The sequence below is a fragment of the Pseudomonas sp. 2822-15 genome, from assembly GCF_002742515.1.
Lineage (GTDB): Bacteria > Pseudomonadota > Gammaproteobacteria > Pseudomonadales > Pseudomonadaceae > Aquipseudomonas > Aquipseudomonas salomonii.
The window spans coordinates 1-113,438 of record NZ_LJRY01000170.1 but is presented as its reverse complement, the minus strand read 5'-3'; the positions used below and the strand labels follow the sequence as shown (position 1 = coordinate 113,438).

Here is a 113,438-nt window from a genome sequence, read left to right as displayed (position 1 = left end):
CGCAGATACAGGCCGCCACTTCACCGGCGCGCATGCGCTTGAGGCCCACGGTCTGGTCTTCTACCACCAGGTCCAGCAACAAATGCTGCTCGGCGCAAAAGTCGCTGACGGCCTCGGCCCACCAGGTGGCGAGGCTGTCGGCGTTCAAGGCGATGCGCAGGCGCTCGGGCATGCCCTCCTCGTCCAGCGCCGGCACCTGGCTTTGCAGGTCACGCTCAAGCAAACGCACCTGTTGCACATGGTTAAGCAAACGCCGCCCGATGTCGGTGGGTGTCGGTGGCGTGGCCCGCACCAGCACCGGTTGGCCAATACGCGCCTCCAGTAACTTGATGCGCTGGGAAATCGCCGACTGCGAAAGCCCCAGCACCTGGGCGCCACGCTCGAAGCCGGCCTGCTCCACCACCGCCGCCAGGGCGGAAAGCAATTTATAGTCGAACATCAGTTTCTCTAATGAGCGATCAGCAATATTGGTTTTTCTTATACAGCGCGGGCCGGGAGAATGACCAGCATTGCTTCTCTTTATTAAAGGAACCCACACATGGCTGGCGAAACCGCGCTGACAACCCTGCTGCGCAGCATGAGCCCTCATCTAAACGAAGGCGACTACGTGTTCTGCACCCTGCCCGACTCACGTATCCCGGCAGGTTGCGAGATCCTCGGCAGCTTTCGCGAGCAGGAAGGTTTGACCCTGATTGTGGAGCGTCAGCAAGCGGAACACGCCGGGCTGGCCTTCGACTATGTGGCCGCCTGGATCACCCTGAATGTGCATTCGGCCCTTGAAGCCGTGGGCCTGACGGCCGCGTTCGCCAGTGCGCTGGGCAGCGCCGGTATCAGTTGCAACGTGATTGCCGGGTTTTATCACGACCACTTGTTCGTCGGCCGCGCCGATGCCGAGCGGGCCATGGATGTATTGCGCCAACTGGCAGCAAACGCGGAGTAATGACCATGTGGCAAAGCTACGTAAACGGGCTGCTGGTGGCTCTCGGCCTGATCATGGCGATCGGCACCCAGAACGCGTTCGTATTGGCGCAAAGCCTGCGCCGTGAACATCACTTGCCGGTGGCGGCGCTGTGCATCGTGTGTGATGCAATTCTGGTGGCGCTCGGGGTATTTGGCCTGGCTACCGTGCTGGCGCAAAACCCGCTGCTGCTGGCCATAGCCCGCTGGGGCGGCGCGGCGTTCCTGTTGTGGTACGGCGCTTTGGCGTTGCGTCGGGCGTGCTCCCGGCAAAGCCTGGAACAAGGCGCCAACCTCAAGGTGCGCTCATTGCGCGCCGTGTTACTCAGTGCCTTGGCGGTAACGCTGCTCAACCCCCATGTGTACCTGGATACCGTGCTGCTGATCGGCTCACTGGGCGCGCAACAGACCGAGCCCGGCGCGTATGTCGCCGGTGCTGCCAGCGCTTCGTTCCTGTGGTTCGCCACCCTGGCACTCGGCGCGGCGTGGTTGGCGCCCTGGCTGGCGCGCCCGGCGACCTGGCGCCTGCTCGACCTTCTGGTGGCGGTGATGATGTTCAGCGTGGCCTACCAATTGATCAGTGCCGGATGAATATTCCAAAACGCTCTGGAACCTCTATCCCACACAGTTGTTGCGTGGTTTTGCCGCACCCCCGGTGCTATGATCCGGACCCTGCGCCGCAAAGAGTACAAACTCCCCGGCGCTTGTTTGGCCGCCCGTGATCGGCCTTGCGCTCACCGCAACTGACCTGATTAGGAGAATCATCATGGCTTTCGAATTGCCGCCGCTGCCCTACGCACACGATGCCCTGCAGCCGCACATTTCCAAGGAAACCTTGGAATACCACCACGACAAGCACCACAACACCTATGTCGTGAACCTGAACAACCTGGTGCCTGGCACCGAGTTCGAAGGCAAGACCCTGGAAGAAATCGTCAAGTCTTCTTCGGGCGGCATCTTCAACAACGCCGCTCAGGTCTGGAACCACACGTTCTACTGGAACTGCCTGGCGCCAAACGCCGGTGGCCAACCGACCGGCGCGCTGGCTGAAGCCATCAATGCAGCCTTCGGTTCGTTCGACAAGTTCAAGGAAGAGTTCACCAAGACGTCCGTCGGCACCTTCGGTTCCGGTTGGGGCTGGCTGGTGAAAAAAGCTGACGGTTCCCTGGCCCTGGCCAGCACCATCGGCGCCGGCAACCCACTGACCAGCGGCGACACCCCGCTGCTGACCTGCGACGTCTGGGAACACGCCTACTACATCGACTACCGCAACGTGCGTCCAAAGTATGTGGAAGCGTTCTGGAACCTGGTCAACTGGAAGTTCGTGGCTGAGCAGTTTGAAGGCAAGGCCTTTACTGCATAAGTACTGCTTGCTGCAAGAGAAAGCCTGGCTATGTGCCGGGCTTTTTTGTGGGTTGTAAATTGTGCTCAGGTCCTTGGAACTCGGTGCGCAAATCTTGCCACGTAGTCAGTGAGGAATTCGCCTCTCTTACTTGTCGGGGATTTTACATATGAGCATTGGAGCACTCGCCGGTCTCGCTGGTCCAGCCATGAGCCTTGTTGGCGAAGCATTAAAAATGGGTACTGAACTCGCTAAAATGGGTACTCAAATGGCCAAATCGCAATCGGGAAATAAAGAAGGTGGCGATAATAAAAAAGAAGACGGCTGCGAACAAAACAAAATCGCCCACCAGCATATGCACAACAAAAATCGTGTGGACTTCTCGGAGTCCAGTAGTAGCAGCAACAGCAGTAGCAGTTCGACAAACCACATCAATATCAGCGCCAACATCAGTTCCAAAGCGGCTTAAAGATTGATAGCGTCGGCCACAGGCGCCGCCTGTGCACCCGCAGCGCTGTATCAGGCAGGCGGATGCAAATCCGCCTTGCCACTCGCCCCGGATCCATCGTCCCGCCCCAAGTTCGTTCTCCCGCCAGCCGATACCCTAATGTTCCTTTGACTGCCCTCACCAGATTGCCAATACTCATGGCATATTGAGGCTACCCGCATGGAACAAGGAATAACCCTTTGAAGCTGGAACTCAAAAACAGCTTGTCGGTGAAGTTGCTCCGGGTTGTGCTGCTCTCGGCATTGATCGTGGGCGTGGCGCTGAGCGTTGCGCAGATCGTGTTTGATGCCTACAAGACGCGCCAGGCCGTGGCCGGTGACGCGCAGCGGATCCTCGACATGTTTCGCGACCCCTCGACCCAGGCCGTCTACAGCCTGGACCGCGAGATGGGCATGCAGGTGATTGAAGGCCTGTTTCAGGACGACGCCGTGCGCATGGCCTCCATCGGCCACCCCAACGAAACCATGCTGGCGGAAAAAAGCCGCGCCTTGCAGCAGTCCCCCACCCGCTGGTTGACCGACGCGATACTTGGCCAGGAACGCACCTTCACCACCGCACTGGTCGGCAAAGGCCCCTACAGCGAATATTACGGCGACCTGAGCATCACCCTCGACACTGCCACCTACGGCAAAGGGTTTATTGTCAGCTCGGTGATCATCTTTATTTCCGGCGTGCTGCGCGCCCTGGCCATGGGCCTGGTGCTGTACCTGGTGTATCACTGGCTGCTGACCAAGCCGTTGTCGCGGATTATCGAGCACTTGACCTCGATCAACCCCGACCGCCCCAGCGAACACAAGATCCCCCAGCTCAAGGGCCATGAGCGCAACGAACTGGGGCTGTGGATCAACACCGCCAACCAGTTGCTCGAGTCCATCGAACGCAATACGCACTTGCGGCATGAGGCGGAGTCGAGCCTGTTGCGCATGGCCCAGTACGACTTTCTTACCGGCCTGCCGAACCGTCAGAAGCTGCAGGAGCAATTGGACAAGATCCTCACCGACGCCGGCCGCCGGCAGCGCCGGGTGGCGGTGTTGTGCGTGGGGCTGGACGACTTCAAAAGCGTCAACGAACAGTTCACCTACCAGGCCGGCGACAAATTGTTGCTGGCCCTGGCCGACCGCCTGCGCGCCCACAGCGGCCGCCTCGGCGCCCTCGCCCGCTTGGGCGGCGACCAGTTTGCGCTGGTGCAGGCCGATATCGACCAGCCTTACGAAGCTGCCGAGCTGGCGCAAAGTATCCTTGATGACCTGGAAGCCGAATTCTCCCTCGACCAGGACCAGATTCGCCTGCGCGCCACCATCGGCATCACCCTGTTCCCGGAAGACGGCGACAGCACCGAAAAGCTGCTGCAAAAAGCCGAACAGACCATGACCCTGGCCAAGACCCGCTCGCGCAACCGCTATCAGTTCTATATCGCCAGTGTCGACAGCGAGATGCGCCGGCGCCGGGAACTGGAAAAAGACCTGCGCGATGCCCTGAGTCGCGAGCAGTTCCACTTGGTCTACCAACCGCAGATCAGCTACCTCGACCATCGCGTGGTGGGCGTAGAGGCATTGCTTCGCTGGCAGCACCCGGAACACGGCCTGGTGCCGCCGGACTTGTTCATCCCGCTGGCGGAGCAGAACGGCACCATTATTCCGATTGGCGAATGGGTGCTGGACCAGGCTTGCCGGCAGTTGCGTGAATGGCATGACCTGGGCTTCACCGAGCTGCGCATGGCGGTCAACCTGTCCACCGTGCAGTTGCACCACACCGAGTTGCCAAGGGTGGTCAACAACCTGATGCAGATCTACCGCCTGCCGCCACGCAGCCTGGAACTGGAAGTGACCGAGACCGGCCTGATGGAAGACATCAGCACCGCCGCCCAGCACCTGCTGAGCCTGCGCCGTTCCGGAGCCTTGATTGCGATTGATGACTTCGGCACCGGCTATTCATCCCTCAGCTACTTGAAAAGCCTGCCGCTGGACAAGATCAAGATCGACAAGAGCTTCGTCCAGGACCTGCTGGATGATGACGACGACGCAACCATCGTGCGCGCCATCATCCAACTGGGCAAAAGCCTCGGCATGCAGGTGATCGCCGAAGGCGTGGAAACCGCCGAGCAGGAGGCCTATATCATTTCCGAAGGTTGCCATGAAGGCCAGGGCTACCATTACAGCAAACCGCTGCAGGCCCGTGAGCTGGCGGCGTTTTTGAAACAGTCCGAGCGCAACAACGCGGCGATTCTCTGAACCGATAAATCGATACCAAATATTTCCCTCGCATAAACCTTTACACAAAATGCAAATCTTTCGCATTATGTCGCAGTTTTTGCGCTTCCCCGCGCGCCCTATCAACAACCGAAGCAGGATGTTCGCCATGATTCGTATGCCCCTGGCCACCGCCAGTCTGCTGGCCATTGCCATTTCTCTCGCCGGTTGCGGCGAAGGTAAAGACAAGGCCGCCGCGCCTCAAGCGCCGACCCCGGCCGCCAGCACTACCGCTCCAGCGGCTGCCACGCCTGCCGGCCAGGTCGATGAAGCCGCTGCCAAGGCCGTTGTCGCGCATTACGCCGACATGGTGTTCGCGGTGTACAGCGACGCCGAATCCACCGCGAAGACCCTGCAAACCGCGATCGACACCTTCCTCGCCAACCCGAACGACGACACCCTGAAAGCGGCCCGTACCGCCTGGGTCGCCGCCCGTGTGCCGTACCTGCAGAGCGAAGTGTTCCGTTTCGGCAACACCATCATTGACGACTGGGAAGGCCAGGTGAACGCCTGGCCCCTGGACGAAGGCCTGATCGACTACGTAGACAAATCCTACGAGCACGCGCTGGGTAACCCGGGCGCCAATGCCAACATCATCGCCAACACCGAGATCCAGGTGGGCGAAGACAAGGTCGACGTCAAGGAAATCACCCCGGAAAAACTCGCCAGCCTCAATGAGCTGGGCGGCTCCGAAGCCAACGTCGCCACCGGCTACCACGCCATCGAGTTCCTGCTCTGGGGCCAGGACCTCAACGGCACCGGCCCAGGCGCGGGCAACCGCCCGGCGTCCGACTACATGACCGGCGACGGTGCCACCGGTGGCAACAACGAGCGCCGTCGCACTTACCTGCGCGCCGTGACTCAGCTGCTGGTCAGCGACCTGGAAGAAATGGTCGGCAACTGGAAACCCAAGGTCGACGACAACTACCGCGCCACCCTGGAGGCAGAACCTGCCACCGACGGCCTGCGTAAAATGTTGTTCGGCATGGGCAGCCTGTCCCTGGGCGAGCTGGCCGGTGAGCGCATGAAGGTTTCCCTGGAAGCCAACTCGCCGGAAGATGAACAGGATTGCTTCAGCGACAACACCCACAACTCGCACTTCTACGACGCCAAGGGCATCCGTAACGTCTACCTGGGCGAGTACACCCGCACCGACGGCACCAAGATGACCGGCGCAAGCCTGTCGTCGCTGGTGGCCAAGGCCGATCCAGCCGCCGACTCGGCGCTCAAGGCCGACCTGGCGTCGACCGAAGCGAAGATCCAGGTCATGGTTGACCAGGCCAACGCCGGTGAGCACTACGACCAACTGATCGCTGCCGGTAACGACAAAGGCAACCAGATCGTGCGTGACGCGATTGCCGCACTGGTCAAGCAGACCGCCGCGATCGAAACCGCCGCGGGCAAGCTGGGCATCAGTGATTTGAACCCGGATAACGCTGATCACGAGTTCTGATTGATCCTGCGCTGAATAAGGCGGCCTTCGGGTCGCCTTTTTTGTGCGTTCTGCCGACCGCCCATGCTCCAAGGTGGGAGCTGGCTTGCCTGCGATAGCGGTGGGTCAGCAACAAAGTGGCTGGATGACAGATCGCCATCGCAGGCAAGCCAGCTCCCACAATGGAACTGCATCGCGTCGGACACCCCGGTTTACAAGACCTGCACCGCAGGTAGAATGGCGCCACTCTCTCAAACCCGAGCTTTCTTCATGGCGTTGCCGACCCTACGCATCATCGGTTTCATCATCGGCATCTTCCTGATCACCCTCGCGATCGCCATGGTCGTCCCGATGGCCACCCTGGTGATCTTCGAACGCACCAGCGACCTGCCCTCGTTCCTGTGGGCCAGCATGATCACCTTCCTGGCCGGCCTGGCGCTGGTCATCCCTGGCCGCCCTGAACACGTGCACCTGCGCCCCCGGGACATGTACCTGCTGACCGTCACCAGCTGGCTGGTGGTGTGCATCTTCGCCGCGCTGCCGTTTTTGCTGACCCAGCACATCAGCTACACCGACTCGTTCTTTGAAAGCATGTCGGGCATCACCGCCACCGGCTCCACGGTACTGAGCGGGCTGGACAGCATGTCCCCCGGCATCCTGATGTGGCGCTCGCTGTTGCACTGGCTGGGCGGCATCGGCTTTATCGGCATGGCGGTAGCGATCCTGCCGCTGCTGCGCATTGGTGGCATGCGCCTGTTCCAGACCGAATCCTCGGACCGCTCGGAAAAGGTCATGCCGCGCTCGCACATGGTGGCGCGTCTGATCGTGGCGGCGTATGTCGGCATCACCATCCTGGGCAGCCTGGCGTTCTGGTGGGCCGGGATGGGCTTGTTTGATGCGATCAACCACGCGATGTCAGCAATTTCCACCGGCGGGTTTTCCACCTCCGATGAATCCCTGGCCCACTGGAAACAACCCGCGGTGCACTGGGTGGCGGTGGTGGTGATGATCCTCGGCAGCTTGCCGTTCACCCTGTATGTAGCCACATTGCGCGGCAACCGCCGGGCGCTGATCAAGGATCAGCAAGTGCAAGGCTTGCTCGGTTTGCTGATCGTGACATGGCTGGTACTCGGCACCTGGTACTGGTGGACGACCAACCTGCACTGGCTGGATGCCCTGCGCCATGTCGCCCTGAACGTGACCTCGGTGGTGACCACGACCGGCTTTGCGCTGGGGGACTACAGCCTGTGGGGCAACTTCTCGCTGATGTTGTTCTTCTACTTGGGTTTCATCGGCGGCTGTTCGGGCTCGACGGCGGGCGGGATCAAGATCTTCCGCTTCCAGGTCGCCTATATCCTGCTCAAGGCCAACTTGAATCAGTTGATCCATCCACGCGCGGTGATCAAGCAAAAGTACAACGGCCACCGTCTCGACGAAGAGATCGTGCGCTCGATCCTGACCTTTTCGTTTTTCTTCGCTATCACCATCTGCGCCATCGCCCTGGCCCTGTCGCTGCTGGGGCTGGACTGGATGACCGCACTGACCGGTGCCGCCAGCACCGTGTCCGGCGTCGGCCCCGGCCTTGGCGAAACCATCGGCCCGGCCGGTAACTTCGCCAGCCTGCCGGATGCGGCCAAGTGGATCTTGTCATTGGGCATGCTGCTGGGCAGGTTGGAGATTATTACCGTGTTTGTTCTGTGCATTCCGGCGTTTTGGCGCCACTGACCGTCGATGCCTGCAGCAACCGCGCCCGGTATTCGCCGGGCGTGACGTCGAACCAGCGGCGGAACGCGCGGAAGAAATTGCTCGGGTCGGCAAAGCCCAACAGGTAGGCGATTTCCAGCAAGGTCATGCTCGGCTGCGCCAGGTACTGCTCGGCAAGCTCGCGGCGCGTATCGTCGAGCAACGTCTGGAAACTGGTGCCCTCCTCCTGCAAACGCCGCTGCAACGTGCGCTGGGACAGGTGCAGGGTTTGCGCCACCACTTCACGCTTGGGCTCGCCCTGGGGCAGCAGGCGGCACAGCACCTGGCGCGCCTTGTGGGTCACGCGGCTCTCGGAAAACCGTGCCAGGTATTCGCCGGCAAATCGATCATGCAGCAACGCCATGGCTTCATTGGCGGTGGGCAGCGGCGCATCCATGTCGGCCTGCTCGAAAATCAGCGCATCGTAAGGGGCATTGAACTCCATCGGCGCGTGGAAGGCCTGCTTATAGGGCGCAAGGTCAGCCGGTTGATCGCCTTGCAGCACCACCTTGCGCGGCTGCAGGGTGCGGCCGGTCAGCCAGCCGCACAAGGCCAGGGCACTGGCCAACGAGGCTTCGGCGCTTTGCCGGGTAGGCGGCAGGTGATCGCCATGCACCGTCAGAATCAGCGCATAACCTTCAGGCAGCAGTCGGAAACTCAGGTCGGCGCTTTCGGCGATGATGCGCTGGTAACGCACCAGGCGCATAAAACCTTCGGCCAGGGTGTTGCTGGACATCAAGGCGTAACCAGCCACATGAAACGACGCCGGGCGCACCACCTTGCCCATGTTCAAGCCGATCGCGGGGTTGCCTGACAACTCGACGGCGCGCTGCCACAGCCGGGTCATGGAGTCTTGCGCAAAACGTGCGTCAGGGTCACTGAGGGCGGCGTAGTCCAGGCCCAACTGCTTGAACAGGACACGGCAATCCAGGCCGTCCATTTCCAACGCTTTGACGATACCCATTGCCCAGCTTGCAGAAGTTGTTCGTTCGCTCATGGCGTCTTCTTGAAAAAGGCAGGCTTAAACGGCAGCCAGGAAGCCAAGGATACTAAAGTGGCATCTATTGTCACTGGCTGTTACCACTGATCACTCTAGACTCAAATAAGCTCCCCGCCGAACACCTGTTGGGCGGCATCACCAGCCCAGGGCCGATCACTGTGGAAAACGTCAAGAAATTCAGCAGCTTCGCTGAGTTTTACCCTTATTACCTGAGTGAGCACGCCGACAGCACCTGCCGGCGCCTGCACTTTATCGGCACCACCCTGGTGATTGGGATTCTGGCTTATGCCATTGGCCGTGGCTCATTGGGGTTGTTGCTGGCCCTGCCGGTCGCCGGGTACACCTTTGCCTGGATCGGGCACTTCTTCTTCGAAAAGAATCGGCCGGCGACGTTTCAACATCCGTTTTACAGTTTGCTGGGGGATTTTGTGATGTATCGCGACATGATTTTGGGGAAGGTGCCTTTTTGAGGTGTCTCTTTACCGCGGCCTGGTAGCCGACCTGAGTGGTTGGATCTAAAGCGAAAAGCGGATTTGTATCCACTGAAGATGTGCTTTTCTGTGGGAGCTGGCTTCGCTGTTGCTCCGGCCCTTACCCAGCCTGCGACCCCATGCCACTTGCGTACGATAATTAAAATTCGTGCATCCACCCACATAAAATTCTTTTTGTCATTTTCAGTGCTGTATCCTGCCAAGGCTTTTTGAGAGCGCGGAATCACCTGCGATTGATAAAACAGATCTTGCGAGGAGCGACGACGATGCACGAGATACCTAATCTCCCCTTCCCAAGCCTGCACCCAACTGAGCAGCCAACACCGCGGCAGGCCAGTGATAAACAGTCTGAGGCCAAAGAAGCAAAACCAGTCGACAGCAAACGCCAGGACTGACGCCGTACCAGACCGTGTGGAAAGCGCACTTCAAGCGCTTTCCACACTGCCTGAATCATCGAGCCCCCCGCCATGACCGACACCCTCCCCGACACCCCGGACGCCGCAGTACTGGACGCTGCCTTGCAGATGATCGAAGTCTGGAACCGCCTCAGCGCCGACAAACAAGCCCTGTTGCTCAAGCGTTTCGGTACCCAGGAAAACGCCCTGGCCGCCCTGGTGACCACGCAAATGCTGGCCCCGCCTCAAGCCTGAGGTTTTTTTGCGCTGACGTTTTGCTTTTTACCGCCCTGCACAAGCCAAAGCATCGGTATCATTAGCAGCCTATCTTTACCTGCTGCGACGGTGGACTTCCCCCATGCCAGATACCCAGCGCCCCATGGCGGTCACGCTGCAAGTCGTTTCTATCGTGCTGTTTACCTTTATCGGCTACCTCAACATCGGCATTCCCCTGGCCGTATTGCCGGGCTATGTGCACAGCCAACTGGGCTATGGCGCGGTCATCGCGGGCTTGGTGATCAGCGTGCAATACCTGGCCACCCTGCTTAGCCGTCCGTATGCCGGCAAAATCATCGATAACCTGGGCAGCAAGCGCGCGGTGCTGATCGGCTTGGTCGGTTGCGGCCTGAGCGGCGTGTTCATGTTGCTGGCTGCGTGGTTTTCCAGCCTTCCGGGCGTCAGCCTGATCAGCTTGCTGATTGGCCGGCTGGTGCTGGGCAGCGCGGAAAGCCTGGTGGGCTCTGGCGCCATCGGCTGGGGCATCGGCCGGGTCGGCGCCGCCAACACGGCCAAGGTTATCTCGTGGAATGGCATCGCCAGCTATGGCGCGCTGGCCATCGGTGCACCGCTGGGTGTGCTGCTGGTCAGCCACTTGGGGCTGTGGAGCATGGGCGTCAGCATCATCCTGCTGGCGGTGCTGGGCGTGCTGCTGGCCTGGAACAAGGAAGCCGCGCCAATTGTGGCCGGCGTGCGCCTGCCCTTTATGAATGTACTGGGCCGCGTGCTGCCACACGGCTGCGCCCTGGCATTGGGTTCAATCGGCTTTGGCACTATCGCGACGTTTATCACGCTGTATTACACCACCCAGAGTTGGGACAACGCGGTGTGGGCATTGAGCCTGTTCGGCGCCAGTTTTATTGGCGCGCGCCTGTTGTTCGGCAATTTGATCAACCGGATCGGCGGCTTTCGTGTGGCGATTGCCTGCCTGTCGGTAGAGGCCCTCGGCCTGCTGTTGCTGTGGCTGGCACCCGACGCGCAATGGGCGCTGGCCGGTGCGGCGTTGAGCGGGTTTGGCTTTTCGCTGGTGTTTCCAGCTCTCGGCGTAGAAGCCGTCAACCTGGTGCCGGCCTCCAGCCGTGGCGCGGCGGTTGGGGCTTATTCGCTGTTTATCGACTTGTCGTTGGGTATTACCGGGCCACTGGCCGGGGCGGTGGCGGCAGGCTTCGGCTTTGCGTCGATCTTCCTGTTTGCTGCCCTGGCTGCCGTCGGCGGCCTACTCTTGAGTGTGTATTTGTACCGGCAAGCACCCAAGGCCCGTGAGGCCAGAGGCGCCTAGAAGTCGACCTTGCCGCGCCCGGCCTTGATGCTGCCGCGCTTGGTCTTGGATTCCAGGCGACGCTTTTTCGAACCCAGGGTGGGTTTGGTCGGGCGGCGCTTTTTTTCGACCTTGGTGGCGCTGAGGATCAACTCCACCAGGCGCTCCAGCGCATCGGCACGGTTCTGTTCCTGAGTGCGGTACTGCTGAGCCTTGAGCACCAGCACGCCCTCACTGGTGATACGACTGTCACGCAGTGCCAGCAAACGCTCCTTGTAAAACTCCGGCAGCGATGAAGCCGGGATATCAAACCGCAGGTGCACCGCGCTCGACACCTTGTTGACGTTCTGCCCACCGGCGCCCTGGGCGCGAATGGCGGTCAACTCGATCTCGGCATCGGGCAAGTGCACGTTGTTGGAAATTACCAGCATCAATCAAAAACCTTAGGCAACGGGCGACAACCACAGAAACAACAAGGACGCAGGAACATGAAAAGGCTATTCATCACTGTGCTCGGCACTTTATCACTCATTCAAACGTCACTGTCCTTTGCGGACACTGCCAACGGCAAAAACCTGTATTCACAGCGATGCGCCATGTGCCACGGCCCAGACCTCAAGGCCAGCGGGCCATTCGCCAGGAAAAGCAGCCCGCCCACGCCGGACCTCACCACACCGGCTTTCAAAAAGCGGCTGGCGGATTATCCGGGCGTGATTGTGTCTTCGGTGATCCTTCGCCCCAATGGCAACCTGATCCCCAAAACCCTGCAAGACAATGGTGTGAAGGTTGCGCCGCATGCCTGGAGCGTCAAGGATTTTCGCGACTTGAACGACTACATGAGTGGCGTTATTGCAAACAGCCGATAAATCTCAGCGCAAAAAAATACCCCTCAATGGAGGGGTATTAATCACGGATGGAGCGCCGCTTACTTCAGCGCTGCACTCGCCGTGGTCAACGCAGCGTCGGCACTGCGCTTGTTCTTGATCCAGTAACACACCGCCATGAACGCTACCCACACCGGGATGGCGAACACCGACACCTGAATCCCCGGAATCATCAGCATGATCACCAGGATAAACACCACGAACGCCAGGCAGATGTAATTGCCATACGGATACCACAGCGCCTTGAACAACGGCACCTGGCCGGTGCGATTCATGTGCTGGCGAAACTTGAAGTGCGAAAAGCTGATCATCGCCCAGTTGATGACCAGGGTCGCAACCACCAGCGACATCAGCAACTCCAGCGCGTGTTGCGGGATGAAGTAGTTCATCAACACCGCCACCAGGGTGACCGCCGCCGATGCGAGGATCGAGCGCACCGGCACGCCGCGTTTGTCGATTTTGGCGAGTGCCTTGGGCGCGTCGCCCTGCTCGGCCATCCCCAGCAGCATGCGGCTGTTGCAGTAGGTGCCGCTGTTGTACACCGACAAGGCCGCCGTCAGCACCACGAAGTTGAGGATATGCGCGGCGGTGTTGCTGCCCAGCATCGAGAACACCTGCACGAACGGGCTGCCGCTGTAGGCATCGCCGGACGCGTTAAGGGTCGCCAGCAGGCTGTCCCACGGCGTCAGCGACAACAGCACCACCAGGGCGCCGATGTAGAAAATCAGGATGCGGTAGATCACCTGATTGATCGCCTTGGGGATCACCGTACGGGGCTGGTCGGCCTCGGCGGCGGTAAAGCCAAGCATTTCCAGGCCGCCGAACGAGAACATGATGATCGCCATGGCCATCACCAAACCGCCGACGCCATGGGGGAAGAACCCACCGTGGTCCCACAGGTTGCTCACCGACGCTTGCGGGCCGCCGCTGCCACTGACCAGCAAATAGCTGCCCAGGGCGATCATGCCGACGATGGCCACGACCTTGATGATCGCGAACCAGAATTCGGCTTCACCGAAGACTTTGACGTTGGCCAGGTTGATCAGGTTGATCAACACGAAGAACGCCGCCGCCGAAACCCAGGTCGGGATCTCCGGCCACCAGTAGTGCACGTACTTGCCGACTGCAGTCAGCTCCGACATGCCCACCAGAATGTACAGGATCCAGCAGTTCCAGCCCGACAGGAAACCGGCGAAACCGCCCCAGTACTTGTGGGCAAAGTGGCTGAAGGAACCGGCGACCGGCTCCTCGACGATCATTTCGCCGAGCTGGCGCATGATCATGAAGGCGATGAAGCCGCAGACGGCATAACCCAGGATCATCGAAGGGCCGGCGGATTTGAGCACACCGGCCGAGCCCAGGAACAGGCCGGTGCCGATGGCGCCACCGAGGGCGATCAACTGGATATGCCGATTTTTCAGGCCGCGTTTCAGCTCGCCTGAAGAAGATTGGGGTCCACTCATGAAAAGGGTCTCACGCAAGGTTTGAGAATGTCGAATGCAGGTTGCTGCCTTGAATTACCGACTCAAGCAGCGCCGCTCAAACCCCAGCGCAGGCACCAGGAGTACAGCGTCTTTCTAACGGTCATGCGTCACCTGTTTGTTTTTATCTGTGACGAAATCGAACCCGTCCGACTCGTGGCCGGACGGAGTGATCAGGGTTAGGAAACCCTGAGGTCTTGGCCTTATGCGTGGATACGCAAGGGGGGTCACAGTAAAACGCGGCGCATTGTACACCGCTCGACAGCTTCAGCACGCCCCAACAGGGTGCACGGGACAAACTGTCAGCTAATCCTTACAGCGGGACGGCACTGCGCACTGCCTGGGCAAAATCGTAAAACTATCGTTACACCCCGGAAAGCCAGCGTTACAGCCAGACTTTTTCGTCGGTTAACGGAAAACTGTCAGTGGGACGCATCTGAAGAATCGGTTCAGCCAATCGGCTGTTTTTTCTCGATAAAGAATTACATCGAAAAAACAGAAGAAAAAATCCAAATGAAACCGTGTCAATAAATATTTTGCATTTTCAAACACTCTCTCCTAGGTTCTTTCACTTGCCAGCGAAGCCCGTTGGCAAGCCGTTCTCAAACAACGTCCTCTAGGAGATACACCATGCAAGCACTGGAAAACGACCTGGAAACCGAACTGCAACTTGACGATTGGTTTGAAGCGCCGACCCATGAGGCCGCCGTTGAAATGATGCAAGCCGATGCCGTTGTGCCCTTTGGCACTGCGATGTGGCCTTTCTAACACCCGGCAGGCATCCGGCAGGTGCTGTGCACGGCACCTGCCCCCTTACCCAAGGCATAGAAGGACACCCGTCATGGACAAGGCCCGCGCCGTCGAACACTTCCTCTACTACCTCGCACACCACCCGGCACTCAGCGGCCTGAGCCGCCCTACGGTGTTGCTGGGCCATACCGAGCGCTACGACGCCATCGCCGAAGCAATCACCCACAGCAGCGCCGCACGCTTCAACTTCCAATGCCAGCGCCTGGACCTGACGCCCAGCGATACCCTGGCCCACGCCATCGAAACCTGTGACCTGTACCTGTTTCTGTATGACTCCTCGACCCTGCCCAACCCACGCGCCGAAGGCCCGGACTTTATTCGCGCCCTGCAAGGCGTGATGGCCGAACACTGGAAGAAATCCCTGCTGTTCAAGGATTATGGCGACTATTTCTACGACACCTTCAGCGTCGAGCCGCAGCGCATCGCCGACCTCAACGCTACGCTGATCCGGCGCATGTCCCAGGCCAACGTGCTGAGCTTTACCGACAAACATGGCTCGCGCCTTGAGGCGCCGCTGAGCAGCATCAAGAAGTGGACCAATATCAACGGGGTCGGCAACCACGACCTGGCACCGGGCGAAATCGCCACCCACAGCGAGGCCATCAATGGCCAGGTGCGGTTTGTCGGCACCTTCCTCAGCACCATTCCGTTTGCGCGCAAATACGGCGTGCTGCAATCACCGTTGGAACTGTGGATCGAGAACTCGACGGTTTGCAGCGTGGCCAGCGACGTGCCGGGGCTGGCGGATGATTTCAACAAGTACCTGAATGCCAACCCGTCCAACCGGCGCGTGGAGGAATTGGGGATTGGCACCAATGAAGGCGTGAAAGACTTGTATGCGCGCAATGCCGGCTTCGAGGAGCGCCATTGCGGCCTGCACCTGGGCTTGGGTGGCGGGCAAAAGGGTAGTCATCACCTGGATCTGATCTTCGCCAGTGGCGTGTTGGCGCTGGATGACAAGCCCGTGTTTGATGGCAGATTTGCGTTCTAAACACACCTCGTTGAAACAAAGCGGATCCCTGTGGGAGCTGGCTTGCCTGCGATAGCATCACTGCGGTTTGCCTGGTAAACCGAGGTGCCCGCATCGCAGGCAAGCCAGCTCCCACACTTGAAAGCATTTCAAATCACGGGCAAAAAAAAAACGCCAACCCTAGGGTTGGCGTTTTTTTATGCCGCGGTTAAATCACTGCGGCTTCTTGCGACCAAAACCCGGACGCTGACCCGAACCTGCCGGGGCGCCACGGCGCTTGCCCGACGGCTCGTCGGCGACCAGTTTCGGGCCAGGGCGCTTGTTCGCCGCTGGCTTGGCCGGGCGCTTGGTGCTGGCGTTGTCCGCCGGGCGGTCCGCTTCACCACGGTTGCTACGGCCACCGCTTGGCGCTTCACCACGGGCTGGACGCGGCGTGCGCGGTGCACGCTCGCCTTCCTGACGCGATGGCGCGGTTGGGCGGCGCTCGCCTTCAATGTGCGGCTCACGGGAGATACGCCCACCAGTTGCCGGAGCATTCAGCGCCGGGCGCAAGGTGCGGGCAACACGCTCGGTACGCGCCACAGGACGCGAGGATTTACGCTGCATACGCTCAAGCTTGTCTTTGCTCTTGGCGTTCATCTGCGGCATGGCCACCGGCGTCAGGCCGACTTCGGCGCTGAGGATGTCGACTTCGTACTGGCTCATTTCGCGCCAGCGGCCCATCGGCAGGTCGGAGTTGAGGAACACCGGGCCGAAACGCACGCGCTTCAGGCGGCTGACGACCAGGCCCTGGGATTCCCACAGGCGACGGACTTCACGGTTACGGCCTTCCATCACCACGCAGTGGTACCAGTGGTTGAAACCTTCGCCACCGGGCGCCTGCTTGATATCGGTGAACTTGGCCGGGCCGTCTTCCAGCACCACGCCAGCCTTGAGGCGTTCGATCATCTCGTCATCGACTTCGCCGCGTACACGCACAGCGTACTCACGGTCCATCTCGTAGGACGGGTGCATCAAGCGGTTGGCCAGTTCGCCGTCGGTGGTGAACATCAGCAAGCCGGTGGTGTTGATGTCCAGGCGGCCGATGTTGATCCAGCGGCCTTCTTTGGGCTTGGGCATCTTGTCGAACACGGTCGGACGGCCTTCCGGGTCGTCACGGGTGCAGATCTCGCCGTCGGGCTTGTTGTACATGATCACGCGGCGCACCGATTCGGCGGCCTCTTCACGCTTGATGACCTTGCCATCAATGGTGATTGCATCGTGCAGGTCGACGCGCTGGCCGAGGGTAGCCTCGACGCCATTGACCTTGATGCGCTTCTGGGTGATCCAGGCTTCGACGTCGCGGCGTGAGCCCACGCCGATACGCGCCAGCACCTTTTGCAGTTTTTCGCCTGCTGGGCCGATTTCCTGGCTGTCGTTCTGGTCTTGGTCGTTCATCTTAAGCACCTCCCGGTGGGTCGATTCAGGCGTGGCCTGAAGAGTATTGAAAGCGGGGCTTTGGCCGAATAGCTCGGCAAAGGGTCGCGAATCATACGCGCATGGCGCATGTTTCGCATCACAGACTAGTCGATAAGGCCCCAGTCATTTGCTTTTCCGCCGACCGGTGGCGCCCAGGGCCAGCAGGCGCAGCTCGGCTTCGGCCAGAACGGTACGTTTGTCGGCTTTGTCGAGCTTCTTCCAGGCGCGGATTTCGCGCTTGCTGCGGCCACAGCCGACACAGACGTCGTCGGTGAATTTGCAGATGCTGATGCAAGGGTCTTTGGTGGAACTCATCATTACGGCTCTCGTTCCCACGCTCCGCGTGGTAATGCATCCCGTGACGCTCCGCGTCACAAGCGGACGCGGAGCGTCCGAGGCGGCATTCCCACGCAGAGCGTGGGAACGATCTATGTGTCTGGCAGAGCAGGTCAGTCCTCGAACTGTCGGCGTTCGGCCTCGATGGCTTCAGCCAGCGCCCGGGCTTCGTCTTCTTCGTCGCTCAAAGGCGGCTGTTCAAGGGCGGCAACAGCGGCCAGGAGCTTTTCACGGGCTTCGGCCACGCCGAGGATGTCTTCTTCGGGTTCAGGCTCCGGTTCCGGTTCCGGTTCGACTTGCGGCTCACCCTCAACGTTCACCTGGCTTTCCGGCTCAACCGCGCCGTCACGCAACAAATCATCAAAGTCAGTTTTGATGCCCTGCTCCATATCATCCAGCTCAAGCAGCAAGGTATGAAAACTGGTTTCGTCCTTCGGCTCTTCCGGCTCGGCGGTGGCGTCGGCCAGTTCCTGCAGGCTGGCCGGCACCGGCGCGTCGTCGAAGTCGAGCACCGGCTCGGCTTCCATCTCGCGCAATTCGGCAAGCGGTGGCAGGTCGTCGAGGTTTTTCAGGTTGAAGTGATCGAGGAACACCTTGGTGGTGGCGAACATCGCCGGTTTGCCGGGCACGTCGCGGTAGCCGACGATGCGGATCCACTCGCGCTCCAGCAGCGTCTTGACGATATGGCTGTTGACCGCAACGCCCCGCACATCCTCAATTTCGCCCCGGGTGATCGGCTGGCGATAGGCAATCAGCGCCATGGTCTCCAGCATCGCCCGGGAATAACGCTGCGGGCGTTCTTCCCACAACCGGCCGACCCACGGGGAAAATTCCTCACGGATCTGCAAGCGATAACCTGACGCCACCTCGCGCAGTTCAAAGGCGCGACCGTCGCAGGACTTGCGCAGAATCTCCAGCGCCTTCTTGAACACCGGCGGTTCAGGGCGCTCGGCCTCTTCGAACAACTCGAACAGGCGTTCCAGCGATTGCGGTTTTCCCGAGGCCAGGAGAAAGGCTTCCAGCAAGGGTGCCAGTTCGCGGGGTTCAGTCAGATTCATCGATTCAGCTCTTTATTCGGCTCGCGCCCGCACGTGGATAGCCGCAAAAGGCTCATTCTGGACCAGCTCGACCAAGGATTCCTTGACCAGTTCGAGGATGGCCATAAAGGTCACCACCACCCCCAGGCGCCCTTCCTCTTTGGTAAACAGCTCGACAAACGGTACAAACCCGCCGCCCTTGAGGCGCTCCAGCACATCGCTCATGCGCTCGCGGGTCGACAGCGCTTCACGGCTGACCTGGTGGCTTTCGAACATGTCACCCCGGCGCAATACCTCGGCCATGGACATCAGCAATTCTTCCAGGCTTACATCCGGCAACAACTTGCGCGCCCGGGCTTGCGGAGCGTCGAGCTTGGGCACCAGCACATCACGGCCCACGCGGCTCAAACCGTCGATGCCTTCGGCGGCGGCCTTGAAGCGTTCGTATTCCTGCAGGCGACGGATCAGTTCGGCACGCGGGTCGTCTTCTTCGGCCTCGATGGTCTCGGCGCGCGGCAACAGCATGCGCGACTTGATCTCGGCGAGCATGGCAGCCATCACCAGGTACTCGGCGGCCAACTCCAGGCGCACAGACTGCATCAACTCGACATACCCCATGTACTGGCGAGTGATTTCCGCCACCGGGATGTCGAGGATATTGATGTTCTGTTTGCGGATCAGGTACAGCAGCAAGTCCAGCGGGCCTTCGAAGGCTTCAAGGAAGACTTCCAGCGCATCCGGCGGAATATACAGGTCCAGCGGCATTTCCATGACCGCCTGGCCATAGACCATGGCAAACGGCAGTTCCTGCTGGGCGCCGGCCTGGGGATCAGCGGTTTCCACGGCCGACATTCAGGCCTCAACCATAAACGGCGTCGGGTCGCCGCAGCCTACGCGCACCACTTGCGGCTCGCCGTCGGCCAGGTTGATCACGGTGGACGCCTTGTTGCCGCCGTAGCCGCCGTCGATGATCAGGTCGACGTGTTTTTCCAGCAGTCGGCGCATTTCGTAAGGGTCGTACAGCGGCTCTTCTTCACCGGGCAAAATCAGCGACACGCTCATCAACGGCTCACCCAGTTCGGCCAGCAACGCCAGGGCAATCGGGTGCTCGGGCACACGCAGGCCGATGGTGCGTTTTTTGGGGTGCAGCAACAGGCGCGGCACTTCACGGGTGGCATTGAGAATAAAGGTGTATGGCCCCGGCGTGTGGGCCTTGAGCAGGCGGAAGGTGCCGGTATCGACCTTGGCGAACAACCCCAGTTGCGACAAATCGCTGCAGATCAGCGCAAAGTTGTGGTTTTTGTCCAGGTCACGCAGGCGTCTGACCCGTTCGACCGCGCTTTTGTCGCCGATCTGGCAACCAATGGCGTAGGACGAATCAGTCGGGTAGATCACCACGCCACCGGCGCGAATGATCTCCACGGCCTGTTTTATCAGGCGCGCTTGAGGGTTTTCCGGATGAATCTGGAAGAATTGACTCACGTGTTCTACCTGTTCAGACGGTGGCAATAATGGGGTCATACTTGAATCGCCCCCACAGCAGCGGCAAGTCTTCCGGGACCTGGCGGTACTCGCCGATCTCGGACCAGCCGCCTGGGCCATGAAAATCACTGCCGGCGCTGACCAGCAGACCAAATTCGCGGGCAAGAATCGCCAGGCTGCCCACCTGATCAGCGGGTTGATGCCCGTTGACCACTTCGATTGCGTGGCCGCCCGCTCCAATATAGTCGGCAATCAGCTTGCGGCGTTTGCTGCGGGTGAAATCGTAATGCCAGGGATGCGCCAGGCTCACCCAGGCTCCGGAAGCGCGCAATGTGCCGACCGTATCTTCCAGGGTCGGCCAGTGTTGCTTCACATCACCCAACTTGCCGGCGCCCAGCCATTTGCGAAACGCTTCTGCGCGGTCCCTGACGAACCCTTCACGCACCATCCAGTCGGCAAAGTGCGGCCGGGCCGGTGCGTTGCCGCTGTCGCCCAGCTCCTGCTGGATGGCGCGGGCGCCGTCGAGCGCATTGGGCATGCCTTTAAGGCTGAGCTTGCGGCTTATTTCTTCGGACCGCAGCCAACGGCCATCGTGCAATTGGGCGATGGCCGCCACCAAAGGCGCAGCGTTTTGATCGAAACCGTAACCGAGCACATGAATGGTGGCGCCGCCCCAGGTGCAGGACAATTCCACGCCGTTGACCAGTTGCATGCCCAGCGCATGGGCCGCCGTGCGCGCCTCGTCGAGGCCTTCAAGGGTGTCGTGGTCGGTCAATGACAGGACTCGCACGCCTTTTTCAAACGCACGCGCAACCAGTACCGCGGGCGCCAGGGCGCCGTCGGAGGCTGTGCTGTGGCAGTGCAAATCAACATTCACGGGCGTGTGTAACCTCAAGTCAGCTGGCGCTTTCGCTACCAAGGATGTTTGTTATTATGCCGCCACATCCAGCTTCTGGCTCTTACTGTGAAACAATTCATCGACTTCATCCCGCTGTTGCTGTTTTTCATCGTTACCAAACTCGACCCCAGGGTCATCGATATCGCCGGTCATCAGCTCTCGTTCGGGGGCATCTACAGCGCCACTGCTGTGCTGATCGTCAGTTCTATCGTAGTCTACGGCGCCATTTTCATTTCCCAGCGCAAACTGGAAAAAAGCCAATGGCTTACCCTGGTTGCCTGCCTGGTGTTCGGCGGCCTGACCCTGGCCTTTCACAGCGAAACCTTCCTTAAATGGAAAGCCCCGGTGGTGAACTGGCTGTTCGCGCTGGTGTTTATCGGCAGCCACTTCATCGGTGACCGTCTGTTGATCAAGCGCATCATGGGCCACGCGTTGACCCTGCCGGAGCCGGTATGGGTGCGGTTGAACGTGGCCTGGATCGTGTTTTTCCTGTTTTGCGGCGCCGCCAACCTGTTCGTGGCCTTTACCTTCCAGGATTACTGGGTGGACTTCAAAGTCTTCGGCAGCCTGGGCATGACCGTATTGTTCCTGATCGGCCAAGGTATCTACCTGTCGCGCCATCTGCATGACACCGCCCCTACCACGCCGAAAACCGAGGACTGACATGCTCTACGCCATCATTGCCACCGACGTTGCCGATTCGCTGGAAAAACGCCTGAGCGTACGCCCGGCGCACGTTGAGCGCCTGAAAACCTTGCAAGCCGAAGGCCGTCTGGTGATCGCAGGCCCGCACCCGGCCGTCGACAGCAATGACCCAGGCGCCGCCGGCTTCACCGGCAGCCTGATCATTGCCGAGTTCGCCTCGCTGGCCGATGCCCAGGCCTGGGCCAAAGCCGATCCCTACATTGCTGCGGGCGTCTACGCTGATGTGGTGGTCAAGCCGTTCAAGCAAGTCCTGCCTTAAAGCCCGGCTGCGCTGAACCTGATAGGTTCGGCGCGCTCCTGATTGCTCATTATTCTCGGTAACCTGCCGACAACGTTCTGAATATTCGTGTGGAATCAGGAGTTCCGATGCGCTTACGTCCGTTGTGTCTGTTGGCAGTGTTAATGATCGGGGCGACCGCCCACGCGGAAGAAACCTCAAACACCGGCAGCTCCACGCCCTTGTCCCTGAGTGTCGGCAGCCAGATCACCGAGTTGCAGCAACGCTTGAAAGAAAGCGAACGGCTGCGTGAAGCATTGAGCAAACAACTGCAAAGCACCGAGAATGCCCGTGAAAGCGCTCAACTGAATCGCTTGCGCCAGGAGAACCAACGCCTGGTCCAGCAACTCAAAGAGACACAAGGCGGCGCCTTGAACCGCTGGCTGACCGAACAACAACAGTGGTTTGTTACCGGCGGGGCTGTCGCACTGATCGCCTTGCTGTGTGGGATCTTCGCCAGCGGTGGGCACCGTCGCCGTCGACAATGGCTAAATTGAGTGAGTCATGAGCGAGCTGTTACTGATAGATGATGACCAGGAGCTCTGTGAGCTGCTGACCAGTTGGCTGAGCCAGGAAGGTTTCCAGGTGCGCGCCTGCCACGACGGCTTGAGCGCCCGCAAAGCCCTGGCCGAAGCCTCACCCGCCGCCGTGGTGCTTGACGTGATGCTGCCGGATGGCAGCGGCCTGGAGTTGCTCAAGCAATTGCGCAATGACCACCCGGAGTTACCGGTGGTGATGCTCTCGGCCCGTGGCGAACCGCTGGACCGTATCCTCGGCCTGGAACTGGGTGCCGACGATTACCTGGCCAAGCCCTGCGACCCTCGCGAACTGACTGCGCGCCTGCGCGCCGTGCTGCGCCGCAGCCACCCGGCGGCGGTGTCGACGCAGATGGAGCTGGGCGATTTGTGCTTCAGCCCGGTGCGCGGCGTGGTCAGCATCGACGAGCAGGAATTCACGCTCACGGTGTCCGAAAGCCGCCTGCTCGAAGCCTTGCTGCGCCAGCCCGGCGAGCCGCTGGACAAGCAGGAACTGGCGCAGATCGCCCTGGGCCGCAAGCTCACTCTGTACGATCGCAGCCTGGACATGCACGTGAGCAACCTGCGCAAAAAGATCGGCCCACACCCGGATGGCCGGCCGCGGATCGTGGCGCTGCGCAGCCGTGGCTATTACTACAGCCTCTAACGATCGTTCCCACGCTCCGCGTGGTAATGCCGCCGGGGACGCTCTGCGTTCCGCTGTGTACGCCGGTGACGCAGAGCGTGGGAACGATCAATGTAAACCTCGCAACAAACCCTCTTTACCCAAGCTTTACCCTCCCCTGACCGCCGCTGACCTTGCGCTGGGTAACCTACTCACATCCGGACTCACCGGAATAGAGACAGGAGAAACACCATGCGCAAGACCCTTATCGCTCTGATGTTCGCCGCTGCCCTGCCAACCATCGCCATGGCCGCAGCGCCAGAAGGCCCAGGCCCGATGGGCGGCCCTGAAGGCCATATGATGGGCGGCCCAGGCCACGGCGGCGAACACGGTCCGCGTGGCAAAGGCGGCCCCTTCAGCCAGCTCGACCTGAGCCGCGAACAGCGCGAGCAAATCGGCAAGCTGATGGGCGAACAATGGCACGGCCGCAAAGAAATCGTGCGCAAGTACCTCGACAAGCTGCCGGCCGCTGACCAGCAAGCCATGAAAAACGACATGGCCGCCGCCAAGCAGAAAACCCAGGCTGACATCCGTGCCGTGCTCAAACCCGATCAACAGAAGAAGTTCGACGAGATCGTCAAGAAGCAAGCCGAGCGCCGCGCCGAGTGGAAGGAATTCCAGGCCTGGAAAGCGCAACAGCCGCAAAAAGCGCAATAATGCGCTAGCGTTACCTCCCAGCCCAGTGGCTAGCGCCGCTGGGCTTTTCCTGTTTGAGGGTTTCCTGTGCGTTCATTGTTCTGGCGCATCCTGGCCAGTTTCTGGCTGGCCATCGCCTTGGTTGCCGGGCTGTCGATCCTGCTTGGGCATATGCTCAACCAGGACACCTGGATTCTGAGCCGCCATCCCGGCCTCAACAACCTGGCGCAAGAGTGGACGCAACTCTACGAAGCCCAGGGTGAGGACGCCGCCCAGGAGTTGCTGCAACAACGCAAACGCCAGTACCACATCGACGTGCAGGTCCTCAACGAAAGCGGCGACCCAGTGGTACGCGGCACTTTCCCGCGCCGTGCCGCCGCCTTCGAAGCCCGCCAGAATGACAACCAGGACAGCCATCTGCCCTGGCGCCGCCTGACCGCCGAGTACACCAGTGAAAAAACCGGTGACACGTACCTGCTGATCTACCGCATCCCCAACCCGGAGCTGGACGCCTGGCACCGCAGCAGCCTGATGTGGCCGTTGAGCGCACTGGCCATTGCCCTGGTGGTGCTGACGCTGTTCAGCCTGCTGGTGACCCTGTCCATTACCCGCCCACTCAGCCGCCTGCGCGGCGCAGTGCATGACCTGGGCCAGACCACCTATCAGCAAAACAGCCTGGCGCAACTGGCCAACCGCCGCGATGAATTCGGCGTGCTGGCCACGGACTTCAACCGCATGGGCGCACGCCTGCAAAGCCTGATCGGCAGCCAGCGCCAGTTGCTGCGCGATGTGTCCCACGAACTGCGCTCGCCGCTGGCCCGCTTGCGCATCGCCCTGGCCCTGGCCGAACGCGCCGGCCCCGAAGAACGCGAACGCCTGTGGCCGCGCCTGACCCGTGAGTGCGACCGTCTGGAAGCACTCATCAGCGAGATTCTGGTGCTGGCCCGCGTGGACGCCGACAACGCCAGCGCCGAAGAGGTCGACCTCACCCCACTGCTCAGAACCTTACAAAAGGATGCCCAACTCAGTGCGCCGGAACAGGTGGTGCAACTGAGCGCCGAACCCGAGCTGCACCTCAAGGGCTGGCCGACCATGATCGAGCGCGCGGTGGACAACCTGCTGCGTAACGCCCAGCGGTTTAACCCCGTTGGCCAGCCGATCGAGCTAAGCGCCCAGCACCAGGGCGAGCGCATCCTGATCAGCGTGCGCGACCACGGCCCCGGCGTTGAAGCCGAACACCTGAGCCAACTGGGCGAGCCGTTTTATCGCGCGCCCGGTCAAGCGGCCCAAGGCCACGGGCTGGGCCTGGCGATTGCCCGTCGCGCCGCCGAACGCCATGGCGGCAGCCTGATTCTGGCCAATCACCCGGACGGCGGTTTTATCGCCAGCATCGACTTGCCGTTGGTGCCGGGAGTGGTCACAGCCGTGTGAGGATCTTCTATAGTGGCCCTTCTCTAACGGAGGGCCTTTGATGACTGACCTGCTGACACCCATCCAAGCCGCACTCGATTTACCGCAAACCCCACTGACGTTCACCGAGGCCGGCGCCCTGCCCTCGACCTTTGCCGTGACCGAACTGGCCAGCGCCAGCCTGGGCGCTGCCGGCCAGGCGGTTGCTCAACTTATCCAGCAACAAACCGGGCGCTTGCCCAGCGTGAGCGTGGACCGGCGCCTCGCTTCCTTCTGGTTCTCCTCCTCGATTCGCCCGGTGGGCTGGCAAGTACCGCCGCTGTGGGACCCGGTGGCCGGCGACTACGCCAGCGCCGACGGCTGGATCCGTTTGCACACCAATGCGCCCCACCACCGTGCTGCCGCCGAGCGCGTCCTGGGCAAGGTCAATGACCGCGCCGAGATGGCCAGTAAAGTCGCCACCTGGAACGCCGCCGAACTGGAACAGGCGATCGTCGATGCCGGCGGTTGCGCGGCGCAGATGCGTACCTGGCAGGCCTGGCAAACCCATCCGCAAGGGTTGGCGGTGAACGCCGAGGCATTGGTGCAGCGCCAGACCTTCGACACCACTGGCGATAAACCGTGGCTCGGCTCGGTGGCACGCCCGCTGGCCGGCATCAAGGTGCTGGACTTGACCCGTGTGTTGGCCGGTCCTGTGGCCAGTCGTTTTCTCGCAGGCCTGGGCGCCGATGCACTGCGCATCGACTCGCCGACCTGGAACGAACCGGGCGTAGTGCCGGAAATGACCCTGGGAAAACGCTGCGCACGCCTGAACCTTAAAAGTGCCGAAGACCGCCAGGTGTTCGAAAACCTGCTCAAGGACGCCGACATCCTGTTCCACGGCTACCGCGCCGACGCGCTCGAACAGTTGGGCTACACCGCCACAGAATTACAACGCCTCGCCCCCGGCCTGATCGACGTAAGCCTCAACGCCTACGGCTGGAGCGGCCCGTGGCGCAACCGTCGCGGCTTTGACAGCCTGGTGCAGATGAGCAGCGGCATTGCCGACGCCGGCATGGCCTGGAAACAGGCAGATAAACCGGTGCCGCTGCCGTTGCAGGCGCTGGATCATGCGACCGGGTATTTGATGGCGGCCAGTGCGATTCAAGCGTTGAGTGAGCGGCTGAAAACCGGCCGTGGCGGTTCGGCGCGCTTGTCATTGGCGCGCACCGCAAAGTTGCTGGTGGAGGCCGGGCAAGTGCCGGAGCAGCCGGCGTTGCGGGCCGAAGAACCGGGCGATCAGGGCTTGGTGGTGGAGCAGACGGCGTGGGGCCAGGCCCATCGTTTGCTGGCACCGGTGACCATCAGTGGCACGCCGTTGCAGTGGGATTTGCCCGCTGGGGAATTGGGCTCACATCGAGCTCAGTGGTGAATTGAGATCGCTATCGCAGGCAAGCCAGCTCCCACATTGGATGTGTGAACACAGCCAAATGTGGGAGCTGGCTTGCCTGCGATGAGGCCCTGACAACCGCCTTCAATCCACCCGGCTCAACGACGTCCACAAATGCTGCGCCGCATACGCCCGCAAGGGCCGCCACGCTTCGGCACGGGCCAACAACTGCCGCGCCGATACCGGCCCGCCTTCCAGCGCCGCCAGCGCATTGATCAAGCCAATATCCCCCGACGCAAACGCATCCGGCTCACGCAACTGACGCATGGCGATGTACTGCGCGGTCCAGTCGCCAATTCCCGGCAAGACTACCAGGCGCGCCACGCCGTCCTTGAGACTGGCCTTGGCTGCAAATAATTGCGGATCATCCAGCAACGCCCGAGCCACACCCGACAAGGTACGGCCCCGCGCCTTGGGCATGCCCAAGGTCGCCAGGTCCGCCGCCGCCAAGACTTCAGGAGCAGGAAATACATGGGTAATACCGGTATGGGGCGTTTGCAGCGGCTGGCCATACTGCGCCACCAATTTACCCGCCAGGCGAATGGCCGCGACCACCGTGATCTGCTGGCCCAGCACCGCACGAATCGCCAGCTCCAAACCATCCCACGTCCCCGGCACCCGCAGGCCAGGGCGGGCAGCCACCAACTGCGCCATCAACGGGTCGGCGGCCAGTTGCGCATTGATCAAACCAGGCCGCGCATCCAGATCGAACATCGCCCGCAGGCGCCGCTCGATCTCGGGCAACGCCGCCATGTCGGGAAACTCAACGCCCACTTCCAGCCAAGCGCCCGCGCCCGGCGCCACGCTGATGCAGCCATGTTGCCCGCCAATGCTGACGCTGCGCCGATACACGCCGGCCTCCACGGTCTCCAACCCGATGATGGCCCGCGCCGATAGAAAACCCAGCATTGCCGCCCAGTCATAGGGCGGCTCATACGCCAATCTCACAACGACAACACCCCGCTATACAGCCCATAAGCCGCCAGCCCCGCGCCCGCAATCACGCAACTGAAAATGCCTTTTTCCATGTGCGTAAACAAGGGCTGGCCCTGTTCGCGCTTGGCCAGGGCAAACAGGATCACGCCGGGCGCATACAGCAACGCCGAGAGCAGCAGGTACTTCAAGCCACCGGCATACAGCAGCCAGACGGCATAGCCGAGGGCGATCAGGCCGACCAGAAAATCCTTATAACGCTGGCGCTGGGCACCGGCATAGGTTTCGCCGCGCCCGCTCAGCAGCACCGCGTAGGCCGCCGACCACAGGTACGGCACCAGGATCATCGACGAGGCCAGGTAAATCAGGGTGGTGTAGGTGCTGTGGGAAAACAGCGTGATCACCAGGAACACCTGGATCATCACATTGGTCAGCCACAGCGCATTGACCGGCGCCCGGTTGGGGTTTTCCTTTTTCAGGAAGGCCGGCATGGTGTTGTCATGGGCAGTGGCGTAGAGGATTTCCGCACACAGCAGCGCCCATGACAGCAAGGCGCCGAGCAGCGACACGGCCAACCCGATGCTGATCGCCATCGCGCCCCACGGCCCGACGATATGTTCCAGCACCCCCGCCAATGACGGGTTCTGCAATTGCGCCAATTCCGGCTGGCTCATGATGCCCAGGGACAGCACGTTCACCAGCACCAGCAGTGCCAGCACACCGACAAAGCCGATCACCGTGGCGCGGCCCACGTCCGAGCGCTTCTCGGCGCGCGCCGAATACACACTGGCGCCCTCGATACCGATAAACACGAACACAGTGACCAGCATCATATTGCGTACCTGATCGACCACGCTGCCAAATTGCGGGTTGCCCAGGCCCCAGATATCGCGGGTAAAAATATCCGCCTTGAACGCCACGGCGGCGATCACGATAAACATCAGCAACGGCACGATCTTCGCCACCGTAGTGATCTGGTTGATGAAGGCCGCCTCCTTGATGCCACGCAGCACTAGAAAATGCACCGCCCACAGCAGCAGCGAGGCGCAGCCGATGGCGACCGGCGTATTGCCCTGGCCGAACACCGGGAAAAAGTAGCCGAGGGTGCTGAACAGCAACACGAAGTAACCGACGTTGCCCATCCACGCACTGATCCAGTAGCCCCAGGCCGACGAAAACCCCATGTAGTCACCGAACCCGGCCTTGGCGTAGGCATACACGCCGGAGTCCAGTTCAGGTTTGCGATTGGCCAGGGTCTGGAACACAAAGGCCAGGGTGAGCATGCCGACGGCGGTGATCGCCCAGCCGATCAGCACGGCGCCCACTTCGGCGCGTGCGGCCATGTTCTGCGGCAAAGAGAAAATCCCGCCGCCGATCATCGAACCCACCACCAGGGCAATCAACGCGCTGAGGCGTAGTTTCTCGGCCGGTTGGGACATGAAAACTCCTGAAATAAAATAGTTTGAGAGAACACGCGGGCACTCAACTAATTAACTCGACGAGTGTAGCGTTTATTAAAGACCGCGATAAAACCACCACGCTCATAACGCAATGGCATGACAGTTTATAAAGTTTAGGCTTATTTAGAATTTAAATAGAGCAGGCACTTTGCCAGTTCGTGCAGGCTTAGGCACTTAATTGAGAAAAGTTTGCACATTCGACAAAACGGGCTACGGTCAAACGTCCATACCTCGGACTAAATGATTAATAAAAACGCAGGAGCCGCTCTGGAAAGCGCCTTTGCGGGGGAAACTATTGCCTCGGGATTTTACCCTTAAGTCATTAATTCACAATGGAATGTGCCAATGAAGTGATCTGAGTCAGCTGTTTGACTAGCGCACGGAATTATTCTGTGGTCTCTCTTCTCCTGCATTGGAGTCATGCAATGTCTGAAACTCCCGGAAAACTTCGACTCGGCGCCCTGGTTGCGCTGGTCGTGGGCTCAATGATTGGCGGCGGGATCTTCTCACTCCCGCAAAACATGGCCGCCAGCGCCGATGTCGGCGCGGTGTTGATCGGCTGGGTCATTACCGCCATCGGCATGCTCACCCTCGCTTTCGTGTTCCAGACCCTGGCCAACCGCAAGCCCGACCTCGACGGCGGCGTGTACGCCTATGCCAAGGCCGGATTCGGCGACTACATGGGGTTCTCATCAGCCTGGGGTTACTGGATCAGCGCCTGGCTGGGCAACGTCGGTTACTTCGTGTTGCTGTTCAGCACCCTCGGTTACTTCTTCCCCATTTTTGGCGAGGGCAACACGCCAGCGGCGGTGATCGGCGCCTCGGTGCTGCTGTGGGCCGTGCACTTTCTGGTACTGCGCGGCATCAAGGAAGCGGCGTTCATCAACCTGGTGACCACCGTCGCCAAAGTGGTGCCGCTGGTGCTGTTCGTGTTGATCGCTGTGTTCGCGTTCAAGCTGGACATCTTTACCGCTGACATCTGGGGCTTGAAAAACCCCGATCTGGGCAGTGTGATGAACCAGGTGCGCAACATGATGCTGGTCACCGTGTGGGTGTTTATCGGCATCGAAGGCGCGAGCATCTTCTCGTCCCGTGCAGAAAAACGCAGCGACGTCGGCAAGGCCACCGTGATCGGCTTTATCACCGTGCTGCTGTTTCTGATGCTGGTGAACGTGCTGTCCCTGGGCATCATGACCCAACCGGAACTGGCCAAACTGCAGAACCCATCGATGGCTGCCGTGCTGGAGCATGTGGTGGGCCACTGGGGCGCGGTGTTGATCAGCGTCGGTTTGATCGTCTCGCTGCTGGGTGCGCTGCTGTCGTGGGTGCTGCTGTGTGCGGAGATCATGTTCGCCGCCGCCAAGGACCACACCATGCCGGAGTTTTTGCGCCGCGAAAACGCCAACCACGTGCCGGTCAACGCCCTGTGGCTGACCAATGCGATGGTCCAGGTTTTCCTGGTGATCACGTTGTTCTCGGCCAGCACTTACTTGTCACTGATCTACCTCGCCACCTCGATGATCCTGGTGCCTTACCTGTGGTCGGCGGCCTATGCGCTGCTGCTGGCGGTGCGTGGCGAGACCTACGAAAACGCCCTGCGCGAGCGCAGGAAAGACCTGTTCATCGGCGCCATCGCCCTGATCTACGCGGTCTGGCTGCTCTACGCCGGTGGCACCAAATACCTGCTGCTGTCCGCCCTGCTCTATGCCCCCGGCGCCATCCTGTTCGCCAAGGCCAAGCATGAACTGGGCAAGCCGATTTTCACCAACGTCGAGAAGCTGATTTTTGCCGCAGTCGTCATTGGCGCCCTGGTGGCTGCCTATGGCCTCTACGACGGCTTCCTGACTCTGTAATTCTGACTGGAGGATCTGTAATGACCACGGAAAAAGTGAAGTACGGCGTACATTCCGAAGCCGGCAAACTGCGCAAAGTCATGGTGTGCTCCCCAGGTTTGGCCCATCAGCGGCTGACCCCCAACAACTGCGACGAACTGCTGTTCGATGACGTGCTGTGGGTGGCCCAGGCCAAGCGCGACCACTTCGACTTCGTGACCAAGATGCGCGAGCGGGACATTGATGTGCTGGAAATGCACAACCTGCTGACCGATATCGTCGCCATCCCAGAAGCGCTGGACTGGATTCTGGAACGCAAGATCACCGCCAATACGGTTGGCATGGGCCTGGTCGATGAAGTCGGCTCGTGGCTGCGCAGCCTGGAGCCGCGCAAGATCAGCGAGTTCCTGATTGGCGGCGTGTCGGCCGATGACCTGCCGAGCAGCTTTGGTGGCCGAACCATCGAGATGTTCCGCGACTTCCTCGGCCACTCAAGCTTCATTCTGCCGCCGCTGCCCAACACTCAGTTCACCCGCGATACCACCTGCTGGATCTACGGCGGTGTGACGCTCAACCCGATGTACTGGCCGGCGCGACGTCAGGAAACCCTGTTGGCCAGCGCCATCTATAAATTCCACCCCGAGTTCACCAACGCCGACTTCCAGATCTGGTACGGCGACCCCGATCAGGAACACGGCGCAGCCACGCTGGAAGGCGGCGACGTGATGCCGATTGGCAATGGCGTGGTGTTGATCGGCATGGGCGAGCGTTCTTCGCACCAGGCGATTGGCCAACTGGCGCGCAACCTGTTCAAAAACAAAGCCGTGGAACGCGTGATCGTTGCCGGCCTGCCAAAGTCCCGCGCGGCGATGCACCTGGACACCGTGTTCAGCTTCTGCGACCGCGACCTGGTGACCATCTTCCCCGAAGTGGTCAACCAGATCGTGCCCTTCACCCTGCGCCCGGATGAGAGCAAGCCGCACGGCATCGACATCCAGCGGGAGAAAACCAATTTCCTCGAAACCGTGGCCGCAGCGCTCAACCTCAAGGCACTGCGTGTGGTCGAGACCGGCGGCAACAGCTTCGCCGCCGAGCGCGAGCAATGGGATGACGGCAACAACGTGGTGGCCGTGGAGCCTGGCGTGGTGATCGGTTACGACCGCAACACCTACACCAACACCCTGCTGCGCAAGGCCGGTGTGGAAGTCATCACCATCAGCGCCGGTGAACTGGGCCGAGGCCGTGGCGGTGGCCACTGCATGACCTGCCCGATCATCCGCGACCCAATCGACTATTAAGGAGACTCATCATGGCTTTTAACATGCGCAACCGCAGCCTGCTGTCGCTGATGCACCACACTACCCGCGAGTTGAACTACCTGCTGGACCTGTCCCGCGACCTCAAACGCGCCAAGTACACCGGCACCGAGCGTCCGCACCTGCAAGGCAAAAACATCGCGCTGATCTTCGAAAAAACCTCGACTCGCACCCGTTGCGCGTTCGAAGTGGCAGCCCATGACCAGGGCGCCCACGTCACCTATATCGACCCGGTGTCGTCGCAGATCGGCCACAAGGAAAGCATGAAAGACACCGCCCGCGTCCTGGGCCGGATGTTCGATGCCATCGAGTACCGTGGCTTTGAGCAGGAAATCGTTGAAGAGCTGGCCAAGTTCGCCGGTGTGCCGGTGTTCAACGGCCTGACCGCCGAATTCCACCCGACCCAAATGATCGCCGACACCCTGACCATGCGCGAGCACAGCGACAAGCCGCTGCATGACATCAGCTACGCGTACCTGGGCGACGCGCGCTACAACATGGGCAACTCGCTGCTGATGATCGGCGCCAAACTGGGCATGGACGTGCGCATCGGGGCGCCAAAAGCGCTGTGGCCACACGAAGATTTCATCAAGCAGTGCCAGGCCTTTGCCGAGGAAAGCGGCGCACGCATCACCATCACCGAAGACCCGAAAGAAGCCGTGAAAGGCGTGGACTTCATCCACACCGATATCTGGGTGTCGATGGGCGAGCCGGTGGAAGCGTGGGACGAGCGTATCGAGCAACTGTTGCCGTACCAGGTCAACGCCAAGATGATGAAAGCCTCGGGCAACCCGCGCGTGAAGTTCATGCACTGCCTGCCGGCGTTCCATAACAGTGAGACCAAGGTGGGCAAGGACATCGCCGCGCGTTATCCGAACCTGGCCAATGGCGTGGAAGTGACCGAGGAAGTGTTCGAGTCGCCGGCCAACATCGCGTTTGAGCAGGCAGAAAACCGCATGCATACCATCAAGGCGATTCTGGTGTCGGCGCTGGCGGATATCTAACCCATCAAGCTGGTAATGCGCTCCCATGTGGGAGTCGGGCTTGCCCGCGATGGCGGTCTACATGATCCATCGCTATCGCAGGCAAGCCAGCTCCCACATTAACCGCGTTCCTTCAGCCACGCTTTTAGAAGGACATTTTTATGCGCATCGTCGTAGCCCTGGGCGGCAACGCCCTGCTCCGCCGTGGTGAACCCATGACGGCGGACAACCAACGCGCCAATATCCGCATCGCCACCGAACAGATCGCCAAGATCCATCCCGGCAACGAGCTGGTGATTGCCCACGGCAATGGCCCGCAAGTCGGCCTGCTGTCATTGCAGGCGGCGGCCTACACCCAGGTTTCGCCGTACCCGCTGGACGTGCTCGGCGCCGAGACCGAAGGCATGATCGGCTACATCATCGAACAGGAACTGGGCAACCTGCTGGACTTCGAAGTACCGTTCGCCACCTTGCTCACCCAAGTGGAAGTCGACGCCAAGGACCCGGCCTTCCAGAACCCGACCAAACCCATTGGCCCGGTGTACTCCAAGGCCGAAGCCGAAAAACTCGCTGCTGAAAAAGGCTGGGCCATCGCCCCCGATGGCGACAAATACCGCCGCGTGGTGGCCAGCCCACGCCCCAAACGCATCTTTGAAATCCGCCCGATCAAGTGGCTGCTGGAAAAAAGCGCCATTGTGATTTGCGCCGGTGGCGGCGGCATCCCGACGATGTATGGCGAAGACGGCACACTGCGCGGTATTGAAGCGGTGATCGACAAAGACCTGTGCTCATCCTTGCTGGCCTCGCAACTGGACGCCGATTTGCTGGTGATCGCGACCGATGTGAATGCGGCTTTTATCGACTTCGGCAAGCCGACCCAGAAGGCTATCGGCCAGGCCCATCCCGACGACATGGAGAAGCTCGGCTTCGCCGCCGGCTCCATGGGACCGAAGGTACAAGCGGCCTGCGAGTTCGCCCGTCAGACTGGCAAAACCGCAGTGATCGGTTCACTCTCGGACATCGAAGCCATTGTCCAGGGCAGCGCCGGCACGCGTATCAGCACGGCAAAACCTGGCATCACCTACCTGTGAAGTAGAGGAGAAACGCCTATGGCCACCTTTGAACCCGGTCACCTGCACATCGAACGTCACGCGCTCAACAAGGAGGACTACAGCTACAACCTGTGCATCGACTACGAGGTCAGCCAGGATCCAAAGGAAGGCAAGGGAATGCTGTTCAAGCTGCACGGCTCGGTGCAGGGCAAGGACCTCAAGGAGGAATTCTTTTTGCCCAAGGACCAGGCCTTCGACTTTGCCCGGCATGCGATGAACATCGCGCAAAAATACGGGATGCCGAAGGTGGCGACGCTTAACGGCTCGATGCACAAGCAGTACGACTTGATGTTTGAGGATGTACGGCATCAGTTGGATGTGAAGTCCGGCGATCCGGTCAAGCCCGAACACCTGGAATAACAACACCGTAAGTCCCATGTGGGAGCTGGCTTGCCTGCGATGACGGTGGAACAGTCACCGAAAGTATCGGCTGACACACCGCGATCGCAGGCAAGCCAGCTCCCACATTTTGATCTCCCTGCGCTCCAAGGCATACTTGCCGCCTCCAGTTCCCCAGAATTGCTAGCCCCATGCGTATCCACGTCAGCTTCATCGACCGCGTCGGCATTACCCAGGAAGTCCTGGCCTTGCTCGGTGGGCGCAATCTCAACCTGGATGCGGTGGAGATGGTGCCGCCCAACGTGTACATCGACGCGCCGACCCTGAGCGCCGAGGTGCTCGAAGAACTGCGCGATGCGCTGTTCAGCGTGCACGGCGTACAGGCGGTCACCGTGGTGGATATCCTTCCCGGCCAACGCCGCCACCTGCAACTCGACGCGCTGCTCGCAGCCATGACCGACCCGGTGCTGGCCCTGGACAGCGCGGGCAAGATCCTGCTGGCCAACCCGGCGCTGATCGCGCTGTATGGCCGCGAACCGGCGGGTGAAAGCATCAGCGCGTTGTTCAACGACCCGGCGCTGCTGGAGACTTTGCTCGAACAGGGCTTTCGTTTGCCGTTGCGCGAGATCAGCGTCAACGGCCAGACCTTTTTGCTCGACGCCACACCGATCACCGACGCCGGCGCCCTGCTGACCCTGTACCAACCCAACCGCATCGGTGAGCAACTGTCGGCGCTGCATCACGACCATGCCGAAGGGTTTGATGCGCTGCTGGGCGAGTCGCCGGTGATTCGCACCCTCAAAGCCCGGGCGCAACGGGTGGCGGCGCTGGATGCGCCGCTGTTGATCCAGGGCGAAACCGGCACCGGCAAAGAGCTGGTCGCCCGCGCCTGCCATGCCATCAGCGCACGCCACAGTGCACCGTTTTTGGCCTTGAACTGTGCGGCATTGCCGGAGAACCTGGCCGAAAGTGAGTTGTTCGGTTATGCGCCTGGCGCCTTTACCGGCGCGCAGCGTGGCGGCAAGCCCGGGCTGATGGAGTTGGCCAACCAGGGCACGGTGTTCCTTGATGAGATCGGTGAGATGTCGCCGTATTTGCAGGCCAAGCTGCTGCGGTTTCTGAATGACGGCAGCTTTCGCCGGGTGGGCGGCGACCGCGAAGTGAAGGTCAATGTGCGCATTCTCAGCGCTACTCACCGCGACCTGGAAAAGATGGTCAGCGAGGGCACCTTCCGCGAAGACCTGTTCTACCGCCTTAATGTGCTCAACGTCGAAGTGCCGCCGCTGCGCGAGCGCGGCCAGGACATTCTGCTGCTGGCCCGCTACTTCATGCAGCAGGCCTGTGCGCAGATCCAGCGCCCGGTGTGCCGCCTGGCGCCCGGCACTTACCCGGCGCTGCTGGGCAACCGCTGGCCGGGTAATGTGCGCCAACTGCAAAACGTGATCTTCCGCGCCGCCGCCATCTGCGAAAGCAGCCTGGTGGACATCGGCGACCTCGACATCGCCGGCACCTCGGTGGCGCGCCAGAACGACGGCGAAGTCGACAGCCTGGAACAGGCGGTGGAAGACTTCGAGCGCAACCTGCTGGAAACCCTCTACGCCAGTTACCCCTCGACCCGCCAACTGGCGAGCCGCCTGCAAACGTCCCACACGGCGATCGCCCATCGCTTGCGCAAGTACGGCATTCCCAATAAGCCCTGACTGAATAAATGCGGTCCGAATGTGGGAGCTGGCTTGCCTGCGATGCGGGCACCTCGGTGGTTCAGGTAGACCAAGGTGATGCTATCGCAGGCAAGCCAGCTCCCACACAAGCCCGCTCCCACATGGAAGGCATCCAATTTTTGGTCTGAGAACGACATCCGCTGTACTGAAAGCGCTACAGCGTAACGATATCGCTACAACCCTGTTTTTTACGCGCCATGCAAGGCTTTGATCCACATAGGCTTTTTTTAGTGTGCTCGAGTGTAGCGAAATCGCTACAGCTGAAAATTATATCTCCATAACCAAAATTGTTAAGTGGCTGATTTATAACAACTTAATAACATTGGCCGCAATATTGCTAAGTAACTCCCCATTATTCCAATCCCGTCCACCAGACGAATCTGGCCCTGAGGAGTTTCCATGAGCGAGTTGCGTTTCACTGAAGATCACGAATGGCTGCGCGCCGAAGCCGATGGCAGCGTCACCGTGGGTATCACCGCTTTCGCGCAGAACGCGCTGGGTGATGTGGTTTTCGTGCAACTGCCGGAGTTGCAGGCTTACGACAAGGGCGCCGAAGCCTCCACCGTGGAATCGGTGAAAGCCGCCAGCGGCGTGTACATGCCGCTGACCGGTGAAGTGCTGGAAGTAAACGACGCACTCAGCGACAGCCCGGAACTGGTTAACGAAGACCCGATGGGCGAAGGCTGGTTCTTCCGCTTTAAACCGGCCGACGCCGAGGCGGTAGCTAAACTGCTGGATCAGGATGCGTACGACCGTCTGATCAAAGCCAACGCTGAAGCCTGAGGAGCGCACCATGACCATCAATCTCAGCACCGCCAACGAATTCATCGCCCGCCACATCGGCCCGCGCCAGGAAGATGAGCAGCACATGCTCGCAAGCCTGGGCTTTGATTCCCTCGAAGCCCTCAGCGCCAGCGTGATCCCGGAAAGCATCAAGGGCACCAGCGTGCTCGGCCTGGAAGACGGCCTGAGCGAAGCCCAGGCCCTGGCCAAGATCAAGGCCATCGCCGGCAAGAACCAGCTGTTCAAGACTTACATCGGCCAGGGCTACTACAACTGCCACACGCCGTCGCCGATCCTGCGCAACCTGCTGGAAAACCCGGCCTGGTACACCGCCTACACCCCGTACCAACCCGAGATTTCCCAAGGCCGCCTGGAAGCACTGCTGAACTTCCAGACCCTGATCAGCGACCTCACCGGCCTGCCGATCGCCAACGCCTCCTTGCTCGACGAAGCCACCGCCGCCGCCGAAGCCATGACCTTCTGCAAGCGCCTGAGCAAGAACAAGGGCAGCAACGCTTTCTTCGCCTCCGTGCATAGCCACCCACAGACCCTCGACGTGCTGCGCACCCGTGCCGAGCCGTTGGGCATCGACGTGGTAGTGGGCGATGAGCGTGAACTGACCGACGTCAGCGCGTTTTTCGGCGCCCTGCTGCAATACCCGGCGAGCAACGGTGATGTGTTTGATTACCGCGAACTGACCGAGCGTTTCCACGCTGCCAATGCCTTGGTCGCGGTCGCCGCCGACCTGCTGGCCCTGACCCTGCTGACCCCGCCGGGTGAGTTCGGCGCCGACGTGGCCATCGGCAGCGCGCAACGCTTCGGCGTACCGCTGGGCTTTGGGGGCCCGCACGCGGCGTACTTCTCCACCAAGGATGCGTTCAAGCGCGATATGCCGGGCCGTCTGGTCGGTGTGTCGGTCGACCGTTTCGGCAAGCCGGCCCTGCGCCTGGCCATGCAGACCCGCGAGCAACACATCCGTCGCGAGAAAGCCACCAGCAACATCTGCACCGCGCAGGTCCTGTTGGCCAACATCGCCAGCATGTACGCCGTGTACCACGGCCCTGAAGGCCTGACCCGGATCGCCCAGCGCATTCACCAGCTGACCGCGATCCTGGCCAAAGGCTTGACCGCCCTGGGCCTTAAGGTTGAGCAGGCAAACTTCTTCGACACGATCACCCTCAACACGGGCGCCAACACCGCCGACCTGCACGACAAGGCCCGCGCCCAGCGCATCAACCTGCGTGTGGTCGATGCCGAGCGCGTTGGCCTGTCGGTCGACGAAACCACCAGCCAGGCCGATATCGAAGCCTTGTGGGCGATCTTCGCCGACGGCAAGGCACTGCCGGCCTTTGCTGCGACCGAAAGCACCTTGCCCGCCGCGCTGCTGCGCCAGTCGCCGATCCTCAGCCACCCGGTGTTCAACCGTTACCACTCCGAAACCGAGCTGATGCGCTACCTGCGCAAGCTGGCCGACAAGGACCTGGCGCTGGACCGCACCATGATCCCGCTGGGTTCGTGCACCATGAAACTCAACGCCGCCAGCGAAATGATCCCGGTGACCTGGGCCGAATTCGGTGCCCTGCACCCATTCGCTCCGGCCGCACAAAGCGCCGGCTACCTGGAGCTGACTTCCGACCTGGAAGCCATGCTCTGCGCGGCCACCGGTTATGACGCAATCTCCCTGCAACCGAACGCCGGTTCCCAAGGTGAATACGCAGGCCTGCTGGCCATCCGTGCTTATCACCAGAGCCGTGGCGAAGAACGCCGCGACATCTGCCTGATCCCATCGTCGGCCCACGGCACCAACCCGGCGACCGCCAACATGGCCGGTATGCGCGTGGTGGTCACCGCCTGCGATGCCCGCGGCAACGTCGACATCGAAGACTTGCGCGCCAAGGCCATCGAGCACCGCGAACACCTCGCCGCGCTGATGATCACCTACCCGTCCACCCACGGCGTGTTCGAAGAAGGCATCCGCGAAATCTGCGGCATCATTCACGACAACGGCGGCCAGGTGTACATCGACGGCGCCAACATGAACGCGATGGTCGGCCTGTGCGCACCGGGCAAGTTCGGTGGCGACGTGTCCCACCTGAACCTGCACAAAACCTTCTGCATCCCGCACGGCGGTGGCGGCCCGGGCGTTGGCCCGATTGGGGTTAAATCCCACCTCACGCCATTCCTGCCGGGCCACGCGGCCATGGAGCGCAAGGAAGGCGCGGTGTGCGCGGCGCCATTTGGCAGCGCGAGCATCCTGCCGATCACCTGGATGTACATCAGCATGATGGGCGGCGCGGGCCTCAAGCGCGCTTCGCAGCTGGCGATCCTGAACGCCAACTACATTTCCCGTCGCCTCGAAGAGCATTACCCCGTGCTCTACACCGGCAGCAACGGCCTGGTGGCGCACGAATGCATCCTGGACCTGCGCCCACTGAAAGACAGCAGCGGCATCAGCGTGGATGACGTGGCCAAGCGCCTGATCGACTTTGGTTTCCATGCGCCGACCATGTCGTTCCCGGTGGCGGGCACCTTGATGATCGAGCCGACCGAAAGCGAATCCAGGGAAGAACTGGACCGCTTCTGTGACGCCATGATCGCCATCCGCGAGGAAATTCGCGCAGTGGAAAACGGCACCTTGGACAAGGACGACAACCCACTGAAAAACGCCCCGCACACGGCGGCTGAAATCGTCGGTGAGTGGAGCCACCCGTACAGCCGTGAACAGGCAGTGTACCCGGTGGCGTCGTTGATCGAAGGCAAATACTGGCCGCCGGTTGGCCGGGTCGACAACGTGTTTGGCGACCGTAACCTGGTGTGTGCGTGCCCGTCGATCGAGAGCTACGCGTGATCTGACTGAACTCGGTCAATGTGGGAGCTGGCCAGCTCCCACACAAGCCCGGTTTCTACATTGACCGAGCCAGCCTTCAAAAATAATAAGAAACCGGAGAACAACCATGTCCCTTAGCGTGTTCGACCTGTTCAAGATTGGCATCGGCCCCTCCAGTTCCCACACCGTCGGCCCGATGCGTGCGGCGGCTCGATTCGTCGAAGGCCTCAAACGTGACAACCGGCTGAACACCACCAGCGGCATCAAGGTGGAACTCTATGGCTCACTGGGCGCCACCGGCAAAGGCCACGGCAGCGACAAGGCCGTGTTGCTGGGCCTGGAAGGCGAACACCCGGACACCGTGAATACCGAAACCGTCGCCGCACGCCTTGCGCAAATGCGCAGTGACGGTCGCTTGAACCTGCTCGGCGAACACAGCATTGCGTTCAACGAGAAAGAACACCTGGCGATGATTCGCAAGCCTCTCGCCTACCATCCCAATGGCATGATTTTTCGCGCCTTTGACGCCGCCGGCATCCAGATCCGCAGCCGCGAGTATTACTCGGTCGGCGGTGGGTTTGTGGTGGATGAAGACGCCGCAGGCGCTGACCGGATCGTCGAAGACACCACGCCGCTGACCTTCCCTTTCAAGCACGCCAAGGATTTGCTCGGCCATTGCGCCACCTACGGGCTGTCCATCAGCCAGGTAATGCTGACCAATGAAAGCGCCTGGCGCCCGGAGGCGGAAACCCGCGCCGGTTTGCTGAACATCTGGCAGGTGATGCAGGACTGCGTGGATGCCGGGTGTCGCAACGAAGGCATCTTGCCCGGCGGCTTGAAGGTCAAGCGCCGTGCGGCGGCGCTGCATCGGCAGCTGTGCAAGAACCCCGAATCGGCGCTGCGCGACCCGTTGTCGGTGCTCGACTGGGTCAACCTGTATGCGCTGGCGGTCAACGAAGAAAACGCCAACGGCGGGCGCGTGGTCACCGCACCTACCAACGGTGCGGCCGGGATAGTGCCGGCGGTGTTGCATTACTACATGCGCTTTATCCCCGGTGCGAACGAGGACGGCGTGGTGCGCTTTCTGCTCACCGCCGCCGCCATCGGGATTTTGTACAAGGAAAACGCCTCGATTTCCGGCGCCGAAGTCGGCTGCCAGGGCGAAGTCGGCGTGGCCTGTTCCATGGCTGCCGGCGCTTTGTGCGAAGTGTTGGGCGGCAGCGTGTCCCAAGTGGAAAACGCCGCCGAAATCGGCATGGAACACAACCTCGGCCTGACCTGCGACCCGATTGGCGGGCTGGTGCAGGTGCCGTGCATCGAGCGCAATGCCATGGGCTCGGTCAAGGCCATCAATGCGGTGCGCATGGCTTTGCGTGGCGATGGGCAGCACTTCGTGTCACTCGACAAGGTCATCCGCACCATGCGCCAGACCGGCGCCGATATGAAAAGCAAATACAAGGAAACCGCCCGTGGCGGTTTGGCCGTCAACATTATCGAGTGCTGACGCCCACCCGCGCGTCCGCACGTTTTTCAGGAGCTGAACATGTCCACCGAAACCCTGTTGAAAACCCCATTGCACGCCCTGCACATCGAGTTGGGCGCGCGCATGGTGCCCTTCGCCGGCTACGACATGCCGGTGCAATATCCGCTGGGGGTGATGAAAGAACACCTGCACACCCGTGATCAAGCCGGGTTGTTCGACGTGTCCCACATGGGCCAGATCCGCCTGACCGGCGCCAACGCCGCCAAGGCCCTGGAAACTTTGGTGCCGGTCGACATCATCGACCTGCCCGTGGGCATGCAGCGCTACGCCATGTTCACCAATGACCAGGGCGGCATCCTTGACGACCTGATGGTGGCCAACCTGGGCAACGACGAACTGTTCCTGGTGGTCAACGCGGCCTGCAAGGATCAGGACCTGGCCCACCTGCGCAAACACATTGGCGATCAGTGCAGCATCGAGCCGCTGTTCGAAGAGCGCGCCCTGCTGGCCCTGCAAGGCCCGGCAGCGGTGAAAGTGCTGGCACGCCTGGCGCCTGAAGTGGCCAAGATGACCTTCATGCAGTTCGCCACCCTGCGCCTGCTGGGCGTGGACTGCTACGTGAGCCGCTCGGGCTACACCGGCGAAGACGGTTTTGAGATTTCCGTACCGGCGGCCAATGCCGAGAGCCTGGCGCGCAGCTTGCTGGCCGAAACCGAAGTTCAAGCCATCGGCCTGGGCGCCCGCGATTCCCTGCGCCTGGAAGCCGGCCTGTGCCTCTACGGGCATGACATGAATACCGAGACCACGCCGATTGAAGCCAGCCTGCTGTGGGCGATCTCCAAGGCCCGGCGTGCCGATGGCGCACGTGCCGGCGGCTTCCCGGGCGCCGACCGCATCTTCACCCAGCAGCAGGCCGGTGTAAGCCGCAAGCGCGTGGGCCTGTTGCCACAGGAACGCACCCCAGTGCGTGAAGGTGCAGAAATCGTCGATGAGCATGGCACGGTGATCGGCAGCGTGTGCAGCGGCGGCTTTGGCCCAACCTTGGGCGGCCCATTGGCCATGGGTTACCTGGACAGTGCATTTGTGGCACTGGACACCGAAGTGTCTGCGTTGGTACGTGGGAAAAAGGTGCCACTACGTGTAAGTAAAATGCCATTTGTACCGCAACGTTACTACCGTGGTTGATTGACTGTTCCTATAAGTAACGCGGTTGCGTTAACGCGCACTAATTTGTAACACAACCGCCATAAAACAGTGCATTGACGATAGACATTTTAATAGGCGCCAACCTATAACAAGTGAGCAACGCTATCGAATATGTGGGATCCGCTTTAAGTCAACGAAGTGTCATATGGCCGAGCAAAACCTGGGCTTTTTTCGGGGCTTGTTTTTTCTGTATTAGTTGACGTAGAGTTTAGCCACTGTGTTTGCATGGGTCGCTTGGAACCTGGACCTGGGCAGTAGCTATAAGTTTGCTACAACCCGTTCGACGTCTCTTACTTTCCTGCAACCCAGCCCAGTACTCTTTCATGTGAAAGGGGCTGTCATTAATTTTTAGCGTCAAAGGAAAGAAGAAAATGGCTGATCGTCAGAGCGGTACCGTCAAGTGGTTTAACGACGAGAAAGGGTTTGGTTTTATCACTCCAGAAAGCGGTCCGGATCTGTTCGTGCATTTCCGCGCTATTCAGGGCAACGGCTTCAAGAGCCTGAAAGAAGGCCAGAAAGTCACCTTCCTTGCCGTGCAAGGCCAGAAAGGCATGCAGGCTGACGAAGTACAAGCAGAAGGCTGATCCTCACTGCGACAAAAAGCCCCTGATGGTGACATCAGGGGCTTTTTTATGTGCGTTTGCTCGTAAAATGGCTTTTTTCTCAAGAGAGACGGCCATGCCCAAACCTTTGTTGAGCCCCCAAGGCGAGTTCCCCGCCGTTGGCCTGGGCCGTCGTCTGGCAGCGATGTTCTATGACTTCCTGTTGTGCACAGCGCTGCTGATCGTCACCGCGTTTATCTACAAGCTGGTGTGGATGGCGTTTATCGGCGAAGCCAGGATGCGCACACTCACCGAGTCCGGCGCGCTGGACGGCGACCCGCTGCTGTCAACGATTCTGTTTTTTGTGCTGTTTGGTTTCTTCGCCAAGTTCTGGACCCATTCCGGGCAGACATTGGGCATGCAGGTGTGGGGCGTACGCGTGCAGAACGCCGACGGCTCGCGCATCAGCCTGTGGCAGGCGCTGCTGCGGTTTGTGGTGGCGATTGCGTCGTGGTTGTGCGTGGGGCTGGGGTTTGTCTGGTCGGTGTTTGATAAGCGCAAGCGCAGCTGGCATGACATCTACTCGGATACGCAGTTGGTGCGAATCCCCAAGCAGAAGAAATAACCCAAGAACACTAGAGATTAAGTGTGGGAGCTGGCTTGCCTGCGATAGCGATCGTTCAGCCACAGCAGTATTGACTGATAGACCGCTATCGCAGGCAAGCCAGCTCCCACATTGTGTTATGTGTTCAACTTCAGGTCAGGCGTTACCCGCCAGTTTCAAGCGCGCAGCCTGGGTAAAGTCCAGCATGCGCTTGAGCGGGCGCACGGCGTGCGGGATCACCGACGGCTCGACGAAGATCTCATTACTGCCCTCGCGCAAACATTGCAGCGTGCGCTCCAGCGTATTCATCGCCATCCACGGGCAATGCGCACAACTGCGGCAGGCCGCGCCGTTGCCGGCGGTCGGTGCCTCAACGAAGACTTTATCCGGGCACAACTGCTGCATCTTGTAGAAGATGCCGCGGTCGGTGGCCACGATGAAAGTCTTGTTCGGCAAGCGCTGGGCTGCGGCAATCAGTTGGCTGGTGGAGCCCACCGCATCTGCCAACTCGATCACCGCCGTCGGCGACTCCGGGTGCACCAGGATCGCGGCATCCGGGTACAGCGCCTTCATGTCTTCGAGCTGCTTGGACTTGAACTCTTCATGGACGATGCACGCGCCGTCCCACAGCAACATGTCTGCGCCGGTCTGGCGCTGAATGTAAGTACCCAGGTGCTTGTCCGGGCCCCAGATAATCGTCTCGCCGTTGTCCATCAGGCTTTCGACGATTTCCAGCGCACAGCTGGAGGTAACCACCCAGTCGGCCCGGGCTTTGACCGCCGCCGAGGTGTTGGCGTACACCACCACCGTGCGCTCGGGGTGCTGGTCGCAGAACGCCGAGAACTCATCCACCGGGCAGCCCAGGTCCAGGGAGCAGGTGGCTTCCAGGGTGGGCATGAGGATGCGTTTTTCGGGGGTGAGGATTTTGGCGGTCTCGCCCATGAAACGTACACCGGCGACCAACACCGTCTTGGCCGGGTGGGCCGCGCCGAAGCGGGCCATTTCCAGGGAGTCGGACACGCAGCCACCGGTTTCTTCGGCCAGGGCCTGAATCACCGGGTCGCAATAGAAGTGCGCAACCAGCACCGCGTCCTGAGCCTTGAGCTCGGCGGCGATGGCGCTGCGCAGGCTCGCCTCTTCATCGGCGCTCAGCGCCTTGGGCTGCTTGGCATCGAGGTGGGCTTGTACCAGTAGGCGTTCGGAAATTTGCGTCATGTTCGCAAGACCTGCAAGCGCAGTAAGCGCGAAAGTCGAGTGTACCACCGGCTCTGGAGCCCTTCGGGCGCCGCCGGACGAAGTGATTGTGTTCATCAAGCACGGGGAAAGCTGCGCAAGGCTACAGAATATCGAATCGATTCAAAAGCCTAATCTGGGATTGCGCGGTACGCCGAGCGGGCAAAAAAACGGGAAGGCTCATCACTGAGCCTTCCCGTTTTGATCACGACGAGTGTCAGCGCATCAAGACATCCGGGTCGTCCTGCAACATGACCGCGTCTTGCATCTTCGTCAGGGCATTTTTCAACGTCGACTGCTCCAGCGCATCCTTGGACTTTCTGCTTTCCTTGGCCGCGTGTTCAAGCAGCGCCAGATAATCGCGCTTGGATGAACCTTCCTTGGGCACCACGCTGTCTTCCACCAGGTTGGCCATCACATATTTCTGCGTGTGGGTGTTCTGGGAGGCCGACTGCGTGACCGAGGCATGGGTCAACTGGCCGTCTTTATAAGCAAAACTGGCGGTGCTGCTGGCCTTGTCCAGGACTTGCACATACAGATAATTCTGCGATTCACGGCTGCCGTCGAAGATTGGCGGTTTGCCGCCGTCGAGGCCTTTGTGGAAGTTCGCCGACAGCAGCGACTGCTGATGCTGGGTGACGCTACGGTCCGCAGTGCTGCGGCCATTGACCTGGGTTTTCTGTGACACGTTGTAGGAAAAGCTGTCGACCTCTGAAGGGCGCATCGGGTTGGAGGCGTCGACGGCCTGCTTGATCGAGGCCTTGAAGTCCGCCAGGCCAGTTAACAAGCCTTTGTCAGTCGGGTTTTGGGTCAAGGCATTCGACGCGGTGGCGCTGGCTGGGTAGTTGCTGTTCATGGCGCTGAAGGCGTCCTTGAACATGGCCATGAAGTCCGCATTCGCACTGCCGCGTTTTTCCACCCGGTCGAACTGGGCCAGGTAGGTTTTCAGCGCCTTGGCCTGCTGCTTGGCATCGCCGAGGATCGCGGTGTTTTTCAGGTCTACCGCCAGGTCAATTTCGCCTGCCGGGCCACTCATGCGTGTGGTGCGGCTTTGGCTGTCGGCGTGGAAGGCCAGGCTCAGGTCTTCACCGTTGGCGGCCTTCACCTTGGCATTGAGGTCGACCGAGGCCAGCAGCTGCGTATCGAACTGGGTCAGTTTGCTCAGGTCAAGCTTGGGCGGCACGGCGGTCAGCCCGTCGACCGAGGCCTGGAACGCCGCGCCCAATTGGCCGACGGCCTTGAGTTCATCCGCGCTCAAGTCACCGCCGTCCACGGTGGCCTGCACGCCCAAGCCATCTTTCTGGCTGGACAGGCTGAAGGTCACGGTCTTGCCGCTGGCGGTCTTGATGCTCAGGCTGACCTGGTTGTCAGCCTTGCTGTGCAGCACCGCCTGATCGGCCTTCAGGGCGCCCGCATCACCGGCGCGATCAACCGTGGTGTTGAGCACTGACTGGGAGATCCCGGCACCGCCGCCTTGGGTGAACTGCGCCACCAGCGCGGCGCCCAAGCCACTATAGCGACTGGCCGTGGAGACCGAATTGAAGCTGCTATTGATGGCCTTGGTCACCGCATCCTGGTTGTTGTTCTCCCAGGCCCGCACGCTTTCCTGGCCTGGCAACAGTCCGTTTTTGGAGTAGATGTCGACGGCATCGGCCAGCGGGTTACCGAGGCTGACCACCGAGGATGGCCTGGCCGGTGAGACGTCGAGGGTGTTCGCAAGCGTCGCCTGCGGTGTGGTCGCGGCAGTACGCACAATGAGGGGATTGGTCGCGATGATCGGCGTGAGCGTAGTCATGACAGTCCATGTCTTAAAAGCTGATTAGCCTTCAATCTAACCAAGACACAGCGTGATTGACAGCCCGAAAGCCGAAATAACTGGCAAAGAGCCATGCCAAAAAACTGGCTCTTTGCGTGATGGCGCGGGTTAGAAGCGATAAGTGACCGAACCGCCGAACCCATTGGCGCTGTTTTCATACTTGGCGTCGTAGGTGAGCGCCAGCTGAGGGTTGTTGTCGCGCACCTTGATCGGCTCTTCCTTGAGGTAGGAATAGGCCACGTCGAAGGTCAGGTTGTCGACGGGCGTCCAACCGGCACCCAGGCTGAAGACCGTGCGGTCGCCGGTCGGAATGCGCACCGAACGGTCGGTGTTGTTGGTCGGCGTCTGGTCCACCGAAAAACCGGTGCGCAGCACCAACTGCTTGTTGAGCTGGTACGACAGGCCGATCGCGTGGGACCAGGTGTCATGCCAATGCTGCTCTTCGGTAATGGAACCCAGCCCGGCCAGCTCGGCGGTAATGTCAGATACGCCGGCGTTGTTGACGGTGATCTTCTTTAACTGGCTCCAGCGCGTGTAGGTGCTGCCCACGTACAGGGTCAGGGCGTCGGTCAGTTGGTGGGTGACCGAGAAATCCACGGACGACGGCGTGGTGACGTTCAGCTTGGCGTCATACTTCTGCGCCCCGCCATCCAGCACATCGGAGAGCACGCCCGAGGCGTTGGTATGGCCGCTCAGGTGATAGACCACTTGCGAGTGGTAGGTGACGCCGACGCGGGTACTGTCCAGGGCCTGCACCAGGATACCGGCGTTGAAGCCCATCGCGGTGTCGTCGCCCTTGATCTTGGCCGTCTCGGTGCCCAAGCCAAACGCCGGGACTTTGGAGTCCAGCTCGCCGCTGATTTTATTGAAGGTCGGGCCGAAACCTACCGAGACCTTGTCGTTGAACGCATAGCTGACCGTCGGCTGCGCGGTGATGACCTGAATCTTGCTCTTGTTACCAAAGCCATTGCCCTGGAAACCGTGTTCATAGTCGGTCACCAGGCCAAACGGCGCGTAGACCCCCAGGCCAAAGGCCCAGTGCTCATCAATCGGCGTCACCAGGTAACCCATCGGCACGGCAATGCCGGGGACCATGTCGCCTTTGTTGGTACCAGGGTTGTCGACACCGCCTTGAGAGGAGCTGGCGTCCTTGATGTTGGTTTTGGCATCCAGGTAGGTCGCGCCGATGCTGACTTCATTGTGCTTGATGCGCGACATGCCGGCCGGGTTACCGAACACCGTGCTGGCGTCATCCGCCGAGGAGGAACGCCCGGCGTAGCCTGTACCCATTGAGCTGACACTTTGCTCGTTGAGGGCGAAGCCACCGGCAAACAGCTGTGTGGAGGCGAGGGAAATGGAGAGCGCCAAGGCGCTTTTAAGAGTTTTGTTATTCATTATTAGGACTCGAATTATTGGGCAGCGCTGGGAAAACTACCAACCTTCGAGCGGGGCGTTTATGAAGAGTTTTTCATGCTTTGGATTGTCGGACAATCTCAATACTTTCAAAGACTTTGCCTGATTTAGCATGCCTTTTTTATGACTTTTCAACCTGATCGTGACCGGCCAGTTTCACTCACTGCAGCACCGCTTGGGTAACAGTGACGAAGCTCGCTGCCACCCAGGCAAACATTTCTAAATGTTTCTTCATAAAGCCAAACCGTCATTAAACAGCAACATAACAGGAATTAAATCGTCACGTCTTAGACAGGTGGGCCTCCCCACTTACCCCTTCCCTTGAGGTGTTGTCGTGATGTTGCCGAGTAAAAAAAGTCTGTCTGTTTTGTTGAGCGCCCTGTGCCTGAGCGGCATGGCCCACGCCACCGACGTTACCGGTGCCGGCTCCAGCTTCGTCTACCCGGTGCTGTCCAAGTGGTCGCAGGACTACAGCAAGAACTCCAGCAACCGCATCAACTATCAGTCGATCGGTTCCGGCGGCGGCATCGCTCAGATCAAGGCAGCCACCGTTGACTTCGGCGCCTCCGACGCGCCACTGTCGGCCGACGATCTCAAAGCCGGCGGCCTGGGCCAGTTTCCCAGCGTGATCGGCGGCATTGTGCCGGTGATGAACGTCGAAGGCGTGGCCGCAGGCCAGTTGAAACTCGACGGCGACACCCTGGCAAAAATCTTCCTCGGTGACATCAAGGCCTGGAACGACCCCGCCATCGCGGCGCTCAACCCTGGGGTGAAGCTGCCAAGCGCGAACATCACCGTGGTGCACCGTTCGGACGGCTCCGGCACCTCGTACAACTTCACCAACTACCTGGCCAAAGTCAGCGACAGCTGGAAAACCAGGATTGGTTTCGGCACCACCGTACCGTGGCCGGTCGGTGTGGGCGGCAAGGGCAACGAAGGCGTTTCCGCCTACGTGAAGCAGATCAAGAACTCGATCGGTTTTGTGGAATACGCCTACGCCCTGCAGAACAAAATGACCTTTGCCTCGCTGAAGAATGCCTCCGGCAAGTTCGTCGAGCCTAACGCCAAGGCGTTCCAGGCCGCCGCCGACACCGCCGACTGGGCCAGTGCCAAAGACTTCAACCTGATCATGACCAACGCCCCCGGTGAAGGCGCATGGCCGATCACGGCCACCACCTGGATCATCATGTACAAGCAACCCAAGAATGCCGAGCAAAGCCAGGCGGCGTTCAGCTTCTTCAAGTGGTCGCTGGAAAAAGGCCAGGAACAGGCTGCCGCCCTGGACTATGTCGCATTGCCGGGCTCCCTGGTGTCGCGAATCGAAGATTACTGGAAGTCTGACTTCGCCCATTGATTCGCCCTACGACCGCCTTCCTCGATAACTGAGGAAGGCGCTGAGCACCTCTGATATGAACGACACGGTCCACACCCTGGTTATGACTACTCACGCGAGCGACACCGGGGGCGACCGCCGCGCCGCCCGCGATCAACGCCACGACCTGTGGTTCAAACGCTCGATGTTCGGCGCCGCCATGCTGGTACTGGCGCTGCTGGGCGCCATTGCCGCCTCGACCCTGTGGGGCGGCGGGCTGGCGTTCAAGACCTTTGGTTTCGGTTTCATCACCAGCACCGAGTGGGATGCGGTCAATAACCACTTTGGTGCCGTGGTGCCGATCTACGGCACCTTGGTCACCTCCTTTCTGGCCTTGCTGATTGCCGTCCCGGTGAGTTTCGGTATTGCGATCTTTCTGACTGAAGTCGCGCCGCCCTGGCTGAAAATGCCGGTGGCCTCGGCGATTGAGCTGCTGGCCGGTATCCCGTCGATCATCTATGGCATGTGGGGTCTGTTCGTGTTCGGGCCTTTCATGGCCGAACACCTGTCGCCGTTGATCAATGATTACCTGGGCGCCCTGCCCTTTGTGGGCTCGCTGTTCCAGGGGCCGCCACTGGGGATCGGCATGCTCACCGCCGGGATTGTACTGGCGGTGATGATCATGCCGTTTATCACCTCGGTGATGCATGAGGTGTTTCGCAGCGTGCCCACACAGCTGAAAGAATCCGCCTACGCCTTGGGCAGCACGACGTGGGAAGTGGTGTGGGACATTGTTCTGCCTTACACCCGCTCGGCGGTGGTCGGCGGCATTTTTCTCGGCCTGGGCCGCGCCCTCGGCGAGACCATGGCAGTGACCTTTGTATTGGGTAACGCGCAACAGTTTTCCGCGTCGTTGCTGATGCCCAGCAGTTCCATCGCCTCGGTCATCGCCAACGAATTCAGCGAGGCCTACACCGACCTGCATCGCTCTGCGCTGATCGCCTTGGGCTTCCTGCTGTTTATCGTGACCTTCGTCGTGCTCGCGCTGGCGCGGCTGCTGCTGATGCGCCTGTCGCGCAAGGAAGGGCTATGAACGCCAACGAACGTCTGTACCGCAAACGCGCCGTTAAAAATGGCGTGGCCATGTTCCTCAGTTGCGGCGCCACCGCCTTTGGCTTGCTGTGGCTGACGTGGATTCTGCTGACCACCATCATCAATGGCTTCCAGGCCCTGAACCTGCGCCTGTTTACCCAGATGACCCCACCACCCGGCACCGAAGGCGGCCTGGCCAATGCGTTTTATGGCAGCGCGTTGATGTCGGGTATTGCCTTGGTGATCGGCACACCCATCGGGCTGATGGCCGGCATCTGGCTGGCAGAATTCGCACGCCACTCGCGCCTGGGGACTACGGTGCGTTTCATCAATGACATCCTGCTGTCCGCGCCCTCGATTGTGCTGGGTTTGTTTATCTACACCGGGGTCATCCTGCCGCTGAACCTGCTGACCAATCATCAGGTCGGCTTCTCTGCCATCGCCGGTGCGCTGGCGCTGGCGCTGCTGGTGATTCCGGTGGTGGTGCGCACCACCGATGAAATGCTCCAGTTGCAACCGTCCACCATGCGCGAGGCGGCTCTGGCGCTTGGCGTGCCGCAGTGGAAGCTGACGCTGCAAATCGTGCTGCGGGCGGCCAAGGCCGGCGTGGTCACCGGCATCCTGCTCGCCCTGGCGCGCATCACCGGCGAAACCGCGCCGCTGCTGTTCACCGCCTTCGGCAATCAGTTCTGGAGCAGCAACCTGCTCAAGCCGATTGCCAGCGTGCCCGTGGTCATTTTCCAGTACGCCATGAGCCCGTTCGACGACTGGCATGCACTCGCCTGGGCCGGTGCACTGGTCCTGACGTTGTTCGTGCTGGTACTCAGCCTGGCATCCCGCCTGATTCTTTTACGCAATAGGTCTCACTGATGGACGCCACCGGCATTGCTCCCGACAAAACCAAAATCCAGGTGCGTGGGTTGGAGTTCTTCTACAACAACCAACGCTCGCTCAAATCCATCAACATGGATATTTCGGAAAAGCGCATCACCGCCATCATCGGCCCCTCCGGCTGCGGCAAGTCCACCATGTTGCGGGTGTTCAACCGCATCTACTCGATGTACCCCAAGCAGGAAGCACGCGGCGAAGTGCTGCTCAACGGCGAAAACATCCTCGCCCCCGGCTACTCGATGAACCGCCTGCGCAGCCACGTAGGCATGGTGTTCCAGAAGCCGGTGCCGTTCCCGATGTCGATCTACGACAACATCGCCTACGCGGTGCGCCACCACGAAAAACTCTCGCGCCGCGAAATGAACGACCGCGTCGAACAAGCCCTGCGCGGCGGTGCGCTGTGGGATGAGGTCAAAGACAAACTCAACCAAAGCGCCCAGAGCCTCTCCGGCGGCCAGCAACAACGGCTGTGCATCGCCCGCACCATCGCGCTGCGCCCGCAGGTTCTGCTGCTGGACGAACCAACCTCCGCCCTCGACCCGATTTCCACCGGCCGTATCGAGCAGTTGATTACGGAATTGAAGGCGCAGTACACGGTGATCATCGTGACCCACAACATGCAGCAGGCCGCGCGAGTGTCGGACAGCACCGCGTTTATGTTCATGGGGGAATTGATTGAGCATGGCAAGACCGATCAGATCTTTACCACGCCGAAGATGAAGCAGACGGAGGACTATATTACCGGGCGGTTTGGCTAAGGCCGGGCAAGGAGCCGTCTCTTGGAGGCGGTTTTTTACCAGCGCCAAATTGCAGGCAAAAAAAAACCCGGAAATCCTCACTTGCGTGGGCCTTCCGGATTTTCTAAACCGCCAAAAATGGTGGGTCGTGTGGGATTCGAACCTACGACCAATTGGTTAAAAGCCAACTGCTCTACCAACTGAGCTAACGACCCGCTGTGTGGTGGCGCGTATAATACTGATTTCTAAGGATTATTCAACACCTTATTTTAAATAAATCAGAAATAACGCGTTGGGTCCGCAATTGCGGCGTTTTTGAAGCCTTCTGCTCGCAGTCTGCAAGCGTCACATTTCCCACAGGCACGACCGGAATTGTCTGCCTGGTAGCAGGAAACTGTCAGCGCATAATCGACGCCTAGCCCTACACCTGCCTTCACGATGTCTGCCTTGCTCATGTTCTGCAGCGGCGCCTGAATGCTAAAGCCCTGCCCTTCTACGCCAGCCTTGGTCGCCAGGTTGGCCATGCGTTCGAACGCCTCGACGTATTCCGGACGGCAGTCCGGGTAGCCGTTGTAGTCGAGGGCATTGACGCCAATGAAGATATCGCGGGCCTTCAATACCTCGGCCCAGCCAAGCGCCAACGACAGGAACACAGTGTTACGTGCCGGCACGTAGGTCAGCGGAATGCCTTCGCTGGGTGCCTCAGGCACATCAATGCTGCTGTCCGTCAGGGCCGAGCCGCCGATGCCGTTGAGGTTGAGGCCGATCACCTTGTGCTCGACCACGCCCAGGTCACGGGCAACACGCTCGGCGGCGTGCAGCTCGGCGCGGTGGCGTTGGCCGTAATCGAAACTCAGGGTGTAGCAGCTGTAGCCTTGGGCACGGACCATGGCCACCAGCGTGGCGGAATCCAGACCGCCAGAGAGCAGGATGACCGCGCGCTTTTGCTCGGTCATGTCAGCGCCCCGGCTCGTCGTTCCACAGGTATTTGTGCAACTGCAATTGCAGACGCACCGGCAGGTTGTCCGCCACGACCCAATCGGCCAGGTCGCGGGCGTTCAAGTCATGATGGCTCGGCGAGAACAACACCTCACCGGCACGGCGGTCGAGGTTGTACTGGATCAGCTTGGAGGCCGCCCAGTCATAGTCATCCCGCGAACAAATCACGAACTTGACCTGATCGTTGGCCGTCAGCAAATCCATGTTGTCGTAGAGGTTGCGGTGCGCCTCCTTGGAACCCGGGGTCTTGAGGTCGACCACCCGGCTCACCCGCGCGTCGACCGCAGAGATATCCAGGGCGCCGCTGGTTTCCAGTGAAACCTCGTAACCGGCGTCACACAGCCGCTTGAGCAACGGGATGGCATTCGGCTGGGCCAGGGGCTCACCACCGGTCACACAGACGTAGCGCGGCTTGAAACCGGCAACCTGTTCGATGATGTCGTCGAGGGTGCGCACGGTGCCGCCGCTGAAGGCGTAGGCGCTGTCACAGTATTGGCAACGCAACGGGCAGCCGGTCAACCGTACAAATACGGTAGGCAGGCCAGCGGTACGCGTTTCACCCTGTAACGAGTAAAAAACTTCGGTAATACGTAATGTGTCTTGCATAGTCGCCACGGGCGTAACAGCTAAACAGGCTGTCCGCCTCCGTCAGGCACTTCAAGGAACCCCGCCAACGCGCAGGCCCCAAAAAGCGTGTTTCATAAAAGGGCGTGGATTCTAACGAAAAAACCCGCGCCAGGCGCGGGTTTCTTCTAAACGGGTTGCATCGCTTACAAGCGCTGCAGATCCCGCTGGGCCAACTGGGCTGCGGAGGTACCCGGATATTGGGCAACCACCTGTTGCAGAATGCCTTTGACCTTGTCGGTGTGACCCAGGCGGCGTTCTACATCAGCCAGTTTATACAGCGAGTCAGGCACCTTGGCATGCTTTGGGTACAGCTGGCTGACCTTGGCAAATGCCTGGCCTGCCGCTTGCAAATCACCCTTTGCCAGGTTCACCTCACCCAGCCAGTACTGGGCATTGCCCGCGTATTGGCTGTTAGGGTATTTGCGCAGGAATGCGGTAAAGGCCTGGCTGGCCTTATCGAAGTCCTTGGCTTTGATCAGGTCAAAAGCTGCGTCGTAATACAGCTTTTCCTTGGCCGGATCACCCGGTTCGCTGCTGGCGGCAGGCGCTTGGCTAGCCGCTGCGCCTGCTGCTGCACCACCGGCGGCAGCGCTTGGCGCGCCACCGGCAGAAGAATTATCAGGAGTTGCGGCAGGTGTTACGCCGGCTCCAATGCGTCGATCAAGATCCTGGTAACGCTCCAGGCCTTCTTGCTTCAGCTGGTTCACCTGGTTCTGCAAGATCTCAATGGTGCCTTGTTGCTGCGACAATTGATCCTGCATACGTTGCAGCTGGTTGAACAGTTCGCCCTGTGCCGAGGGAGCGGCAGTTGCCGGCCCCCCAGCATAGGCGCCGTTCGTGCCATAACCCGCTGGCGGATAACTGCTCCCGCTATTGTTATAGCCAGAGTTGCTATCTTCCACAGGAACCGCAGCCCACACCGCAAGCGGTGCGAGGCTGAGAGCCAATACAGTTAGAGCACGACGGCACGTTCGCATGACGAATTACTTACGCAGTTCGACGCGACGGTTTTGAGCCCAGGACTGCTCGTCGTGGCCAGTAGCAACTGGACGCTCTTTACCGTAGGAAACCAGTTCCAGTTGGCCTGGAGCAACACCTTGCAGTACCAGGTAGCGTTGAACGGCTTTCGCACGACGCTCGCCCAGTGCCATGTTGTACTCGCGAGTACCACGTTCGTCAGTGTTACCTTCCAGAACAACGCGAGCGCCGTTAGCTTTCAGGTCCTTCGCGTGAACGTCCAGAGCGCGCATGGCTTCTGGCTTCAGGTCAGAACTGTCGTATTCGAAGTAGAAAGTGGTGATAGCGCGCAGAGCAGCTTCTTCGCTCAGGGAGCCGTCAACTGCACCAGTGTTAGCGCCGTAACCAGCGTTTGGATCAACAGCTGCGCCTTCACCGGCATTGTCGCCGCCTTTAGACGAGCAACCAACGGCTACGGACAGAGCCAGAGCCAGAGCAGCAAACTTACCAAACTTCAGCATTTCCATCGTGAAACTCCTAATGAACCCCAGTGTGTTAAGCAATTCTTTTTGTAGCGCCGCGTCAGTTCAGGTAAGGGGACCAGGACGGTTCTCTGACTTCGCCTTGTGCGGTAGGAAGCGGGAGCCTTACGCGTCCATTAATGGACACGAGCATCAAGACTCCCCGGCCCTGCTGGCGGGTGGCGTAGATTACCATGGTGCCGTTGGGCGCAACAGTGGCTGACTCATCAAGGTTGGTATCTGTGAGGATTTTTACCGTTCCACGCTGCAAATCCTGGGCCGCAACCCGGAAATTAGTGAAACCATCCTGACGGTGAATCATCACCAACGTCTTTTCATCGGCCGAAAGCTTAGGATTGGCATTGTAGTTACCAATAAAGGTCACGCGTTCTGCGCCACCGCCACCTACGCTTGTTTTGTAGATTTGAGGCTTGCCGCCGCGATCGGAGGTGAAGTAGATGGTCGAACCATCCTTACCCCAGAACGGTTCGGTATTGATGCCCGGGCCACTGGTTACACGGCTGATCTGGCGCGAAGCCATGTTCATCACGTAAATGTCCGGGTTGCCATCTTTGGACAGCACGAAGGCCAGGCGCGAACCATCCGGCGACCACGCAGGGGCACCATTGAGGCCTTCAAAGTTGGTGATTTGCTCACGACGACCGGTGTCGATGTGCTGCACGAAAATGCGCGGGCGGCGCTGTTCGAACGACACGTAGGCAATACGCTTGCCGTCCGGCGCAAAACGCGGCGACAGGATTGGCTCACGGGACTGCAGCAAGGTCACGGCGCGGGCGCCGTCGTAGTCCGAACGCTGCAGGGTGTAACGCGTGTTGTCTACGGAGAAACGCTCAGCCGTTACATAAAGCAGACGTGTCGAGAACGCCCCCTTGATACCGGTGAGTTTTTCAAACGACTGGTCCGAGATGTAATGCGCCATGTCCCGCAGTTGTTCGGCGGTGCCCGATACGCTGCCGGTCAGGACCTGCTGCTCGGTGGCCACGTTGAACAACGTGTACTGGATTTGCAGGCGACCGCCGGCCGGCGTAATGCTGCCGACCATCAGGTACTGGGCGCCTACGGCTTTCCAGTCACGGAAGATGACTTCGCTGGCCTGGGTCGGCTGGCTGATCATATTGCCTTTTGGAATCGGCGCGTAGTAGCCGGAGTTGCGCAGGTCGTCGCTGACGATCTGGGCCATGTCGTCCGGCAGCACGCTGCCGCCCTGCCAGCCAAACGGTACTACCGCGATCGGGGTGGCCCGATCGCTACCGCTGGTGACCAGGATGTTCTTTTCATCCGCCGCCGCTATCCCTGCCATACAGCAAATAACGACAAGCATTCCTCGAAGAAGGTTTCTCACAAGGCTAGATCCTCAGGTGTGAATGTCATCTTGAATGAACGATAGGGAGCGAAGTCGCTTGGTTTCATTCCCTGCATCTCGGTCAACCGGCCAATGTTCTTGACCGCTGCAACCGCCGAACTGTCGAACGAACCGTCACCACTGGACTTGGCCACGCTGACCGAAGTCACCGTACCGTCCGGCAACATGCCGATCTGCAGCACTACTGTCATGCCTTTACGTGCCGAAGGTGGACGTGTCCAACCTTCCGCTGCCCGTGCCCGAATCAGGTCGTCGAAACTGCCTGCGACTTCATCGCCACGTTCATCGGCCAAGGCTTGCTGACGCTGCGGCGTGTCGGAGAGCAAATCTGCCAAGGCCTGGGCCTTTTTCTCTTCGGCGGATTTACGCGCTGCTTCCTGGGCCTTTTTCTTGCTGGCGTCGGCGGCAGCTTTCTTCTTCGCGTCGTCGGCGACTTTCTTCTTCGCCTCGTCTGCTTCAGCTTTTTTCTTGGCGTCTTCGGCGGCTTTCTTCTTCGCGTCTTCGACTATCTTCTTCTTGGCCTCTTCAGCGGCCTTTTTCTTGGCCTCTTCTTCGGCAGCTTTTTTGGCTTCTTCTTCAGATTTCTTCTTGGCTATATCAGCCAATTGTTTCTCTTCAGCCTTTTTAGCTTCGGCAGCTTTATCGGCTTTCTTGGCTTCATCCGCCTTTTTGGCCTCGTCAGCTTTCTTGGCTTCGTCAGCCTTTTTCGATTCCTCGGCCTTTTGAGCCGCCTCTTCTTTCTTTTGTTCCGCAGCAGCCTTCACCGCTTCCTGCTCGACCTTCTTCTGTTCCATCTGCTCGACTTCGGTCTGGCGCGCAGCCGACTTCTGGGCTTCACCCGCAATCTTCTGATTGGTCTGGGTGGTGGCCTGACTTTTCGATTTCAGCTGATACAGGGTCGCCTGCACGATCGGCTTGGCTGGCGGCAGGTCCGGGGTCATGGCAAAGCTGACGAACAGCATGCCGAACACCAGGACGTGCAGGGCAATTGCCCAGACGCTAGGCCAGAAGTAGCTTTCCGAGGCGGACGGCTCTCGCTGTTGCTGCATCAGGGCGCCTCGGTAATCAAGCCAACGTTACCCACGCCGGCCTTCTGCAGCCCGCCCATGGCGCCCATGACGGAGCCATAGTCGACCACTTTGTCGCCGCGAATGAACACTTGCGTGTGCTTGCCGCCTTCGTTGCCGGACCGGATGATCTTGGTCACGGCGTCCGTCATCTGCGGCAAGGTCATGGCCTTGTCCTGCTGTTTCTGGGTGTCGACTTCGCTGCCAAGGTTCCAGTAATAGGTCTTGTCAGCCTTGATCGAAATGGTCAGGACCTGAGTGTTGTTGTCTTGCGGCAAGGCTTCGCTGGAAACCTTGGGCAGATCAACCTTCACGCCCTGATTGAGCATCGGCGCGGTCACCATGAAGATAACCAGCAGCACCAGCATCACGTCGATGTAAGGCACTACGTTCATCTCGGCGACCGGCTTGCGCTTTTTGCGAGCTCGAGCGATTAAAGCCATTGGAAATTACCTGCTTATTCTTCGCTGGTGTGCACTTTACGGTGCAGGATCGCCTGGAATTCATCGGCGAAGGTGTAGTAACGGCTGATCAAGGTTTCGCCACGGGCGGCAAAACGGTTGTAGGCAATTACTGCGGGAATAGCGGCGAACAGGCCGATCGCGGTGGCGATCAAAGCCTCGGCGATACCCGGGGCCACGGTGGCCAGGGTGGCTTGTTGCGCCTGGGCCAGGCCACGGAAGGAGTTCATGATGCCCCACACGGTACCGAACAGGCCGATGTACGGGCTCACGGAACCGACGGTAGCGAGGAACGGCAAGCTTTGCTCAAGCTTCTCTTCTTCACGGGAGATCGCGACGCGCATGGCGCGGGCCACGCCTTCCATGACCGCTTCGGGGTCAACACCCGGTTGCTGGCGCAGGCGCGAGAATTCCTTGAAACCGGCGCGGAAGATTTGTTCTACGCCCGAATCCGGGTCCGGGTTGCTACCGGCCTGGCGGTACAGCTTGGACAGGTCGATACCCGACCAGAAGCGCTCCTCGAAGCTCTCCAGGGCACGTCGACCGGCACGCAGCAGGTTGCTGCGCTGAAAAATCATGACCCAAGAGGTAACCGATGCGGCTACCAGGACCAGCATCACCAGTTGAACCACAACACTGGCATTGCTGACCAGGCTCCACATGGAGGAATGGTCGACGACGGTAGGTTCCACGCTAAATCTCCTGCTTTGATTGTTTACCCGCGCCGCTTACGTCGGCAAAGGCCGCACGTAGAGCTTCGGGAATGGCCCGGGGTTTCAAACTATTGGTGCGCACACAGGCCACCAGGAACTGCCCCTCACAGAGCAGCGTTGCATCCGTTGCCCGCCTGACCTGCTGTTTAAAGCGCAGGCTGACACGGTTCAATTCGATAACTTCAGCGCTGACCAGCAATTCGTCGTCCAGTCGCGCCGGTGCGTGGTAGCGCGCCTCGCTGGAATGCACGACGAATAACAGGTCCTCCCCTGCCAGCTGGGATTGGGCAAAGCCCAGCTCCCGTAGCCGCTCGGTTCGAGCCCGCTCCATGAACTTGAGGTAGTTGACGTAATAAACGATGCCGCCGGCATCGGTGTCCTCGTAATAAACGCGACAGCGATGTGCGAACGACTGATCCCCGTTTTGCGCGCGCATACTCTAGTGCTTACTCCTCAGGTTGCCAATCCGGCTGGGCAACTGTTTTTGCATTCTATTCAGCATTTCTAACGACTGAATGACGACACCAGCCACTAGGACAGCACAAACTTCAGATAAATCGTCTGGCGTGGCGTTATTAATCGTCCACTGCATCAAGGAATTCGTCTACTACAGGCATCTCGCCCAATCGTGACGGAATGTTTAACCCAAAATGCAAATAGGCGTGGCGCGTGACCACGCGGCCCCTTGGCGTACGCATGATGTAACCCTGCTGGATCAGGTACGGCTCCAGCACATCCTCAATGGTATGGCGCTCCTCACTGATGGCCGCTGCCAGGCTGTCCACTCCGACCGGGCCGCCATCGAACTTCTCGATCATGGTCAAGAGTAGACGTCGATCCTGGTGATCGAAGCCGTGCTCGTCCACATCCAGCAGGTTCAAGGCCAAATCCGCCACGGCCTTGGTGATATGCCCCTTGGCCCGTACTTCGGCAAAATCGCGCACACGACGCAGCAAGCGGTTGGCGATACGCGGCGTGCCACGGGCCCGGCGGGCGATTTCAAACGCACCTTCCGGGTCCAGCGGCAACCCCAGGATGCCCGCCGAACGGCTGACAATGGTCGCAAGATCGGCAGTGCTATAGAACTCTAGACGTTGAACAATGCCGAAACGGTCTCGCAACGGGTTGGTCAGCATCCCGGCGCGCGTGGTGGCGCCGACCAGCGTGAACGGCGGCAGGTCGAGCTTGATCGAGCGGGCTGCCGGGCCTTCGCCGATCATGATGTCGAGCTGAAAGTCTTCCATGGCCGGGTACAGCACTTCCTCGACGATCGGCGACAGCCGGTGAATCTCGTCGATAAACAGCACGTCGTGGGGCTCAAGGTTGGTCAGCAGTGCGGCCAGGTCGCCCGGACGCTCCAGCACCGGGCCGGAGGTGGACTTGATCGACACGCCCATCTCCTGGGCGATGATCATGGCCAGGGTGGTCTTGCCCAGGCCCGGCGGGCCGAAGATCAACGTGTGATCAAGGGACTCGTTGCGCCCACGCGCAGCCTGGATAAACAGCTCCATCTGCTCGCGCACGGTCGGCTGGCCGATATAGTCGGCAAGGCTGATGGGGCGGATGGCGCGGTCCTGGACTTCTTCACGGTCGCGCGGGCCGGTGGCCGCGATCAGACGATCAGCTTCAATCACTTAAATCATTCCCTTCAGGGCTCGGCGGATCATGTCTTCGCTGCTCAGGTTCTTGTCCTTGATGGCCGATACGGCTTTGCTCGCCTCCTGGGGCTTGTAGCCCAGGGAGATCAGCGCGCTCACCGCATCGCTTTCGGCACTGGCGACCTGGCCGGCCGGCATGTCCGGCTGGTTCGGTACCAGGGCAAACATGTTCGGCACCACTTCCCAGGCCTTGAAACGGTCCTTTAGCTCGACCAACAGGCGCTCGGCGGTTTTCTTGCCGACACCGGGCACCTTGGTCAACGCTGATGTGTCCTGGGCCGAAACCGCGCGTACCAGTTCGTCCACTTCCAGGCTCGACATCAACGCCAACGCCAACTTGGGCCCCACGCCATTGAGGCGAATCAGCTCTCGAAAGAAGTCGCGGTCGCGCTTGCCAATGAAACCATAGAGCAATTGCGCGTCTTCGCGCACCACCAAATGCGTGTGCAATGTTATCGGCTCGCCAATCGACGGCAGGCGATACAGGGTGGTCATGGGCACTTCCAGCTCATACCCCAACCCATTTACATCCAGAATCAGGTGCGGCGGCTGTTTCTCAGCCAGGGTGCCGCGCAAGCGTCCAATCACGGTTCAGATCCTTAAAGCTTGGGGTCAGAACACGGCCTGACCGGAAATTACGATTGCGCTGATGCTATCAGAGACGCAGCCGCCCGCCACGACTGCGTGCGGTGCCCAAGCCATGCGGCAAGAGGCTGGAACGCGTGTGCGCATGGCAAATGGCGATGGCCAGGGCGTCGGAGGCGTCGATTTGCGGCTTTGAGGTGAGCTTGAGCATGTGCATGACCATCATCTGCACCTGCTCTTTATTTGCCGCCCCGGTGCCGACCACGGCCTGCTTGACCTGGGTCGCGGTGTATTCGGCGATTTCCATGCCCTCCTCCGCACCGGCCACAATAGCAGCGCCACGAGCCTGACCGAGCTTTAAGGCAGAATCGGCGTTTTTGGCCATAAAGACCTTTTCGATGCCCATGGTGACCGGCCCGTAGGTCTGGATCACTTCACGCACGCCGCGGTACACAATCTGCAGGCGCTCGGCCAACTCGCCCGCGCCGGTACGGATGCAGCCCGAAGCGACATAGACGCAGCCACGCGGGGTGTGTTGCACCACGCCAAAACCGGTGATGCGCGAACCGGGGTCGATACCAAGGATTAAAGTCATAACGCCTGCGGGTTGGGAGAAACACGATTCTTGCGGCCAACAACAATCAAATGTGGGAGCTGGCTTGCCTGCGATGCAGACACCTCGGTACTTCTGTTAAACCGAGGTGATGCTATCGCAGGCAAGCCAGCTCCCACAGGAGATTTTCATGGTGCTCAGGTGAGTTGTTCGGCTACGGATTCCGGGATGTCGGCATTCGAGTAAACGTTCTGCACATCATCCAGGTCTTCGAGCATGTCCAGCATTTTCAGCACTTTCTGCGCGCCGTCCAGGTCCAGCTCGGCACTGGTGGTCGGCAGCATCACGATTTCCGCGTCGGTGCCTTTGAAACCAGCCGCTTCCAGGGCGTTACGCACGGCGTAGAAGCCCGCGAACGAGGTGAACACGTCGATGGAACCGTCTTCGTTGGTCACCACATCGTCGGCATCTGCCTCCATGGCCGCTTCCATCAAAGCGTCTTCATCGGTGCCGGGGGCGAACGTGATCTGCCCCTTGCGCTCGAACAGGTAAGCCACCGAGCCGTCGGTGCCCAGGTTGCCGCCGCATTTGCTGAAGGCATGGCGCACGGCGGCTGCGGTGCGGTTGCGGTTGTCGGTCATGCACTCGACCATCACCGCCACGCCGCCTGGGCCGTAGCCTTCGTAGCTCAGCTCGACCATGTCGTCGGTATCAGCAGCGCCGGCACCACGGGCCACGGCGCGATCAATGATGTCGCGGCTCATGTTGGCGCCCAAAGCCTTGTCCAGCGCCAGGCGCAGACGCGGGTTGGAACCTGGGTCACCACCGCCTTGGCGGGCGGCGACGGTCAGTTCGCGAATCCACTTGGTGAAGATCTTGCCTTTCTTGGCATCCTGACGCTCTTTGCGGTGCTTGATGTTCGCCCACTTGGAATGGCCAGCCATAACACAACTCCGAAAATTCTCTAGAAACCTTATCAATCCCGCCCCAGGCAGGAATTCCCTCTTTTAAACGCAAAGGCGCATCCGAAGATGCGCCTTTTTGACTGCGTACAACTTTATCGCGCTTTCACGCCGCAGCCTTACTCAGCCTTCGGCGTCTCGCGCAGACGGATGTGCAGTTCGCGCAGCGCCTTGGCATCCACCACGCCCGGTGCCTGGGTCATGACGTCCGCAGCACTCTGGGTTTTCGGGAAGGCGATCACTTCACGGATCGACTGGGCGCCGGTCATCAGCATCACCAGACGGTCCAGGCCGAACGCCAAGCCACCGTGCGGCGGCGCGCCGTACTTCAGGGCGTCGAGCAGGAAGCCGAACTTCTCTTCCTGTTCCGCTTCGTTGATACCCAGCAGGCGGAACACCGCTTGCTGCATCTCTTTGCGGTGGATACGGATCGAACCGCCACCCAGCTCGGTGCCGTTGAGCACCATGTCGTAGGCACGCGACAGCGCGCCGGCCGGGTTGGCTTCCAACTCTTCAGGCGAGCACTTCGGCGCGGTGAACGGGTGGTGCAAGGCGCTGAAGCTGCCGTCGTCATTCTCTTCGAACATCGGGAAGTCGACGACCCACATCGGTGCCCACTTGCAGGTCAGCAGGTCCAGGTCGTGGCCGAGCTTGATGCGCAGCGCGCCCAGGGCTTCGCTGACGATCTTGGCCTTGTCGGCACCGAAGAACACGATGTCGCCATCGACTGCACCGACGCGGTCCAGGATCGCGTTCAGGTTGTCCAGCGGGATGTTTTTCACGATCGGCGATTGCAGGCCGTCAACGCCATTGGCGCGCTCGTTGACCTTGATGTACGCCAGGCCCTTGGCACCGTAGATGCCGACGAACTTGGTGTAATCGTCGATCTGCTTGCGCGGCATGCTCGCGCCGCCAGGCACGCGCAGGGCGGCGATGCGGCATTTCGGGTCGTTGGCCGGGCCGCTGAACACCTTGAAGTCGACTTCCTTGAGCTGGTCGGCCACGTCCACCAATTCCAGCGGGATACGCAGGTCCGGCTTGTCGGAACCGTAGCGGCGCATGGCTTCTTCGAAGGTCATGTGCGGGAATTCGCCGAATTCCAGGTCCAGCACTTCCTTGAACAGGTTGCGGATCATTTGCTCGGTCAGGCCCATGATCTCTTTTTCATCGAGGAAGCTGGTCTCGATGTCGATCTGGGTGAATTCCGGCTGGCGGTCAGCGCGCAGGTCTTCATCACGGAAGCACTTGGCGATCTGGTAGTAGCGGTCGAAGCCGGCGACCATCAGCAGTTGCTTGAACAGTTGCGGCGATTGCGGCAGGGCAAAGAACGAACCGGCGTGGGTACGGCTCGGCACCAGATAGTCACGCGCACCTTCCGGGGTGGCCCGGGTCAGGATCGGCGTTTCGACGTCGAGGAAGCCGTTTTCGTCGAGGAAGCGGCGGATGCTGGTGGTCATGCGCGAACGCAGGCGCAGCTTCTCGGCCATTTCCGGACGACGCAGGTCCAGGAAGCGGTAGCGCAGGCGGGTTTCTTCGCCCACGTCGGAGTATTCGTTGAGTGGGAACGGCGGGGGTTCCGACTCGTTCAGCACTTCCAGTTCATAACCCAGCACTTCGATGGCGCCGGAGGCCATATTGGCGTTTACAGCACCGGCCGGGCGCAGGCGCACCTTGCCGGTGATTTTAACGACGTATTCGCTGCGCACGCGGTCGGCGGCGGCGAAGCTCTCGGCGCGGTCCGGGTCGAACACCACTTGGGCCAGACCATCACGATCACGGATATCGAGGAAGATCCCCCCGCCGTGGTCGCGGCGACGGTGAACCCATCCGCAAAGGGTGATTTCCTGACCATCCAGGGTCTCGTTCAGTTGGCCGCAATAGTGGCTGCGCATCATGGTAGTGGTTTCACTTCTCGTAATTCGAAATTCGGTGGAGGCTCGCCTCGTCACCGTACAGTTAAGCAGGGGACGGATAATGCAGGAGCCTGCGCGTAGAGTTCAACTCAGTCTGCTTTGTCGCCGCCCGCCAGATTCTTCTTGGCGCCGGTCTTGAAGTCGGTCTCATACCAGCCGCCGCCGCTCAGGCGGAAGCCCGGCATGGACAACATCTTCTTCAGCTCAGGTGCCTGGCAGGCAGGGCAATCGACCAGCGGCGCGGCGCTGATCTTCTGAATGGCTTCCAACTGATGACCACAGGAAGCACATTGATAATCGTACATGGGCATGGAGATGTCTCGGCGATCAGATCGTAACTGCGCCACGCCCACCCTGTGGATAAGCCGGGGCGCGCAGCAAAGCGCGGGATTATATCTGGTAAATCGACACAGCGCAGCCGGCTTTCTGCCCGAAGCCTGGCCCGCCTTGACGGTGGGCCCGCTTCGCAACCGGCGGATTAATCCAGGCCCGTGACGCTGACACGATCTTTTAATACGTGGACCACGCACACCACCCGCACCAACCCGCTGAAGTTCTTCACTCCCCCGTAACGCAAATGCACTTCCCGATCGACATACGACAGCAACGCGCTGACTGAACAGGCATTGATCCTGGCTATCTCCGTGAGGATATTCCAATAGATCTGCTCAAGACGCAGGCAGGTGGAAAACCCATTGAGCCTGACCGACCGGGACAATGGCTTGGCCAGTCCCATGTCGAACCCTTTGGCAAAGGGGTCGACCTTTATCTTGTGAAAACCGGCGGTTTCCATCACTCCATTACCCACTCCGCGTGACATACACCTGACACTCCATTGCCAAACAGCAGCCCATGGGTTTCTCCCATTGGGCAGTGGGCCTATAAAACAGCAGGGCGAGAGGAGCAGCCAGAAGACGCGGATTGGAAAGTTGTAGGACAACGCCAGGAAATGCGGAGAAACAAGCGAGCGGCGCCAGGAAGGCGCCACTCAGGGGGTGCTTTTATTGGTTTTCAAGCAAGGAACGCAGCATCCACGCGGTTTTCTCGTGAACCTGCATGCGCTGGGTCAACAGGTCGGCGGTCGGCTCGTCGCTGACCTTGTCGAGCAATGGGAAAATACCGCGCGCGGTGCGGGTGACGGCTTCCTGGCCGGCCACCAGTTGCTTGATCATCTCTTCGGCGCTGGGCACGCCCTCTTCTTCCTTGATCGAAGACAGCCGGGCATAGATCGAATAGGCTCCCGGCGCCGGGAAGCCCAGGGCACGGATACGCTCGGCAATGGAGTCCACCGCCAGTGCGAGTTCGTTGTACTGCTCCTCGAACATCAAGTGCAGCGTACGAAACATGGGGCCCGTGACGTTCCAGTGGAAGTTGTGGGTTTTCAAATACAGTACATAGGTATCGGACAGCAGCCGTGAAAGCCCATCGACGATGGATTTACGGTCTTCTTCACTGATACCAATATCGATTGCCATGTTTTTCCCCTTCAATTGACGAACATTCATTGATCAGGTGCAGGACCACTCTAGCAAGAGTGCCGGCAGTGTGCAGCCCGGCACCGGCCGGGTGAGATGCGGCAAATCGCCCCGCTCGGCCGACAAGCCTTTGCACAGCGAGAAAGCCTCAAAATGTCGCGCAAAACAGCCGCACCCGTCTAGGACAAGTGTTTTACGCAAAAATGCTATTGCCCTTGCAACGCCCCGAAATGCTTGATTTGAGTAGGCACAGCCTTTGCTGTTAAATAGGCGGCGTGTGGTTACCGTTCATTTCTGCGGGACACCACATAGGCTGATACCCGCGCACGTGCCCAACGCCTCCCATTGTTCAGAAGCGAACCGTGCCAGTCAGCTCTTCCTTGTGATCCGTCTTAACGTGAGTTAATCAAAATGTTGAAAATCGTCCACCTCCTGACGGGCGTTGCAGCTTTGCTGCTGTCCTTTATTCCGAGTCTGCAGCCTGAAAGCCTGCCGTACCTGGAACAACATGACGCCCTGTACCTGGCCTTGTTCGGCCTTCTTAACCTGACGCTCGCACCGGTAATCCCTTACTGGAACAAAGGCACGCGTCATCAACTGCAAAACCTGGTCAGCGCGCTGCTGGTACTGACCGTTGTCGTGCAAACCCTCACCCTCCTGGCACCTATGCCTGAAGTGGGCGGCCACCCGGCCATCCTGCTCAGCCTGGTGATTGCTGTGGTCGCCATCGTTCTTCACCTGGCCATCAGCTTCTACCGTTCGTCGCCTGCTACGGCGTCGCAAAACTACGACATGACCAACCGGGATACCGGGACCGTCAAGTGGTTCAACACTTCCAAAGGCTTCGGCTTTATTTCCCGCGATTCGGGCGACGATATCTTCGTCCACTTCCGGGCTATCCGTGGCGAAGGCCATCGCGTCCTGGTCGAAGGCCAGCGCGTGGAGTTCTCCGTCATGAACCGCGACAAAGGCCTGCAAGCCGAAGACGTGATTGCGGCCCTGCCGCGTCGCTGATTCCTACCCGCAGCGCATAAAAAACCGCGATCCGGCTGAGCCGGATCGCGGTTTTTTTATGTGCGGCCATTAATGCCGTGGCTATCAATAATGTGGCGGTGGTGCTTCTTCTTCGGAGGTCTCGAACTGCCCGCCCATTTCTTCCTGGCGCTTGAGCAGCGCCGTCATCTGCATCTGCAGGCGTTCAACCGCACGCTGCTGGGTGACCAGAATGTCATTGAGGGTCTCGATGGTATCGTCCTGGAACGCCAGGCGGCTTTCCAGATCGGTAACGCGGTCTTGCAGGTCCATGATTCAGTCCTGGGTAAAGATGAAGTCGGCAGGTAACAACCCGCGCAATTGGCCGCGAATCGCCGCCACTTGCTCATCGGTATAAGGCCGTGCCGGGTGTTTGCCCCAGACCGGTGCCGGCCAGGCCGCATCGTCACGCTTGCGCACAATGACATGCACGTGCAACTGGCTGACCACATTCCCCAGCGCACCGATGTTCATTTTGTCGGCGGCCAGCCCTTCATTGAGCAACTGCGCCAGGGTGGTCGTCTCTTGCCACAACCGGTGTTGATCGGCGACATCCAGTTGAAACACTTCGCTGATACCGTCGAGGCGTGGCACCAGGATGAACCACGGGTAGTTGGCGTCGTTGGACAGCAGCAGGCGGCAGAGCGGGAAGTCTCCAATGGCCAGTGTGTCTTGTTGCAGGCGTTGGTCTAAGGCGAACACGCGGCACTCCGTTCGGCAGGTCAATTTCAGGTGCTCAGCATACCTTCGAATGCCCAAGGCTTCACGGCGAATGCGGGAGCGTTGAGGCCACTGAGCGAAAAAAGCACGCACCCTTTCGAGGCAGGCAAATATTTGAGCTACGCTAAATCGGGCCTCAGCGGGATGCACCAAAATGACCCACCCGTGCCTCAAAGGGATCCGCCAATTACCCACTCAAGGGGTGAACCGGTAACGCTTTGCCCTGGCACAGTTTTTTTGTACCTCCCAAAAGGTGTTTCAGCGGGGCGTCAAGCCCAAACCAAACGACGTAAGAAGCCCGTGCTTATGCGGTTTTTACACGGCCGTAACGTTTTTCACGAAAAAATGACATTCGGTTACCGCTTTGTGCACGCTTGTTGCATTCACACCCGTATCGTCGGCAACGGCACCCGTTTGGATACGGGTGTTACGCGATAAGAACAGTAGCGTTCAGGTGCATTTCAAGGATGAGTTCAAACTTCGCAAGGGGTAGGAATACCGCACTTTAGTTGTCAGCCTGGTGACACTCAGGCTGTGAATTTGCGACAGGGAAATAGCAATTTACGACAGCCTCGTAAAGAAGCTGAAAGGATAGATGAGTAAGTATCGTCAATAGGGTCTGCGTGATATAACTTTGCGCCGACACAAAAAAGAAAGAGCCGCCCAGATAAAAATACAGGTGGGACGGCAGTACTCTTCCTAAAACCAAAGGAGCAAATCACGATGCGCGTGATGAAGTGGAGCATGATCGCCCTGGCTGTATCAGCAGGCACCTCGCAGTTCGCAATGGCGTCCGCCCAGGACGACTCCAAGGGCTTTGTTGAAGACAGCACTTTCAGCATCAATACCCGTTTGCTGAACTTCCGTCGGGACTTCCGTAATAACGATACCGGCAAGAGCTACACCAATGAAACCGGCCTGGGCTTCAACGGTCTGTTCCAGTCCGGCTACACCCAAGGCACCATCGGTGTCGGTGTTGACGTGATCGGCCTGCTGGGCGTGAAACTGGACAGCGGCAAGGGTCGCTCGGGCACTGGCCTGTTCCCTACCGGTGCCGACGGTCGCTCGCAAGACGACTACTCCAAAGGCGGCGGCGCGGTTAAATTCCGCATCTCCGACACTGTGCTTAAAGTCGGCGACCAGTACACCACCGCGCCGGTATTCGCTTCCGACGACAGCCGCTTGCTGCCAGAGCTGCCGCAAGGTATCTCGATCACCAGCAACGAGATCAAGGGCCTGAAACTCGAAGGCGGTCACTTCACCTCGAGCGTGGCACAAGCACAGACATACCGTGACAGCCTGGGCCTGACCAAAACCGACTTTATCGGCGGTGTCTACGCCCTGACGCCGGAAGTCAGCGCCAGCCTCTACTACGCGAAGACCGAAGACTACTGGAAGAAAACCTACGCCAACCTGAACTGGACTCACGCGCTGAGCAACGAACAGTCCCTGGCCGTTGACTTCAACATCTACAGCACCAAAAGCGACGGCGCCGGCCTGCAGCGCGCCGAAAAAGACAACACCACCAAACTGGATAACCGTGCGTACAGCTTGCAAGGTGCGTACACCATCCAGGCTCACACGTTTACCCTGGCCTACCAGAAAGTCAGCGGTGACGGTGACTACGGCTACGGCGTAGACGGCGGCGGCACGATTTTCCTGGCCAACTCCATCGCCCGTTCCGACTTCAACGCTGAAGACGAAAAATCCTGGCAAGCTCGCTACGACCTGAACATGGCCACTTTCGGCGTGCCAGGCCTGAGCTTCATGACTCGTTATGTCAGCGGCAGCGGCGCCAACACCGGCACCACTTCCAACGGCAAAGAGTGGGAACGCGACATCGAAGCCAAGTACGTGGTTCAGAGCGGCCCGGCAAAAGACCTGAGCCTGCGCGTTCGTCAAGCGACCTATCGTTCGTCTGATGGCGTGTACTACGGTTCGGCGTCGATCGACGAACTGCGTCTGATCGCGCAATACCCGCTGAACATCTTGTAATCAGCGGTTTAATTACAACGATGACTTAAGGCGTAAGCCTTAACTAAAAAGCCGCTCCCCTGTTTTGCAAGGGAGCGGCTTTTTTATTTCAGATTTATTACACAAGAAAAATAACTAGCAAGCTAAGTAACTATATTGACCTTACCCATCGAACTTGACCTATCGGCCAAGTTCGACAACCTGCCGCTTAGTTATTTGGCAAGCGGTTCTTGCATCACGCGAATAACTCGCTGCGGAAACGGAATATCAATACCCGCCCCTTTCAAACGATCACGCGCCAGTTCATTGAGCATAAACACTACATCCCAATAATCCGGGGTATTGGTCCAGCAACGCAGAGAAACAGTGATCGAACTGTCACCCAGGGTCGACACCACGGCCGCAGGCGCCGGGTCAGCCAGTACGCGTGGGTCTTTGGCCAGCTCCAGCAGCACTTCACGGGCTTTCTGCAGGTCGGCCTCGTAGTCGACACCCACATCAAACACCACTTTGCGGGTCGGCTGACGGTTGGTGTTGGTGATGATGCCGTTGGACAGGATGCCGTTGGGCACGATCACAGTCTTGTTGTCGCCCGTACGCAGCACGGTGTGGAAGATCTGGATGCTGTCGACAGTCCCGGAGGTGCCCTGGGCTTCGATCCAGTCACCAATGCGGAAGGGGCGGAACAGCAGAATCAGCACGCCACCGGCGAAGTTCGCCAGGCTGCCCTGCAACGCCAAACCGATGGCCAGGGTAGCGGCACCGATCGCGGCGACAAACGAGGTGGTGGCCACGCCGATCATCGAGGCCACGCTGACAACCAGCATGACTTTCAGCGCAATGTTCGCAAGGCTGGTGATGAAATGCTGCAACGCCAGGTCTGCGTTACGGATGGCCAGCAAGCGCCCCACGCGGTGGGTCAATACGTTGATCAGCCACCAGCCGATGGCCAGGGTGATTACCGCCAGCAACACGCGGCTGCCGTATTCCATGATCATGGGGATCCAGGACTGCGAGGTCTTGATCAGGTGATCCATTTCAGCGTTTAAATCCATCTATCTTCTCCTGTTGCGCGGATGTGCGGCTTAATTGACTGCCTTAAAACGCAAATGAGCCCCGAAGGGCTCAAGTGTAGGCACTGTTTCCGGGGCGTGGGACGTTAAAAACGCTCACAGGTTCCCCAATGTGCCATCAGTCGCGGAAGTTATTGAACTGCAGCGGCATGTCGAAGGTCTTGGCGCGCAGGGCGGCGATGGCTTCTTGCAGGTCGTCCCGCTTCTTGCCGGTGATACGCACCTGCTCACCCTGAATGGCGGCCTGGACTTTCAACTTGGCGTCTTTGACGTGAGCGACGATCTTCTTCGCCAGCTCCTTGTCGATACCTTCCTTGAGCACGGCTTCCTGCTTCATCAGCTTGCCGGAGGCGTAGGCGTCCTTGATTTCAAGGCACTGTGCGTCGATTTTGCGCTTGACCAACGACAGCTTGAGGATCTCGATCATCGCTTCCAGCTGGAAATCGGCTTCAGCGGTCAGGTTGACGGTCAGTTCCTTTTCCTTGAACTCGAAGCTGCCCTTGCCCTTCAAGTCATAGCGACGGTCCAGTTCCTTGACGGCGTTTTCGACGGCGTTGGTGACTTCGTGTTTGTCCAGTTCGGATACCACGTCGAACGAAGGCATGTCATTTCTCCAATATAAGGGGCGGGCTCAGTAAAGATGGAGCGCGCCCAAGCTAAAATGCCGAGGCATTATAGCGGTTCTTTCGCACCATTCATCGCAGGCGACCCTACGGAGCACAAACTGATGTCGACCACCTGGCATATTCTCGGCGCCGGCAGCCTGGGCACCCTCTGGGCCACGCGATTGTCGCGCGCAGGCCTGCCTGTGCGGCTGATAGTGCGCGACGCCGCGCGCCTGGCCAGCTATCACAAGGCGGGCGGCCTGACCCTGGTGGAACACGGCATAGAAAATACTTACCCGGTGATCGGCGAAACACCCGACAGCCCCGAGCCGATTCATCGCCTGCTGGTAGCGTGCAAAGCCTACGATGCCCAAAGTGCCATCGCACAGCTGCAACACCGGTTGGTACCGGACGCTGAATTGGTCCTGCTGCAAAACGGCCTTGGCAGCCAGGATGCGGTGGCCGCGCAATTGCCCCAGGCCCGCTGTCTCTTTGCCTCCAGCACCGAAGGCGCGTTTCGTGACGGCGATTGGCGCGTGGTCTTCGCCGGCCACGGCTTCACCTGGCTGGGGGACGCGCGCCGCCCCACTCCCCCGCTTTGGCTGGACGACCTGCACGCCGCCGGCATTCCCCATGAGTGGAGCACCGACATCCTGACGCGTTTGTGGCGCAAGCTGGCGCTCAATTGCGCGATCAACCCGTTAACGGTGCTTTACCAGTGCCGCAATGGCGGCCTGCAAGCCCACCAATGCGAAGTCGCTACCTTGTGCGCCGAACTGAGCGAGTTGCTTGAATGCTGCGGCCAACCCGCCGCCGCCCAGGACCTGCACACTGAAGTGGAACGGGTGATCCAGGCCACCGCGGCCAATTATTCGTCCATGTATCAGGACGTGGCCGCCAGCCGCCGCACCGAAATCAGCTACCTGCTCGGTTATGCGTGCCAGGCCGCAGCGCGCCATCAATTGGTGCTGCCGCATCTGCAACAGTTGCAGGCGCGTCTGGTCGACTACTTGCACACACGCGGATTGGCCAGCGACTGAGGCACGCGCTACCCTGCCTACCTGTCTATTACCTGGAAAAAACCTGATGCCACTGCGCCAGCGTCTTGAAAACCTACCGGTAGGGCAGAAACTGCTGGCCGCCCTGCTGGTGCTGTTGACCACGGTATTGCTGGTGGCCAACCTGACGTTTATCAGCGCCGCCTATTGGATCTCCCAGGAAAGCATGGCGCCCCAGGCGTTGCAGGCCATCGGTCGATTGGTGTCCAACCCGTCGCTGGCCGCCGAAGCCCTTGAATCCCCGACCAAGGCCGACGCCCTGCTCAATGAGCTGACCAGCTATTCGCCCTTGCGCGCCGCTGCGCTGTACGACGGCGAAGGCACCTTGCTGGCGCAGATGCAGCACGGCAACCGCCTGCACCTGCCGGAAAACTACCGGCATATCGAAGCCTGGCGCCTTACCGAGTTTCGCAGCAACCAGGTCATCACCCTGCCCCGCACCGGCCAGCCATCCGGGCATTTGCTGTTGGTGGCCAGCAGTGAGTTGCCGGTGGCGTTCTATACCGGCACATTGACCGCCAGCCTCGGCATCCTGATTTTCAGCGTATTGCTGTGGCTGGTCATCGCCCGCCAGATCAAGCGCCTGATCACCCGCCCGATCCATGAGCTGGAAGAACTGTCACGCCAGGTGACGCGCGAAGAAAACTACGCCCTGCGTGCCGGGCGCGGCAACCATGATGAAATCGGCAGCCTGGCCGAAGCCTTCAACACCATGTTGTCGCGCATCGAAGCCCGCGAGCAGCAGCTCAAACGTGCGCGGGACGACTCTCAGGCCGCCTACGACCAAGCCCAGGGCCTGGCCGAAGAAACACGCCACACCAACCGCAAGCTGGAACTGGAAGTGCAGGTGCGCAGCAAGATCGAGAAAAAGCTCACCGGTTTCCAGAACTACCTCAACAGCATCATCGACTCAATGCCGTCGGCGCTGATCGCTCTGGATGAACAGCTTTACGTCACCCAATGGAACCAGGAAGCCACGGCGCTTTCCGGCACGCGCCTGGATGAAGCGCTGAACCAGCCGATCTTCCTCGCCTTCCAGCCGCTCAAACCGTACCTGCCGCAGATAAAAGCCACGGTGGAGCAGCACACGGTGGAGCGCATTGAGCGTGTCACCTGGATCAAGGATGACGAACCCAAGCATTACGCCCTGACCTTCTACCCGTTGATGGGCGGTGCCGGGCGCGGCGTGGTGATCCGTATCGACGACATCACCCAGCGTTTGTCCCTGGAAGAAATGATGGTGCAGTCGGAAAAAATGCTCTCCGTGGGCGGCCTGGCTGCGGGCATGGCCCATGAAATCAACAACCCGCTGGGGGCGATCCTGCATAACGTGCAGAACATTCGCCGGCGCCTGTCTCCCGACCTGCCGAAGAACCTGGAACACGCCGAACAGGCCGGAATCGAGCTGGAGACGGTCAACCATTACCTGCAAAGCCGCGAAGTCCCGCAATTGCTCGATGGCATCCAGCAAGCCGGCGCGCGGGCGGCGAAAATCGTCACCCATATGCTCAGTTTCAGCCGCCGCAGCAACCGCCAGATGGCGCCGTGCGATTTGCCGGCACTGATCGACCAGGCCGTGGAAATTGCCGGTAACGACTTCGACCTGACCATCGGCTTCGACTTCAAGGGCCAGGCGATCATCCGCCAGTTCGACCCGCAACTGGGCCCGGTGCCGGGCACCGCCAACGAGCTGGAACAGGTGCTGCTCAACCTGCTGAAAAACGCCGCGCAAGCCATTCACCTGCGTGAAGACGACAGCGAGCCGGGGCGCATCATCCTGCGCACCCGCCTCAACCCGCCGTGGGCGGAGATCCAGGTGGAGGACAATGGCATCGGCATGAGCGAAAACGTGCGCAAACGCACCTTCGAGCCGTTCTTTACCACCAAGGAAATCGGCCAAGGCACCGGGCTTGGGCTGTCGGTGTCGTACTTCATCATCACCAACAACCATAAAGGCCAGATGGAAGTGCATTCCACCCTCGGCCAAGGCACCTGTTTTACCCTACGCCTGCCGTTGGCCGGCAGCCAGATGCCACCCTATGAACTGACTCAACTGGAGCAATGACCATGGGCTTTCGCCTGTCGAAGATCTACACCCGCACCGGCGACCAGGGCGAGACGGGCCTGGGTGACGGCCGTCGCGTACCCAAGGACCACCCTCGCGTGGAGGCGATTGGCGAGGTGGATACGCTCAACAGCCAACTGGGCTTGCTGCTGGCCAACCTTGAAGAACAGAGCGGCAAGCACCCGCAGCTCAACGAGATCATCGAGGTGCTTACGCCGTGCCAGCACCGCTTGTTCGATTTGGGCGGTGAGTTGGCGATGCCCGTGTACAAAGCGTTGAATGCCGCAGAAGTCGACAGGCTGGAAGCGGCGATTGACCGTTGGAACGAGGAAGTCGGGCCGCTGGAGAACTTCATATTGCCCGGCGGTTCAGCGCTGATTGCCCAGGCCCATGTGTGCCGCAGCCTGGCGCGCAGTGCCGAGCGGCGGTGTCAGCAGTTGAATGCGATTGAGCCATTGGAAGGCGTGGGGCTTGCGTATATCAATCGGTTGTCGGATGTGTTGTTTGTGGCGGCGCGGGTGATTGCCAAGCGCCAGGGTGTAGCGGAAGTGTTGTGGCAGGCGGCGGCGAAGCCCCACTAAGATCGTTAAGATCGTTCCCACGCTCTGCGTGGGAATGCCTCTGGTGACGCTCCGCGTCACGCTTTAGGACGCGGAGCGTCCAGGGCTGCATTCCCACGCGGAGCGTGGGAACGATCATCAACCGATCATCAAACCTCAGGCCAAAACGCCCGAATCCCCGCAACACCTTGAGCCCCGGCTTCCCAAGCCTGTTCCCGCTCAGCCGGCCCAACCCCGCCCAACAGAAACACCGGCTTGCTGAACCCACGGATCAACTCTACCGCCTGTTCCCAACCCAAAGGCTGGGCATCGGGATGAGTCTGGGTCGGCTGCACCGGCGACAGCGTGACAAAATCCACGTCCATCATCTCTGCCAGTGCCAGCTCTTCGGCGTTGTGGCAAGAAGCCGCCAACCAGCGATCCTTCGGCAACGGTCGGCCTTTGCTCGCATACTTACGCAGTTGCGCCGAGGTCATGTGCCAGCCGGCGGCAGGGAAATCCCCCAGCCATTCGAACGGCCCTTTAAGCATCAGTTGCGCCTTGCCGGCACACAGGCCCACCGCGTCCACCGCCAGGTCACGGTATTTAGGGTCGTAACCGTTAGGCGCACGCAGTTGAACCAGCTTGATGCCACCGGCAATGGCTTTCTGGATACCTCGCAACAAGGTGGGGGATTCCAGTTCGCCTGGTGTGATCAAGTATTCAGCGGGCAAACGGGCAGCCGCAACAATCGGTGCATTCGCCGCCGGAAACTCATAGTTGAGCAAATCCCGCGGCGCCACCCACTCCAATGGCTGCCCTTCGGCACCGTGGGGCTCGCCGGCAAATGCCGACACTTCCCAGACATCCAGCAACACCTGCTTGTCCGGGTAGTCATGCTGCACCTTGATCAACGGGCGCGCCGTGGTGACCTGGATGCCCAGTTCTTCCTGCAATTCGCGGGACAACGCGGCAACAACCGACTCATCCGCCTCCACCTTGCCGCCGGGAAACTCCCAGAGGCCGCCTTGGTGCTGGGTGTCGGCACGGCGTGCCAGCAGGATCCTGCCGTCAACGCCACGGATCACCGCTGCTGCTACATGCACTCGTTTCACCACGCGTTCCTCTTGACTGTCAGGTGCGGTATTCCGCGTTGATCTTCACGTACTCGTGGGACAGGTCGGTGGTCCAGATGGTTTCGCTGCACTCGCCGCGACCCAGCTCGATGCGGATGGTGATTTCTTCCTGCTGCATCACCGCCGAGCCCTGGGCTTCGGTGTAGGTTTCGGCGCGGGCGCCACGGCTGGCAATGCACACGTCGCCGAGGAAGACGTCGATCTTGCTGACGTCCAGGTCCGGCACACCGGCACGGCCGACGGCGGCGAGGATGCGGCCCCAGTTCGGGTCGGAAGCAAACAGTGCAGTCTTGATCAGCGGCGAGTGGGCCACGGTGTAACCGACATCCAGACATTCCTGGTGATTAGCGCCGCCGTTGACTTCAACAGTAACAAACTTGGTTGCGCCTTCACCGTCACGCACGATGGCCTGGGCCACGTCCATGCACACCTCGAACACCGCCTGCTTGAGCGCGGCGAACAGTGCGCCCTCGGTAGAGGTGATTTCCGGCAGGTTGGCCTGGCCGGTGGCGATCAGCATGCAGCAGTCGTTGGTCGAAGTATCGCCATCGATGGTGATGCGGTTGAACGACTTGTTGGCACCGTCGAGCATCAGGCGCTGCAGCACGTCGCGAGAGACTTTGGCGTCGGTGGCGATGTAGCCGAGCATGGTGGCCATGTTCGGGCGGATCATGCCCGCGCCCTTGCTGATGCCGGTCACGGTGACGGTGACGCCGTCGTGTACAAACTGGCGGCTCGCGCCTTTTGGCAGAGTGTCGGTGGTCATGATGCCGGTGGCCGCAGCTGCCCAGTTATCCACAGACAGGTCATCCAGTGCGGCTTGCAGCGCGCCTTCGATTTTTTCCACCGGCAGCGGCTCACCGATCACGCCGGTGGAGTACGGCAGCACTTGGCTGGCATCGACGCCGGTCAACTGGGCCAGCTTGGCGCAGGTGCGCGCAGCGGCAACCAGGCCTGGCTCGCCGGTACCGGCGTTGGCATTGCCAGTGTTGGTCAGCAGGTAACGGATCGAACCTGCCACGCGTTGCTTGGCCAGGATGACCGGTGCGGCGCAAAACGCGTTGAGCGTGAACACGCCCGCAACCGTCGAGCCTTCGGCACAGCGCATCACCACTACATCTTTGCGCCCCGGGCGCTTGATGCCGGCCGAAGCGATACCGAGTTCAAAACCGGCGACCGGGTGCAAAGTGGGCAAAGGACCAAGACCAACAGCCATGAATGCGCTCCTTAAAGAATAGGTGATGTCTGTACCGTCGCGATCAACGGTGAAATTAATGGCAAAACGCCGCGACGGCAAAGGCCGGTCGCGGCGCAGGGTGTTGCAGCGTCAGGCAAAAATCTTAGTTGATTTCGCCGTGGCAGTGTTTGAACTTCTTGCCCGAACCGCACCAGCACAGCTCGTTGCGGCCCAGCTTCTGGTCATTGCGGACCGGGGCTTGAGCCAAGGCCACATCGACCTCTTCGCCCAAGGCTTCCGGCGCTTCCAGACCCGGTGCTTCGTCATGCTGGAACTGCATGCGCGCAGCCAGTGCCTCGGCTTCCTGACGCAGGCGGGCTTCTTCCTCGATCGGGTCTTCGCGACGCACCTGAACGTGGGAGAGCACGCGAATCGAATCGCGCTTGATCGAATCCAGCAGCTCGGAGAACAGCGTGAACGACTCGCGCTTGTACTCCTGCTTCGGGTTCTTCTGGGCGTAGCCACGCAGATGGATACCGTGACGCAGGTGGTCCATGGTCGACAGGTGGTCTTTCCACAGGTCGTCCAGCACGCGCAGTACGATTTGTTTCTCGAAGGTGCGCAGTGCTTCGGCACTCGCCTGCTCTTCTTTCTCGTTGTACGCGGCCAAAAGCTCGGTCATCAGCTTCTCGCGCAGGGTTTCTTCGTACAGGTGGTCGTCTTCGTCCAGCCACTGCTGAACCGGCAAGTCCACACCGAAGTCGCTCTTCAACGCGGCTTCCAGGCCGGCAACATCCCACTGCTCAGGCAGGGACTGTGGCGGGATGTGGGCGCTGACGGTGGCATTGAGCACGTCCTGACGGAAGTCAGCGATGGTTTCGCCAATGTTGTCGGCGGCCAGCAACGTGTTACGCATGTGATAAATCACTTTACGCTGCTCGTTGTTGACGTCATCGAACTCAAGCAGTTGCTTGCGAATGTCGAAGTTGCGGCCTTCAACCTTGCGCTGGGCCTTCTCGATGGCGTTGGTCACCATGCGGTGCTCGATCGCTTCACCGGACTGCATGCCCAGGGCTTTCATGAAGTTCTTCACCCGATCCGAGGCGAAGATACGCATCAGGCTGTCTTCCAGCGACAGGTAGAAGCGGCTCGAACCGGCGTCACCCTGACGGCCGGCACGACCACGCAGCTGGTTGTCGATACGGCGCGATTCATGACGCTCGGAGGCGATTACCTGCAAACCACCAGATTCCAGCACCGCCTGATGGCGTTTCTGCCAGTCGGCCTTGATCTGGGCGATCTGCTCTGGGCTTGGGTTTTCCAGCGCTGCAACTTCCACTTCCCAGTTGCCGCCCAACAGGATGTCGGTACCACGACCGGCCATGTTGGTGGCGATGGTCAGTGCGCCTGGGCGACCGGCCTGGGCGATGATCTCGGCTTCTTTTTCGTGGAACTTGGCGTTGAGAACCTTGTGCTCGATGCCTTCCTTGTTGAGCAGGTTGGACACGTGCTCGGAAGTTTCGATGGTGGCAGTACCCACCAGAATCGGACGACCCTGGGCCATGCCGTCCTTGATGTCATTGATGATTGCCGCGTACTTCTCTTCGGCCGTCAGGAACACCAGGTCGTTGAAATCTTTACGCGCCAGCGGCTTGTTCGGTGGAATCACCATCACGGCCAGGTTGTAGATCTGGTGGAACTCGAACGCTTCGGTGTCGGCTGTACCGGTCATGCCGGACAGTTTGTTGTACAGACGGAAGTAGTTCTGGAAGGTGGTGGAGGCCAACGTCTGGCTTTCGGCCTGGATGTTGAGCATTTCCTTGGCTTCGATGGCCTGGTGCAGGCCTTCGGACAGACGGCGACCCGGCATGGTACGGCCGGTGTGTTCGTCAACCAGTACGACCTGGCCGTCCTGGACGATGTATTCGACGTTGCGATGGAACAGCTTGTGGGCGCGCAGGCCGGCATACACGTGGGTCAACAGGCCCAGGTTGTGCGCCGAGTAGAGGCTTTCGCCTTCGGCCAGCTCGCCGATCTGGGTCAGCATCTCTTCGACAAACTGGTGGCCGGCTTCGTTGAGTTCGACCTGGCGGGTCTTCTCGTCAATGGTGAAGTGACCTTCTTTGGTCACCACGCCTTCCACTTCCTCAACGTGCTGCACCAGGCGCGGGATCAACTTGTTGATCTCGGTGTACAGGCGCGAGCTGTCTTCGGCCTGGCCGGAGATGATCAGCGGGGTACGTGCTTCGTCGATGAGGATGGAGTCGACTTCGTCGATCACGGCAAAGTTGAGTTCGCGCTGGAATTTTTCTTCCATGCTGAACGCCATGTTGTCGCGCAGGTAGTCGAAACCGAATTCGTTGTTGGTGCCGTAGGTGATGTCACACGCATAGGCGGCGCGCTTTTCTTCCGGCGGCTGGAACGGCGTGACTACGCCGACGGTCAGGCCGAGGTATTCATACAGCGGGCGCATCCAGTTGGCGTCCCGGCGGGCCAGGTAGTCGTTCACCGTCACAACGTGCACGCCCTTGCCGGACAGCGCGTTGAGGTAAACGCCCAGGGTTGCCACCAGGGTCTTGCCTTCACCGGTACGCATTTCGGCAATCATGCCTTCATGCAAGGTCATGCCGCCGATCAATTGCACGTCGAAGTGGCGCATGCCCATGACACGCTTACCGGCTTCACGGGCGACCGCAAAGGCTTCAGGCAACAGCTTGTCGAGGGTTTCACCTTTGGCTATGCGGGCCTTGAACTCTTGGGTCTTGGCGCGCAATTGCTCGTCCGACAGGGCAACCATCTGCTCTTCGAAGGCATTGACCAGCTGCACCGTCTTGAGCATGCGTTTGACTTCGCGCTCATTCTTGCTTCCAAAAAGTTTCTTTAACAAAGGCGCAAACATATCGGCAGGTTCTTCCACACATAGGGATGGAGGGCGCACCGTGAGTGGCCCGAGCAGCCCTCACGGCCGCATGCGAACGCGCATTCTACCCGGAATCGTGGGTGAGGAAAGTGGCGTTATTCCCCGATGCTGGCATGGCGCTGTGAGAGGGCCTGTTTAAAATAAGGGCTTTTGCTGGAACTTCAACCCATCAAGCGCAGAAGTTACCTATTGATTTCACTCGCATTGCCCTGCTATCGCTTTGCCTGGGGCCGCACAGGCGCTTTCTGCTAAGATGGCGGCTCTGTTACTTAAGGTGTCTAAACATGGCGTTTCGCCCACTTACAGCCCGCGCGCCCAGCGTGTTGCTCCGCGAAGCCAAACCGTTGAAAGCCATCTTCGGCCACGCGCAACGCTTGGGCCATTTGCAACGCCTTGTAGAAAGCCAGCTGCAACCTGCCGCCCGCGAACATTGTCATGTGGCGTCGTGGCGCGAAGGCAATTTACTGTTAATTGTCACCGACGGGCATTGGGCCACCCGCCTGCGCTACCAGCAAAAACGCTTGCAGCGGCAATTAATGGCATTTGATGAATTTGCCAGCCTGACCCGCATCCAGTTCAAGGTGCAGCCGCCCACCGTGCAGCAAGGTGCCGTAGGCCACACCATGGACCTGTCGCAGAATGCGGCCGAAACCATTCAAGCCACGGCCGACGGCATCAGCGATCCGGGCCTGCGCGCAGCATTGGAGCGGTTGGCCGCCCACGCCAGGCCCAAGCCCTGAACCGCTACTTGCGTTTACTGCCGCCCAGCAACGAGCCCAATAACCCGCGCACCAACTGCCGTCCCATTTGATTGGCCGCCTGCTGCATGGCGGATTTGAGCGCCTTGCCCGCGGTAGTCCCCAGGAACGCTCCGGCCTTGTCGGTAAAGCTCGGCTCTTCGTCGGACGGTTTGGCCTCCTCGGTCGGGCCAAGTTCCTTGCGCGCCATCAGCACTTCATAGGCCGACTCACGGTCAATCGGCTTGTCGTAGCGTCCCAATAAAGGCGAACTGGCGATGATCGCAGCGCGTTCAGCCTCGGAAAGCGGCCCGATCCGCGATTGCGGCGGCGCCACCAGTACGCGCTGGACCACTTCCGGCGTGCCCTTTTCCTGCAACGCCCCCACCAGCGCCTCACCGGTGCCCAACTCGGTCAGCACCGACAAGGTATCGAACGCCGGGTTGGGGCGAAAACCGTCCGCTACCGCACGCAGGGATTTCTGCTCTTTGGTGGTGAACGCCCGCAAGCCATGCTGGATACGCAGGCCCAATTGCGCCAATACCGTGTCAGGCAAATCCCCCGGGGATTGAGTGACAAAGTACACACCCACGCCCTTGGAACGGATCAAACGCACCACTTGCTCCAGGCGATCCTGCAATGCCTTGGGCGTATCGGCGAACAATAAATGCGCCTCGTCGAAAAACAGCGCCAGCAACGGTTTATCGGCATCGCCACGCTCCGGCAGTTGCTCGAACAACTCGGCCAACAGCCACAGCAGGAAGGTCGCATAGACCTTGGGCGCCTCATGCACCAAGCGGCTCGCGTCCAGCAGGTGAATGCGCCCGCGACCATCGCCGGCAGGCTGCAAGATATCTTCAAGCTGCAGGGCCGGCTCGCCAAACAAGGCTTCGGCGCCCTGCTGCTCCAGCACCGCCAAACGCCGCAACAGCGCCTGACTGGAACCGGTGGTCATCAGCGCCGCGTCGTCGCCCAGCAGTTGCGGGTGATAACGCAAGTGGTTGAGCAACGCCTTGAGGTCTTTGAGGTCCAGCAGCAGCAGGCCTTCGCGGTCGGCCACCTTGAAAGTCGCATAGAGCGCCGATTGCTGGCTGTCGGTGAGTTCCAGCAGGCTGCCAAGCAGCAACGGCCCCATTTCGCTGATGGTGGTGCGAAGCGGATGACCGGACTGCCCGTGGATATCCCACAGCGTTACCGGATAAGCCTTCGCCGTGTAATTAAGGAAAGGCATGCCCGCAATGCGCTCGGCCACCTTGCCTTGCGGGTTGGCCGCAGCGCCAAGGCCGCACAAGTCACCCTTGATATCAGCGGCAAACACGGCCACACCCGCGTCGCTGAAGGCTTCCGCCAAGCGCTGCAACGTGACGGTTTTACCTGTACCGGTGGCGCCGGCAATCAACCCGTGACGGTTGGCCAGGCGCATGGCCTGAGCGATGGGCTGGCCGTCCAGGCCGGCGCCGATAAGGAGTTGCGAGGAATCAGGCATTTCGTCACCTTTGGTTAATCTTTAGTGCCGTCAGGTCGATACAGACAGAGGTAAGACCTACAAAGTCTAAAAATAGGTCAGATAGTTCTCACAGGGACCACCGGAATTATCACACGCAGTATCACACCTTTTTTGACGCTGTCATTTTGCGCGTCCCACGAGGACGCGCTTCGGATATTAAGACCTTAGCGGACCCTACAAGCCATGAATAAAAACCTGCGCTTCAGCCACAAAATCCTGCTTGCAGCCTCCCTTATCGTCATCGCCGCTTTTGCACTGTTTACCCTCTATAACGACTACCTGCAACGCAACGCGATTCGCGACGACCTCGATAATTACCTGCATGAAATGGGTGATGTCACCGCCAGCAACATTCAAACCTGGCTCACCGGGCGGATTGCCCTGGTCGAAAATGCCGCACAGAACATCGCCATAAACCCTGAACCCGCCGTGGTTGCCGGCCTGCTCGAACAGAAAAGCCTGACCTCCTCGTTCATGGCCACCTACGTGGGTGACAGCAAAGGCGCCTTCACCATCCGCCCCGACACCAAGATGCCGGACGGCTTCGACCCACGGGTGCGCCCTTGGTACAAAGGCGCCCAAAGCAGCAACGGCTCAACCCTCACCGAACCTTACATCGACGCGGCGACCGGCCAGTTGATCATTTCCGTGGCCACCCCCAGCGCCAGGGCCGGGCAAAGCATCGGTGTGGTCGGCGGCGACCTGAGCCTGCAAACCCTGGTGGATAACATCGGCGCGCTGAACTTCGGCGGCATGGGCTACGCGTTCCTGGTCAGCGCTGACGGCAAAGTGCTGGTGCACCCGGACAAGAACCTGGTGATGAAGACGCTGGCCGACATGTACCCGAAAAACACCCCGAAAATCAGTGGTGACTTCAGCGAAGTCGAAGCCAATGGCAAAGACAACATCGTGACCTTCACCCCCATCAAAGGCCTGCCGTCGGTGAACTGGTACCTGGGTATTTCGGTGGATAAAGATAAATCCTTCGCCATGCTCAGCAAATTTCGCACCTCGGCCGTTATCGCCACGATCATTGCGGTCGTGATCATCATCGCGCTGCTCGGCATGCTGATCCGAGTGCTGCTGCAACCCCTGCACGTGATGACCCGCGCCATGCAGGACATCGCCGATGGCGAAGGTGACCTGACCCGCCGCCTGAACATCCAGAATCACGACGAGTTCGGCACGCTGGGTAACGCATTCAATCGCTTCGTGGAGCGCATTCACACCTCGATTCGCGAAGTGTCCTCGGCCACCGAGCAGGTCAATGAAGTGGCCCTGCGAGTGGTCAGCGCCTCCAACTCGTCGATGGTCAACTCTGACGAGCAGGCCAACCGCACCAACAGCGTGGCTGCGGCTATCAACGAACTGGGCGCGGCTGCGCAAGAAATCGCACGTAACGCCGCCCAGGCGTCCCATCAGGCCAGCGATGCCCGGCACCTGGCCGAAGATGGCCAGCAAGTGGTCGAGCGTAATATCAAGGCAATGAACCAACTGTCGGAGATGATCAGCGCCTCCAGCAGCAATATCGAAGCGCTCAACAGCAAGACCGTGAACATCGGGCAAATTCTGGAAGTGATCACCAGCATCTCCCAGCAAACCAACCTGCTGGCGCTGAACGCCGCGATCGAAGCGGCACGTGCAGGTGAAGCCGGTCGCGGGTTTGCGGTGGTGGCCGATGAGGTGCGCAATCTGGCGCACCGCACTCAGGAATCGGCGCAACAAGTGCAAAAGATGATTGAAGAGTTGCAGGTCGGCGCCCGGGATTCGGTCAGCACCATGAGTGAAAGCCAGCGCCATAGCCTGGAGAGCGTCGAGATCGCCAACCTGGCCGGTGAGCGTCTCAACAGCGTGACCCAACGCATTGGCGAGATCGACGGCATGAACCAGTCTGTGGCCACCGCCACCGAGGAACAGACGTCGGTGGTGGAGTCGATCAACATGGACATCACCGAGATCAACACCCTCAACCAGGAAGGTGTGGAAAACCTGCAATCGACCCTGCGCGCCTGTACCGACCTGGAACAACAGGCCGCACGTTTGAAACAGCTGGTGGGCAGCTTCCGGATCTGATCCAAAGGCCCGCCGAGCGTTTAAGGCGGCGGGCCGCTAGGCTTGCTCGGGATCGGTTTTAGCGTGTTCCTGCCGCCACAACTCGGCGGCACCGGGAAACTCGGTGCCGTCCTCAGGGTTAAGCTCATCTGGATCAAAACGGCTCAAACAGCCCTCGCCCAGCGTCGCAGGCGCTTTGGAGGTGGCTTTATCGAGTGGGTCGCTCATCACTTACTCCTCAACCGCAGACAAATAAAAAGGGCCTGGGACGATTAAACGCCCAGGCCCTTTTGTCTTCAACTTAAACGCGGCTATCAGAACACCACAGTCTTGTTACCGTGAACCAACACCCGATCTTCCAAGTGGTAACGCAGGCCACGGGCCAGCACCATCTTCTCGACGTCACGGCCGAAACGCACCATGTCTTCAATGCTGTCGCTGTGGCTGACGCGCACGACGTCCTGCTCGATGATCGGGCCGGCGTCGAGTTCCTCGGTGACATAGTGGCACGTTGCACCAATCAACTTCACGCCGCGCAGGGAGGCCTGGTGGTAGGGCTTGGCCCCCACAAACGATGGCAGGAAGCTGTGGTGAATGTTGATCACTCGGCCAGCGTACTCACTGCACAGTTCCGGCGGCAGGATTTGCATGTAGCGCGCCAGCACGACCACATCGGCTTCGTGCTGCTTTACCAGGCGGGAGACTTCGGCGAATGCCGGTTCCTTGTCCTGTGGGTTGACCGGCACGTGGTAGTACGGGATGCCATGCCATTCGACCATGCTGCGCAGGTCATCATGATTGGAAATCACACAGGCTATCTCACAGTCGAGTTCATCGCTGTGCCAGCGGTGAAGCAGGTCGGCCAGGCAGTGGGACTCGCGGCTGGCCATCAGTACGACACGCTTTTTCTGCTCCGTGTCAGTGATGTGCCAGGTCATCGAAAACTCTTCGGCGATCGGCGCAAACGCCTCGCGAAACGCTTCGAGACCAAAGGGCAGCGTGTCCGCACGTATCTCATGACGCATGAAAAACCAACCGCTGAGATCGTCCGAGTGATGGCTCGCCTCGGTGATCCAGCCGTTGTGGGAGGCCAGAAAGTTACTGACTTTGGCAACGATGCCAACCCGGTCCGGGCAAGCAATCACCAGCCGAAAAGTGCGCATTAGGGGGAAACTCCAGAACTTCGCAAAGGCCGCCATTCTAGCGATTACGCAGAAAAACTGCAGTACTCCTTGCACCTTATTCTGCCGCCCGGCCCTGGCGACACCCCTTAATAGCGTAAGGTTTTACCGCCACTATATGAAGGCCCGCCCTCAGGCTTAGACAGTTAGGCAAAACAAACAGAATTATCTTTACACCTGCCACCTATTAATTAACTCGATTGCATAGCATTGCCACAAACATTCAACGTAATTCACATAAATGCCTTCTTAAATGTTTACTTGGGGAAATTGCCTGACTATTATTAGGCCACTCACTGTCAATCAGCGCTCTACATAAGGTAGTCAACATGTCCCTGATCAACGAATACCGCGCCACCGAAGAAGCTATCAAAGAACTGCAAGCCCGCTTGAAAAACCTGTCCCAAGACGACAAGCTGCAAACCGAGCTGGAATTCGAAGGCAAACTGCGCACCCTGATGGGTGAGTACTCCAAATCCCTGCGTGACATCATCGCGCTGTTGGATCCGGAATCTAAAGTTAAAGCACCACGTGGCGCTGTGAAAACTACCGGCACCAAGCGTGCCCGCAAGGTCAAGCAGTACAAAAACCCGCACAACGGCGAAGTGATTGAAACCAAAGGTGGCAACCACAAGACTCTGAAAGAGTGGAAAGCCAAGTGGGGCGGCGACGTGGTAGAAGGTTGGGCTACCCTGCTGGGCTAAGCCTGATCGGGCTCAGGCCTGATATGCAACACATTAAAAACGCCAGCTTGCTGGCGTTTTTTATTGTCCAAATACTCTGCAAGTACCTGACTACAGGCCCAGGCGAGCGGCTAAAGAGTCGGCATACTCCTGCCACTCATTGAGCACCTGGCGCTGAAACGCTGTAGCACTAACAGCCAACTCCTCACGTGCCTGCTTAAATGCCAACAGGGTATTGGGTGCGCCCCACTCCGCGCTCGACAAACGTTGCTGACAGAAAAGTTTCCAGCGTTGTTGCTCATCGTTGTCCAAGGTGTCAGGAAAGTTACGTGCGCGGTAACGGAATAATAATTCCGGCAATCGATGATCATCGAAAGGCCACTGCTGACGTGCCAACTGCGCTGGTTCTGCCACGCGGACTTGTTCGCATAACCGTCGGTCACGGTCACCGATAAAACCGTCATAGAGCTGCTGCTCCGGGTCTGTGCTCGGCGCAAAGTCTTCCTCGGCATAAATGGCTGCCAACTTGTCGCGCCAAACTTCCTGTGCGTCAGTTAGTCGCAGCACCCGTGCCTGGCACACGTCCATATCGAAGTTCAAGCGTTCGCGATCCTGTGCGCGCAGCACACTCAATGGCGCGACCACCGGGCAGCGGTTGATATGCAACAACTTGAGCGGCACGGGCAATTCCCCTTGCGCCAACTCATCACGACGCGTGTAGAGCCGCTGGCGCAAGGTGTCGGCGTCGAGGTCGAGCAAACCCTGCGGGTCGAGGCCAAGGTCACAGACAATCAACGCATTGCGATTGCGCGGGTGCCAGGCCAGAGGCAGTACCACGCTCAGGTAATGACGCTCAGCGGAGAAACGCCCGGAAATGTGCACCATGGGCTGCAACAGGCGGACCTGATCCATCACTCGCTGCTTGCTGCGCAGTTGAAACAACCAGTCATACAACTTTGGCTGCTTGTCGCGGATCAGCCGCGCCAGGGCGATGGTGGCTCGCACGTCCGACAGGGCATCGTGAGCCTGGCCATGATCGATGCCATTGGCTTGGGTCAAACACTCCAGCTTGAGGGTGACACGCCCGTCCTGCTGGGGCCACTCAATGCCTTCGGGGCGCAGTGCGTAAGCCGTGCGCACCACATCGATCAAGTCCCAACGACTGTTGCCGCCCTGCCACTCACGGGCATAGGGGTCAAAAAAGTTGCGGTACAGGCTGTAACGCGTCATTTCATCGTCAAAGCGCAAAGTGTTGTAACCGGCGCCACAGGTTCCAGGCGCGGCCAGCTCAGCGTGCACGCGGGTCATGAAGTCGGCTTCGGCCAGGCCTTTTTCCGCCAGAATGCCGGGGGTGATACCGGTGATGGCGCAGGCAGCCGGATGCGGCAGGATATCGTCGCTTGGCTGGCAATACAGGTTGACCGGCGGGCCGACCTCGTTGAGCTCGAGGTCGGTACGAATACCGGCGACCTGCAACGGGCGATCGCTGCGCGGGTTGATGCCGGTGGTTTCATAGTCGTACCAGAAAATGGTGGTCACGGGCTGTTCCTGTGCTGAAGATCGACAAAGTCTAGGCGCAGCAAGGCACTCGGGGCCAGCGATAGATTACTGTACAAACATCCAGCAAAACCTTGAAGGGTTGCTTCCACCGTCGACACTGCTAGCATCCGTGTCTTCAAGCCACCCGCACTGCCAAGGATCGCGATGCCATCAGTTCCATTGGATACCCACTACCCGATCGAGACGCCCGAGGGCATAGACTTGCCCTTGCGCCCGGCCGGCCTGATACCACGTACACTGGCTTTTGCTTTCGACTTGGGTGTGCGCGGCCTGATCGTGGGTATCCTGCTCGTGCCACTGGCGCTGCTCGGCAATATCGGTATTGGCCTGGGCTCGCTGCTGCTGTTCCTGATCAGTTGGTGGTACATGGTGCTGTTCGAAGTCCTCAACCAGGGCTGCTCTCCGGGCAAGCAGGTCATGGGCTTGCGCGTCATTCAGGACGACGGCACACCCATTGGCTGGCCGGCCTCACTCATCCGCAACCTGCTGCGCTTTGTCGACATGCTGCCTTTGGGCTACTTCCTCGGCGCCATCAGTTGCCTGCAACACCCTCACTTCAAACGGCTCGGCGACCTTGCTGCGGGCACGCTGGTGGTCTACCGCGAGCAGCCACTGGCGCGCCCCAAGGTGCCTCAAGCCACCGCCCTGCGCCTGCCCTTCACGCTGGAGCTGAGCGAACAACGCGCCATATTGGGTTTCGCCGAACGCCAAGGTGAGTTGTCCGCCGATCGGGTGCACGAACTGGCGGCCATCCTGGCAACGCCGTTACACGTATCGCCAGCGCGTGCGGTAGAACAACTCAATGGCGTGGCCCGTGGCCTGGTGGGGCCAACATGAAGCAGAGCCTGTTCGAAAGCCGCCATCAGCCGCAGTGGCAAGCCTTCACCGCACAACTCGTCCAGTTGGAGCAAGGCAAGGCCAAGGCCGGCGATATGTCCGACTTCCCCCATCATTATCGGCGCCTGTGCCAGCACCTCGCCCTGGCCCAGGAGCGTGGCTACAGCAGCTACCTGATAGACCCCCTGCAACAACTGGCACTGCGCGGCCACCAGCAGTTATATCGCCATCGCAGCCAATTGGGCGCGAATGCAGTGGGCTTTATCCTGGCGGGTTTCCCGCGCCTGGTGCGCGAACAATGGCGTTTCGTGTTGATCGCCGGCGTGCTGTTCTTCGGCAGCCTGGTGGGTGTTGCGTTGCTGGTCTACCTGTTTCCAGACCTGATCTACAGCATCGTGAGCCCCGCGCAGGTGGCCGAGATGCACAGCATGTATGACCCGGATGCCGGTCACCTCGGGCGTGCTGCCGACCGCGCGTCCAGTGAGGACTGGATGATGTTCGGCTACTACGTGATGCACAACATCGGGATTGCCTTCCAGACCTTTGCCGCCGGTTTGCTGTTGGGCCTGGGCAGCGTGTTCTTTCTGATTTTCAATGGCCTGATCATCGGCGCGATCTCCGGCCATCTCACCGAGATCGGCTATGGCCAGACCTTCTGGTCGTTTGTCATCGGCCACGGTGCTTTCGAACTTACCGCCATCGCCCTGGCCGGGGCGGCAGGCTTGCAATTGGGCTGGGCGGTGATTGCTCCCGGGCACCTGACACGCGGCGAATCCCTGCGGCTGGCGGCACGCACAAGCGTGCGGATGCTCTGCGGCGTCATGCTATTGCTGCTGATCGCGGCGTTTATTGAAGCCTATTGGTCTTCCTCCACCACGATCGCGCCCTGGATCAAATACTCAACGGGTGCCGGGCTGTGGCTGTTGGTTGCCGCCTACCTCACGCTTGCCGGACGCACTCGCCATGCGCCTGAGTGAGGCCAGCGTGGTGATTCGTCCCCGTACCTCCTGGGAAGCCATGGACCTGGGTGTACTGATGGCCCAGGAACATCGACTGCTGTTGATGAGCAGTTGGGCAATAGTGACGTTGCCGATATTCAGCTTGCTGACCCTGCTGCTGTGGAAATACCCGTCCACGGCCATGTTCGTGTTCTGGTGGCTAAAACCGGCCTTTGACCGCTTGCCGCTGTACATCCTCTCCAAGGCCTTGTTTGGCGAGACTCCCAGCCTCAAGCAGGCCGTGCGCCAGTGGCCGTGCCTGCTCAAAGGCCAACTGCTGGCCAGCCTGACCTGGAGGCGACTGAGCCTGAGCCGCAGCTTTGTCATGCCGGTGAGCCAACTCGAAGGCCTGGACGGCAATGCCCGTCAAATACGCCTGGGGGTGCTGCTGCAACGCAACGCTGGCGCTGCACGCTGGCTGACCACCCTTGGCGTGCATATGGAAATCGGCCTGTGGTTCGGTTGCATGGCACTGTTCTACCTGTTCATACCGCAGCAACTGGAACTCGATTGGGACTGGCAACGGTTGGCGCTGGCAACGGGTTCGGAAGGGTTGTGGCTGGAGCATTTGAGTAACGCCTTCTACGCCCTGATTCTGGTGTTCTGGGAACCCATCTATGTCGCTTGCGGTTTCAGCCTGTACCTCAACCGCCGCACCGTGCTGGAAGCCTGGGACCTTGAACTGGTATTCCGCCGGTTACGCCAACGCCTGAGCAGCGTCGCGACGTTGCTGCTGCTGGCGGCTGGGCTGATGCTCGTGCCATTCGGCCGCCCCGTCATGGCGGACGAGCCCGGACCGGCCAAACAAGTCACGACCCAGGCCGCCAGCCAATCGATCAAGGCGCTGCTGGACAGCCCCCCGTTCAAGCACCCGGAAACCGTCACTCGCTACCGTTTTGGCGACGAAAAAAACGCCGCGCAACGCAAGGTAAAGGGTGACGGTAAACTTCCGGCCTGGCTTCAGGCGCTGCTGGACAGCTTCAACCGCAACTCCTTCAAAAACGCTGCCCTCGGCCTGGAGGTACTGCTCTGGGGCCTGCTGGCGACTGGCCTCGCGCTAGTTGTCTGGCGCTATCGGGAGTGGCTGCGCGCCTTTGTCAGTCGACGCGGGCCGGCCAAAGCCAAAATCGCCAAAGCGGCACCTGCACAATTGTTCGGCCTGGCGTTGGGCAGCGAGACCTTGCCTGACGACATTGCCAGCACCGCCGAACAGCTGTGGCCCACCCACCCCAGGGAAGCCCTCGGCCTGCTGTATCGCGGCCTGCTCAACCGACTGCTGCACGACTTCAACCTGCCCCTCAAAAGCGCCGACACCGAAGGTCAGGTCCTGGAGCGCATCCACTCACTGCAACAACCGCAACTGCTGGCCTTCAGTGACGCACTGACACACCACTGGCAAAACCTCGCCTATGGCCACCGCCTTCCGCCGGCGTTGGTACACCAGCAACTGTGCCGCGATTGGCGCGCCCTGTTCAGTACGGGAGCCGCCCAATGAACCGCCCCATGCTGTGGATCGGCCTGCTGCTGGCCTGTCTGTTGGGAGCCGGTGGCCTTTACGTTTGGCACAAGGCGATCCCCTACGACGAAATAGTCGATCGCGGCCCATCGCCACAAGCCATCGCCAACCCTTACCTTGCGGCTGAATACTTCCTGCGCCGGCAGGGCCTGGCCGTGGACCACGCCAACAGCCTTGAACACCTGGCCGACCAGCCAGCCAAGGGGCATAGCCTGGTATTGCTGGGCGAGCGCAGCAACATGACCCCACGCCAGGCGGAGCAACTGCTGGACTGGGCAAAATCCGGTGGCCATCTGCTGCTGGTTGCCGAAGCGCTTTGGGATGAGGAAACCGGTAAAAGCGGCGACTTGCTGCTGGACCGGCTGGACTTCCACCAGACACTCGGCGAGGGCTTTGACGAGCCTGCTTCCCCACGCAAAAAGAAAGCACCGGACCTGACCAAACTCTACGTCGACAATGAGACCGCCCCGGCCTATTTCAGCTTCGATACCGACTTCAACCTCACCGACCCCAGACACCTGGCGCAGTTCTCCGCCAACAGCGGCAAGTCCAGCCATTTGATGCAACGCAACTTCGGCCAAGGCACCGTAACGGTGGTAACCGACAGCGACCTGTGGAAAACCCCAGGCATCGGCAAACACGATAACGCCTGGCTGTTGTGGTATCTCAACCGGGGTACGGATGTAACGCTGCTGTTCAACAGCGACGTGGACGACCTGCTTACCCTGTTGATGCGCAATTTCCCCCAGGCACTGGTGGCGCTCTGCGCACTGATTGCCCTGGCACTCTGGCACGCCGGCATGCGCCAGGGGCCGACCCGGGCGCCCGCCCCAAAGGCCCGTCGCCAGTTACAGGAACACGTGAAGGCCAGTGCCGACTTCCTGCTGCGCCGCAGTGGCCAAGGCACGCTGCTGCACGCCTTGCAGCGTGATATCCAGCGGGCTGCACGACGGCGCCACCCAGGCTTTGAACACCTCGACAGCGACGCACAGTGGCAGGTCCTCGAACGACTGACGCGCCAACCCTCCCACGTCATCCGCCAGGCCCTCGGCCCACTCCCGGCAAAACGGCTCACCAGCGCCGATTTCAGCCGTCAGGTGGCGAGCCTGCAAACCCTCAGGAATGCCCTATGATCCGGCTCCTTGCGATAGTTAGATCTGCATGATATTAGATATCATAGATCTATCTGATAGGGAGTGGAGGGCCTCAGCAACAGCCTTCACACAATCCATGCAGACAGAGCAAACGTGATCTGTTGATGAATGGGTGGTAGATGGAGCTTGTGTGGGGCACAGAGGATTTCCTGATCGCAGGACAGCCGTACCGGGGATTTCCGATTCTGCTATGGGACTCGATGGAGAGCTGCACTCACGCCAATCAGTTCTTCCGCTTCTACCTACTTCGCGGAGACATCGGCTCGGAGCAATCTTGGCCGAGTACAGGGCGAGCGCTGTACGACTACTTCAGCTTCTTGCAAGCTCATGATCTTGATTGGCGAGATGTAGACCGTGGTGAGGCCAAAAGCCTCGTGGCTGCCTACAGGGACTACTGCCTGATGACGTGCGAACTGGCGCGCAACACTACTCGCCAGCGACTGACGTACATCTGCAAGTTCTACGAGTTCGCCCTGGCGAAAGGTTGGGTTAAGCGCCTACCGTTCGGTCACGAGGAGCGGATTGTAATGCGCGAATCAACCTTCCTTGAGCATGTTGATGCCAGTGGTGGCAAAGCCTTGGTGAACGATGTGATGCCGCGTCGTCACAAGCCCCTGCCCAAATTCCTAAGCATGTCTCAGACCAAATCACTTTTGGCCGTATCGGACAATCCACATCACAGAATCATGATTCAGCTGGCTCTGCGCACAGGCATGCGTCGTAACGAACTGGCGACCTTCCCGGTGGCGTACGTTTTCGACCCGGACAAGGCTGGGCGAACCGAACGTAATCTTTGCATTCGGCTTGATCCTTTCGACGGTAGCGGCATGGAGACCAAGGGTAGCAAAGACCGAGATATCCGTATCAGTCGCAAGTTCATGGCCGAGCTCTACCGCTACGTGACCAAGCTGCGCGGAGAGCGAGCTTCTCTAGGTAAGGATCAGAAAGCACTACTACTCAATCATCTTGGAGAGCCTTACGGTAGCGCCGGCAAAAGCCTGAACCGGATTATCAGTGAGACAGGCAAGCTGGTTGGAGTCGAAGTCCACGCGCACATGCTGCGTCACACCTACGCCACACACACTTTGGTAAACCTTCAGCGCAACCCGCAGAAGGGGGTCGAACCTCTGGTGTTCCTTCAGCGACAACTTGGCCACAGTTCGATCCAGACAACCATGATTTACCTACATCTGATCAACGAAATGGCCGATGAGGCAGTGCTGGCATATGACGATGAGCTCAACGAAATGGCGGTAGCAGTCTGATGGGGAAACGCAAGGTGTTCACCAAGACTGACCTCAGCATTCCTCAGGTCGAGCACAGTCTTGATGCGGCAGGCAACGTGGTCATCTTGCCCGAGGTTATCCCTCCGAATAACACTGTGGTTACGTTCGGGCGGAACACTACCAATATGAGGAAGTTCGATTTCAAACGATGGTACGGCGCAGGAATCGACGTCATTAACTACGCTTGTCAGCGTCAAATAGAGCGTTTCCTAGCGGGACAAGACGGCACCTTCTCAGTTTCTACCGTGGTGAGCTATTGCAACACTGGGTTACGGCATTTTCTCGACTACTGCATACTTCAAGCGACGGCTTTTGAGCGTGATTTGACTCTGAATGATGTGAACCGAGGCCTAATCGATGGCTACCTTGGCCATCTATCTGGACGAGGTACAGCGACCACCAACCAGAAAAACTCCTACTCAAAAACCAAGCCAGTGCTTCTTGCTCTTGCACATCGAGGACTCTTGCGGTTAGTGACATTCGGCGATGCAGCTACCTTCCCGACCAATCCGTTCCCCAACATCAACCGCAAGAGTAAAGGTGAGACAGCCCTCTCGAAGCGCGAGCGGCAAGAGTTTGCAGCAGCATTGCGACAGGCCGTCAGACCAGTGTGGGTCGACCGCTCACCGATAACCAGCGACCTGCTGGTATATGTTTTACTGGTTGTAGCTCTACACACCGGGCGCAACACTACACCCTTGCTGGAAATGGGCCGCGATTGCTTACGCCCCCATCCCAAAGACGATGCCGTGTTCCTCGTTCTATGGAAGCGGCGCGGTTACAACACTAGCAAAGTAGCTCTACGGGCTGAGTCGAAAGCCGAGCGTGTTCTGGAGGCAATGCCAAGCGTCAGAACTAACGTGGAACGTTTGATCCGTCGGGTGATGGTCTTAACTGCTCCCCTAGACCCTGAAGCTCCGGATGACCTCAAAGGACGCGTATGGCTCTACCGCAGCCGTAACTCAAGATCAATCGGTCAAGTAACAGCGCTGCAAGATCGAACAATCGGATTAGGGATTGATCGACTTGTGGCCGAATATGGCTTGAAGGACAGTGGGGGAAATCCACTACGCATAAATATTTCCCGCCTGCGTAAAACCTTTGCAAACCGCATTTTTGATTTGACGGGCGGCGATCTATCGACAACCGCGTCTGCTCTCGGCAACACTCCACGGGTAGCCGACCAAAACTATCTAGCGCCGAGCGAGGACTCCCGGCGAAACTGGCGATTCATGGGAGAGGTGCTGGTGGAAGAGTTGCTGACTGCAACCATCGGTGCGACTTATAAGGAAAGTCCTCTAGGTCGATGTGCCGATCCCGTAAACGGCCAATTCGCCCCGAAACGTGAGGGCGCGACATGCATGAACTTCATTAACTGCCTGCGTTGCAAACACTACGCAGTGACCGCCGAAGACCTGCACAAGCTCTTCAGCTTTTACTTCCGGGTGCTCACGGAGCGCTCCCGTATGGACAAGCGACGCTGGGCGCGGGAGTACGCTCATATTCCTCGTCTAATAGACCATTACATCATTGCCGAGGGGCTTCGCCGTGGAACCTTCAAGGCGGCAGCTGTTTACGCTGCTCGTGAGCGCGCTCGCACCCAACCACACCCCTTCTGGTCAATTGATCTAATCGACAGCCTGCAGGTCTTTTCATGACTGACAGCACCTCGGAACCACCATCTTGGGTGTCCATTACCGCTCAGCCTAGCGATGTGCGCGGACTTCCGGAATCAGAGCTCGACAATCTGATCATCACCACAACCCAGGTTGATGGAGAGTGGGTCATCCTCAGCCAATACGGTGACGATTTTTGGCAACTCAATGGTATGCCTACCAACGTCCCGATGAGTCGGAGGCAACTGAACTTTGGCATCGTACCGCCAGCGTTTCGGGCGGTGATGAAAGGGATGGTTTATCGCTACATCAGACGCGGTCGTCGTGATACGAATCAGCCTAAGGGAGGGACGATTCGCTTCTTCTTCGATAATGCAATGCCATTCTTACAGCATCTAGATTCGCTAGGGATCGAACATTTAGGCGCGGTAACGCCCATGATCGCGGCAACCTATGTGGCGGCCTGTAAGAATCACAAGAACGCAAGGTCTGGCAAACCGCTATCGACAGAAACTCTACGAGCTCGCTATAGGGCGGTAGAGGCAATCGCAGAGCTAAGCCTCTACACCAACGACCGAATGCCGCTACATCCATGGCCCAGCACCTCCGCAAAAGCGATGGTAGGAAGTATTGGCATAGTCTATGAGGGAAAGACGCCGCTGATTCCCGACGACGTATTCTGCACGCTGTTCGAACAGGCCTATCGGCAAGTTGAGCGCGGTAAGCTGTTGCTCGATCTACGCGATGATATGGATGCCGGCGCGGCAAAGTATAAAGGCCAAAGAGATTTCGGCTTAATACGAAGCAAAAACCGACATTTGAAAGCTAATGGCTGGGAGGGGGGCCTGAGGGCATTCAATAAGTCACTGACAAGCCTTCGTACGGCCTGTTACATCGTCATAGCAGGCACCTCAGGTTGTCGCAATCACGAGTTGGCCAACCTGCAATCAGGATCACACCACCGCACAGAAGACGACGAGGGCACGATCTATCACTGGATGCGCTCAACGTCTGAGAAGACCGATGAAGGAATTCATGACTGGATGATTCCGGAGGCCGCAGTGCGCGCCCTGCGGATTATGGAGCGGTGGGCGGCGCCACACCAAGCGATGATCGCCAGCGAAATTATTCAACGACGTCGTATTCAACCGAACGACCCGAAAATCTCAGATGCTTACAAGCACCGTCACTCCCTGTTTCTAGGCGTGGATCCAAAAGAGGATAATCAAGTCCGCACGCTGACTAATACCAGTTGGGATGGCCACCTCAAGACATTTGCCACGGACTGTGGGTTGAGCTGGCGCCTCGCAAGCCACCAATTCCGGCGCAAGTTCGCGAACTATGCCGCGCACAGCCGCTTCGGCGACTTGCGCTACCTCAAGGAGCATTACGCACACTGGTCACTGGACATGACCCTCGGATACGCCATGGACGAAAGCTGGGGACAGCATCTGGATCTTGAACTGTACTCGGAGATCCAAGATGAGTTGGAGGACATCAAACTCGGCGTCGTCGACAACTGGATGGGCGATGAATCGTTGGCAGGAGGCTATGGACGCTCCATCAAGGGGTGGAAGCGGGAGCCGGAGAACCTGCTGATCTTCAAAGATCGCGCCTCTATGCTGAAATCCATTTCCGGGAGTACAGCCATACGCAGCAATGGCCACGCCTGGTGTACAGCGGACAATGACGGCTGCGTTGGCAATACCCTTGAACGCACCCGCTGCACTGGCTGCGACCACTCGGTGATCGGGAGTATCCACGCCCCCATCTACCAGCGACTCTACGATGATCTGAAAGAGCTGCTGCTCTGCAAGGACATTGGCGAAGGAGGTCGCCTACGCGTGGAGCGCGACCTGAACCGCTGCCGGGAGGTGTTAGTGCAACTGGATATGCCTCCTGAGGATCTGAGTGCATGAAGAGCAAGGACAAATCATCCAACTACAAGCCTGCTGTGGATCGAGCGAAGGATCTGAGGCTAGCCATCTATGCGATCCAAAAAGGTCGGGCTCGTGCCGGTGAAACTAAGGTGACCATCGCAGCTGTGGCCCGTGAGGCCGGAGTATCGACGGCGCTCATCCATAATCATTACCCAGCAATCGCTGAGGAGATACGACAGATCCAGGGGCGATCTAGTCGTGCCATGCGAGATGTAAAACATCAGGATCTGATTGCCGAGCGTCAGAAGTCTAAGGGCTACCGTCATGAGATTGAGGAGCTTCAGGCCAAGCTCGCCAGACTCGCATCCATCAATGAGGTGCTGCTGGACGAGAATCAGACGCTCAAAGCCAAGCTGCGAGAGCGCAACGTGGTTGGACTTGTTCCATCCACCCACACTAATAAATCTCGCATCTGACGAAGTCCTCCGCCAATGGAGATCAACCAGATCCGAATATCGGTCGCGGTGGGCTGGCAGTTCCCCGCCAAGATCCAGACGTAAGGAACTACCACATAAGACTCATACCTGCGGCTCCCAAATACTGATCTTGAACCAATCAGACATGGGGCCGCTGGCATGGCTTTTGTAGAAGGGCAAGCGCCCTGCATGGATACAGGCAGAGGAGAGAGTTCATCAAGAACGTAAACACGCTAAACACGTTTTAGACTACGCCTCACGGCGGCAAAAAAATCAATATCGAGAAGATCAGACCCTTGTAGACCGAGACCTGGGAAAAGCCTTGATGAATAGGTAGTGGCACCAATTATCCTGGTTGAATCTGTATCCATAAAGAGAGGCAGCACCGCCCCCCTCAGCTATTGCATAGTTAAATGCGCTCTCTCCCCGAGAAGGCAATGCATCAGAGATCGAGGTTTCCGTGCTCCTCAAAGTGGTCAATCAGCCTCTGCCGATATGCATCGTAATCCTCCGTAATTATATCATTGCCAAATAGTTTACCTGTCGTAAAAAACTTCTTTACTACTTGCTGCGTTTCTTCAATTTTTGCATCAACGATTCCGAGTAGGTATTTTGCGATGTAAACTCGGCAAATATATTGAAGAAGAACTGCTACAGCTCCTGCAACCCTCCCGGTGACATCAGGTTGGCCAGCAATACTCAGGCGAAGAACACCTGTATGAGCAACCGAGTTACGCAACACATTAAAAAACTTCAACCGTAACGCAACATCTTTCCCGGCGTCTTTTGGATACATCTCAAACATAGAGAGGAAGGCTGTAAGCTTTGATAACGCTGAGTTGCTCGATAGATTATTTGTCCGAGACATTATATCCTTGATGAGAAGTTCATCCACTTTTGCGTTGGTCAAATTTGTTTCAAAAGACTGCAGTGCAAACTTAATTTTATCTTTCACTTCTGGCGAATAGCGGTTCTCTCCTGAGGTACTGTGCCATCGCGATACCAGCCCATCCAGCGCCGCCGAACCCATAGCAAGCTTAACTACACCCTCTTGGCTATCGCGGGCCAGCGACAAAGCGTAGAGGGCATCGCCCCCGCCGGCTGCTTGCATCGCAGGTAATAATGTCCAATCAACCTTAGAACCCTTCGCGAAAAAATCATCGCACACGATAGGCAAAGCTGGACTGAGTTTAAAGTCCGGTGGAGAATCTTTATCTAACGCTACGCATGCGCCGGTTAACAATGAGAGAATCAAGGACAGATCAAACCCTCCATTCACCCAAGGATTGTCAGGCATAAGAACCGATGGCTCATCCAAAGCGGGATGCTCAGTGAGCAATGCTGTGACATTCCAATCACCAGAGACTGCCGCTTTTTCAGCGAAAGTACGTTGCAGCCCTGACGAAGAAAACTTCTTAGCAAAGACTAGCTTCTTAGCCTGCGCAAAACTTCCACCTATTAACTCTTGGGGCACATTGAACTCATACGGGCCAAAATAGAACATTCCCTCACGTTGCAAATTATGCTCGAAATTGTAAATACTCCGTAATCCTGGCTTCATACCGCCCTCCTATTAGTTGAATTGCAGACGTGCTTGTGACTACAACAAAGCGCAAATGGCAGCTCACTTTTAACCCATCTCCTGTCAGCCGTTTTATAAATTACGCGTCATCAGGAGAGTCTATAGTTAGGAGTTAGCGCTGACATCGCTAGAATGGCCAAGAAAAGCTGCGACTTTTCTATGCTATAACCCTGACGGTACTATTCCGCTTAAATCTTCCAGCGCCAAAAAAACTGATTGAACCGATCAGCGCGAGGCTGCCGTATTGCGCCATGGACTACATAAAACCTGATGTATCCAGGGTTATTCGGCTCATCACTAAAATCAATCCAAGTTACTCCATACGCTTTATTGATGGCTAGACCAAGCCCTTTCAATAAAGATGGGCCAATTTTATTATTACACAACTTAGGAGCTAACCCCCAATGCCCTAGTATTAGCACCCTTTCTTTACGCATGACTACCATTTGCCGCAGATAAGCAATCGTCACTCCGTTCAAAATAACATAAAGGTCGTTGAGCACTTCACATTCGCCTAATCCCTTCGGTAAACGTGCAGGAAATACTCGAAGTGGATTGCTGTCAGATTCCGACTCATAAGCGCATTCAAGAAATCCGTTCTCAAGCAGGCGCTTTACTTCATCAATATATTGTTGGTTCAAAACTGTCTTCCTTGAGTGTTAATATAATAACTGCATTGCCAGACACTGAGCCATTACTCGTTACGTGCTAAATCCAACAATACACTCCGGACGTGCATAAATTCATCTATCCAGAATCAGACAAGTCGCTCCTGACACAAACTTTGTTCGCCACATAGGCTAAGTTCCCTTTCTGAGCCGATTCTCAAAAGCAAGTCGCAGACTAGCACAGGAACATACGCAATTCCCATGGGAACCGAATCCTCTGTCAGCGCACATCATGTAGTCGCAGGCTATGCGCCTCTTCTCGGTGTGAAGGGAGTGCTGATTAGCGAGGGTTGAACCCAAATTCAACACTCGACTGACGCCACCATAGCAAAGGTGTCAGGGCGAGTGTTTGGTGGTGCTGAAAGTATCTGTAAAGCGCTGACTTAGAGGGACTGGAAAAGTGTTTTCGAGTAGCTCAGTTTCTCAAATTTATCAGTTCGAACAACACCGCTCCCCTTGTCAAACTCCATAGGACAATCCCTGCCTGGACATTCCTTCCAGCTCCTACATACTCTCATCTCCATCCAATCCAAGACGGGCTTAAGCGATGGCATGGTTTTTTTGGAAAGACAAACGCCCTGCATGGATACAGGCAGAAGAACGAGAGTTCATCAAAGCTGTGAACAGCCTGAAAACGCTGCAGACAACGCCTCGGGGCGGCATGAGGATTGATCCTGAAGAACTCAGAGATCAGATCCTGGAGTCACGAGAACGGTACAAAGATCTGGTGAAGCGATAGCGATGCCGAAGTGTCAACTGGCTGGGAGCCTTGACTCAGCTGTTCACGCAAGGGCGGAATTGGTGCGTGCTCAGTCCGAAAGCAATTTGTGGCACTGTCAGCGGTGATGGAACGGTATTCATCCAGCGACATATCAGTACCATGGCGATCTTTGAAGCCTCCATGGTAAATGGGGTATGAACCCCATGCATCATCTCTTAAGCACTGGAACCACTGCCGTAGAGCCCTCGCAGCCAAAAAAAAGCCACCAGCGCTGGCGAAGCCAGTATTGATCACGGCACCTTTACACTCAAAACTAATCATCGGACAAACCATGAGCAAATTCGTGTTTCAAGTCACCCCTCAGAATCCAGAACTGGGGTCAGTAACTCCGCACACCATCACGAGCAAATGTGATTATTTGCGCCGTCACTTCAACCGAATAGAAAGGGTTTACCAGGAGGAGTCTGACGAGCTGTTGATAGCCTGCCAATCAGAACAAGAACGAACAAAAGATCACGAAGATGACAGCGAGCACAACTACAGCTACTCAGACGCCATACGAGAGATAGAGTTTTTTTCTCTTCGAATGCATAGGTACTCGGCAATCCTTGCGAGCTATGCTTACCTAGAAAACAGCATGAGCAAGCTATGCGGTAAATACTACGAATCAATGGATTTACCTCTTAAACCAGAAGAAGTAAGGGGTGAAGGAATAGTAAAATTTAGAATCTACCTTGAAAAACTGGCCAAGATAGATCTCGAAACCGTCAACAAAAACTGGTCTCACCTCACAACTTTGAATCTCATCAGGAACTGCATCGTACATGCAGATGGCGACGCAAATCTGATCAAAAACTCCTCGAAGCTCATAGGCATAATTAACAAATCCAAAAATTTGAGCTTTATCGAGGAGCAGCTCATCATGATGGACGCTTCTTATATAAGCTCAACGGTCGATACCATACAGGGCTTCCTGCTTCACCTATTCGAGGCAGGCCAATGATGTATACGCGCTTTCTTACACTGGAAATTACCTCCGTCTGACGCTACTGTTTTTCACATAAGCTTCAGCACAGCTCGGAATGCTGAAGAATGCGTCGCTTGCCGGCTGAGGACATATACTCGACATGGAGATCCTCACTCCCGACGATGAGGGCCAGCAGGGGCCTCCCGTCGACTCGGTCAGCAGCCAGTATCCGCCACTCGCTAAGATCAATTGATGATGGCGTTGGATGATTTTGGGGATGGGTATGCCACTCCCCGATGTATCGCACCAGGCCATTGCTATCCTTCCACCTTTTCATGGCCCGGCGATGATGGAAGTGGGGCATGCGCTCAAAGAGAAACTTGAAGCGCCTATCCCAGATCGAGGGTTCGGTCGCCTCAATAATCTCCAAATGCTCGCCACGAACGTGACCGAGCAATATCCCCCCTGCCTCCTTCGAGTCGAGACCCTCTTGGATGTATCGACTGAAGACCTCCAGCGGCTGGCGATGCAGATACACCAGCTGCCGACTGCCGGGCACAACCCAGGTCGTCACGAACGGCATGCTGGACATTCCAGATGCGGCAGCGGAGAGCAATCGGGGGTTGCTGGCTCGTAACTGTGATCGGTCAGCCGGGTTGAGAGCGATGGCCAAGGCTTGTCTCCAACCCAAGCCAGCGCGGTATCCAATGCCAAAGCGGCAGCTTGAATCGACACCGATGCAGGGAACGGTACGTAAAGTCCTTCACATCCCTGCCCCGAGAAGATTGGCTGCACGCCTCCAACGACAGACAACAAACTACCTTGGCTATTTGCATCAGTAAGGCATCGGTAGCAACCCTGCTCAGCACGCTGCTTGATCAGTGAACGAACGGCGACGCCCGCACCCTCAATCCAAACGTGCAAAGTAGGGCAGGATGCGGCCTTGACGAGCCAATGCCCAAACGACTCCTCCCCTGTGGCATCAATGATTAAATCGAGGCCGCCCAAACACACATCCTTGGCGTCGCTGGCAAAGGCACACACCTTGGCAGTTGGCATGGATGCCTTGAGCTCGTCTGCCAATGCAACTGCCTTTTCCCGGAAGAGGTTATTGAAGCCAAGCCGATGCCGACCGAGATTTTGAGGCATTAGGATGTCGTTATCGATCAGCAGGAACTCACCGCCCCCTGCTCCGGCCCCGGCTTTCACCAACATCTCGGCGAGAAAGCTGCCGATTGTGCCGCACCCAATCAAACCTATGCGCCTGCCCGAGAACGTGGCCTGTCCTGGAATATTTCGTTCGCTCAGGTATTTATCATCGAGGCGCAGCATCTGTAGAGGTTGAACAGGACAGTCGAAAATTGGGAGGCGCTGATCAGTGGAGCGCTGGTCATCAGGCCGATTGCGCTGAAGGTCATGGACGATAAAGCCGTAGCTATAACCTGTTTTTTCGGACTCAATGACGATCAATATACCCCCAACCTCCTCCCGGTACGCGGCGATGATCTTATCGCGTATCTTGCGTTTGCACGCGTCATCCATTTCATGTTGCCAGTCGAGGATCTGACCAACTGTTTTAGGAGGCCAATTTTCCTGCAGCGGTCTTGGAGCTGCGCTGGAGGTAATCATCGCAATATTCGCCGGGAACTTCTTAATCGTCCTACCAGCACGAGCAAACTTAAGCCGGCTTCGCGCGACATCGTCAGTGAGCACATACATCTTGGTGTCCGATAACTGGAGCATCTCCACTAGGCCGGACGTACGCCGCTCGATGTCATGAAAACAGTAGATACCATCCCAATAGACGAAAAACTCTTCCTGCAGATCTTCCTTCATTTTTCCGGCGAGAACCAGCTCAAGCACCTCGGCAGCCTGGAGCAGAGACGTACGGGTTTGTCCTACTGGGTCAAAGATATCGATGACCTCGGTACCGGGGGCTGCGTAACAGAGATAGCCATCTGGGCTCAGGTGAGGGACGAGCCGAGGAAGCGCCTTGGGTACACCGGTAAGCCATAGCTTGAGAGGCCTTTCAAATAAGCGGTCTATCCAAACCTCGCATTGGACAACCCCCTGAGTGGCTGTCGACAATTCTCCGGTCATCACCAGCCACCCTGCGTTTAGCTGAGGATCAACTTTGGTAAATCCCCAGCCAGTCATATGACGCAGCACCTCTGGCATAGCGTCCATGAATTCAGCCTGCCTTCGTACGTTTTACAGGCTCTGCGGGGCCAGCGAGAGGTGCAATCGCGGCCATGGACGCCGGTATGCCCTCAGAGTTGGATTTCATGCGATGAGGAGCATTTGGGAATCGGTCGCCGAGCATCCGGTGCAACCAGACGTAAGCCGTCTCAGCGTCAGTTGAGTTGATGGCGCCTTCCAAGTGAGTTGCGAATATCTGGAACTGCTCTACTGCATCAGCAATATTTTCCTTGAGCATGTGAGCGGTTAGCGATGCCTCAGGATCGATTGGGCTCATGACGCCGTTTTGCAGTGCAGCCGGGATTCCCTTGACCACGTTGAGCAGCGCGCGGTCATCCCGTTTATCGACGTATTCGAAAAGTGAACAGGACATAGCCATGAGAAGAATCGAGCTAGGGCCCTTTTCTTCCCATTGCTTGTCACGGAATGCCTTGAGGTAACGAACGACGCGGATGAGTTGATCGGGGCCCTTATCCTGGCACTCCCGTTTGAACCAGTTCTTCATGGCCATTGGATCTGACTTACGCCAACCCTGATTACGGTCAGCCAAAAGGATCCTATCAGATGGGAGCGTTTTCCAAGTGTCTCTTTCGGAGTTAATCGCGCTGTCAAATACGACCTGCCCACGATTTTCCATGCTGGACTTGATCAACAGGAACAGCGTGTCCGGGATCACGTAAAGGGGCAGATCGATGTGGGCATAGAGAGAAATGGTCACCCGAACGCAGGTGTCCTTACTCTCAATTTGCCAACCCCTTTCGGCGCAAATTTGGGTAAGGACGTCAACGACAGCATCAAAGAACAACGCAATCGCAAGTTTGGGGCTGGTCTCTTCCCGCATCACACTCAACGGAAGATAAACACCATCATCGATATCCGACTGCTGGGGCGGCGTAGTGCAAGGGCTGTTGAGGGTTTTGTACGACCGTGATCCTTGAATGTAGAACCGAGGGGGACAGATCTCACCCTCCAAGCCTTTTTCACGAAGCACCCGAGGCAGGTCAGCCTTTAGGGCCTCTCTGATATCTTTACGAGCGCCATCGATTTGTGCGAGCTCATCGGCAGCAAGGTTGAGTTCATCAAGGAAACAGTCTTCCCCGGTGGTAGTGAATAGCAATGTACTAAAGTTTGGCATGAAGCCTCCGCTCAAGCGCGAGATGAACGGTGCCTCCAGCAATTGCTGACCTTAACATCAAGACTACCAAGCGCCTCCGCGCTCTTGAATCTCGTCACTGCCACCCTACGCCTACCACGCAATCCAAAGGGTGCAGTCCTTCCCGGTTTGTCAGCTAGCATGCTCGATGACACGTGCGAGATGACATAGTGCCACCCCACCACATATAGATCAAGCACCTACAAAAAAACACCATATATAGTGTTGGTTAGCTGACAGAACCGTACGGTCGTGTTTAGTCGCTCACTCAAATGCTCTCAGGCCTTAGGCCTGGTGAATGTGACTTGCCCTGCCGTATTGAGCCCTTCTGTCCACTTACGGTCAGTGAAATAGGTGCCGTCCATCACTAACCCGTCGCCAGTCTCTTTGACGAATACCCGAGCCGCCCCGGTGTGCGTGTTCGAGTCAGTAGCCACTGGAACCTGGGTGTAATTGATGTACATGTAGTTCAGCTCAAGGAGGCCAATCTGATCGCTGGGACGGACGGAGACGCTGATCGTTTTGGATTCGGAGTACGGGATGTCCGAAGTGAACTCCATTTTGACGCTAAACAGACGTGCTTTGATCTTGACCTTGCCCTGAACTATACAAAGCGAAGAGCCGTCACCCTGCCCAAGCCATTTCTGCATGACCCCCCAATTGGATTGCAGTTTCATGTTCCACTCCCCGTCGATGGGCGGGAAAAATTTGCGTACAAGAGGCAGCTTGCACAGCCATACAAACACAGGGGTCTGGCCCAGGACGAAGAAAAAGGCAGCAACGATCCCTACAGTTGATGTTATAGGCCGATAAAGATCGGCTAGTGACCCAGACAATATCTCTGACATGTCTCTGAAATGCAGCACCAGGAAAACGACCAGGCATGTAGTAGCAAAGTATCCGAGGGTCTTGGTGATCCCTATGACTTGATACATTCCCTATCCTCTATATGTAAGCATCAAAGCCCTACCCTATACGCTCACGCAGCGGGGCGCTACGTACGCCTCCAGCCTGTGACCAGGAGAATACGCTTTCGCGACGGCGATTCTGTTTCAGCCGGCATGGATTACCAGCGCCCATGGGTCGACTTCAACAAAAAGGCACGTCGCAAGTGCCTTGCAAATCCTGGATTTCGATAGCTCACCGGGCTAGCAAGTTAACTGCCGCTCAATCTGGATGGATGTTGCGGATATCGCAGTACACAGTGTCATCGTCGTCTTGCTCCATGCCAGGCATCCGCTCAATCTGTGCCTGGTTTACGTCTTGCAGCTCTATGCTGCTGCAGGTGCCGCATCTCTGCTTCCCATTCAGCTAAGAATTGCTTCCAATCCTTGGCATAAGGCCCGTCAACCAATCGGGTCGAGCCGATGCTTGCCTGATGAAAACGCTCCCTCCAGGGCTGCGGAATATTCTGCTCTGAAATGATGTCGATTCCGGAGTGGTGATGCTGCACCGGAACCCGATCACGAACCTCGTTGAGATCGAGTGGCTTATCAAGGGAGGGCCTGCTGTCTCTTTCCCTCTCGTAAAGGTTATCGAGGATGGTAAGAAGTTCGTATGCATTCGGATCACCAGGGCGGTGGCTGGCGAGTGCCCAAAGAGCCCTTCGCCTAGTCGTCTCAAGCTCGCAGAGTTGATCAAGGGTCATTTCAGCTCCCTGCAGGTTGGTTGAAGCTAGGGGATGATTATGGCGTGCCGCCTTCGGCGGTGCGCTGTCGTGAACCGAGTCTTGGCAGGCCACGTCTCGGCCCATCGGGCTGAAATCACGCCTGCCTGCTCGCTCCGCTTGCTAGCAACTGTGCGAGCACCTGCCGCCGGCGAAGTGCGCATCAAGGTAAGAGCACTCGCGCTGAATCGTGCCGAACCGTTGACGAAAATATCTTCCGAGTTTCAGCATTAAAGCAATGGCGTCCGTTGTGGCCGCCATTACACTATGATCTACGTTACACAGAAGAATTAGGTGCTTGCCGGCTTCTCACATTCAACGTTTGCTGACGAAGCACATGCTCTAGACGCTTTGTCAAAACTGTCTGGAGCGTCCCGTCACGGCCTCTGGCAATTTTCAGGACAGCTACTAACTCACGATAATCAATCACGTGAAACAGTTCGCCGGTTTCGCGCATCGCAGAGGCAGCAGCCTCATATACTTCATCCCAGTTTTCAGCAAATAGCTCTGAAACGATCACCACGCAATGCAATTTATCGGACAGATCCACATTTAGGACTTTGCCCTCGCTTGAGCTGATCTTGCAGTTTCGTCGAAGCGCTTTGGCTGCACCTACGAGCTGCGTTCCCCCTTTAAGAGCCTGCTTTTTTACTCCAGAGACCCGCCTTGCATGCGCCCTGGAGCCCTTTGAGGCAAGCATCGCGAGATCTTTAGTTTCAATGAGAACATTCCCGTGGCTGGAAAGGGCCAGAACGTCCGTCAGCTCTCGGGTTTTCTCACCATTTTCTACGGCAGGACTCTTATAAAGCTGTGCCGGGTAAACGGAGGAGAGTGCCGCCCACACTGAGTTCTCCAGCATCCCCCCCTCATCTGGATGATCAACCTGGACAGTTTGATATGTACCTATACCCACGTACGACAAAAAATTAGGATGCCAGTCGACAAGCTTTACGGGGATTTTCACAGCTGCTAACTCAGGATTTTTCTCCGCCGTACTGTTTTCGTACATTGCTTCATTGAAGATATCTAGAAGACTTTCACCAAACTCTAGAACGCTTCCGGTGTAAAGCCTAGTGGCGGGCTGAAGATGTTCGGAAGCTTGTTTTGAACCCTCCGGGGCAAGAGATCCTGGCGACCAGCCGACGCAGTGATCCATCTCATTAAACAGAAAAAAATTCACTTCACCACAACTCAAGACCTCTATGAGTGCCTGGTGTTCTTCAGCATGTGCCTGAGGTCGAGAAACAATGAGTGGTGTATCTGGAGCGTCGTGAATAATGCCTGCAACGCAGACTTTATTTTCGAACACACCTATCCCGATTTCCAATGAACAGCCCACCGACAAAGCTTTTAAGCTGGTGAAGGGGGCCTTGATCAGAACTGATGCACCATCGTTAGTGGGTATAAACCATACTCCTGCTTCAGATGAATACATTTCTTGATGGATTCGTGCGCTTGGCATTATCAAAAGCAGGATGCTCCTTCAGCGTTTAGTTTGCGGCTCACACCAAACAAATGGGGAATTTAGCTCAACGACACCGCAATAAGGAGGTAGTGAGGCCATTTCAGGGCTTCCCTGCCTGGCCACCGGCAAGGCATCGATAATGGCTAGGTGAATCCGGACGTGCAAGTCTGCAACTGGCATCAATTCATCGTAACCTCAGCACACCTCAGGCCTTGTCGCTTCTCTGTCGGGTTCCTGCCGTGTTGTGTCATCAGCAGCCTCTTCATCATGAGCCGTACCAATCATCTCATGGAGCTTAAAAATGAATACGAACAACACGTCTGACCAACCTCGTGTGCTGAGTCTCGAAGAATTCGCAGCTCTCATCCGCAAAATGCGGGAGGTGTTTCAATGGTCACAGGAGACTCTGGCCGAGCTTTCAGGCTTGAACGTACGCACTGTACAACGCGTTGAGAATGCCAAGTCCTCAAGCGCTGACACTCGACGTGCGCTTGCAGCTGCTTTTGAGATCGAGGACATCGACGCCTTCAACAAGCCCTTCGACATACCCACAGAAGAGGAGTTGAGAGTAGAGAAAGCCCGTATTGAACGCGACTACATCACCTTACCGGCACAGCATCTGATGACTGGACACCAACTCGCTAAGCTTGCGGAAAGCTCCACAGTGGATATTTCCCAACCCGGATTTGAAATGCAGCGTGACGCCCATGAGGTCTTTGCGTCGCTAGTGGACTACTTTCGCGACTACAGAGATTGCGCCAGCGATTACTCAGAAAGCACAAAATTTGCTGTGTACGACGAGATGCAGGAGCTGATCGTTGAACTACAAAGGCTTGGGGTATCTATTCAATATGCTACTCGCAAGGTACATCTGAAGGTGTCTGGCGAGCAGTCAGAGGCGAAGCCCTTGACCGTCCAGATGTCTTACCTAATTGCTTTCGAACGAGGTAAAGCACCAGGCGAATTTGCGGTGCAGAAAAAACTGGATTTTCCATTCTGACCGAAACTGCCACAAGAAAGGATGCTTAATCGACGCAATGCGACAGTTCGAACGAGATGATGCCCTTCGGGCTGCTGCGGGGGACACAGATGCCTTGCTAAGAGTGCAAAGGCGCAAGGACGTTCTGAAGTGGAATGCCCCTGAAGCGAAGAATAGCGTTGCAGAGCGCCACGCCGTTTTGGTCTAACCATGAGGCAATTGAAGCAACGCGGTCAGCTAATGCTCGCCAAATTTTAGAAGAAGGTGCGTCGTATTGAAAAAGAGTGAGCTCCCAGTCAAAACCTGCATGACCTGCGGCCTTCACTTCACATGGAGGAAGAAGTGGGCGCGCTGTTGGGAAGATGTGCGTTACTGTTCGGAGCGCTGCCGACGCAGTAAACTTGCTAAATGCTGAGCAAAAAAAGGGCCATCATAGGCCCTTTTGTACTCAAGCCAAATTCACTTGGTCAACCAGGACTCAACAGTCGCGAAGCCATGTTCTGCTTTCCAAACCTTCAGCGTTCTATGATTGCCACCTTTGGTTTCGACGACTTCACCGGTGTGAGGATTTTTATAAACCTTCAACTGACGAGGCTTGCGGCTGCCGGCTCTAGACTCGACGGCTGGAGCGCGACGGCTGGCTTGTGGGTCAAGCAGGTTGATAACGTCTTTCAGACTGTAGCCATATTTTGCGAGCAAATCGCGTAGCTTCGTTTCGAATTCAATTTCTGTCTTAAGGCCAGCATCACCCTTCAGCGCTTCTAGCGCTTGAAGCTGCTCTGCCAGGTGTTTTTCGAGTTGGCGGAATTCTGCGAGTTTGGACATAAATTTTCTCTCCTAGTTGTGATCGAGGGTGATATCTAAACAATATCCTAAATTCACAAGGTCGGAACGTTAACTATTTCCATATCACGGATTGGCGTGACATCGATTTAACTCGTCGAGTGCCATTCTTTCAGAAACTTCCAAGCTAGAGGTGAGGTTTCGCCACAGGCAAGACCAGCCATGCCCGACGAACGATTTGCGACTCATGACAAAGGCTGCAACTGCCTCGGACTTGGGCTGGTTATCCCTGTTTGGAAGACCTCAGGTAAGCGACGAATCCGGCCCAGTTATGAGCCTCATATTTCTGCAACATTCGTTTAGGAAGCTTGATTTGGGAAACCGTCCAATTGATGCACTCTTGCCATTCAGGCTCATCAAGAATCTGCCGCCCTGTGAAATATCGAACCTCGTCCTCGGCAGTGTTATAGATTAAGAAAATACGGTCAGGGTTCGCACTCACAGCAGATCGACTAAGGCCTCGCTGATTGTTCCAGTTTTCGCCACTCTTGATCTGAACTTCGAAGTAGCGACCTTGATTCCCGACAATCCCGTCAATCCCCTTGTCGTCGACCAGCGAGGGGAACACGTCAAACCCTTCGGCAAGCAAGTATCCCCAGATGGCGAATTCGTTCCGTTTGCCGATAGCGAGCTTGTTTTTGACCTCTGTTTTCAACGCCATGTCCTTACCGCATCCATCCAGTTGAAACGAATACTACCACCGCTTAAGCTGAGCGATACGGAGGTGGAGCATTGATTTTAAATCTTAGCAAGCAAGGCTGTGCGGGAGGTATAAGAGGGTACCGCTCAAACCTCCTGACCGCCCAGCTGCTGTGCTTTTCTGTATTCCTGTACGTCGCCTGCAGATATCAGATCGTAACTAACAAAGGCCCTGGCTAACGCTCTTTGACTGCTTTGCGTTTGATCCCATCGGAAGGTAGAGCAGGCTGAGGGGTCACGACATGCCAATAGGCCTCATCCCCCTTGATGTAGCGACTTGCCTTCTCCGACGCAGGTACCTTTTCGTCCCAGGAAACATACCAGTAGCAGTAGGTTACGGCCCTAGTGATCGCGACGTAGGCTGTATACCTACCATGAACTCTGAAAGCTCATCAGCGCTCAACCCGGTACGCAGAACGCTATCCCACTGCTCCAGTGAAGCCGTTTTGAATGTCCGTAGTATTTCGTCGATCAGAAATCTTCTTACGTAAATGACATGCTCGATATGCTTTTCTATTCTGTAGGCAGATGGGAAGCAAAATGCCTGTGTATTCATCAGGGTAGAGATCAGTCTCCTAAGGCTGACCATGTGCTGGCCGGAAGTCACTAACGGAGAGCGGCTAGAGATCAATCTGGTGACTGCAGTGTGAATACCAGGATCATCCTCTGGAAAGCGTCCCTTGTACGCATGGCTCCATGCCAATGCGAGATATCCCAGAGCCTTTGTCAGCGCTGGGTGTGATGACAAGGCCAGGTTGATCTCCTTGTCCCCCATGAACTCGTCCAGAACACAGCTCTGTATGATCTGATTGACTTGTGCGTCAATGCGCTCATAAATGTTGGACGTGATGGTAACGCCGCGCTCTTCGAGGGCTGAGCCAAGTAACGATTGAACAAGCTTTGGGTAGTCTATGAGACCACCCAAGCTATCCATATCATCTGTCAGAAGCTGAAGAAACCCATTTGGTGCAGTCTTTTCCAGTTCTCTGACTAAACTGATTTGAATCTGCGCGGCTGCTTGGACTCGGCGGTTATACGCCCATTGCTCCAGCACGAACCGATTGACAGCTGCGTTCAGACCAAGACGGACGAATAGGCTGTCGTTATTTTCTGATTCACCATCAACAACTGTTCGCCAAGCGCTGATAGCTACCAGTCTTGCGAGTTCATCGCGAATCTTGGCGTGAATGGGCTCTATGTATTCGGGAGTCGCGGCCTGCTCAAGCGTTAGACCCTTTGGTGGGTGAAGGCGCGCTTGCCGTTCAAACCTGAAAATCAGCTGTTGAAACAGCGTCAGGGTGCTCCAGGCCCTTAGCTCCAGAACAGGCATTCTTTTTTTATTGGAGAAGCTATTATCAAATAGCGTCAGCAGATGAGGGAAGGTTGCGATGTCTTGCTCAGGCAGGCATTTCTTGAGCAACTGGAAAAAATAATTCCGTAGCTCGATTCCCGTTGGAGTGCCGTTCGGTTCAGTAACAGGCTCTTCACGGTCTTCAATCCCGTACAGCCTGGACTTCAGCTCCGCTTCCCTTGGCCCGTTAGGCGAGATCATCTGAGCGTAGGGGAGACTTATATGCGATTCAGTCAGCCAGTTGCGATTTTTCATGCTCATCAGGCAATAAAGTCTATCGAGCAGCCGCAATTCCCCTTGCGTGCCTGGGATCGATGACTTGGAGTCGATAGACAAAATATCGACGATGGCTTGCGTTAAAGCGGACGGCTCCATCGTCTCTAGTATCTTGTTATCTTGGGACTGGCGCGCAACTTGGAGGGTATCCTCGTTGAGCGCACACTCGTTAACGCTGAATGTGCGGCTCATGTCCACTCCTTGTGTTAAGTCAGTGCAGGTAGGATGCCGTCGTCGTTGCGCGTTTTGAGCCGCGTGCGGGCCCCTTGGATCACGCGTTCGCCTGCCTCAGTGCTCCGGTATGCGTTGACTACGCCGCCCGCTATCATAAGCCCGTCCGAGAAGGTCGGTGCCCGCCCGGCATCGACGTAACCCTGCGCCATTTCTATTACGACTTCGCGCTCAGAGCGTTCTTTCAGTGCTTGATGAAGGTGCCAGAGCTGCTCGCCCTGCCTGATGACCAGCTTGGATTCTGCTAGGTACCCTTGCGATTTTTTGCGCATATTTCACTCCAAATAACTGTGAGACGTGCCACCCCAGAGAATGGGCGTCACGATACCCGAGACTCGGGTGGAGTGACTCTCGCAAATTGGCTTAAGCGATGAAACAACGAAACTCCCGCGAAATTTTGTGACCTCGCCAAGGAAGGGCAGGAGTGCTAGAAAGTGATCGAGCATGCTCCTGATATGCCCTCGCAGAAATGGCGAATCCTGCAATTCCGCGAATACCTCTTGCATAGTTAAACGGCGCCCACTTTTACGGATCAGCCCGTTCATACTCGCATGAATGGATAAAACTAATGATCGCCGCAGCACGTTTGTCCCTACCAGCGATCCGTAAGCGTACGGGGAATACGCCTTGCGTAGATCAGCCAGGCATCCACTGATGCGGCAGTAGATGCTCGATCTCACTA

General features: G+C 58.5%; 110 protein-coding genes, 1 tRNA gene and 1 pseudogene (1 of these 112 running past the window's edge). 56 read left to right on the top strand and 56 right to left on the bottom strand.

Annotated elements, in window-relative coordinates; genetic code table 11:
• A protein-coding gene (locus AOA59_RS06475) for a LysR family transcriptional regulator ArgP (protein ID WP_065930475.1) crosses the window boundary here: on the bottom strand, positions 1–439 show its beginning. The gene continues 455 nt to the left of window position 1, outside the view; only the first 439 of its 894 coding nucleotides appear in the window; the start codon lies at positions 437–439; its stop codon lies off the left edge, out of view.
• A 99-nt stretch (positions 440–538) separates the two neighbouring features.
• On the opposite strand from AOA59_RS06475, the gene AOA59_RS06470 reads away from it, so the two are divergent.
• The 7 genes from AOA59_RS06470 to AOA59_RS06440 all read left to right on the top strand — a co-directional run bounded on the left by AOA59_RS06470 (position 539) and on the right by AOA59_RS06440 (position 8,213).
• Positions 539–940, top strand: coding sequence for an ACT domain-containing protein (locus tag AOA59_RS06470; RefSeq protein ID WP_099486484.1), 402 nt, complete (start codon positions 539–541; stop codon positions 938–940).
• Positions 941–945: 5 nt separating this feature from the next.
• Complete coding sequence (locus AOA59_RS06465; protein WP_099486887.1) at positions 946–1,548, top strand: LysE/ArgO family amino acid transporter; 603 nt, start codon at positions 946–948, stop codon at positions 1,546–1,548.
• A gap of 175 nt (positions 1,549–1,723) precedes the next feature.
• The gene (locus AOA59_RS06460) at positions 1,724–2,320 is read left to right on the top strand and encodes a superoxide dismutase (RefSeq protein WP_043049045.1); all 597 of its coding nucleotides are present in this window, start codon (positions 1,724–1,726) and stop codon (positions 2,318–2,320) included.
• A 148-nt stretch (positions 2,321–2,468) separates the two neighbouring features.
• Positions 2,469–2,768, top strand: a complete 300-nt coding sequence (locus AOA59_RS06455) for a hypothetical protein (protein ID WP_141722758.1) — start codon at positions 2,469–2,471, stop codon at positions 2,766–2,768.
• Positions 2,769–2,986: 218 nt separating this feature from the next.
• On the top strand, positions 2,987–5,038 hold the full coding sequence (locus AOA59_RS06450) for a bifunctional diguanylate cyclase/phosphodiesterase (protein WP_099486482.1): 2,052 nt from the start codon (positions 2,987–2,989) through the stop codon (positions 5,036–5,038).
• Between the two features lie 127 nt (positions 5,039–5,165).
• A complete protein-coding gene (locus tag AOA59_RS06445; RefSeq protein ID WP_056858617.1) occupies positions 5,166–6,509 on the top strand; it encodes an imelysin family protein in 1,344 nt (447 codons plus the stop codon).
• Positions 6,510–6,758: 249 nt separating this feature from the next.
• The gene (locus AOA59_RS06440; RefSeq protein WP_065930471.1) at positions 6,759–8,213 is read left to right on the top strand and encodes a TrkH family potassium uptake protein; all 1,455 of its coding nucleotides are present in this window, start codon (positions 6,759–6,761) and stop codon (positions 8,211–8,213) included.
• Here the strand turns inward: AOA59_RS06440 and AOA59_RS06435 are convergent.
• Positions 8,170–9,228: an AraC family transcriptional regulator gene (locus AOA59_RS06435; RefSeq protein WP_065930470.1), complete on the bottom strand. Its 1,059-nt coding sequence runs from the start codon at positions 9,226–9,228 to the stop codon at positions 8,170–8,172. The two genes, AOA59_RS06440 and AOA59_RS06435, sit on opposite strands and share 44 nt — an antisense overlap.
• 161 nt (positions 9,229–9,389) lie before the next feature.
• Here AOA59_RS06435 and AOA59_RS06430 point away from each other — a divergent pair, with 161 nt between their 5' ends.
• From AOA59_RS06430 to AOA59_RS06420, 3 genes are all read left to right on the top strand, one after another.
• A complete protein-coding gene (locus AOA59_RS06430) occupies positions 9,390–9,701 on the top strand; it encodes a DUF962 domain-containing protein (RefSeq protein WP_099486885.1) in 312 nt (103 codons plus the stop codon).
• A gap of 488 nt (positions 9,702–10,189) precedes the next feature.
• The gene (locus tag AOA59_RS06425; protein ID WP_017139170.1) at positions 10,190–10,372 is read left to right on the top strand and encodes a hypothetical protein; all 183 of its coding nucleotides are present in this window, start codon (positions 10,190–10,192) and stop codon (positions 10,370–10,372) included.
• Between the two features lie 103 nt (positions 10,373–10,475).
• Complete coding sequence (locus AOA59_RS06420) at positions 10,476–11,672, top strand: MFS transporter (protein WP_056858612.1); 1,197 nt, start codon at positions 10,476–10,478, stop codon at positions 11,670–11,672.
• On the opposite strand, the gene arfB is transcribed toward AOA59_RS06420, so the two are convergent.
• Positions 11,669–12,082: an alternative ribosome rescue aminoacyl-tRNA hydrolase ArfB gene (gene arfB, locus AOA59_RS06415; protein ID WP_016975416.1), complete on the bottom strand. Its 414-nt coding sequence runs from the start codon at positions 12,080–12,082 to the stop codon at positions 11,669–11,671. The two genes, AOA59_RS06420 and arfB, sit on opposite strands and share 4 nt — an antisense overlap.
• 57 nt (positions 12,083–12,139) lie before the next feature.
• Between arfB and AOA59_RS06410 the strand changes: the two genes are divergently transcribed.
• Positions 12,140–12,517, top strand: coding sequence for a cytochrome c (locus AOA59_RS06410; RefSeq protein ID WP_099486481.1), 378 nt, complete (start codon positions 12,140–12,142; stop codon positions 12,515–12,517).
• A gap of 59 nt (positions 12,518–12,576) precedes the next feature.
• Here AOA59_RS06410 and AOA59_RS06405 read toward each other — a convergent pair whose 3' ends face one another.
• On the bottom strand, positions 12,577–13,998 hold the full coding sequence (locus tag AOA59_RS06405) for an amino acid permease (protein ID WP_099486479.1): 1,422 nt from the start codon (positions 13,996–13,998) through the stop codon (positions 12,577–12,579).
• Between the two features lie 648 nt (positions 13,999–14,646).
• Here AOA59_RS06405 and AOA59_RS32645 point away from each other — a divergent pair.
• Together AOA59_RS32645 and AOA59_RS06400 are read left to right on the top strand one after the other, a co-directional pair.
• Positions 14,647–14,784 (top strand): hypothetical protein, encoded by a 138-nt coding sequence (locus AOA59_RS32645; protein ID WP_003175756.1) that lies wholly within the window; start codon positions 14,647–14,649, stop codon positions 14,782–14,784.
• A 73-nt stretch (positions 14,785–14,857) separates the two neighbouring features.
• Complete coding sequence (locus AOA59_RS06400) at positions 14,858–15,817, top strand: leucyl aminopeptidase (protein WP_099486477.1); 960 nt, start codon at positions 14,858–14,860, stop codon at positions 15,815–15,817.
• 192 nt (positions 15,818–16,009) lie between these two features.
• On the opposite strand, the gene rluB is transcribed toward AOA59_RS06400, so the two are convergent.
• The 6 genes from rluB to AOA59_RS06370 form a co-directional block, all read right to left on the bottom strand.
• Complete coding sequence (gene rluB, locus AOA59_RS06395) at positions 16,010–17,233, bottom strand: 23S rRNA pseudouridine(2605) synthase RluB (protein WP_017139164.1); 1,224 nt, start codon at positions 17,231–17,233, stop codon at positions 16,010–16,012.
• A gap of 144 nt (positions 17,234–17,377) precedes the next feature.
• Positions 17,378–17,569 carry a DUF1289 domain-containing protein gene (locus tag AOA59_RS06390; protein ID WP_099486883.1) on the bottom strand — a complete coding sequence of 64 codons (192 nt, stop codon included), beginning with the start codon at positions 17,567–17,569 and terminating at the stop codon, positions 17,378–17,380.
• 134 nt (positions 17,570–17,703) lie between these two features.
• Positions 17,704–18,648 carry an SMC-Scp complex subunit ScpB gene (gene scpB, locus AOA59_RS06385; protein ID WP_099486476.1) on the bottom strand — a complete coding sequence of 315 codons (945 nt, stop codon included), beginning with the start codon at positions 18,646–18,648 and terminating at the stop codon, positions 17,704–17,706.
• A gap of 12 nt (positions 18,649–18,660) precedes the next feature.
• The gene (locus AOA59_RS06380) at positions 18,661–19,359 is read right to left on the bottom strand and encodes a ScpA family protein (protein WP_178076246.1); all 699 of its coding nucleotides are present in this window, start codon (positions 19,357–19,359) and stop codon (positions 18,661–18,663) included.
• A 120-nt stretch (positions 19,360–19,479) separates the two neighbouring features.
• Positions 19,480–20,109, bottom strand: a complete 630-nt coding sequence (locus tag AOA59_RS06375; RefSeq protein WP_065930463.1) for an L-threonylcarbamoyladenylate synthase — start codon at positions 20,107–20,109, stop codon at positions 19,480–19,482.
• Between the two features lie 13 nt (positions 20,110–20,122).
• Positions 20,123–20,986, bottom strand: coding sequence for a PHP domain-containing protein (locus AOA59_RS06370; RefSeq protein ID WP_099486473.1), 864 nt, complete (start codon positions 20,984–20,986; stop codon positions 20,123–20,125).
• A gap of 87 nt (positions 20,987–21,073) precedes the next feature.
• Here AOA59_RS06370 and AOA59_RS06365 point away from each other — a divergent pair, with 87 nt between their 5' ends.
• The 7 genes from AOA59_RS06365 to AOA59_RS06335 all read left to right on the top strand — a co-directional run bounded on the left by AOA59_RS06365 (position 21,074) and on the right by AOA59_RS06335 (position 26,646).
• Complete coding sequence (locus tag AOA59_RS06365; protein WP_099486471.1) at positions 21,074–21,670, top strand: septation protein A; 597 nt, start codon at positions 21,074–21,076, stop codon at positions 21,668–21,670.
• A gap of 1 nt (position 21,671) precedes the next feature.
• Positions 21,672–21,971: a YciI family protein gene (locus AOA59_RS06360; RefSeq protein WP_099486469.1), complete on the top strand. Its 300-nt coding sequence runs from the start codon at positions 21,672–21,674 to the stop codon at positions 21,969–21,971.
• A 107-nt stretch (positions 21,972–22,078) separates the two neighbouring features.
• On the top strand, positions 22,079–22,486 hold the full coding sequence (locus tag AOA59_RS06355) for a translation initiation factor 2 (protein WP_099486467.1): 408 nt from the start codon (positions 22,079–22,081) through the stop codon (positions 22,484–22,486).
• Between the two features lie 7 nt (positions 22,487–22,493).
• The gene (locus AOA59_RS06350) at positions 22,494–23,171 is read left to right on the top strand and encodes a response regulator transcription factor (protein WP_099486465.1); all 678 of its coding nucleotides are present in this window, start codon (positions 22,494–22,496) and stop codon (positions 23,169–23,171) included.
• Positions 23,172–23,381: 210 nt separating this feature from the next.
• Positions 23,382–23,846, top strand: coding sequence for an LTXXQ domain protein (locus tag AOA59_RS06345; RefSeq protein WP_056858600.1), 465 nt, complete (start codon positions 23,382–23,384; stop codon positions 23,844–23,846).
• A gap of 66 nt (positions 23,847–23,912) precedes the next feature.
• Positions 23,913–25,256 carry a HAMP domain-containing sensor histidine kinase gene (locus AOA59_RS06340; RefSeq protein ID WP_056858599.1) on the top strand — a complete coding sequence of 448 codons (1,344 nt, stop codon included), beginning with the start codon at positions 23,913–23,915 and terminating at the stop codon, positions 25,254–25,256.
• 40 nt (positions 25,257–25,296) lie between these two features.
• A complete protein-coding gene (locus AOA59_RS06335; protein ID WP_099486464.1) occupies positions 25,297–26,646 on the top strand; it encodes a CoA transferase in 1,350 nt (449 codons plus the stop codon).
• A 102-nt stretch (positions 26,647–26,748) separates the two neighbouring features.
• Here AOA59_RS06335 and AOA59_RS06330 read toward each other — a convergent pair whose 3' ends face one another.
• Positions 26,749–27,612, bottom strand: coding sequence for a DNA-3-methyladenine glycosylase (locus AOA59_RS06330; protein WP_099486462.1), 864 nt, complete (start codon positions 27,610–27,612; stop codon positions 26,749–26,751).
• Entirely contained in the window at positions 27,609–29,036 is a 1,428-nt protein-coding gene (gene arcD, locus AOA59_RS06325; protein ID WP_099486460.1) for an arginine-ornithine antiporter, read from the bottom strand. The genes AOA59_RS06330 and arcD (AOA59_RS06325) overlap by 4 nt, the downstream gene beginning before the upstream one ends.
• A gap of 446 nt (positions 29,037–29,482) precedes the next feature.
• Here arcD (AOA59_RS06325) and arcD (AOA59_RS06320) point away from each other — a divergent pair, with 446 nt between their 5' ends.
• The 12 genes from arcD (AOA59_RS06320) to AOA59_RS06265 all read left to right on the top strand — a co-directional run bounded on the left by arcD (AOA59_RS06320) (position 29,483) and on the right by AOA59_RS06265 (position 43,826).
• The gene (arcD, locus tag AOA59_RS06320) at positions 29,483–30,910 is read left to right on the top strand and encodes an arginine-ornithine antiporter (RefSeq protein ID WP_099486459.1); all 1,428 of its coding nucleotides are present in this window, start codon (positions 29,483–29,485) and stop codon (positions 30,908–30,910) included.
• A 20-nt stretch (positions 30,911–30,930) separates the two neighbouring features.
• On the top strand, positions 30,931–32,187 hold the full coding sequence (gene arcA, locus AOA59_RS06315) for an arginine deiminase (RefSeq protein ID WP_099486457.1): 1,257 nt from the start codon (positions 30,931–30,933) through the stop codon (positions 32,185–32,187).
• A gap of 11 nt (positions 32,188–32,198) precedes the next feature.
• A complete protein-coding gene (locus tag AOA59_RS06310) occupies positions 32,199–33,209 on the top strand; it encodes an ornithine carbamoyltransferase (RefSeq protein WP_015885593.1) in 1,011 nt (336 codons plus the stop codon).
• A 140-nt stretch (positions 33,210–33,349) separates the two neighbouring features.
• Positions 33,350–34,279 (top strand): carbamate kinase, encoded by a 930-nt coding sequence (gene arcC / locus AOA59_RS06305; protein WP_099486455.1) that lies wholly within the window; start codon positions 33,350–33,352, stop codon positions 34,277–34,279.
• An 18-nt stretch (positions 34,280–34,297) separates the two neighbouring features.
• On the top strand, positions 34,298–34,660 hold the full coding sequence (locus AOA59_RS06300; RefSeq protein ID WP_065930452.1) for a DUF5064 family protein: 363 nt from the start codon (positions 34,298–34,300) through the stop codon (positions 34,658–34,660).
• 170 nt (positions 34,661–34,830) lie between these two features.
• Positions 34,831–36,339, top strand: a complete 1,509-nt coding sequence (locus AOA59_RS06295; protein WP_099486454.1) for a sigma-54-dependent transcriptional regulator — start codon at positions 34,831–34,833, stop codon at positions 36,337–36,339.
• A 420-nt stretch (positions 36,340–36,759) separates the two neighbouring features.
• Positions 36,760–37,143 carry a glycine cleavage system protein GcvH gene (gene gcvH / locus AOA59_RS06290; RefSeq protein ID WP_056858590.1) on the top strand — a complete coding sequence of 128 codons (384 nt, stop codon included), beginning with the start codon at positions 36,760–36,762 and terminating at the stop codon, positions 37,141–37,143.
• Positions 37,144–37,153: 10 nt separating this feature from the next.
• Positions 37,154–39,991, top strand: a complete 2,838-nt coding sequence (gene gcvP / locus AOA59_RS06285) for an aminomethyl-transferring glycine dehydrogenase (protein WP_099486452.1) — start codon at positions 37,154–37,156, stop codon at positions 39,989–39,991.
• Positions 39,992–40,097: 106 nt separating this feature from the next.
• Positions 40,098–41,474 (top strand): L-serine ammonia-lyase, encoded by a 1,377-nt coding sequence (locus AOA59_RS06280; protein ID WP_099486450.1) that lies wholly within the window; start codon positions 40,098–40,100, stop codon positions 41,472–41,474.
• Positions 41,475–41,513: 39 nt separating this feature from the next.
• A complete protein-coding gene (gene gcvT, locus AOA59_RS06275) occupies positions 41,514–42,638 on the top strand; it encodes a glycine cleavage system aminomethyltransferase GcvT (protein ID WP_099486448.1) in 1,125 nt (374 codons plus the stop codon).
• A gap of 392 nt (positions 42,639–43,030) precedes the next feature.
• Entirely contained in the window at positions 43,031–43,243 is a 213-nt protein-coding gene (locus tag AOA59_RS06270; protein WP_056858586.1) for a cold-shock protein, read from the top strand.
• 94 nt (positions 43,244–43,337) lie between these two features.
• On the top strand, positions 43,338–43,826 hold the full coding sequence (locus AOA59_RS06265; RefSeq protein WP_099486446.1) for an RDD family protein: 489 nt from the start codon (positions 43,338–43,340) through the stop codon (positions 43,824–43,826).
• Between the two features lie 135 nt (positions 43,827–43,961).
• Here AOA59_RS06265 and nadA read toward each other — a convergent pair whose 3' ends face one another.
• From nadA to AOA59_RS06250, 3 genes are all read right to left on the bottom strand, one after another.
• The gene (nadA, locus tag AOA59_RS06260; protein ID WP_056858584.1) at positions 43,962–45,020 is read right to left on the bottom strand and encodes a quinolinate synthase NadA; all 1,059 of its coding nucleotides are present in this window, start codon (positions 45,018–45,020) and stop codon (positions 43,962–43,964) included.
• A gap of 235 nt (positions 45,021–45,255) precedes the next feature.
• Complete coding sequence (locus AOA59_RS06255) at positions 45,256–46,695, bottom strand: lactate dehydrogenase (protein WP_099486881.1); 1,440 nt, start codon at positions 46,693–46,695, stop codon at positions 45,256–45,258.
• 267 nt (positions 46,696–46,962) lie between these two features.
• Positions 46,963–48,249: an OmpP1/FadL family transporter gene (locus AOA59_RS06250; protein ID WP_058422744.1), complete on the bottom strand. Its 1,287-nt coding sequence runs from the start codon at positions 48,247–48,249 to the stop codon at positions 46,963–46,965.
• A 355-nt stretch (positions 48,250–48,604) separates the two neighbouring features.
• Here AOA59_RS06250 and pstS point away from each other — a divergent pair, with 355 nt between their 5' ends.
• From pstS to pstB, 4 genes are read left to right on the top strand one after another with little or no spacing between them, the layout of a single operon-like run.
• Positions 48,605–49,621: a phosphate ABC transporter substrate-binding protein PstS gene (gene pstS / locus AOA59_RS06245; protein WP_083221758.1), complete on the top strand. Its 1,017-nt coding sequence runs from the start codon at positions 48,605–48,607 to the stop codon at positions 49,619–49,621.
• A gap of 55 nt (positions 49,622–49,676) precedes the next feature.
• Positions 49,677–50,672 carry a phosphate ABC transporter permease subunit PstC gene (gene pstC / locus AOA59_RS06240; protein ID WP_017139135.1) on the top strand — a complete coding sequence of 332 codons (996 nt, stop codon included), beginning with the start codon at positions 49,677–49,679 and terminating at the stop codon, positions 50,670–50,672.
• Positions 50,669–51,541 carry a phosphate ABC transporter permease PstA gene (gene pstA / locus AOA59_RS06235; protein ID WP_065930446.1) on the top strand — a complete coding sequence of 291 codons (873 nt, stop codon included), beginning with the start codon at positions 50,669–50,671 and terminating at the stop codon, positions 51,539–51,541. The genes pstC and pstA overlap by 4 nt, the downstream gene beginning before the upstream one ends.
• The gene (gene pstB, locus AOA59_RS06230) at positions 51,541–52,320 is read left to right on the top strand and encodes a phosphate ABC transporter ATP-binding protein PstB (protein ID WP_056858577.1); all 780 of its coding nucleotides are present in this window, start codon (positions 51,541–51,543) and stop codon (positions 52,318–52,320) included. Before pstA ends, pstB begins: the two co-directional genes overlap by 1 nt.
• Before the next feature lie 118 nt (positions 52,321–52,438).
• On the opposite strand, the gene AOA59_RS06225 is transcribed toward pstB, so the two are convergent.
• The 18 genes from AOA59_RS06225 to AOA59_RS06135 all read right to left on the bottom strand — a co-directional run bounded on the left by AOA59_RS06225 (position 52,439) and on the right by AOA59_RS06135 (position 66,174).
• Positions 52,439–52,514, bottom strand: a tRNA-Lys gene (locus AOA59_RS06225).
• A gap of 63 nt (positions 52,515–52,577) precedes the next feature.
• Positions 52,578–53,255 carry a 7-cyano-7-deazaguanine synthase QueC gene (gene queC / locus AOA59_RS06220; protein ID WP_099486444.1) on the bottom strand — a complete coding sequence of 226 codons (678 nt, stop codon included), beginning with the start codon at positions 53,253–53,255 and terminating at the stop codon, positions 52,578–52,580.
• A gap of 1 nt (position 53,256) precedes the next feature.
• On the bottom strand, positions 53,257–53,904 hold the full coding sequence (gene queE, locus AOA59_RS06215; RefSeq protein WP_017139819.1) for a 7-carboxy-7-deazaguanine synthase QueE: 648 nt from the start codon (positions 53,902–53,904) through the stop codon (positions 53,257–53,259).
• 164 nt (positions 53,905–54,068) lie between these two features.
• The gene (gene ybgF / locus AOA59_RS06210; protein WP_017139818.1) at positions 54,069–54,902 is read right to left on the bottom strand and encodes a tol-pal system protein YbgF; all 834 of its coding nucleotides are present in this window, start codon (positions 54,900–54,902) and stop codon (positions 54,069–54,071) included.
• Between the two features lie 6 nt (positions 54,903–54,908).
• Positions 54,909–55,409 (bottom strand): peptidoglycan-associated lipoprotein Pal, encoded by a 501-nt coding sequence (gene pal / locus AOA59_RS06205; RefSeq protein ID WP_003209827.1) that lies wholly within the window; start codon positions 55,407–55,409, stop codon positions 54,909–54,911.
• Positions 55,410–55,464: 55 nt separating this feature from the next.
• Positions 55,465–56,745: a Tol-Pal system beta propeller repeat protein TolB gene (gene tolB, locus AOA59_RS06200; RefSeq protein WP_032865998.1), complete on the bottom strand. Its 1,281-nt coding sequence runs from the start codon at positions 56,743–56,745 to the stop codon at positions 55,465–55,467.
• A gap of 17 nt (positions 56,746–56,762) precedes the next feature.
• Entirely contained in the window at positions 56,763–57,836 is a 1,074-nt protein-coding gene (gene tolA, locus AOA59_RS06195; RefSeq protein ID WP_056858573.1) for a cell envelope integrity protein TolA, read from the bottom strand.
• Positions 57,836–58,288 carry a protein TolR gene (gene tolR, locus AOA59_RS06190; protein WP_161630238.1) on the bottom strand — a complete coding sequence of 151 codons (453 nt, stop codon included), beginning with the start codon at positions 58,286–58,288 and terminating at the stop codon, positions 57,836–57,838. Before tolR ends, tolA begins: the two co-directional genes overlap by 1 nt.
• A 23-nt stretch (positions 58,289–58,311) precedes the next feature.
• A complete protein-coding gene (gene tolQ / locus AOA59_RS06185) occupies positions 58,312–59,007 on the bottom strand; it encodes a protein TolQ (protein WP_003209819.1) in 696 nt (231 codons plus the stop codon).
• Position 59,008: 1 nt separating this feature from the next.
• Positions 59,009–59,464 carry a tol-pal system-associated acyl-CoA thioesterase gene (gene ybgC / locus AOA59_RS06180; RefSeq protein ID WP_015885610.1) on the bottom strand — a complete coding sequence of 152 codons (456 nt, stop codon included), beginning with the start codon at positions 59,462–59,464 and terminating at the stop codon, positions 59,009–59,011.
• A 139-nt stretch (positions 59,465–59,603) separates the two neighbouring features.
• Positions 59,604–60,662 carry a Holliday junction branch migration DNA helicase RuvB gene (gene ruvB / locus AOA59_RS06175; RefSeq protein ID WP_099486443.1) on the bottom strand — a complete coding sequence of 353 codons (1,059 nt, stop codon included), beginning with the start codon at positions 60,660–60,662 and terminating at the stop codon, positions 59,604–59,606.
• Entirely contained in the window at positions 60,663–61,274 is a 612-nt protein-coding gene (gene ruvA / locus AOA59_RS06170; protein ID WP_056858571.1) for a Holliday junction branch migration protein RuvA, read from the bottom strand.
• A gap of 67 nt (positions 61,275–61,341) precedes the next feature.
• Positions 61,342–61,866, bottom strand: coding sequence for a crossover junction endodeoxyribonuclease RuvC (gene ruvC, locus AOA59_RS06165; protein WP_024077147.1), 525 nt, complete (start codon positions 61,864–61,866; stop codon positions 61,342–61,344).
• Positions 61,867–62,021: 155 nt separating this feature from the next.
• Positions 62,022–62,768: a YebC/PmpR family DNA-binding transcriptional regulator gene (locus AOA59_RS06155; RefSeq protein WP_017139810.1), complete on the bottom strand. Its 747-nt coding sequence runs from the start codon at positions 62,766–62,768 to the stop codon at positions 62,022–62,024.
• Positions 62,769–62,905: 137 nt separating this feature from the next.
• Complete coding sequence (gene aspS / locus AOA59_RS06150; RefSeq protein ID WP_099486439.1) at positions 62,906–64,681, bottom strand: aspartate--tRNA ligase; 1,776 nt, start codon at positions 64,679–64,681, stop codon at positions 62,906–62,908.
• Positions 64,682–64,788: 107 nt separating this feature from the next.
• Complete coding sequence (locus AOA59_RS06145; protein ID WP_017139808.1) at positions 64,789–65,010, bottom strand: FmdB family zinc ribbon protein; 222 nt, start codon at positions 65,008–65,010, stop codon at positions 64,789–64,791.
• A gap of 167 nt (positions 65,011–65,177) precedes the next feature.
• Positions 65,178–65,519: a ribbon-helix-helix domain-containing protein gene (locus tag AOA59_RS06140; RefSeq protein WP_099486437.1), complete on the bottom strand. Its 342-nt coding sequence runs from the start codon at positions 65,517–65,519 to the stop codon at positions 65,178–65,180.
• Positions 65,520–65,700: 181 nt separating this feature from the next.
• Positions 65,701–66,174, bottom strand: coding sequence for a Dps family protein (locus tag AOA59_RS06135; protein WP_003193874.1), 474 nt, complete (start codon positions 66,172–66,174; stop codon positions 65,701–65,703).
• Positions 66,175–66,585: 411 nt separating this feature from the next.
• Between AOA59_RS06135 and AOA59_RS33335 the strand changes: the two genes are divergently transcribed.
• Positions 66,586–67,188, top strand: coding sequence for a cold-shock protein (locus AOA59_RS33335; protein ID WP_099486435.1), 603 nt, complete (start codon positions 66,586–66,588; stop codon positions 67,186–67,188).
• A gap of 84 nt (positions 67,189–67,272) precedes the next feature.
• Here AOA59_RS33335 and AOA59_RS06125 read toward each other — a convergent pair whose 3' ends face one another.
• Together AOA59_RS06125 and AOA59_RS06120 are read right to left on the bottom strand one after the other, a co-directional pair.
• Complete coding sequence (locus AOA59_RS06125; RefSeq protein ID WP_017139805.1) at positions 67,273–67,479, bottom strand: SlyX family protein; 207 nt, start codon at positions 67,477–67,479, stop codon at positions 67,273–67,275.
• A 3-nt stretch (positions 67,480–67,482) separates the two neighbouring features.
• Positions 67,483–67,908, bottom strand: a complete 426-nt coding sequence (locus AOA59_RS06120) for an HIT domain-containing protein (protein WP_065930441.1) — start codon at positions 67,906–67,908, stop codon at positions 67,483–67,485.
• Between the two features lie 741 nt (positions 67,909–68,649).
• On the opposite strand from AOA59_RS06120, the gene AOA59_RS06115 reads away from it, so the two are divergent.
• A complete protein-coding gene (locus AOA59_RS06115) occupies positions 68,650–69,921 on the top strand; it encodes an OprD family porin (RefSeq protein ID WP_056858567.1) in 1,272 nt (423 codons plus the stop codon).
• A 191-nt stretch (positions 69,922–70,112) separates the two neighbouring features.
• Here the strand turns inward: AOA59_RS06115 and AOA59_RS06110 are convergent, their stop codons facing one another.
• A complete protein-coding gene (locus tag AOA59_RS06110) occupies positions 70,113–70,955 on the bottom strand; it encodes a mechanosensitive ion channel family protein (protein WP_056858566.1) in 843 nt (280 codons plus the stop codon).
• 136 nt (positions 70,956–71,091) lie between these two features.
• Positions 71,092–71,577, bottom strand: a complete 486-nt coding sequence (locus AOA59_RS06105) for a YajQ family cyclic di-GMP-binding protein (protein WP_003209785.1) — start codon at positions 71,575–71,577, stop codon at positions 71,092–71,094.
• Positions 71,578–71,700: 123 nt separating this feature from the next.
• Here AOA59_RS06105 and AOA59_RS06100 point away from each other — a divergent pair, with 123 nt between their 5' ends.
• The 3 genes from AOA59_RS06100 to AOA59_RS06090 are packed head-to-tail and all read left to right on the top strand — an operon-like array spanning position 71,701 to position 75,282.
• Positions 71,701–72,618 carry a putative 2-dehydropantoate 2-reductase gene (locus tag AOA59_RS06100; RefSeq protein ID WP_099486433.1) on the top strand — a complete coding sequence of 306 codons (918 nt, stop codon included), beginning with the start codon at positions 71,701–71,703 and terminating at the stop codon, positions 72,616–72,618.
• 46 nt (positions 72,619–72,664) lie between these two features.
• The gene (locus tag AOA59_RS06095; RefSeq protein WP_065930439.1) at positions 72,665–74,701 is read left to right on the top strand and encodes a PAS domain-containing sensor histidine kinase; all 2,037 of its coding nucleotides are present in this window, start codon (positions 72,665–72,667) and stop codon (positions 74,699–74,701) included.
• A gap of 2 nt (positions 74,702–74,703) precedes the next feature.
• Complete coding sequence (locus AOA59_RS06090) at positions 74,704–75,282, top strand: cob(I)yrinic acid a,c-diamide adenosyltransferase (protein ID WP_099486431.1); 579 nt, start codon at positions 74,704–74,706, stop codon at positions 75,280–75,282.
• 128 nt (positions 75,283–75,410) lie between these two features.
• On the opposite strand, the gene AOA59_RS06080 is transcribed toward AOA59_RS06090, so the two are convergent.
• The 3 genes from AOA59_RS06080 to secA form a co-directional block, all read right to left on the bottom strand.
• Positions 75,411–76,355 carry a Nudix family hydrolase gene (locus AOA59_RS06080; RefSeq protein WP_099486880.1) on the bottom strand — a complete coding sequence of 315 codons (945 nt, stop codon included), beginning with the start codon at positions 76,353–76,355 and terminating at the stop codon, positions 75,411–75,413.
• A 19-nt stretch (positions 76,356–76,374) separates the two neighbouring features.
• Positions 76,375–77,592, bottom strand: coding sequence for a bifunctional glutamate N-acetyltransferase/amino-acid acetyltransferase ArgJ (gene argJ, locus AOA59_RS06075; protein ID WP_017139797.1), 1,218 nt, complete (start codon positions 77,590–77,592; stop codon positions 76,375–76,377).
• 124 nt (positions 77,593–77,716) lie between these two features.
• Positions 77,717–80,452, bottom strand: a complete 2,736-nt coding sequence (gene secA / locus AOA59_RS06070) for a preprotein translocase subunit SecA (protein WP_017139796.1) — start codon at positions 80,450–80,452, stop codon at positions 77,717–77,719.
• A 305-nt stretch (positions 80,453–80,757) separates the two neighbouring features.
• Between secA and AOA59_RS06065 the strand changes: the two genes are divergently transcribed.
• Positions 80,758–81,213 carry a DUF721 domain-containing protein gene (locus tag AOA59_RS06065; protein ID WP_056858560.1) on the top strand — a complete coding sequence of 152 codons (456 nt, stop codon included), beginning with the start codon at positions 80,758–80,760 and terminating at the stop codon, positions 81,211–81,213.
• 4 nt (positions 81,214–81,217) lie between these two features.
• Here the strand turns inward: AOA59_RS06065 and AOA59_RS06060 are convergent, their stop codons facing one another.
• On the bottom strand, positions 81,218–82,696 hold the full coding sequence (locus tag AOA59_RS06060; RefSeq protein ID WP_099486428.1) for a helicase HerA-like domain-containing protein: 1,479 nt from the start codon (positions 82,694–82,696) through the stop codon (positions 81,218–81,220).
• Positions 82,697–82,900: 204 nt separating this feature from the next.
• Here AOA59_RS06060 and AOA59_RS33475 point away from each other — a divergent pair.
• Positions 82,901–83,932: pseudogene (locus tag AOA59_RS33475) on the top strand (cache domain-containing protein); the annotation flags it as partial.
• A gap of 93 nt (positions 83,933–84,025) precedes the next feature.
• On the top strand, positions 84,026–84,790 hold the full coding sequence (locus tag AOA59_RS33470; RefSeq protein WP_370589484.1) for a methyl-accepting chemotaxis protein: 765 nt from the start codon (positions 84,026–84,028) through the stop codon (positions 84,788–84,790).
• 36 nt (positions 84,791–84,826) lie between these two features.
• On the opposite strand, the gene AOA59_RS32640 is transcribed toward AOA59_RS33470, so the two are convergent.
• Together AOA59_RS32640 and purU are read right to left on the bottom strand one after the other, a co-directional pair.
• A complete protein-coding gene (locus tag AOA59_RS32640) occupies positions 84,827–84,997 on the bottom strand; it encodes a hypothetical protein (RefSeq protein ID WP_163005457.1) in 171 nt (56 codons plus the stop codon).
• A gap of 86 nt (positions 84,998–85,083) precedes the next feature.
• Complete coding sequence (gene purU, locus AOA59_RS06050; protein WP_017139791.1) at positions 85,084–85,932, bottom strand: formyltetrahydrofolate deformylase; 849 nt, start codon at positions 85,930–85,932, stop codon at positions 85,084–85,086.
• A 347-nt stretch (positions 85,933–86,279) separates the two neighbouring features.
• Between purU and mvaT the strand changes: the two genes are divergently transcribed.
• A complete protein-coding gene (gene mvaT / locus AOA59_RS06045; protein WP_005790963.1) occupies positions 86,280–86,654 on the top strand; it encodes a histone-like nucleoid-structuring protein MvaT in 375 nt (124 codons plus the stop codon).
• 90 nt (positions 86,655–86,744) lie between these two features.
• Here mvaT and sbcB read toward each other — a convergent pair whose 3' ends face one another.
• Positions 86,745–88,172, bottom strand: coding sequence for an exodeoxyribonuclease I (gene sbcB / locus AOA59_RS06040; protein ID WP_099486424.1), 1,428 nt, complete (start codon positions 88,170–88,172; stop codon positions 86,745–86,747).
• 165 nt (positions 88,173–88,337) lie between these two features.
• Here sbcB and AOA59_RS06035 point away from each other — a divergent pair, with 165 nt between their 5' ends.
• The 8 genes from AOA59_RS06035 to AOA59_RS06000 all read left to right on the top strand — a co-directional run bounded on the left by AOA59_RS06035 (position 88,338) and on the right by AOA59_RS06000 (position 97,956).
• Positions 88,338–89,030, top strand: a complete 693-nt coding sequence (locus AOA59_RS06035; RefSeq protein WP_099486422.1) for an RDD family protein — start codon at positions 88,338–88,340, stop codon at positions 89,028–89,030.
• The gene (locus AOA59_RS06030; protein WP_099486421.1) at positions 89,027–90,007 is read left to right on the top strand and encodes a stage II sporulation protein M; all 981 of its coding nucleotides are present in this window, start codon (positions 89,027–89,029) and stop codon (positions 90,005–90,007) included. The genes AOA59_RS06035 and AOA59_RS06030 overlap by 4 nt, the downstream gene beginning before the upstream one ends.
• Positions 89,994–91,523, top strand: coding sequence for a DUF4129 domain-containing protein (locus AOA59_RS06025; RefSeq protein WP_099486419.1), 1,530 nt, complete (start codon positions 89,994–89,996; stop codon positions 91,521–91,523). Before AOA59_RS06030 ends, AOA59_RS06025 begins: the two co-directional genes overlap by 14 nt.
• Positions 91,520–92,677: a DUF4350 domain-containing protein gene (locus AOA59_RS06020; RefSeq protein WP_099486417.1), complete on the top strand. Its 1,158-nt coding sequence runs from the start codon at positions 91,520–91,522 to the stop codon at positions 92,675–92,677. The genes AOA59_RS06025 and AOA59_RS06020 overlap by 4 nt, the downstream gene beginning before the upstream one ends.
• 140 nt (positions 92,678–92,817) lie before the next feature.
• On the top strand, positions 92,818–93,963 hold the full coding sequence (locus AOA59_RS06015) for a site-specific integrase (RefSeq protein WP_099486415.1): 1,146 nt from the start codon (positions 92,818–92,820) through the stop codon (positions 93,961–93,963).
• Positions 93,963–95,642: a hypothetical protein gene (locus AOA59_RS06010; RefSeq protein WP_099486413.1), complete on the top strand. Its 1,680-nt coding sequence runs from the start codon at positions 93,963–93,965 to the stop codon at positions 95,640–95,642. Before AOA59_RS06015 ends, AOA59_RS06010 begins: the two co-directional genes overlap by 1 nt.
• Positions 95,639–97,519 carry an integrase gene (locus AOA59_RS06005; RefSeq protein WP_099486411.1) on the top strand — a complete coding sequence of 627 codons (1,881 nt, stop codon included), beginning with the start codon at positions 95,639–95,641 and terminating at the stop codon, positions 97,517–97,519. The genes AOA59_RS06010 and AOA59_RS06005 overlap by 4 nt, the downstream gene beginning before the upstream one ends.
• A complete protein-coding gene (locus tag AOA59_RS06000; protein WP_099486409.1) occupies positions 97,516–97,956 on the top strand; it encodes a TetR family transcriptional regulator in 441 nt (146 codons plus the stop codon). Before AOA59_RS06005 ends, AOA59_RS06000 begins: the two co-directional genes overlap by 4 nt.
• A gap of 442 nt (positions 97,957–98,398) precedes the next feature.
• Here AOA59_RS06000 and AOA59_RS05995 read toward each other — a convergent pair whose 3' ends face one another.
• Both AOA59_RS05995 and AOA59_RS31940 read right to left on the bottom strand, forming a co-directional pair.
• On the bottom strand, positions 98,399–99,517 hold the full coding sequence (locus AOA59_RS05995) for a hypothetical protein (protein WP_099486407.1): 1,119 nt from the start codon (positions 99,515–99,517) through the stop codon (positions 98,399–98,401).
• 209 nt (positions 99,518–99,726) lie between these two features.
• Positions 99,727–100,179: a hypothetical protein gene (locus tag AOA59_RS31940; protein ID WP_143522759.1), complete on the bottom strand. Its 453-nt coding sequence runs from the start codon at positions 100,177–100,179 to the stop codon at positions 99,727–99,729.
• Positions 100,180–101,258: 1,079 nt separating this feature from the next.
• On the opposite strand from AOA59_RS31940, the gene AOA59_RS05980 reads away from it, so the two are divergent.
• On the top strand, positions 101,259–101,930 hold the full coding sequence (locus AOA59_RS05980) for a hypothetical protein (RefSeq protein ID WP_143522758.1): 672 nt from the start codon (positions 101,259–101,261) through the stop codon (positions 101,928–101,930).
• A gap of 64 nt (positions 101,931–101,994) precedes the next feature.
• Here the strand turns inward: AOA59_RS05980 and AOA59_RS05975 are convergent, their stop codons facing one another.
• From AOA59_RS05975 to AOA59_RS31935, 6 genes are all read right to left on the bottom strand, one after another.
• On the bottom strand, positions 101,995–102,477 hold the full coding sequence (locus AOA59_RS05975; protein WP_099486400.1) for a Mov34/MPN/PAD-1 family protein: 483 nt from the start codon (positions 102,475–102,477) through the stop codon (positions 101,995–101,997).
• Positions 102,465–104,081 carry a ThiF family adenylyltransferase gene (locus AOA59_RS05970; RefSeq protein WP_099486398.1) on the bottom strand — a complete coding sequence of 539 codons (1,617 nt, stop codon included), beginning with the start codon at positions 104,079–104,081 and terminating at the stop codon, positions 102,465–102,467. The genes AOA59_RS05975 and AOA59_RS05970 overlap by 13 nt, the downstream gene beginning before the upstream one ends.
• Before the next feature lie 4 nt (positions 104,082–104,085).
• Positions 104,086–105,228 (bottom strand): cyclic GMP-AMP synthase DncV-like nucleotidyltransferase, encoded by a 1,143-nt coding sequence (locus tag AOA59_RS05965; RefSeq protein WP_099486396.1) that lies wholly within the window; start codon positions 105,226–105,228, stop codon positions 104,086–104,088.
• A 296-nt stretch (positions 105,229–105,524) separates the two neighbouring features.
• Positions 105,525–106,181, bottom strand: a complete 657-nt coding sequence (locus tag AOA59_RS05960) for a hypothetical protein (RefSeq protein WP_099486395.1) — start codon at positions 106,179–106,181, stop codon at positions 105,525–105,527.
• A gap of 305 nt (positions 106,182–106,486) precedes the next feature.
• A complete protein-coding gene (locus AOA59_RS05955) occupies positions 106,487–106,894 on the bottom strand; it encodes a hypothetical protein (RefSeq protein WP_099486393.1) in 408 nt (135 codons plus the stop codon).
• A 295-nt stretch (positions 106,895–107,189) separates the two neighbouring features.
• Positions 107,190–108,347: a hypothetical protein gene (locus AOA59_RS31935; RefSeq protein WP_143522757.1), complete on the bottom strand. Its 1,158-nt coding sequence runs from the start codon at positions 108,345–108,347 to the stop codon at positions 107,190–107,192.
• Positions 108,348–108,678: 331 nt separating this feature from the next.
• Here AOA59_RS31935 and AOA59_RS05945 point away from each other — a divergent pair, with 331 nt between their 5' ends.
• A complete protein-coding gene (locus AOA59_RS05945; protein WP_099486389.1) occupies positions 108,679–109,377 on the top strand; it encodes a helix-turn-helix transcriptional regulator in 699 nt (232 codons plus the stop codon).
• Between the two features lie 253 nt (positions 109,378–109,630).
• Positions 109,631–109,771: a DUF2256 domain-containing protein gene (locus tag AOA59_RS05940; protein WP_099486387.1), complete on the top strand. Its 141-nt coding sequence runs from the start codon at positions 109,631–109,633 to the stop codon at positions 109,769–109,771.
• 44 nt (positions 109,772–109,815) lie between these two features.
• Here the strand turns inward: AOA59_RS05940 and AOA59_RS05935 are convergent, their stop codons facing one another.
• The 4 genes from AOA59_RS05935 to AOA59_RS05920 all read right to left on the bottom strand — a co-directional run bounded on the left by AOA59_RS05935 (position 109,816) and on the right by AOA59_RS05920 (position 113,028).
• The gene (locus tag AOA59_RS05935) at positions 109,816–110,181 is read right to left on the bottom strand and encodes a histone-like nucleoid-structuring protein, MvaT/MvaU family (protein WP_099486385.1); all 366 of its coding nucleotides are present in this window, start codon (positions 110,179–110,181) and stop codon (positions 109,816–109,818) included.
• A gap of 241 nt (positions 110,182–110,422) precedes the next feature.
• Positions 110,423–110,860: a hypothetical protein gene (locus AOA59_RS05930; RefSeq protein WP_178076244.1), complete on the bottom strand. Its 438-nt coding sequence runs from the start codon at positions 110,858–110,860 to the stop codon at positions 110,423–110,425.
• A gap of 372 nt (positions 110,861–111,232) precedes the next feature.
• Positions 111,233–112,717 carry a hypothetical protein gene (locus AOA59_RS05925; protein ID WP_099486383.1) on the bottom strand — a complete coding sequence of 495 codons (1,485 nt, stop codon included), beginning with the start codon at positions 112,715–112,717 and terminating at the stop codon, positions 111,233–111,235.
• Between the two features lie 14 nt (positions 112,718–112,731).
• The gene (locus AOA59_RS05920) at positions 112,732–113,028 is read right to left on the bottom strand and encodes a hypothetical protein (protein WP_099486381.1); all 297 of its coding nucleotides are present in this window, start codon (positions 113,026–113,028) and stop codon (positions 112,732–112,734) included.
• Between the last annotated feature and the right edge of the window lie 410 nt (positions 113,029–113,438).

What these genes read in the sequence shown, in the direction of transcription:
- AOA59_RS06470 (WP_099486484.1), top strand. Translation starts at nt 539, where the DNA reads ATGGCTGGCGAAACCGCGCTGACAACCCTGCTGCGCAGCATGAGCCCT.
- AOA59_RS06465 (WP_099486887.1), top strand. Translation starts at nt 946, where the DNA reads ATGTGGCAAAGCTACGTAAACGGGCTGCTGGTGGCTCTCGGCCTGATC.
- AOA59_RS06460 (WP_043049045.1), top strand. Translation starts at nt 1,724, where the DNA reads ATGGCTTTCGAATTGCCGCCGCTGCCCTACGCACACGATGCCCTGCAG.
- AOA59_RS06455 (WP_141722758.1), top strand. Translation starts at nt 2,469, where the DNA reads ATGAGCATTGGAGCACTCGCCGGTCTCGCTGGTCCAGCCATGAGCCTT.
- AOA59_RS06445 (WP_056858617.1), top strand. Translation starts at nt 5,166, where the DNA reads ATGATTCGTATGCCCCTGGCCACCGCCAGTCTGCTGGCCATTGCCATT.
- AOA59_RS06440 (WP_065930471.1), top strand. Translation starts at nt 6,759, where the DNA reads ATGGCGTTGCCGACCCTACGCATCATCGGTTTCATCATCGGCATCTTC.
- AOA59_RS06435 (WP_065930470.1), bottom strand. Translation starts at nt 9,228, where the DNA reads ATGAGCGAACGAACAACTTCTGCAAGCTGGGCAATGGGTATCGTCAAA.
- AOA59_RS06425 (WP_017139170.1), top strand. Translation starts at nt 10,190, where the DNA reads ATGACCGACACCCTCCCCGACACCCCGGACGCCGCAGTACTGGACGCT.
- AOA59_RS06420 (WP_056858612.1), top strand. Translation starts at nt 10,476, where the DNA reads ATGCCAGATACCCAGCGCCCCATGGCGGTCACGCTGCAAGTCGTTTCT.
- arfB (WP_016975416.1), bottom strand. Translation starts at nt 12,082, where the DNA reads ATGCTGGTAATTTCCAACAACGTGCACTTGCCCGATGCCGAGATCGAG.
- AOA59_RS06410 (WP_099486481.1), top strand. Translation starts at nt 12,140, where the DNA reads ATGAAAAGGCTATTCATCACTGTGCTCGGCACTTTATCACTCATTCAA.
- AOA59_RS06405 (WP_099486479.1), bottom strand. Translation starts at nt 13,998, where the DNA reads ATGAGTGGACCCCAATCTTCTTCAGGCGAGCTGAAACGCGGCCTGAAA.
- AOA59_RS32645 (WP_003175756.1), top strand. Translation starts at nt 14,647, where the DNA reads ATGCAAGCACTGGAAAACGACCTGGAAACCGAACTGCAACTTGACGAT.
- AOA59_RS06400 (WP_099486477.1), top strand. Translation starts at nt 14,858, where the DNA reads ATGGACAAGGCCCGCGCCGTCGAACACTTCCTCTACTACCTCGCACAC.
- rluB (WP_017139164.1), bottom strand. Translation starts at nt 17,233, where the DNA reads ATGAACGACCAAGACCAGAACGACAGCCAGGAAATCGGCCCAGCAGGC.
- AOA59_RS06390 (WP_099486883.1), bottom strand. Translation starts at nt 17,569, where the DNA reads ATGAGTTCCACCAAAGACCCTTGCATCAGCATCTGCAAATTCACCGAC.
- scpB (WP_099486476.1), bottom strand. Translation starts at nt 18,648, where the DNA reads ATGAATCTGACTGAACCCCGCGAACTGGCACCCTTGCTGGAAGCCTTT.
- AOA59_RS06360 (WP_099486469.1), top strand. Translation starts at nt 21,672, where the DNA reads ATGCTCTACGCCATCATTGCCACCGACGTTGCCGATTCGCTGGAAAAA.
- AOA59_RS06355 (WP_099486467.1), top strand. Translation starts at nt 22,079, where the DNA reads ATGCGCTTACGTCCGTTGTGTCTGTTGGCAGTGTTAATGATCGGGGCG.
- AOA59_RS06350 (WP_099486465.1), top strand. Translation starts at nt 22,494, where the DNA reads ATGAGCGAGCTGTTACTGATAGATGATGACCAGGAGCTCTGTGAGCTG.
- AOA59_RS06345 (WP_056858600.1), top strand. Translation starts at nt 23,382, where the DNA reads ATGCGCAAGACCCTTATCGCTCTGATGTTCGCCGCTGCCCTGCCAACC.
- AOA59_RS06335 (WP_099486464.1), top strand. Translation starts at nt 25,297, where the DNA reads ATGACTGACCTGCTGACACCCATCCAAGCCGCACTCGATTTACCGCAA.
- arcD (WP_099486460.1), bottom strand. Translation starts at nt 29,036, where the DNA reads ATGTCCCAACCGGCCGAGAAACTACGCCTCAGCGCGTTGATTGCCCTG.
- arcD (WP_099486459.1), top strand. Translation starts at nt 29,483, where the DNA reads ATGTCTGAAACTCCCGGAAAACTTCGACTCGGCGCCCTGGTTGCGCTG.
- arcA (WP_099486457.1), top strand. Translation starts at nt 30,931, where the DNA reads ATGACCACGGAAAAAGTGAAGTACGGCGTACATTCCGAAGCCGGCAAA.
- AOA59_RS06310 (WP_015885593.1), top strand. Translation starts at nt 32,199, where the DNA reads ATGGCTTTTAACATGCGCAACCGCAGCCTGCTGTCGCTGATGCACCAC.
- arcC (WP_099486455.1), top strand. Translation starts at nt 33,350, where the DNA reads ATGCGCATCGTCGTAGCCCTGGGCGGCAACGCCCTGCTCCGCCGTGGT.
- AOA59_RS06300 (WP_065930452.1), top strand. Translation starts at nt 34,298, where the DNA reads ATGGCCACCTTTGAACCCGGTCACCTGCACATCGAACGTCACGCGCTC.
- AOA59_RS06295 (WP_099486454.1), top strand. Translation starts at nt 34,831, where the DNA reads ATGCGTATCCACGTCAGCTTCATCGACCGCGTCGGCATTACCCAGGAA.
- gcvH (WP_056858590.1), top strand. Translation starts at nt 36,760, where the DNA reads ATGAGCGAGTTGCGTTTCACTGAAGATCACGAATGGCTGCGCGCCGAA.
- gcvP (WP_099486452.1), top strand. Translation starts at nt 37,154, where the DNA reads ATGACCATCAATCTCAGCACCGCCAACGAATTCATCGCCCGCCACATC.
- AOA59_RS06280 (WP_099486450.1), top strand. Translation starts at nt 40,098, where the DNA reads ATGTCCCTTAGCGTGTTCGACCTGTTCAAGATTGGCATCGGCCCCTCC.
- gcvT (WP_099486448.1), top strand. Translation starts at nt 41,514, where the DNA reads ATGTCCACCGAAACCCTGTTGAAAACCCCATTGCACGCCCTGCACATC.
- AOA59_RS06270 (WP_056858586.1), top strand. Translation starts at nt 43,031, where the DNA reads ATGGCTGATCGTCAGAGCGGTACCGTCAAGTGGTTTAACGACGAGAAA.
- AOA59_RS06265 (WP_099486446.1), top strand. Translation starts at nt 43,338, where the DNA reads ATGCCCAAACCTTTGTTGAGCCCCCAAGGCGAGTTCCCCGCCGTTGGC.
- nadA (WP_056858584.1), bottom strand. Translation starts at nt 45,020, where the DNA reads ATGACGCAAATTTCCGAACGCCTACTGGTACAAGCCCACCTCGATGCC.
- AOA59_RS06250 (WP_058422744.1), bottom strand. Translation starts at nt 48,249, where the DNA reads ATGAATAACAAAACTCTTAAAAGCGCCTTGGCGCTCTCCATTTCCCTC.
- pstS (WP_083221758.1), top strand. Translation starts at nt 48,605, where the DNA reads ATGTTGCCGAGTAAAAAAAGTCTGTCTGTTTTGTTGAGCGCCCTGTGC.
- pstC (WP_017139135.1), top strand. Translation starts at nt 49,677, where the DNA reads ATGAACGACACGGTCCACACCCTGGTTATGACTACTCACGCGAGCGAC.
- pstA (WP_065930446.1), top strand. Translation starts at nt 50,669, where the DNA reads ATGAACGCCAACGAACGTCTGTACCGCAAACGCGCCGTTAAAAATGGC.
- pstB (WP_056858577.1), top strand. Translation starts at nt 51,541, where the DNA reads ATGGACGCCACCGGCATTGCTCCCGACAAAACCAAAATCCAGGTGCGT.
- queC (WP_099486444.1), bottom strand. Translation starts at nt 53,255, where the DNA reads ATGACCGAGCAAAAGCGCGCGGTCATCCTGCTCTCTGGCGGTCTGGAT.
- queE (WP_017139819.1), bottom strand. Translation starts at nt 53,904, where the DNA reads ATGCAAGACACATTACGTATTACCGAAGTTTTTTACTCGTTACAGGGT.
- ybgF (WP_017139818.1), bottom strand. Translation starts at nt 54,902, where the DNA reads ATGCGAACGTGCCGTCGTGCTCTAACTGTATTGGCTCTCAGCCTCGCA.
- pal (WP_003209827.1), bottom strand. Translation starts at nt 55,409, where the DNA reads ATGGAAATGCTGAAGTTTGGTAAGTTTGCTGCTCTGGCTCTGGCTCTG.
- tolB (WP_032865998.1), bottom strand. Translation starts at nt 56,745, where the DNA reads ATGCTTGTCGTTATTTGCTGTATGGCAGGGATAGCGGCGGCGGATGAA.
- tolA (WP_056858573.1), bottom strand. Translation starts at nt 57,836, where the DNA reads ATGCAGCAACAGCGAGAGCCGTCCGCCTCGGAAAGCTACTTCTGGCCT.
- ybgC (WP_015885610.1), bottom strand. Translation starts at nt 59,464, where the DNA reads ATGCGCGCGCAAAACGGGGATCAGTCGTTCGCACATCGCTGTCGCGTT.
- ruvC (WP_024077147.1), bottom strand. Translation starts at nt 61,866, where the DNA reads ATGACTTTAATCCTTGGTATCGACCCCGGTTCGCGCATCACCGGTTTT.
- AOA59_RS06155 (WP_017139810.1), bottom strand. Translation starts at nt 62,768, where the DNA reads ATGGCTGGCCATTCCAAGTGGGCGAACATCAAGCACCGCAAAGAGCGT.
- aspS (WP_099486439.1), bottom strand. Translation starts at nt 64,681, where the DNA reads ATGATGCGCAGCCACTATTGCGGCCAACTGAACGAGACCCTGGATGGT.
- AOA59_RS06145 (WP_017139808.1), bottom strand. Translation starts at nt 65,010, where the DNA reads ATGCCCATGTACGATTATCAATGTGCTTCCTGTGGTCATCAGTTGGAA.
- AOA59_RS06140 (WP_099486437.1), bottom strand. Translation starts at nt 65,519, where the DNA reads ATGTCACGCGGAGTGGGTAATGGAGTGATGGAAACCGCCGGTTTTCAC.
- AOA59_RS06135 (WP_003193874.1), bottom strand. Translation starts at nt 66,174, where the DNA reads ATGGCAATCGATATTGGTATCAGTGAAGAAGACCGTAAATCCATCGTC.
- AOA59_RS33335 (WP_099486435.1), top strand. Translation starts at nt 66,586, where the DNA reads ATGTTGAAAATCGTCCACCTCCTGACGGGCGTTGCAGCTTTGCTGCTG.
- AOA59_RS06125 (WP_017139805.1), bottom strand. Translation starts at nt 67,479, where the DNA reads ATGGACCTGCAAGACCGCGTTACCGATCTGGAAAGCCGCCTGGCGTTC.
- AOA59_RS06115 (WP_056858567.1), top strand. Translation starts at nt 68,650, where the DNA reads ATGCGCGTGATGAAGTGGAGCATGATCGCCCTGGCTGTATCAGCAGGC.
- AOA59_RS06110 (WP_056858566.1), bottom strand. Translation starts at nt 70,955, where the DNA reads ATGGATTTAAACGCTGAAATGGATCACCTGATCAAGACCTCGCAGTCC.
- AOA59_RS06105 (WP_003209785.1), bottom strand. Translation starts at nt 71,577, where the DNA reads ATGCCTTCGTTCGACGTGGTATCCGAACTGGACAAACACGAAGTCACC.
- AOA59_RS06100 (WP_099486433.1), top strand. Translation starts at nt 71,701, where the DNA reads ATGTCGACCACCTGGCATATTCTCGGCGCCGGCAGCCTGGGCACCCTC.
- AOA59_RS06095 (WP_065930439.1), top strand. Translation starts at nt 72,665, where the DNA reads ATGCCACTGCGCCAGCGTCTTGAAAACCTACCGGTAGGGCAGAAACTG.
- AOA59_RS06090 (WP_099486431.1), top strand. Translation starts at nt 74,704, where the DNA reads ATGGGCTTTCGCCTGTCGAAGATCTACACCCGCACCGGCGACCAGGGC.
- argJ (WP_017139797.1), bottom strand. Translation starts at nt 77,592, where the DNA reads ATGGCTGTTGGTCTTGGTCCTTTGCCCACTTTGCACCCGGTCGCCGGT.
- secA (WP_017139796.1), bottom strand. Translation starts at nt 80,452, where the DNA reads ATGTTTGCGCCTTTGTTAAAGAAACTTTTTGGAAGCAAGAATGAGCGC.
- AOA59_RS06065 (WP_056858560.1), top strand. Translation starts at nt 80,758, where the DNA reads ATGGCGTTTCGCCCACTTACAGCCCGCGCGCCCAGCGTGTTGCTCCGC.
- AOA59_RS06060 (WP_099486428.1), bottom strand. Translation starts at nt 82,696, where the DNA reads ATGCCTGATTCCTCGCAACTCCTTATCGGCGCCGGCCTGGACGGCCAG.
- AOA59_RS33470 (WP_370589484.1), top strand. Translation starts at nt 84,026, where the DNA reads ATGGTCAACTCTGACGAGCAGGCCAACCGCACCAACAGCGTGGCTGCG.
- AOA59_RS32640 (WP_163005457.1), bottom strand. Translation starts at nt 84,997, where the DNA reads ATGAGCGACCCACTCGATAAAGCCACCTCCAAAGCGCCTGCGACGCTG.
- purU (WP_017139791.1), bottom strand. Translation starts at nt 85,932, where the DNA reads ATGCGCACTTTTCGGCTGGTGATTGCTTGCCCGGACCGGGTTGGCATC.
- mvaT (WP_005790963.1), top strand. Translation starts at nt 86,280, where the DNA reads ATGTCCCTGATCAACGAATACCGCGCCACCGAAGAAGCTATCAAAGAA.
- AOA59_RS06035 (WP_099486422.1), top strand. Translation starts at nt 88,338, where the DNA reads ATGCCATCAGTTCCATTGGATACCCACTACCCGATCGAGACGCCCGAG.
- AOA59_RS06030 (WP_099486421.1), top strand. Translation starts at nt 89,027, where the DNA reads ATGAAGCAGAGCCTGTTCGAAAGCCGCCATCAGCCGCAGTGGCAAGCC.
- AOA59_RS06025 (WP_099486419.1), top strand. Translation starts at nt 89,994, where the DNA reads ATGCGCCTGAGTGAGGCCAGCGTGGTGATTCGTCCCCGTACCTCCTGG.
- AOA59_RS06020 (WP_099486417.1), top strand. Translation starts at nt 91,520, where the DNA reads ATGAACCGCCCCATGCTGTGGATCGGCCTGCTGCTGGCCTGTCTGTTG.
- AOA59_RS06015 (WP_099486415.1), top strand. Translation starts at nt 92,818, where the DNA reads ATGGAGCTTGTGTGGGGCACAGAGGATTTCCTGATCGCAGGACAGCCG.
- AOA59_RS06010 (WP_099486413.1), top strand. Translation starts at nt 93,963, where the DNA reads ATGGGGAAACGCAAGGTGTTCACCAAGACTGACCTCAGCATTCCTCAG.
- AOA59_RS06005 (WP_099486411.1), top strand. Translation starts at nt 95,639, where the DNA reads ATGACTGACAGCACCTCGGAACCACCATCTTGGGTGTCCATTACCGCT.
- AOA59_RS06000 (WP_099486409.1), top strand. Translation starts at nt 97,516, where the DNA reads ATGAAGAGCAAGGACAAATCATCCAACTACAAGCCTGCTGTGGATCGA.
- AOA59_RS05995 (WP_099486407.1), bottom strand. Translation starts at nt 99,517, where the DNA reads ATGAAGCCAGGATTACGGAGTATTTACAATTTCGAGCATAATTTGCAA.
- AOA59_RS05980 (WP_143522758.1), top strand. Translation starts at nt 101,259, where the DNA reads ATGAGCAAATTCGTGTTTCAAGTCACCCCTCAGAATCCAGAACTGGGG.
- AOA59_RS05975 (WP_099486400.1), bottom strand. Translation starts at nt 102,477, where the DNA reads ATGCCGTTCGTGACGACCTGGGTTGTGCCCGGCAGTCGGCAGCTGGTG.
- AOA59_RS05970 (WP_099486398.1), bottom strand. Translation starts at nt 104,081, where the DNA reads ATGGACGCTATGCCAGAGGTGCTGCGTCATATGACTGGCTGGGGATTT.
- AOA59_RS05965 (WP_099486396.1), bottom strand. Translation starts at nt 105,228, where the DNA reads ATGCCAAACTTTAGTACATTGCTATTCACTACCACCGGGGAAGACTGT.
- AOA59_RS05960 (WP_099486395.1), bottom strand. Translation starts at nt 106,181, where the DNA reads ATGTATCAAGTCATAGGGATCACCAAGACCCTCGGATACTTTGCTACT.
- AOA59_RS05955 (WP_099486393.1), bottom strand. Translation starts at nt 106,894, where the DNA reads ATGACCCTTGATCAACTCTGCGAGCTTGAGACGACTAGGCGAAGGGCT.
- AOA59_RS31935 (WP_143522757.1), bottom strand. Translation starts at nt 108,347, where the DNA reads ATGTATTCATCTGAAGCAGGAGTATGGTTTATACCCACTAACGATGGT.
- AOA59_RS05945 (WP_099486389.1), top strand. Translation starts at nt 108,679, where the DNA reads ATGAATACGAACAACACGTCTGACCAACCTCGTGTGCTGAGTCTCGAA.
- AOA59_RS05935 (WP_099486385.1), bottom strand. Translation starts at nt 110,181, where the DNA reads ATGTCCAAACTCGCAGAATTCCGCCAACTCGAAAAACACCTGGCAGAG.
- AOA59_RS05930 (WP_178076244.1), bottom strand. Translation starts at nt 110,860, where the DNA reads ATGGCGTTGAAAACAGAGGTCAAAAACAAGCTCGCTATCGGCAAACGG.
- AOA59_RS05925 (WP_099486383.1), bottom strand. Translation starts at nt 112,717, where the DNA reads ATGAGCCGCACATTCAGCGTTAACGAGTGTGCGCTCAACGAGGATACC.
- AOA59_RS05920 (WP_099486381.1), bottom strand. Translation starts at nt 113,028, where the DNA reads ATGCGCAAAAAATCGCAAGGGTACCTAGCAGAATCCAAGCTGGTCATC.